Annotated in this window: 67 protein-coding genes and 1 tRNA gene (1 of these 68 cut by a window edge); 41 read left to right on the top strand and 27 right to left on the bottom strand. The window is 68.9% G+C overall.

Annotated features, from left to right (window positions below; genetic code table 11):
- The first annotated feature begins 350 nt into the window (after nt 1-350).
- The 9 genes from QHF84_RS18965 (at nt 351) to QHF84_RS18925 (ending at nt 18,657) form a co-directional block, all read left to right on the top strand.
- Nucleotides 351-2,843 (top strand): zinc-ribbon domain-containing protein, encoded by a 2,493-nt coding sequence (locus QHF84_RS18965; RefSeq protein ID WP_281314733.1) that lies wholly within the window; start codon nt 351-353, stop codon nt 2,841-2,843.
- A 44-nt stretch (nt 2,844-2,887) separates the two neighbouring features.
- Nucleotides 2,888-4,702, top strand: coding sequence for a signal peptide peptidase SppA (gene sppA / locus QHF84_RS18960; RefSeq protein WP_281314732.1), 1,815 nt, complete (start codon nt 2,888-2,890; stop codon nt 4,700-4,702).
- Nucleotides 4,703-4,748: 46 nt separating this feature from the next.
- A complete protein-coding gene (locus QHF84_RS18955; protein ID WP_281314731.1) occupies nt 4,749-11,462 on the top strand; it encodes a hypothetical protein in 6,714 nt (2,237 codons plus the stop codon).
- Nucleotides 11,463-11,711: 249 nt separating this feature from the next.
- Entirely contained in the window at nt 11,712-12,299 is a 588-nt protein-coding gene (locus tag QHF84_RS18950; RefSeq protein ID WP_281314730.1) for a hypothetical protein, read from the top strand.
- Nucleotides 12,300-12,301: 2 nt separating this feature from the next.
- Nucleotides 12,302-14,077, top strand: a complete 1,776-nt coding sequence (locus QHF84_RS18945; protein WP_281314729.1) for a carboxypeptidase-like regulatory domain-containing protein — start codon at nt 12,302-12,304, stop codon at nt 14,075-14,077.
- A 69-nt stretch (nt 14,078-14,146) separates the two neighbouring features.
- A complete protein-coding gene (locus tag QHF84_RS18940; RefSeq protein ID WP_281314728.1) occupies nt 14,147-15,307 on the top strand; it encodes an ATP-binding protein in 1,161 nt (386 codons plus the stop codon).
- 87 nt (nt 15,308-15,394) lie between these two features.
- Nucleotides 15,395-15,476 (top strand) — tRNA-Leu (locus QHF84_RS18935).
- Nucleotides 15,477-15,568: 92 nt separating this feature from the next.
- Nucleotides 15,569-16,126: a hypothetical protein gene (locus tag QHF84_RS18930; RefSeq protein WP_281314727.1), complete on the top strand. Its 558-nt coding sequence runs from the start codon at nt 15,569-15,571 to the stop codon at nt 16,124-16,126.
- A gap of 137 nt (nt 16,127-16,263) precedes the next feature.
- Nucleotides 16,264-18,657, top strand: coding sequence for an MYXO-CTERM sorting domain-containing protein (locus QHF84_RS18925; RefSeq protein ID WP_281314726.1), 2,394 nt, complete (start codon nt 16,264-16,266; stop codon nt 18,655-18,657).
- A 145-nt stretch (nt 18,658-18,802) separates the two neighbouring features.
- Here the strand turns inward: QHF84_RS18925 and QHF84_RS18920 are convergent, their stop codons facing one another.
- Nucleotides 18,803-18,961 (bottom strand): hypothetical protein, encoded by a 159-nt coding sequence (locus QHF84_RS18920; protein ID WP_281314725.1) that lies wholly within the window; start codon nt 18,959-18,961, stop codon nt 18,803-18,805.
- Nucleotides 18,962-20,039: 1,078 nt separating this feature from the next.
- Here QHF84_RS18920 and QHF84_RS18915 point away from each other — a divergent pair.
- Complete coding sequence (locus QHF84_RS18915; RefSeq protein ID WP_281314724.1) at nt 20,040-26,285, top strand: RHS repeat-associated core domain-containing protein; 6,246 nt, start codon at nt 20,040-20,042, stop codon at nt 26,283-26,285.
- A gap of 642 nt (nt 26,286-26,927) precedes the next feature.
- On the opposite strand, the gene QHF84_RS18910 is transcribed toward QHF84_RS18915, so the two are convergent.
- The 5 genes from QHF84_RS18910 to QHF84_RS18890 all read right to left on the bottom strand — a co-directional run bounded on the left by QHF84_RS18910 (nt 26,928) and on the right by QHF84_RS18890 (nt 33,209).
- Nucleotides 26,928-27,575 carry an HAD family phosphatase gene (locus QHF84_RS18910; protein ID WP_281314723.1) on the bottom strand — a complete coding sequence of 216 codons (648 nt, stop codon included), beginning with the start codon at nt 27,573-27,575 and terminating at the stop codon, nt 26,928-26,930.
- 44 nt (nt 27,576-27,619) lie between these two features.
- Nucleotides 27,620-29,167 carry a serine/threonine-protein kinase gene (locus QHF84_RS18905; protein WP_281314722.1) on the bottom strand — a complete coding sequence of 516 codons (1,548 nt, stop codon included), beginning with the start codon at nt 29,165-29,167 and terminating at the stop codon, nt 27,620-27,622.
- 86 nt (nt 29,168-29,253) lie between these two features.
- Nucleotides 29,254-30,189, bottom strand: a complete 936-nt coding sequence (locus QHF84_RS18900; RefSeq protein WP_281314721.1) for an NAD(P)-binding domain-containing protein — start codon at nt 30,187-30,189, stop codon at nt 29,254-29,256.
- Nucleotides 30,186-31,868 carry a 1-acyl-sn-glycerol-3-phosphate acyltransferase gene (locus QHF84_RS18895; protein WP_281314720.1) on the bottom strand — a complete coding sequence of 561 codons (1,683 nt, stop codon included), beginning with the start codon at nt 31,866-31,868 and terminating at the stop codon, nt 30,186-30,188. Before QHF84_RS18895 ends, QHF84_RS18900 begins: the two co-directional genes overlap by 4 nt.
- A gap of 135 nt (nt 31,869-32,003) precedes the next feature.
- Nucleotides 32,004-33,209: a hypothetical protein gene (locus tag QHF84_RS18890; RefSeq protein ID WP_281314719.1), complete on the bottom strand. Its 1,206-nt coding sequence runs from the start codon at nt 33,207-33,209 to the stop codon at nt 32,004-32,006.
- A 137-nt stretch (nt 33,210-33,346) separates the two neighbouring features.
- Between QHF84_RS18890 and QHF84_RS18885 the strand changes: the two genes are divergently transcribed.
- From QHF84_RS18885 to QHF84_RS18875, 3 genes are all read left to right on the top strand, one after another.
- The gene (locus QHF84_RS18885) at nt 33,347-34,408 is read left to right on the top strand and encodes a hypothetical protein (RefSeq protein ID WP_281314718.1); all 1,062 of its coding nucleotides are present in this window, start codon (nt 33,347-33,349) and stop codon (nt 34,406-34,408) included.
- A 118-nt stretch (nt 34,409-34,526) separates the two neighbouring features.
- On the top strand, nt 34,527-36,236 hold the full coding sequence (locus QHF84_RS18880; protein ID WP_281314717.1) for a hypothetical protein: 1,710 nt from the start codon (nt 34,527-34,529) through the stop codon (nt 36,234-36,236).
- Between the two features lie 14 nt (nt 36,237-36,250).
- On the top strand, nt 36,251-36,982 hold the full coding sequence (locus QHF84_RS18875) for a class I SAM-dependent methyltransferase (RefSeq protein ID WP_281314716.1): 732 nt from the start codon (nt 36,251-36,253) through the stop codon (nt 36,980-36,982).
- A gap of 1 nt (nt 36,983) precedes the next feature.
- Here QHF84_RS18875 and QHF84_RS18870 read toward each other — a convergent pair whose 3' ends face one another.
- From QHF84_RS18870 to QHF84_RS18860, 3 genes are read right to left on the bottom strand one after another with little or no spacing between them, the layout of a single operon-like run.
- Nucleotides 36,984-37,265 (bottom strand): DUF5985 family protein, encoded by a 282-nt coding sequence (locus QHF84_RS18870; protein ID WP_281314715.1) that lies wholly within the window; start codon nt 37,263-37,265, stop codon nt 36,984-36,986.
- The gene (locus tag QHF84_RS18865; RefSeq protein ID WP_281314714.1) at nt 37,262-37,519 is read right to left on the bottom strand and encodes a DUF5985 family protein; all 258 of its coding nucleotides are present in this window, start codon (nt 37,517-37,519) and stop codon (nt 37,262-37,264) included. The genes QHF84_RS18870 and QHF84_RS18865 overlap by 4 nt, the downstream gene beginning before the upstream one ends.
- Nucleotides 37,512-37,973 carry a winged helix-turn-helix domain-containing protein gene (locus QHF84_RS18860; RefSeq protein ID WP_281314713.1) on the bottom strand — a complete coding sequence of 154 codons (462 nt, stop codon included), beginning with the start codon at nt 37,971-37,973 and terminating at the stop codon, nt 37,512-37,514. Before QHF84_RS18860 ends, QHF84_RS18865 begins: the two co-directional genes overlap by 8 nt.
- 184 nt (nt 37,974-38,157) lie before the next feature.
- On the opposite strand from QHF84_RS18860, the gene QHF84_RS18855 reads away from it, so the two are divergent.
- Complete coding sequence (locus tag QHF84_RS18855) at nt 38,158-43,689, top strand: HAMP domain-containing protein (RefSeq protein ID WP_281314712.1); 5,532 nt, start codon at nt 38,158-38,160, stop codon at nt 43,687-43,689.
- Between the two features lie 23 nt (nt 43,690-43,712).
- On the top strand, nt 43,713-45,839 hold the full coding sequence (locus tag QHF84_RS18850; protein ID WP_281314711.1) for a response regulator: 2,127 nt from the start codon (nt 43,713-43,715) through the stop codon (nt 45,837-45,839).
- Between the two features lie 25 nt (nt 45,840-45,864).
- Here the strand turns inward: QHF84_RS18850 and QHF84_RS18845 are convergent, their stop codons facing one another.
- Nucleotides 45,865-46,938, bottom strand: coding sequence for an NnrU family protein (locus tag QHF84_RS18845; protein WP_281314710.1), 1,074 nt, complete (start codon nt 46,936-46,938; stop codon nt 45,865-45,867).
- A gap of 90 nt (nt 46,939-47,028) precedes the next feature.
- Between QHF84_RS18845 and QHF84_RS18840 the strand changes: the two genes are divergently transcribed.
- Together QHF84_RS18840 and QHF84_RS18835 are read left to right on the top strand one after the other, a co-directional pair.
- A complete protein-coding gene (locus QHF84_RS18840) occupies nt 47,029-47,493 on the top strand; it encodes a hypothetical protein (protein WP_281314709.1) in 465 nt (154 codons plus the stop codon).
- On the top strand, nt 47,490-48,461 hold the full coding sequence (locus QHF84_RS18835) for a hypothetical protein (protein WP_281314708.1): 972 nt from the start codon (nt 47,490-47,492) through the stop codon (nt 48,459-48,461). Before QHF84_RS18840 ends, QHF84_RS18835 begins: the two co-directional genes overlap by 4 nt.
- 28 nt (nt 48,462-48,489) lie before the next feature.
- Here QHF84_RS18835 and QHF84_RS18830 read toward each other — a convergent pair whose 3' ends face one another.
- Nucleotides 48,490-48,933, bottom strand: a complete 444-nt coding sequence (locus tag QHF84_RS18830; protein WP_281314707.1) for a hypothetical protein — start codon at nt 48,931-48,933, stop codon at nt 48,490-48,492.
- 46 nt (nt 48,934-48,979) lie between these two features.
- Nucleotides 48,980-49,720 (bottom strand): hypothetical protein, encoded by a 741-nt coding sequence (locus QHF84_RS18825; protein ID WP_281314706.1) that lies wholly within the window; start codon nt 49,718-49,720, stop codon nt 48,980-48,982.
- A gap of 429 nt (nt 49,721-50,149) precedes the next feature.
- Here QHF84_RS18825 and QHF84_RS18820 point away from each other — a divergent pair, with 429 nt between their 5' ends.
- Nucleotides 50,150-51,247 (top strand): hypothetical protein, encoded by a 1,098-nt coding sequence (locus QHF84_RS18820; protein WP_281314705.1) that lies wholly within the window; start codon nt 50,150-50,152, stop codon nt 51,245-51,247.
- Nucleotides 51,248-51,282: 35 nt separating this feature from the next.
- Here the strand turns inward: QHF84_RS18820 and QHF84_RS18815 are convergent, their stop codons facing one another.
- The gene (locus tag QHF84_RS18815; RefSeq protein ID WP_281314704.1) at nt 51,283-52,947 is read right to left on the bottom strand and encodes a hypothetical protein; all 1,665 of its coding nucleotides are present in this window, start codon (nt 52,945-52,947) and stop codon (nt 51,283-51,285) included.
- A 62-nt stretch (nt 52,948-53,009) separates the two neighbouring features.
- A complete protein-coding gene (locus QHF84_RS18810; RefSeq protein WP_281314703.1) occupies nt 53,010-55,640 on the bottom strand; it encodes a hypothetical protein in 2,631 nt (876 codons plus the stop codon).
- Nucleotides 55,641-56,418: 778 nt separating this feature from the next.
- On the opposite strand from QHF84_RS18810, the gene QHF84_RS18805 reads away from it, so the two are divergent.
- The gene (locus QHF84_RS18805) at nt 56,419-60,291 is read left to right on the top strand and encodes a hypothetical protein (RefSeq protein ID WP_281314702.1); all 3,873 of its coding nucleotides are present in this window, start codon (nt 56,419-56,421) and stop codon (nt 60,289-60,291) included.
- Nucleotides 60,292-60,297: 6 nt separating this feature from the next.
- Here QHF84_RS18805 and QHF84_RS18800 read toward each other — a convergent pair whose 3' ends face one another.
- The gene (locus tag QHF84_RS18800) at nt 60,298-63,303 is read right to left on the bottom strand and encodes a radical SAM protein (RefSeq protein ID WP_281314701.1); all 3,006 of its coding nucleotides are present in this window, start codon (nt 63,301-63,303) and stop codon (nt 60,298-60,300) included.
- Nucleotides 63,304-63,421: 118 nt separating this feature from the next.
- Between QHF84_RS18800 and QHF84_RS18795 the strand changes: the two genes are divergently transcribed.
- Entirely contained in the window at nt 63,422-65,233 is a 1,812-nt protein-coding gene (locus tag QHF84_RS18795; RefSeq protein WP_281314700.1) for a radical SAM protein, read from the top strand.
- 91 nt (nt 65,234-65,324) lie between these two features.
- A complete protein-coding gene (locus QHF84_RS18790; protein ID WP_281314699.1) occupies nt 65,325-66,578 on the top strand; it encodes a 6-phosphofructo-2-kinase/fructose-2,6-bisphosphatase in 1,254 nt (417 codons plus the stop codon).
- A 15-nt stretch (nt 66,579-66,593) separates the two neighbouring features.
- On the opposite strand, the gene QHF84_RS18785 is transcribed toward QHF84_RS18790, so the two are convergent.
- Complete coding sequence (locus tag QHF84_RS18785) at nt 66,594-68,852, bottom strand: hypothetical protein (RefSeq protein ID WP_281314698.1); 2,259 nt, start codon at nt 68,850-68,852, stop codon at nt 66,594-66,596.
- Between the two features lie 84 nt (nt 68,853-68,936).
- Between QHF84_RS18785 and QHF84_RS18780 the strand changes: the two genes are divergently transcribed.
- The 6 genes from QHF84_RS18780 to QHF84_RS18755 all read left to right on the top strand — a co-directional run bounded on the left by QHF84_RS18780 (nt 68,937) and on the right by QHF84_RS18755 (nt 80,063).
- On the top strand, nt 68,937-70,427 hold the full coding sequence (locus QHF84_RS18780) for a DUF2330 domain-containing protein (protein ID WP_281314697.1): 1,491 nt from the start codon (nt 68,937-68,939) through the stop codon (nt 70,425-70,427).
- 124 nt (nt 70,428-70,551) lie between these two features.
- On the top strand, nt 70,552-73,107 hold the full coding sequence (locus tag QHF84_RS18775) for an alpha-amylase family glycosyl hydrolase (RefSeq protein WP_281314696.1): 2,556 nt from the start codon (nt 70,552-70,554) through the stop codon (nt 73,105-73,107).
- Between the two features lie 133 nt (nt 73,108-73,240).
- Nucleotides 73,241-73,972, top strand: coding sequence for a hypothetical protein (locus QHF84_RS18770; protein WP_281314695.1), 732 nt, complete (start codon nt 73,241-73,243; stop codon nt 73,970-73,972).
- Nucleotides 73,969-74,391, top strand: a complete 423-nt coding sequence (locus QHF84_RS18765; RefSeq protein ID WP_281314694.1) for a hypothetical protein — start codon at nt 73,969-73,971, stop codon at nt 74,389-74,391. The genes QHF84_RS18770 and QHF84_RS18765 overlap by 4 nt, the downstream gene beginning before the upstream one ends.
- Before the next feature lie 157 nt (nt 74,392-74,548).
- Nucleotides 74,549-78,760: a VIT domain-containing protein gene (locus QHF84_RS18760; RefSeq protein ID WP_281314693.1), complete on the top strand. Its 4,212-nt coding sequence runs from the start codon at nt 74,549-74,551 to the stop codon at nt 78,758-78,760.
- A gap of 10 nt (nt 78,761-78,770) precedes the next feature.
- Nucleotides 78,771-80,063 (top strand): hypothetical protein, encoded by a 1,293-nt coding sequence (locus QHF84_RS18755; protein WP_281314692.1) that lies wholly within the window; start codon nt 78,771-78,773, stop codon nt 80,061-80,063.
- A 485-nt stretch (nt 80,064-80,548) separates the two neighbouring features.
- Here QHF84_RS18755 and QHF84_RS18750 read toward each other — a convergent pair whose 3' ends face one another.
- Both QHF84_RS18750 and QHF84_RS18745 read right to left on the bottom strand, forming a co-directional pair.
- Nucleotides 80,549-81,145, bottom strand: a complete 597-nt coding sequence (locus tag QHF84_RS18750; protein ID WP_281314691.1) for a DUF4276 family protein — start codon at nt 81,143-81,145, stop codon at nt 80,549-80,551.
- Entirely contained in the window at nt 81,142-82,314 is a 1,173-nt protein-coding gene (locus QHF84_RS18745; RefSeq protein ID WP_281314690.1) for an AAA family ATPase, read from the bottom strand. Before QHF84_RS18745 ends, QHF84_RS18750 begins: the two co-directional genes overlap by 4 nt.
- Nucleotides 82,315-82,477: 163 nt before the next feature.
- On the opposite strand from QHF84_RS18745, the gene QHF84_RS18740 reads away from it, so the two are divergent.
- Both QHF84_RS18740 and QHF84_RS18735 read left to right on the top strand, forming a co-directional pair.
- The gene (locus QHF84_RS18740; protein WP_281314689.1) at nt 82,478-83,353 is read left to right on the top strand and encodes a PAS domain-containing protein; all 876 of its coding nucleotides are present in this window, start codon (nt 82,478-82,480) and stop codon (nt 83,351-83,353) included.
- 54 nt (nt 83,354-83,407) lie between these two features.
- A complete protein-coding gene (locus QHF84_RS18735; protein ID WP_281314688.1) occupies nt 83,408-84,157 on the top strand; it encodes an RNA methyltransferase in 750 nt (249 codons plus the stop codon).
- A gap of 2 nt (nt 84,158-84,159) precedes the next feature.
- Here QHF84_RS18735 and QHF84_RS18730 read toward each other — a convergent pair whose 3' ends face one another.
- Together QHF84_RS18730 and QHF84_RS18725 are read right to left on the bottom strand one after the other, a co-directional pair.
- Nucleotides 84,160-84,717, bottom strand: a complete 558-nt coding sequence (locus QHF84_RS18730) for a hypothetical protein (protein WP_281314687.1) — start codon at nt 84,715-84,717, stop codon at nt 84,160-84,162.
- Nucleotides 84,714-85,775 (bottom strand): AAA family ATPase, encoded by a 1,062-nt coding sequence (locus QHF84_RS18725; RefSeq protein WP_281314686.1) that lies wholly within the window; start codon nt 85,773-85,775, stop codon nt 84,714-84,716. Before QHF84_RS18725 ends, QHF84_RS18730 begins: the two co-directional genes overlap by 4 nt.
- 287 nt (nt 85,776-86,062) lie before the next feature.
- On the opposite strand from QHF84_RS18725, the gene QHF84_RS18720 reads away from it, so the two are divergent.
- The 5 genes from QHF84_RS18720 to QHF84_RS18700 all read left to right on the top strand — a co-directional run bounded on the left by QHF84_RS18720 (nt 86,063) and on the right by QHF84_RS18700 (nt 92,520).
- Nucleotides 86,063-87,979: a serine/threonine-protein kinase gene (locus tag QHF84_RS18720; protein ID WP_281314685.1), complete on the top strand. Its 1,917-nt coding sequence runs from the start codon at nt 86,063-86,065 to the stop codon at nt 87,977-87,979.
- Nucleotides 87,979-89,058 (top strand): tetratricopeptide repeat protein, encoded by a 1,080-nt coding sequence (locus QHF84_RS18715; RefSeq protein ID WP_281314684.1) that lies wholly within the window; start codon nt 87,979-87,981, stop codon nt 89,056-89,058. Before QHF84_RS18720 ends, QHF84_RS18715 begins: the two co-directional genes overlap by 1 nt.
- On the top strand, nt 89,040-89,648 hold the full coding sequence (locus tag QHF84_RS18710) for a hypothetical protein (RefSeq protein ID WP_281314683.1): 609 nt from the start codon (nt 89,040-89,042) through the stop codon (nt 89,646-89,648). Before QHF84_RS18715 ends, QHF84_RS18710 begins: the two co-directional genes overlap by 19 nt.
- Before the next feature lie 139 nt (nt 89,649-89,787).
- A complete protein-coding gene (locus tag QHF84_RS18705; protein ID WP_281314682.1) occupies nt 89,788-92,118 on the top strand; it encodes a (Fe-S)-binding protein in 2,331 nt (776 codons plus the stop codon).
- Between the two features lie 159 nt (nt 92,119-92,277).
- Entirely contained in the window at nt 92,278-92,520 is a 243-nt protein-coding gene (locus QHF84_RS18700) for a hypothetical protein (RefSeq protein ID WP_272425797.1), read from the top strand.
- A gap of 7 nt (nt 92,521-92,527) precedes the next feature.
- Here the strand turns inward: QHF84_RS18700 and QHF84_RS18695 are convergent, their stop codons facing one another.
- Nucleotides 92,528-94,795 carry a POTRA domain-containing protein gene (locus QHF84_RS18695; protein ID WP_281314681.1) on the bottom strand — a complete coding sequence of 756 codons (2,268 nt, stop codon included), beginning with the start codon at nt 94,793-94,795 and terminating at the stop codon, nt 92,528-92,530.
- Between the two features lie 77 nt (nt 94,796-94,872).
- On the opposite strand from QHF84_RS18695, the gene QHF84_RS18690 reads away from it, so the two are divergent.
- Together QHF84_RS18690 and QHF84_RS18685 are read left to right on the top strand one after the other, a co-directional pair.
- The gene (locus QHF84_RS18690; protein WP_281314680.1) at nt 94,873-95,442 is read left to right on the top strand and encodes a Rieske 2Fe-2S domain-containing protein; all 570 of its coding nucleotides are present in this window, start codon (nt 94,873-94,875) and stop codon (nt 95,440-95,442) included.
- Nucleotides 95,439-97,193 carry a cytochrome b N-terminal domain-containing protein gene (locus QHF84_RS18685; RefSeq protein WP_281314679.1) on the top strand — a complete coding sequence of 585 codons (1,755 nt, stop codon included), beginning with the start codon at nt 95,439-95,441 and terminating at the stop codon, nt 97,191-97,193. The genes QHF84_RS18690 and QHF84_RS18685 overlap by 4 nt, the downstream gene beginning before the upstream one ends.
- A 369-nt stretch (nt 97,194-97,562) precedes the next feature.
- On the opposite strand, the gene QHF84_RS18680 is transcribed toward QHF84_RS18685, so the two are convergent.
- Nucleotides 97,563-100,886 carry a GAF domain-containing protein gene (locus QHF84_RS18680; RefSeq protein ID WP_281314678.1) on the bottom strand — a complete coding sequence of 1,108 codons (3,324 nt, stop codon included), beginning with the start codon at nt 100,884-100,886 and terminating at the stop codon, nt 97,563-97,565.
- A 289-nt stretch (nt 100,887-101,175) separates the two neighbouring features.
- Between QHF84_RS18680 and QHF84_RS18675 the strand changes: the two genes are divergently transcribed.
- The gene (locus tag QHF84_RS18675) at nt 101,176-102,399 is read left to right on the top strand and encodes an acetyl-CoA C-acyltransferase (protein ID WP_281314677.1); all 1,224 of its coding nucleotides are present in this window, start codon (nt 101,176-101,178) and stop codon (nt 102,397-102,399) included.
- A 46-nt stretch (nt 102,400-102,445) separates the two neighbouring features.
- The gene (locus tag QHF84_RS18670) at nt 102,446-103,015 is read left to right on the top strand and encodes a peptidylprolyl isomerase (protein WP_281314676.1); all 570 of its coding nucleotides are present in this window, start codon (nt 102,446-102,448) and stop codon (nt 103,013-103,015) included.
- Nucleotides 103,016-103,075: 60 nt separating this feature from the next.
- On the opposite strand, the gene QHF84_RS18665 is transcribed toward QHF84_RS18670, so the two are convergent.
- From QHF84_RS18665 to QHF84_RS18655, 3 genes are all read right to left on the bottom strand, one after another.
- Nucleotides 103,076-104,083: a hypothetical protein gene (locus QHF84_RS18665; protein ID WP_281314675.1), complete on the bottom strand. Its 1,008-nt coding sequence runs from the start codon at nt 104,081-104,083 to the stop codon at nt 103,076-103,078.
- A gap of 89 nt (nt 104,084-104,172) precedes the next feature.
- Nucleotides 104,173-105,111, bottom strand: coding sequence for a CHAD domain-containing protein (locus QHF84_RS18660; protein ID WP_281314674.1), 939 nt, complete (start codon nt 105,109-105,111; stop codon nt 104,173-104,175).
- Nucleotides 105,108-106,799: a ribonuclease J gene (locus QHF84_RS18655; RefSeq protein WP_281314673.1), complete on the bottom strand. Its 1,692-nt coding sequence runs from the start codon at nt 106,797-106,799 to the stop codon at nt 105,108-105,110. The genes QHF84_RS18660 and QHF84_RS18655 overlap by 4 nt, the downstream gene beginning before the upstream one ends.
- 200 nt (nt 106,800-106,999) lie before the next feature.
- Between QHF84_RS18655 and sppA (QHF84_RS18650) the strand changes: the two genes are divergently transcribed.
- The 3 genes from sppA (QHF84_RS18650) to QHF84_RS18640 all read left to right on the top strand — a co-directional run bounded on the left by sppA (QHF84_RS18650) (nt 107,000) and on the right by QHF84_RS18640 (nt 113,297).
- Complete coding sequence (sppA, locus tag QHF84_RS18650; protein ID WP_281314672.1) at nt 107,000-108,730, top strand: signal peptide peptidase SppA; 1,731 nt, start codon at nt 107,000-107,002, stop codon at nt 108,728-108,730.
- A gap of 590 nt (nt 108,731-109,320) precedes the next feature.
- Nucleotides 109,321-112,668 carry a vitamin B12-dependent ribonucleotide reductase gene (locus tag QHF84_RS18645; protein ID WP_281314671.1) on the top strand — a complete coding sequence of 1,116 codons (3,348 nt, stop codon included), beginning with the start codon at nt 109,321-109,323 and terminating at the stop codon, nt 112,666-112,668.
- Between the two features lie 164 nt (nt 112,669-112,832).
- Nucleotides 112,833-113,297, top strand: a complete 465-nt coding sequence (locus QHF84_RS18640) for a hypothetical protein (protein ID WP_281314670.1) — start codon at nt 112,833-112,835, stop codon at nt 113,295-113,297.
- 15 nt (nt 113,298-113,312) lie between these two features.
- Here the strand turns inward: QHF84_RS18640 and thiL are convergent, their stop codons facing one another.
- Nucleotides 113,313-114,272, bottom strand: coding sequence for a thiamine-phosphate kinase (thiL, locus tag QHF84_RS18635; RefSeq protein WP_281314669.1), 960 nt, complete (start codon nt 114,270-114,272; stop codon nt 113,313-113,315).
- Nucleotides 114,273-114,281: 9 nt separating this feature from the next.
- Nucleotides 114,282-115,343, bottom strand: the 3' portion of a protein-coding gene (locus QHF84_RS18630) for an ATP-binding protein (protein WP_281314668.1). The gene runs 390 nt beyond the window's last position; only the last 1,062 of its 1,452 coding nucleotides appear in the window; its start codon lies beyond the right edge, outside the window; its stop codon occupies nt 114,282-114,284.

The following is a 115,343-nucleotide window of genomic DNA, read 5'->3' as shown; positions in this document are numbered from 1 at the left end:
ACCAAGGCGCGAAGAGAGTGGGCCCGAGCCTTGACGAAGGCCAGGGCAACAGCGGGAGCCTAGCAAGCGGCATGCCCTGCACAAGGCCGCGCGATCGCGACGGTTTTCGCGCGTCGATCCGCTTCGGAGAGAGGAGACCGAGCGCGCCGCGTGGGGCGGATCGTGAAAGGGCGTTCACGATCGGCTGTGGCGTCCAGGATCCGCCGGGCCGGATCCACGTGCCGATGGCGTCGAAGAGTGGAGCCGGACGGGGCAAGCGCGGTAGAAGTAGGGAGCCTGATGCGTCGCGGCGCCTGCTTTTGCGGTCGCTTGCGTCCCGGTGCACAAAGAGGAAAGCTGCCAAGTTCCCCATGGAAGTCACCTGCGAGCGCTGCGGCACGGTGTACGACTTCGACGACGCCCTCGTCTCCGAGCGCGGCACCTCCGTCAAGTGCACGACCTGCGGCCACCAGTTCAAGGTGCGTCGCGCCTCCGTGGGGACCGTCCCCGACACGTGGGTCGTTCGCACCGTCGACGGGCGCGAGATCGAGTTCACCGCCCTGCGCGAGCTCCAAGGCGCGATCCACGACGGGAAGGTGACCCGCGACGACGTGCTCTCGCGCGGGAGCAGCCGGCCGCGCAGGCTCGGCTCGATCGCCGAGCTCGATCCGTTCTTCAACCGCATCGGCATGACCGTGCCCGGAACCGGGACGACGCCGCCGCCGCCCGCCGCGCGGACCCGTACGAGGACGCCCGCAGGCCTCGGCGGCGGGGCGTCACCGCCGCCGCGGCAAGAAGGATCGGTCGTGTTCGCGTTGCCGGGGCGCCAGCAGCAGGCCTCAGCGGCCGCGCCCGCGCCTCAGCCAGCGGCGGCTCCGCGGCGTGGTTCGGTGCCGCCGCCTCCGCCCGTGGCGATGGGCGGCGCGCTGCTCGGGCGTAAGACCGCTTCGGTGCGACCGCCCGCGGCGGCCGGGGCGGACAAGGGCTCGGAGATGCCGGCGCTCACTCCGCCGCGCGTGCCGGGCGGGCTCGAAGAGCTGAACACGATGAATGTCGTCGAGGCGCCGGTCTCGACACGCACGAACGGCGGCTTTGGTTCGCCGCCGCCGATGCGCGCGCCTTCGAGTTCGTCGCCGGACGAGCGAGGAGGGACCGTGGAGCGGATCAGCGCGCTGCCGCCGCCTCCACCGCCGCCGCGCAAGCCCGCGGGGTCGGCGCCGATGTTCCCGTCGCCTCCCGCGGAAGGGCCGCCCTTGCCGCGAAAAACCGCGGCGTCGTCGCCGATGTTTCCGCCGCCGGAGCCGCCTCCGCCGCCGCGAAAGGCCGCCGCGTCCGCGCCGATGTTCCCGCCGCCGGAGCCTCCGCCGCCGCCGAAGAAGGCGACACCCGAGCCGCCGGCCGTGCAGGACGCGGGGCCTTCGAGTGGCGAGGATCCGACGCTGATGATGGAGCGGCAGCCGACGAGCGAAGGGCCGACGCTGATGATGGATCGGCCGCCGTCGATCGCGTCGGCGAAGTCCGCATCGCCCACGCCCGCGCCGCCGAAGGTCGAGCCGGCGAAGCCGATCTCCTCGAAGACGCCGTCGGCGAAGACGCCGTCGAGCGGGCCCACGTCGTTGCCGCCGTCGTCGGCGCTGCTCCACAACGACGACGTCCTGTCGGTCTCGGGCGTGCCGCCGCGCCGCCCGCATGCGGCGCGGTGGATCGTGGGGGTGCTCTTGCTCGGCGCGGGCGCGCTCGGCGCAGTGATGGTCGGGCGCGAGTACCTGCCGAAGGGCGGCGGCGCTGCGGCGCCGACGCAAGGCGACGCGCGGCTCGGGACGCTCCTGGAGCAAGGAGATCGCGATCTGCGGGATGGTGATCTCGACGCGGCGAACGAGTCGTACGTGAAGGCGAGCGCGATCGCGGACGCGGATGTGCGCGTGGCGGTGCGGCTCGCGCGCCTCGCGGCGGTGCGCGCGGACGTGGCGTGGCTCAAGGTGCGGCTGCTCTCGGCGTCGGATCCGGATCTGGCGAACGCGCGGCGCGAGCTCGATCTCGTGGTGGGGCGCGCGAAACAAACGGCGGAGCGGGCGCAGTCGATCGCCGCGGCCGACGCGGACGTGGCGCGCTGTCGGATCGACGCGCTTCGCCTCGCGGGAGACGTCGACGGCGCGCGGAAGCTCGTGGCGACGCTGCCGAAGTCGACCTCGCAGGCGAGCGACGAGCTGCTCTTTGCGACGCTCGATCTGGCCGAAGCCCAGCCGGTGTGGGCGACGGTGATCGAGCGGCTGAAGAACGCGGCGCGGGACGAGCAGAACCTCGGGCGCGCGCGGTCGATGTTGATCTATGCGCTCGCGCGATCGGGCGACGTGGCCGGCGCGAAGGCCGAGCTCGAACGGCTCGCGGCGATGCCGAGGCCGCATCCGCTCGTGGCGTCCTTGCGCGTGTTCGTCGCGAGCGCCGAGGGCGCGAAGAAGCCCGAGGTCGAGGCCGCGAGCCTCAAGGTGGAGGCGGGGGACGACGCGCTGAAGACCGTGAACGAGGCGATCGCGAAAGGTGAGCTCGACAAGGCCGAGCCGCTCTTGAAGGAGCTCGCCGAGAAGACGCCGAAGGACGCGAAGGTGCTGAAGGCCGAGGGGGATCTCGCGCAGAAGAAGCGCGACCGCGCGGCGGCGATCCGGTTCTACGAGCAGGCGGTGGCCGCGGACGGCACGTACCTCGACGCGGTCGCGGCGCTCGCGGATCTCCGGTGGGAGAACGGGGAGCGCATGACGGCGAGCACGCTCTACCGGAAGATCATCGAGAAGGGCGGCGACGCGAACCCGCACACGAAACGCGCGAAGGAGCGTCTCGCCAAGTTCGCGGATTCCTGGGAGCCTTGATGAAAAAGCGGCGGGACCGACGGGTGCGTCTGGGGGCTTTCGGCGTGACGCTCGGAGCGGCGGTCGCGATCGCGGGTGCGGGCTGCGAGGGGAGGCCGCGGAGCACGACGAACGCGCGGGTCTCGCCGGCGCTCACGGGGCCGGCGGTGGTCGAGATCGATCTGTCGCGTGGGGCGCCCGAGTCGTCGCAGGGCGGGCTCTTCGGCTCGCCGCGCGGGCGGACGCACGCCGAGCTCGTGGAGGTGATCGGCGCGGCGAACGAGCGCGGGACGACGAAGGGGTTTTTCGTGAAGCTCGGGACCGCGGGGCTCGGGCTCGCGCGGGCGAACGAGGTCGGGCTGCTGCTCGCGTCGATCCGCAAGGCGAAGAAGCCCGTGGTTTGTCACGCCGACGATCTCGGCAACGCGACGCTCTTGCTCGCGTCCGTGGGCTGCGATCGGGTCTGGGTGAGCCCGGCCGGAGGCGTGGAGTCGGTGGGCATCGCGGCCGAGCTCGTGTTCGGTCATCGCCTGCTCGAGAAGCTCCACGTCGAGGTGAATTTCCTTCAGGTCGGGAAGTACAAGGGCGCAGAGGAGCCGTTCACGCGCGACAGCGCGAGCCCCGAGGCGAGGCAGTCGGTCGAGGGCGCGCTGCGCGGGCTGCGATCGGCGTGGCTGTCGGCGATCGCGGAGGGGCGGGGCAACCCCGGGCTCGCGGACGTCGTGGAGGATGGGCCGTTCCCGCCGGAAGAGGCGAAGGCGAAGGGGCTCGTCGACGAGGTCGGGTACGCGGATGAAGCGCGCGAGGAGGCGAAGAAGCTCGCGGGCGCGGATCGCGTGAGCGTGAAGTTCGGCGGAGGCGCGTCGCCGGAGCCGGTGTCGGGTGGGCTCATCGACGTGATCCGCGTGCTCGCAGGGCCGGGCTCGGGCGGAGAGCCGCACGTGGCGATCGTGCCCGCGACGGGGGCGATCACGATGGGCGGCGCGCCGTCGTCGCCGCTCGGCGGGAGTGACGGGATCAACGAGCGTGATCTCGGCAAGACGATCGCGCGGCTCGAGAAGGACGAGTCGACGAAGGCGGTGGTGCTGCGGATCGACTCGCCCGGCGGATCGGCGCTCGCGTCGGATCTCCTGTGGAAGCGGCTGATGAAGCTGCGCGGGGACAAACCGCTCGTCGTGTCGGTCGGCGGCATGGCCGCGAGCGGCGGGTATTACCTGGCCTGCGCGGGGACGAAGATCGTTGCAGAGCCAACGAGCATCCTCGGGTCGATCGGCGTGGTGTCGGGCAAGCTGGCCGTGGGCAAGACGCTCGAAGAGATCGGCGTGACGACCGAGACGATCGCGGCCGCGCCCGATCCGCTCAAGGCGAAGCGCGCGACGTACATGTCGCCGTTCGTCGCGTGGGACGATCCGACGCGGCAGAAGGTGCTCGGGTCGATGCAGTCGATCTACGATCTGTTCGTCCGGCGCATCTCGGAGGGTCGCGGGATGGCGGTCGAGAAGGTCGCCGAGAGCGCCGAGGGCCGGATCTTCGGCGGGGTCGAGGCCAAGGAGCGGGGCCTCGTCGACGAGCTCGGCGGGCTCGTCGACGCCGTGACGCTCGCGCGAAAGCTCGCGCATCTGCCGGACGATGCGCCGGCCGAGGTGGTGGGCGAGGGCGGGGGGCTCCTGGAACTCCTGGAAGCGTCGGAGGACGCTGAGACGGGCGCGACGCAGGAAAGCGCGGCGGTAAAGGCAGCACGGCAAGCAGCCGTGGACGCACTTTTGCCGGAGGTGGGCGCGCTCCTGCCCGAGGTCGCCCGTTATCTGGGGTCGATGGCGCCCCTTCTTTCGGGCGAGCGAACGCTTGCGGCCATGCCGTTCGGGCTGATCGTGCGTTGAGCTCACCGCTCGTCCGCGGCCTCTGATAGCCTGGCCGCGCCCTTCCATGAGCTCTTCGGCCCATTTCTCCGCGACGGATGAAGACGCCGCGCCGGTCGCGCGGCGCGGCACCATGCCGCCGCCCGAGCTCGCCGACCGGCCAGCGCCCACCTCGGCAGGTTCGCTCGTGCTGGAGGCGAACCGCACGGAAGAGCCGATCGTGCGGCATCACGGGCCGCGCGCGGAGATCGCCTTTCTGCGCGGCGTGGTCGCGCGGTGTCGAGACGCCGGCGACGCAGCAGGCGAGCGCGAAGCCGCGAACGCGCTCGGGCGGCTGCTCGCGTCACGCGAGACGGAGCTCGATACGGCCGTGAACATGGCGCGGCGCGCGCTCGCGCTCGGCGAGGACGAGGCGCTGCGTTCGGAGCTCGCCGAGTGGCTCGCGGGGCTCGGCGAGCCGGTCGCGGCCGCAGAGGTGCTGCGCGCATCGGTGGATCCGGCGCGGCCCGCTTCGTCGGCGCAGACGCTGCTGAAGATCGCCGTGCTGCTCGCGCGAGGCGCCGATCCGAAGGGCGCGGCCGCGGCGCTGAAGGAGGCGGCGGCGCTCGATTCGAGCCAGCCCATGCCGCTCGAGCTCGTCGGAACGATCGCGGCCTGGGCAGAGGAGGCGATTCCCAAGGCGGACGCGGCGGCGGGATATTTGACGGCGGCGGCGCGGCACGAGGCGCTCGAGGACGCGGACAGCGCGCTCGAGGATCGGCTGCGCGCGTTCGAGATCTCGCCCGAAGACGAGATGGCCGCGAACACGATGGTCGACGCGCTCGCCGCGCGTGGAGCGGCGGGAGCGGCCGACGAGGCGTTGCGTGATCACGCGCTCGCCGCCTTCCAGACGAACCGGTACCGCGCGCGGCAGGTGCACCTGCGCCGCGTGTCGCGGGCGCTCGACGAGGGGAGCGCGGCGCGCGCGATCGCAGCCGTGCTCGACGCGGGGATCGTGGCCGAGGTCGAGAGTGATCTCGGGCTGCTCGCGGATCGCGCCGTCGCGCTCGCGTCGCTCGACGGGATCGCCTCGGTGCGGCGCGAGCTCCGGCAGAAGGGCGGGAGCATCGCGTCGATCGCCGCGCGCGCGAAGGGCTCGGAGGTCGCGGCGGCGGCGCTGCTCCAGGCGACGCTCGGCGCGTCGAAGGAGCGCGAGCGCGCCGACGCGCTCGTGCAGATCGCAGCCGAGACGAATGGAGAGATCAGCGCGAGCCTGCTCGCGGTGGCCGCGGAGGGTTACCTCGGGCTCGGGCTCGCGTCGCTCGCGCGGAGGACGGCCGAGGACGCGTGCCTCGCGGATCCCGCGTCGGCGCGGGCCCTGTCGGCGCTGGCGAAGGCGACGATCGCGATGCCGGATCTCGACGCGGCGATGGCGGTCGAGGGCGGCGCGTCGACGATGCTGATCCGCTCGTCGCTCTGCGAGGGTCTCGCGAAGTCGTTCGAGACGGTCGGGGAGATGGCGCTCGCCGTGACGTGGACGCAGCGCTGGCTCGCGCTCCGCCCGGGGTGCCCCGACGCGATGCGTGAACTCGTACGGCTTGCTTCGCAGGCGTACGATCCGGACCGGCTGGAGGACGCGCTCGGGTGGGTGCTCGCGCAGCCGCGGCCCCTCGACGACATGTCGAGCCTCTTCGGCGACGCGCTCTCGCTGCTCTTCGAGCTCGACGCGCCGCGCGCGATCGACGTCGGGAGGCGCGCGCTCGACATGTACGGGCCGCGCGTGCCGGGGCTCCGCGGTCGGCTGCTCGCGATGAGTGATCGCGCGGGGGACGTGGCGCTCGGCGTGGTGCTGCTCGAACGGCTCGTGTCGGCCGACACGAAGAACGAGCGCACGATCGAGCGGCTCTTCGATCTGGCGCAGCGGCGCGCGGCGGCGGAGGACTGGGACGGGGCGGCGGCGGAGCTCGCGCGCGCCGCGGAGAAGGGCGCGGAGTCGCGGCACCTGCACGAGCACCTCGACGCGCTCGACGACAAGATGCAGCAGAGCGGCGCGTCGCTCGGATCGGACGGGCTCGTCTCGTTCGTCGAGGCGAGGGTGCGCGCGCTCGGGGATCTCGTCGACGGGCCGGAGCAGTCGGCCCTGGAGAACCTGTCGAGCGGGCTCCGGGATCTCGGGGCCGTGCGCTGGGATCTCGCGCAAGATCCGGTAGGCGCGGAGGACGCGTTCTGGCGCGCCGCCGTGGCCGCGCCGCGCGGCGGGATGGAGCGGTACGCGCGCGACCTCGTGACGTTCGCGGGGCCTGCGGCCGCGCTCGACGCGATCGTGCGGCGCGCGGAGACGCTCACGAACGAGCCGCGCAGGCGCGCGAGCCTGCTCATCGAAGCGGCGAACCTGGCCGTCGCGAACGGGCTGCCGAAGCGCGCCCTCGAGATCGGCGCGAGCGCGATCCAGATCGATCCGTCACGCGCCGAGGCCGTGGCGATCGTCGAGCGATCGTCCGCCGTGGAAGGCGGCATCGACGTCCTCGATCGCACGTACGACGTGCTCGCCGCAGCCGCGCTCGGTTGTTACGGGCGGCGCGCGGCGCACTACCGCGGCGCACGTCAGCTCGAACGACGAGGCGCGATCGACGCGGCGTTGCGCCACGCGGTCGCGTGCTACGAGGCCGTCCCCTCCGAGGGCACGTCGTACGTCTTGATGGCGCGCCTCGCGGAGCGCGGCGGCAACCCGACCGAGGCGATCCGCGCGATCGAGCGCGTCGCCGAGGCGGCCGAAGGAGGCGTGCGGGCCGCGTGGCTCAAGCGCGCCGCCTCGCTCGCGAAGTCCGCGGGCGAGGGCAGCCGCATGCGCTTCGACCTGCTCCTGCGCGCCCTCTCGGCGCGGCCGGACCTCGGGACCGTCGAGGAGATCGGCGAGGCGCTGCGCAAGCTCGTCGCATCCGTGAGCCACGTCGGGCCGCTCGTCGCCCGCTTCGAAAGCACGGCCCTCGCCGCGTTGAAACGCACCGACGGGCCCGACGGCGCGCGCGTGGCCGTGGCCCTCGCCAAGGTCGCGTTCGGCGCGCTCGGCGCGCACGCGCTCGGGCTCTCGCTCGTCGAGCGTGCCGTGGCCGCGGACGGCGACATCGACGAATACGACACGCTCGTCGAGCTCGCGCCCGTGGTTGCGGCCGGCGACGCCGCGGCGACACGCGCCTTCCTCGAAGCGCTGCTGCAAGCCGTCGCCAAGCCCTACGCGAGCGTGGGCGTCGCGCTCCTCCGCCTCGGCGGAAAGCTCGCGCAGGCGCTCGGCGATCCGCTCGTCACGGGCACGCTCCTCGTGCAGGCGGCGCGCCGCGCCCCGGAGGACGAGCTGCTCGTGAGCGACGCCGACGCGGCCGTGTTCGCCTCGGGCGACGCGGCGCTCGCGCGGGACCTCGACGCTGCCGTCGCGCCGGATGTTCGCCTCGCGGCCCTCTTGCACGTCGCCGAGCGCAGGGAGCGCGAGGGCAACTTCGCCGAGTCGATCGAGACGCTCGAGCGTGCCCTGCGCTCGCCGAGCATCACGCCCGAGCAACGCGAGGCCGCGCTCTCCAGCATGCGCCGGCTCTTCGTCCTGTCCGAGCGCGCGAGCGAGGCCGAGGCCGTTCTCGCCTCCGAGCTCGCGCGGCAGGACCTCGGGCCCATGTCCCGCGTGCGCATCGCGGTCGACCTCTCGACCATGCTCGCGGGACGCGGCGAGGACGCGGCCGCGCTCGACGTCCTGAAGCGCATCCTCCAGGACAGCGAGCCGACCGACGAGCTGCTCGCGACCACGCTGCGCCTCGCGCGCCGCACCGGCGATCGCCCCGCGCAGGTCGCGCTCCTGAACCTCCAGCTCCAGCGCACCGAGGACGCGGTCACGCGCGCCTCCATCCTGCGTGAGCTCGCGGCGCTCCTCGAAGCGCTCGGGGATCACAAGGCCGGCGTCGCGCACCTCAAGGCCGCGAGCGAGCTCGCGCCCGACAACGAGGAGGCCCTCGAAGGCCTCGAAGCGCACGCGGCCTCGCAGGGCGATCACGCCGCCGTCGCCGAGATCCTCGGCAAGCGCATCGCCGCCGCACAGGCGCCCGATCTGCGCCGCACCCTGCGCCTCCGCCGCGCCGCCGTCCTCGAGCAGCGCCTCGGCCGCCTGGAGGACGCTTGCGCCGAGCTCGACGCCCTCCTCGCGGAGACGCCCGACGATCCGAGCGCGCTCCGCTTCCTCGCCGACATCCGCGAGCGACTCGGATCGCCGCTCCGGGCCGCGCCCCTCTGGCAGCGCCTCGGCGAGCTCTCCGCGAAGACCGACGAGCGCGCCGAGTACGGCATCCGCGCCGCGAACGACTGGCTCGCCGGAGGCAACGCCCAGGCCGCGCGCAACATCCTGGAGAGCATCGCGCCCATCGCCGCGCGCGACGCCGTCATCGAGCTGCGCGTCGCGATCGCTCGCCATCAGGGCGACGCCCGCACCCTCTCCGAGGCCCTCGATCAGCTCGCCACCGCTTCCCGCGAGCCCGCGGACAAACGCGCGAGTTACCTCGTCGAGGCGGCCCGCGCCTCCTCCTCGACCGGCGACGAGGCGACGGCCCTCGACCGCGTCCGCCGCGCCGTCCGCCTCGCTCCGCACTCCGCCGACGCCGTCCTCGAAGCGCGCCGCCTCGAGTACCGCGCGCGCGGCGGCGGCACGCCTCGCGAAGCGCAACACGCCATCGACGAGCTCATGCGCATCGGCGAGCACCTCACGCCCGAGCAGATGGAGCTCCAAGCGTTCCTGCTCGCCGAGGAGCTCGACGTCATCCAGGGCGGCGGCGCCGGCATGCGCGAGCTCTCGCGCCGGCACGCCGCGTTCGGCCCGGCTCCGCTCATCGCCCTCGGCATGGCCGAGCGCCTCGTGCGCAACAAGAACTTCGACGCGGCCTTGCCCCTCTTCGAGCGCGCCTTGAGCGGCGACCTCCGCGGCCTCCGCAGCCGCGGCCGTGTCGCCCTCGCCGCCGCCGACGCCGCCCTCGCCGCGGCCCAGCTCGAGACCGCTTCGCGCCTGCTCGACACGGCTGCCGTCGAGCCAGACACCCGCCCGATCGCGATGCGCAAGAAGCTCGAGTTCGTCGCGGGATATGGCGAGCCCGAGGCTGCGCGCTCCGCCCTCTTCGACCTCATCCGCCAGAGCGCCGGCCTCGATCGCGCCCGCTTCCTCTACCAGCTCGGCCGCCTCGTCGTCGCCACCGACCCCGACGAGGCCATCCGCCTCTACGCCGACGCCTTCCCCCTCGCGGCCTCCGACCGCAACCTCGCCGCGCAGATCGCCGAGGAGCTCGCGCATGCGCGCAGGCCCCGCCTCATCGTCGAGCCCTCCGAGCCGCCGCCTCCGCCGCCTCCGCCGCCGGCCCCCGCGCCGCTCACCGACGATGGCCAGGGCCTCATGCTCGACCTCGAAGAGGCGTTCGAGAACGCCTTCGACGACGGCGCGGACGACGACGACGACATCCCGATCCCCCTCGCGGCGAGCGCCATCCGCTCCATGCCGACGGGCCTCCGTCCGCCGCCGCCGCCCGCCGAAATGCCACCTCCCGCGCCGCTCGCCGAGGAGCCCGCGCCGCCTGCGCAGCCGCGCGCCCGCACCGCGCCTCCCACCCCCGCGCCGGGCGGCGGACCTGCGCGCGAGACCGCGCTCTTCGAGCAGCTCATGGCCGGCTCGTACGACGCGGGCGAGCGCCTCGTCGAGGTCTACGGCGGCAACGCCGAAGCGCGCTCGCGTGACCTCCTCGTCGTCCGCAAGCACCAGGCCTCCTTGCGCCCCGGCGATCGCGTGACGCTCCAGAAGCTCCACGAGGCCGCCCAGCTCGACCGCAACGGCGCCTATGCCCGCGCCGTCGAGCACGTCCTCGCCGGCTTCGATCCGGCCGGCCGCGCCGTCGCGCCGCCGCCGCTCTCCGCGCTCGCCTCGGCCCCCGAGCTCGTCCTCGCGCTCCTCTTCCGCAACGTCGAGAGCCCCATCAACGAGGCCCTCGCCATCACCTGGGAGACCGGCCGTTATCGCCGCGAGCCGAGCCACTACGGCCTCACCGGCGCCCTCCGCGTCCAGCCCGGCGCCCCCACCGTCCTCGGCGACGTCTGGGGCTCGGTCACGCGTGTCTTCGGCGCCGCGCGCACCCCGCTCTTCCACCGCCGCGTCCCCGCCGGCGCCCCGAACCAGGCTGCCCTCAACGTCCAGGTCGCGCTCCTCGCGCCGCCGGCCGTCGTCCTCACGGGCGAGATCCGCGAGGAGACCCCCGAGCTTCGTTACCTCCTCGGCGCTTCCATCGCCGGCGCCATGCCCGAGCACGTCCTCGTCCGCCTCCCCGAGGAGCACCTGCGCACCCTCATCGAGGCCCTCCGCGCCGCCTTCGGCCCCGTTGGACCCACCGGCGGCACCGACCCCGGCGTCGCGCGCCTCGGCCAGGACCTCTGGCAAATCGTCCCGCCTCGTGGCGACCGTCGCCTCCGCGAGATCTTCGCCCAGCCCGACGGCATCACCTACGAGTCCGCCATCGAGAGTGCTCGCCGCGCCGCTCGCCGCGCCGGCCTCTTTGCGAGCGGCGACCTCCCCACGGCCCTTCGCCAGGTCGTCGCCGAGCTCAAGCTCGATCTCGACATGCCCCTCACGGCCGAGGGCGGCCTCGCGCGGGCTTGCGCGGCGCATCCGGCCCTCGCCGATCTCGTTCGACTCGCCACGCGTAGCGAGTATGCCGAGGCCCGCTTCCGCGCGGCGCCGTCCACCGAAGGGAACAAGAACGGACCGCCGAGCCGATTCCGTGGCACTTGATGGAAGGGGCTCGTGCGGCGACCGCTGCGCCGTGCCACGCCCCAGAAGGAGGTGCCCTTGCTCGTCGCTCGCCCGCTCTCGCCCGCCCTCTCGCCTGCGCGTCGGCTCGACCCTCCCAGCGCGCCTCGAAGGCCCGTGCCGCAGGCACTCCAGGACCTGACAGCGCTGTCAGGGGTGCCGCGCCGTCCGTCTTCGCCTGAAGGCCATTTCCCGGGCCTCGGCCCGCTGGCCCGAAGATCGCTTCAGGCGATGTCGCTCGCCCTGCTCGCTCCAGGTTGCCTGGTCACTGCGGAGCCCGTCACGTACGAGCCGCAGCAGACACCGCCGATCCTCGTCGCCTCGGGCCTCGACCCCGATCCGCGCTCCATCCTGCTCGTGGGCGGCGACCTCGGCTTGCCCGAATTTCCGATTGCCGCGTCGGTGGCCTCCGAGGATGCCGGGGAATCCGTCAAGGCCGCTCTTTACATCGATTACGGACTTCAGAACCCCTTGGAACAGCCCTTCCGGAACATATTGCCGAATTGGCCGGAGCTACCGGCGGCGACGCTGGCGGACGGGCCACGCCCGCTCGTGGGGGTTCTTTACAAGGTGGGCGTGGTTGCGCTTCAGCCCGGCTGCCATCGCCTGACGCTCGTTGTCTCGCATGAATTCGATACCAGGACCGGTTGTCCCAAAGACCTCCGGGATTCGAGCCAGATCACCTGGCATTTCCGGCAATGCGACGTCGGCGACTGTCCGCCGGTCCTGGAGAATTGTCCAACCGCCGAAGTTAGCTGCCCGCTCGATCCCACGGCGGTGACGAGCGAGCTGAACGACGCCGGGACCACGGGAGGTTGACCTTGAAACGCGCGTTCTCCTTGACTTCTGCTCTCTTCGTGTCAGCGGCCATGCCCATCCTCTCCGGATGCTTCGCGCTCGGAGGATTCGCCGACGAGGCCGTGAACGCTTGCTCCTCCGACGAGGACTGCCAAGGCGGCGGCGTCTGCGCCAGCGTCGACGGCTTCCAGACCTGCGTCGGCACCAAGGTCGATCTTCCCGGCCTCATCCTCGAAGTGCGCCCCACGGCCGAGGCGAACTCGGGCGCGAACACGCCTTACCTCGTTCCGTTCGGCGGCGAGGGCTTCATCGACCAGTCGAGCGCGGGCCTCGTCGTCGAGCACGACATCCAGCTCTCGCACGTCGTCGTCTCGCCGATCGAGCTCTACGTCGACTACGACTACAAGGGCTGCCCCCTCTCGCCCGAGGGCAAACTCGAAGCGGACTTCACCTTCTACCGCGACGCCCAGCACGCGGGCCTGCCCGATCACGAGGCCAAGGCCGTCAAGCAGGAGGGCTTCACGGACGCCTACTCCGTCGAGATCCCGCCCGGCATCTACGACGTGCACGTCGTCCCGCGCGCGCCCGAGAACTGCCCCGCGCCGCCGCCGCCGCCCATGTACTACCGCGGCATCGACCTCAACCAGGGTGGCCAGATCGACCTCCACCTCTCCGAGGCGCCGCGCGTCATCTCCGGCAGCATCTCCTTCCCCGAAGGCAAGGACTTGAACGGCTGGTCGATCGAGGTCGTCGAGCCCAAGCACGGCATCCCCGTCTCGCGCACGCAGGTCCTCACCGTCGACCCGCCCCTCGCGCTCTTCACGAAATACAACCTCGAGTACTACTGGGACTTCGGCCTCGAGAGCTCGCCCATCCTGCGCCTCCGGCCGCCGCCCGACGATCCCAATGCGCCGAAGTTCTTCTGGCAGGTCGCCTCGCTGAGCCCCCTCAACCCCGACAGCAAGAACATCCAGGCCGACCTCACCCTCATCGACCTCGACGCCGTCGGCCGCAAGGTCACGTCGTACGTCGTCGACGCGAGCAGCGCCGCCGTCGTCGCCACCGTCTCCTTCCGCAGCCTCGAGCTCTCCGGCAACGCCTCGAACAGCGCCATCTACAGCGCCGTCGTCGACACCGACAACGCGGGGATATTCTCGGTGCTCCTGCCGCCCGGCAAGTACCGCGTCACCACGCACCCCACCTTCGACCTCACGAAGGCCGTCACCACCGAGGACGGCTTCGAGGTCCCCGCCGACGGCGAATGCGTCTGCGGCAAGGGTTTTACGGTCCGGGACAAGTCCATCGTCTCCGGCGAGGTCGTCCTGCCGAACGGCATCCCTCTCTCCATGGGCTCGGCCTCCGTCTCCCCCTCGCGCACGCCCGCGCGCCCGTACCTCTCGCGCAGCCTCCTCGCCGACGCGCCGGCCTCGCAACCGATGTCCACGCCGCTCGGCTTCGCGGGCGAGTTCTCCTTGCTCGCCGATCCCGGCCTCGCCGATCTGCTCGTCGTCCCGCCGCCCGGCTCGCTTTATCCGTGGATCGCGAACCCACAGGTCAAGGTCGTGGCCGGTCAAGCCTTCGACTTCGGCGCGCTCGTCCTCCCGTACCCCGTCGTGCTCCGCGGCGAGGTGCGTGATCCACTTGGACAGATCGTGCCGAACGCGACCCTTCGCGCGTGGATGCCGGTCAAGGCTTCGGGCACCGAAGAGACCGTGGTGATTCAGATTGCGGAGGGCGCCACGGATTTCGCGGGCCGCTACCAGATGCCCCTCGCTCCGTCCCTCGCGCTTTCGAAGTAGGCGTGCGCGCTGTCACGCGCCTGCGTCCCGGGGGTACACGCTCGCCTCGGTCCGGGATAGGCTGGAGGCGTGGCGGAGTCCGACACCGGTAAGGACGAGGCGGCGCGCGGACGAGGCTCTTCGCAGGATGCGAGCCGCGGGCCCTTGGCCGACAAAGAGAGCGCGCGCATCGACGGCGATCCCGCGTTGCGACGCTCGACCGATCGAGACCTCGCGGGCGTCCTCCACGAGGTCTCGAACGCGCTCACCGTCGTACTCGGATGGATCGACCGCGCGCGTGGCGAGATCGACTCCCTCCCCACCGTCGAGGACGCGCTCGCCATCGCCGCATCACGCGCGCGCCATGCGAGGCAGATCGTCCGGCGCGCGATCGGCGCCGACGTCCCCGACGACGTACCCGCTTCCGTCGCGACGATCCTCGCCGAGGCTGCGAAGGGCTGCGAGCCCGAGGCCAAACGTGGCGGCGTCGAGCTTCGCACCTCGCTCGACCCTGCGCTCGAAACGGCGCATCTGCCGGGCACCTCCGTCATCTTGCAGATCCTCACGAACCTCTTGCTCAACGCCGTCGCCGTCTCGCCTGCGCGAGGCTCGGTGCATCTCGACGCGAAGCTCGACGGACTCGACGACGTCGTCTTCGGCGTGACCGACGAAGGCCCCGGCGTGCCCGTCGAGCGCCGCGCCAACTTGCTCGACGCGGGCGTCACCACGCGCGCGGGCGGCGCGGGCATCGGCCTTCGTTATGCGGCTGCGCTCGCGCGCGAGTCGGGCGGCACGCTCTCGCTCGTGCGGGCCGAGCCTTCTGCGCGGTTCGAGCTTCGCTGGCCTCGCCGCCCCTCCTCGCCGCCGGCGCCGCCGCACTCGGCGCGCAAGCCTGCGATGGTCCTCGCGGGCAAACGTATCCTCGTCGTCGAGGACGACGACGCCGTCTTCGATCTGCTCGAGGCGGCGCTCGCGGCGCGCGGCGCGACCATCGTGCATGCGCGCACGCGCGCCGAGCTCGGCGTCGCGCTCCAGACGGGCACCCTCGACGCGGCGCTCTGCGACCTCTCGCCGTTCGGCGCGGACGTGCACGGCGCGCTCGTCGAGATCCGCGAGACGAACCCGTCCGTGCGTATCGTCCTCATCTCGGGCAACGTGCGCGACCTGTCGGGTTTGCCCGCGTCCTTCGAGGTCAAGGCCGTGCGCAAGCCCTTCGAGATCGGCGAGATTGTCGCGGCGCTCACGGCCTGAGAACAACCTCGACGGCCCCGTAAAAAAAGTGGTTGACATTGGAGGCGGAACGGGTAGGTTCCGTCGCCTCGAAGCAAGCGGTTCCGAGCGAAGGTGGCGGAATTGGCAGACGCACTAGCTTGAGGTGCTAGCGGGTAACACCGTGGGGGTTCAAGTCCCCCCCTTCGCACCCCGAAGTGGTCCACACGGATCGCGAGTCAGAGAGAGAAAAGGGCCGGTCACCGTAAGGTGCCGGCCTTTTTCGCGTTTGGGGGTTTCGACATGTCCTTGCGTCTCCTGCGTCCGGCGTCCTTGTTCCTTGCGCTCGTGCCCGTCGCGCTCGCCGCCTGCGCGGCGGCTCCGAACTCCGAGGCCCCGGCCACGGCGGCGGTCGAGGTCCCGGCCGAGCCTGCGCCGCCGCCGCCCTCTGCAGCCACGGCCACCGTCTCGTCGACGGCCGCCTCCGACGAGCTCCGGACCCCGGACGACGCCCAGATGGACCTGGCGCGCTGGGAGATCACCTTCCTCAACGTGATGGTCGTGGCGGACGAGGAGAGGAAGTCCTCGGCCGATGCTGCGGCTCCGCGACCGCAGCCCAAGCGAGCGCCGGCGGGGGCTGCCAAGCCGGTTACGCCCGAGGGGATGTCGGCGACCGGCGGCGAGGAGAGCCCTTGCCATGGCGCGTGCCGCGCGTACGCCTCGATGAAGCGCGCCGCCACGCGGCTCTGCGACCTCGCTGGAAAAGAGGACGATCGTTGTGCTGCCGCGCAGGAGCGCATCGATCGCGCGAACGAGCGGCTCAAGGCGGCTTGCCCGCGGTGCGAAAGCATCCGCGACTAGTCAATTTTCCGACGCTACATTCTCGTCGGACGATTCCAATCGTTGCCCTCGCTTTCGGGGCTTCCTAGGATCGATTCGCACGCGCCCTTTTCCGTGCGTGTCCCTAGTCCTCGGACTTCCCAAAGCAAGGGTCAACGATGCGCTTTTTCTCCTCCTTCTCGGCAAGCTTGATGGTCCTCGCGCTCGGCGGGACGGCGTTCGCCGCCTCCGGACCGCGCACACTCCTCGAGGTGGGCTCCTTCTCGCCCGCCGCGCAGAAGTCGCTCGCCTCGGTCAAGGATGCGGAACCCGCGGCGCTCGAAGCCTCGGCGCGCGCCATCCTCGCGGAGCGCGCGCCCTGGTCGCAGAGCCTCTCGCTCGGCCCCGCGCGCGGCGCGACGCTGCGTGGCGGCCGGCGCATCGTCAAGATGCCGCAGATGCACCAGGGCGTGCCCGTGCTGCATCGCGGCGCTACGGTCTCGTACGGTGACGACGGCGTCGCGCGTATCGTCGCGGCGCGCCTCTCGGAGGACCTGCCCGCCGACGTCGTGCCCGCGCTTTCGGCCGAGGACCTCGCTGAAAAAGCCTCCAAATCGGCCGGCGTCGACATGAACCCCAAGACGGCCCGGCTCGTGATCTGGCCCTCGGGCGGCGGCAATGTCCTCGCCTGGCATTTTTATGCGCCCGGCCTCGCCATTCCGTATGCGCCCGTCGTCGTCGTCGACGCGAAGACCGGCGACATCGTGGCGCGTTACAACGCCGCGGTCTCCGTGCACCAGGCGGACATCTTCCCGTCGAACCCCGTCAAATCGCCGCAGACGCACACTGTCACGCTGGGCTTGCCGGACGGGGCCGACCAACTCTCGAGCCCCCTCGTCGTCGCGAGCAATTGCATCGACATGAAGACGACGAAGAGCATCATGGGTTTCACCATCCATACCTGCGAGCTCGTGCAGACGGTGAAGGCGGACGCGGGCACGCTCGATTTCACGTCGACGGTGCCGGCCGAGGACACGGCGTCCGAGGATCCGTTCTCGGAGCTCCACATGTACGCGCACACCGAGATCGCGTATCGGTTTTTCCGGACCTTCAATCCTGAATTCAAGGTCCAGGAAGCCCCGCTCGACGCGGTGGCGAACCTGCGCCTGCCCGACGGCCTCTACGGCGGCAACCCGGCGAATATCGGCAACCCGAACGTTCCTCTCGTTCCCTTCCCGAATGCCTTCTTCTCGCCCGCGGATCCCTCGAATCCCTTCGGCTTGATCTTCGGCATCTCGGGCGCCGCCATGATGTTCGGCCAGGGCCCGAACAAGGATTACGCCTACGACGGCGACGTCATTTACCACGAGTTCACGCACGCCGTCGTCAACGCCACGATCCAGCTCGTTGGCACCCCGCACCTCGACGCGTACGGCATCGTCATGTCGCCGGGCGGCATGAACGAGGGCCTCGCCGATTACTTCTCGTCGGCCATCACGGGCGACCCCGACGTCGGCGAATACGCCATCCTGGACGCCGATCCGAGCGGCAAGGCCATTCGCAGCCTCGCGGCCCCCGACGCCTGTCCCAAGGCCATCGGCGGCGAGGTTCACCAGGACGCGACCCTCTTCTCCGGCGCGCTCTGGGACGTCCGCAAGGGTTTGGCCGACGCCCAGAAGGGCGAGCTCGACCTCGCCGTCTTCGCCGCGATGGAGGCCGCGCCCTCGGGCGACCTCCATTACCACGAAATGGCCGAGCTCATCATGGCCCAGGTCAAGACCTCCCCGCTCGGCGACGCCGTCGCCACCCAGCTCGAGGCGGCGTTCACCACGCGCGGCGTCCTGCCCGAGTGCACGCGCATCCTCGATTTCGCGGGCTCCACGATGGAGGGCCCGCTCCCCGTCCAGACCAGCGGCGGCGGCACCGTCGGCGTCTGGTTTGCGCCGAGCGTGACGGCGGCGAACATCGGCTCGAACCAGCAAGGCTACGTGCCCGGCGTCATCCAGGTCCGCGTGCCCCTGCCGGAGAACACCGAATCGCTCACCATCGATTTCGACGGCGCGACCACGGGCGGCAGCTCCCCGTTCGGCGGCGGCAGCTTCGAGCCCAAGGTCCTCATCCGCTTCGGCGAGGAGCCCCTCCAGTTCACGTACGGGCCCTTCAAGCCGACGGCCGACACCGTCGTCCTCACGCCGGACGGCGGCGGCTCCCAGGGCCTCAATGCGTACAACACCACCGCGATGGTCCCGGCCGGCATGAAGACGGCTTACGTGATGGTCGCCAATGCCGGCGACGGCGACGGCCTCTTCACGAACCTGACGTTCACCCCGGAGCAATCGTCGGGCGTGGGCGGCGCGGGCGGCGCGGGCGGCGCGGGTGGCGCCGGTGGCGCCGGTGGCGTGGGCGGCGGCGGCACGGGTGGCAATGACGGCACCGCGGGCGGCCCCGTCACCAACGACCCCGGCGGCTGCGGCTGCGCGGTCCCCGGCTCGTCCAGCGTCCCCGCGGGCGCCTCGCTCGCCGCCTTCGCGGCGATTGCAGGCCTGCTCGCGCGTCGCCGCCGGCAGAGCTAGCTCTTTCCGGCGCTCCGCCTCAAACCCCAAAATCCGCTTAGTCACGCCTCGTACATCATCCCGGTGGGGTACGTCCAAGCGTACCCCCACCGGCCAGCGGCGCTGAGCGTCTACCTTGTCGACGAATTGCTTGCGTATGTCGACGTCACGAAAGTCGCGATTGCAAGTCTGCGCTTTTCTTGCGTAACTTCTCGGCGCTCTTGCCCGCCGCGACGATCTCCTCCACCTCCGGGACCATGGCGACGAGCGCGGGCACGCCGCATTTCGCGAGCGTCTCGCTCCAATTGCTATGGGGGCGAGCCACCCACCGAGGACCGGCCGCCGGAATTTCGCGAGCGATTTGTTCTTAAAGAGCGCGGCCCGGAGCTGCTTGCGGGTATTGCCGTCCATCTCGTTGTCGACCGCGCGAGACGCGACCAGCAAAGGAGTCGAGCCCGTCGTCGGCGTTGTCGACGGCGGCCTGCACTTGCGACATGTTGGATGGGGCTCCTGCCGGTGGGTTCCGTGCTCTTCACATTTTGTTCTTGCTACACCAACAGTGTTCGATCTAGGTGTGCGCGCGCACCCACCGGATGCATGTAAGTGGGTCACTCTTGGTGGAGTGCCCCACACGGGCGTGACTTTTTTGGAGCTAGCTCATGGGTCGGCATATTGGACCTTCGGCTCGGACTGCATTTTTCTTCAAGTGGACACTCTTCGCGACGTTGCTCGGCGCGTTCGGCTTTGCCGGGGGCTGCCAGGGTGATTCAAACGCGCTTGGAAGCGCGGAGGAGGCGGAGCTCGGTACCGCCGTGCAGGCGTTGGGGACCTGCAATGACCATAACCCGTGCACGTGGGACTCACCCGTAGGCCTCGATCCCAACTGGCCATGTTATCATTTCCCCATACCCGGCGCGCCGTGCGACGACGATAGTAACGTTTGCACGGGCTTCGGGACCTGCGATTTGACTGGGCGATGCGTCCTGTCTGGCACCGCGCCGGCGGGGACGTCGTGCGATGATGGCCAGGCATGCAATGGCATGGATGCCTGCGACGGTATGGGGAATTGCAGCCCCGCGCAGAGCCCCGCGGCCGCGGGGACGAAGTGCGCGGGCGACATGCCCCCTTGCGTGACGGCAGAGTGCGACGGCCTCGGGGCGTGCACGACGACCATCCACCAGGGAGCCGTCTGCGACGACGACAATGGTTGTACGACCGCGAGCCAGTGCAACAGCGTCGGCCAGTGCTCGGGGACCACCTGGGCGCCGCAAGGGCAGTCCTGCAGCGACGGTAATGCTTGCAATGGACAGGAAACCTGCAACGGCCAGGGCAGGTGCGAGCCGGGGCAGCCTCTGGGGGGCCTCAATGTCCCGCTCGAGGCCTGCGATCCGAACACTGGAACGTTGCACGCCTCGGTTTGCGACCTCGACGATCTCAGCAAGACGACCACCGTCGCCGAGGCGGCCAAGTGCCTGTATCAGCCGGCGCTTCCGGGCGTCCCCGCACTGCAGCAGCCTTTCGATGGGCAGCCCGCGCTCTCGTTCGATGCCCTGCACGTGGCCATCGTGCACGGCAGGGTGGTGAAGAATGACTGGACTTCGCTGGCCAACGTCCGTGTCTCCATCCTCGAGCACCCGGAGTTCGGCTACACGCTCACGCGTAGCAACGGCGTATTCGATCTGGTGGTCGAGGGCGGCGAGCAACTGACGCTGGCGTATGAGATGCCGGGCTACCTGCCGTCGCAGCGCTGGGTGAAGACGGCGTGGAACGAGTACGCCACCGCGGACGTCGTGGAGATGCTCCCCCGCAGCGAGGTATCGGCGCCGGTGGATCTGCTGAATGGCAGTACGGCGAAGGGGGAGGTGATCGTCGACGAGCGAGGGATGCGGCAGCCGGTGGTGATTTTCCAGCCGGCAACCAGCGCCGTTGCCTACATGCCCGGCGGCACGCAGGTGCTGATCCAGGGCAATGCTCACCTGCGGGTGACCGAATACACGGACGGCGCAAACAGGCTGTCCGCGATGCCTGCCAGCCTCGCGGCGAACGTGGCGTATACATATTGCGCGTCCTACGAGATCGACGAGGCACAGGGGGCCGAGCGGGTGGTCTTCAGCAAACCCGTCACCATCTACCTCGACAACTTCCTGGACTTCGGGCTGCCCATGTCGGTGCCAGTGGGCTACTACGACGAGAAGCGGGGGACATGGGTGCCCAATGAGGCCTATAACCCCGACACGAATCGCACCGAGGTGAGCAATGCCCAGGTGGTGCAGATCGTGGACATCGTGAACGGCAAGGCCGTGCTCTCCGCGGGCATGGCCCAGAACGGTTCGCCGATCGCGATTGCTGGGCTGGCGAATCCGAACGCCCCGGAGGCCGACTATGAGCTCCGGGAGCTCGCCAAGCAGTACACGATTGGCAAGTTCCTGTGGCGCACCCGGATGGAGCACTTCACACCCCTCGACAAGAACGTGAATGTCGGCCCGCCGGAGGGCGCCCAACCGCCGGGGCCGGAGGACATCAAGCCGACCGACCTCGATGATCCCTGCAAGAAGCTTGGCTCGATCATCGAATGCGAAAATCAGGTCGTGCGTGAGCAGATCCCCGTAGTAGGGACGCCGTTCTCGCTCGCATACTCCTCGGGGAACGTGCCAGGGCGGCTGCCAGCGCTACGGATCCCGATCAAGAGGAACCTACACCCGAAGGCGATGGCCACGGTGGTGGAACTCCTCGTCGCGGGGTTGTACGAGCGTTGGTACCTGGGCGTCAATTTCGAAGGAAACTTCGACGTGGCGTGGTCGGGGCATGATTCCATGGGGCGCCTGCTGCAGGGGGCCCAGCATGCCCGGGTGAATGTCGGCTACATGTACCCCGGCATTTGGGGCGCGCCGCCCTATTTTGGCGGCAGCGACACGAGCCAGACCTGCGGCGGCGGACCCTGCAGTATAGTGGTGGGCTCCCCGCCGCCACCTGTCATCCTTTGGCGGTCCTACGCGACCCAGATCGGCCACTGGAACAGCCGGCTCGATCGCATCGGCGGCTGGAGCCTGGACGTGCACCACGCCTACGATGTGCAGGGCCAGACGCTCTACCTGGGCAACGGCGATCGGCGCAAGGCCGACAGCACGCTCTGGAAGCTCAAGAGCTACGCCGGCAATGGCGTCTCGGCGGCGTGGCATCCGAGCTACGAGAACCAACCTGCTGCGTCGGTTTCACTTGACTTCGAGCGCGTGGCGAGCGCGCCGGACGGAACCCTGTACGTCATCAGCGGCGGCGCCGCCGATTCGATCCGGCGCATCGACCCGGCCGGGATCGTCAGCACGTATGCACCGGGTGTCACTGGCCTGATGGACGTGGCGATGGGGCCCGGGGGTGCGTTGTACGGGGCCGATTTGAACAACGATCGCGTGTGGCGTATCAACCCCGATCAAACGCATCAAGTCATCGCGGGTGGCGGTCCCAGTGGAAACTGGTTGCCGGCCAATGAAGGCCAGTCGGCGACGTCGGTGCACCTCGAGTCGCCGAGGGCCCTCGCGGTCGCCCCGGATGGCAGCGTGTATGTCGCGACCACGAACGTCGTAGGCGGGGGCGCAGACGTGATCCGCCACATCGATCCTGCGGGGAGGATCTGGACCGTCGCCGGCAATGGCCTCAATGGCAGCCTGAGCACCGTCACCAACAAGCCGGCCGTGCAGACCGCGCTCGGAACCGTCAGGGCGTTGCTCGTGGGGCCGGACGGGACGCTGTTCATCGCGCACGACCATCGCATCAGCGCCGTGGGCACGGATGGCATTCTGCGCGAGGTCGCCGGGTCGACGACTTCCGGTTACTCCGGGGACGGCGGTCCTGCAAACCAGGCGAAGCTCGCTCACCCGCTGGCCATGGCCCTCGCCCGCGATGGCAGCCTCCTGTTCAGCGATTCTACCAACAAGGTGGTCCGCATCATCGAGCCCCCGCTCGTCACCGCCTACGAGAAGGCCGATCCGAACGATCCGAACTCTGCCGACATCGCCAAGGACAATGGCGTGATCGCCACGTTCGCAGGCAAGTTCTGGGAGAACAGCCAGCCGGCATCCTGCCTCGGCGGCTCCCCCCTCTGCGGCGACGGCGGCGCGGCGCTCGCGGCCTACTTCTCTACTCCTACGGGTATTGCGTTCGCTCCGAATGGCGATGTCTTCGTCGGCAGCCGCAGCGATTACCAACTCGCGCGGATCTCCCCCTTCATGCCCGGCCTTTCTGCCACCGACATCACCGTTCCTTCGGAGGGCGGCGAGGAGCTGTACGTGTTCGACTTCGCGGGCCGGCACCAGCGAACGTACAACGCTCTGACCGGTCACGTCGTCTATACCTTCGACTACGACCCTGGTACGTACAGGCTCGAGAACGTGATCGACGGGTTCGGCCAGGTGACGTCGATCGATTACACCGCTGGCACGATTACCGCGCCCAACGGCCAGGTGACGCACTTCGAGCTCGACGCACAAGGCTACCTGCAGAAGGTCACCAACCCGAAGTCCGAGAGCTTCGAGATGACGTACTGGCCGGCCGTGGCGCCGCCCATGAACGTGGTCGGGGCAAACCTCGGTGGCTTCGCCGAGGGCTTGCTGCATACGTTCACCAATCCCCTCAACGAGACGACCACACTCGAGTACGATGGCTGGGGTCGCCTGAAAAAGGACGAGAACGCGCTGCTCGCGGCACAGACGCTCGACAGTGACAAGCAGGACTTTCTCACCACAGTAACCTGGACGGGGCCGTCGTTCGAGGATTCGTTCGGCATTACCAGGTCGCAGCAGGAACTTCACACCGTGGAGCCCAAGGGCGGCGGCGCCGTCGAGCGCACGCATGTCTCGGCGGACGGCTCCACCATCACGATCACCGTCACGCCCGAGGGGGTTCAAACCACGGAGGAGCGGGGCCCGAACGGCACGGTGCTCAGCACGCGCGTGGCCAGGTTGCTGCCAGATCCGCGCTTCGGCATGCTGGCGCCCTACGTCGCGAACGAGACGATCACGATAGGCTCGCACACGCTCACCACGAGTCGCTCTCGCAGCGCGAGCTATGCCAGTGCATGGGACCTCACGACGCTGACGTATCTGGAGACCACGACCCGGAGCACATCGAATTCGACAAAGACGTCGACCTGGAGGATCGAGAACGACCCGAGCGCGTCCGACAAGAAGCTCATCACGATGATGTCGCCGGCGAACCGCGTGGCGACGATGCAGCTCGACGACAGGGGTCGCCCCGTCTCCACTGCGGGCCCGGGTCGTAAGCCCATCGAGCAGACGTACGATCCGTTGCCGAACCTTCACCCCGCTCAGCCGGCCACCATCACCGCTGGCGTGGGCGCGTCCGTGCCGCGGCAAATCTCGTTCACGTACGACACCAAGGGTCGCCTCTCGACCGCGTCGGAGCCCAATGACACGACACATTGGACGACGTTCGGCTACGACGCCGCGAATCGCCAGACGAGCCTGACGCGCCCGGATCTGAGCAACGTGACCTTCGTCCCAAATGCGATGGGCCAGCTGCTCTCGCTATCGCCGACGCCGACGCAGACTCACACGCAGAGCTTCACCGACGTGGGTCTGCTCGATATCTACACGCCTCCGGTCCTCAACAGTATCCCCAAGCCGACGCGCTACTTCTACCATCCCAACGGGATGCTCGATTATTACGAGCGTCCGACGGGGGACTTCGTGGAGTTCTCATATGACGCGTTCGGCCGCGTCCGGTCGACGTTTTTCACCGGGCTGCCGAACCAGCCCTGCGTCGACGAGGAAACGTACAACGGGGAAGGCCTGCCGCATACCTTGACCCGCACCTGCGGCACGAACAAGGCCCAGCTCGTCATAGGCTATGACGGCGCGCTACCCACGAGCATCATGCTCACCGACGCGCCCTTCGGCCCGTTCACCGTGAGCTGGACGCATTACGACGATCTGCTCATCCAGGCCGAGACGATCGCCGGCCACTCCATCGGTTACGAGTATGACAACGATGGTCTGCTCACCGAGGTGAAGACCGATGCTGGGGAGCTTTCGCTGTCGCTCGATCCGGCATCCGGAAAGCTCGACACCACGACCTTGGACAAGGTGGTGACCGACCTCGATTACGAGACCGACTTCGGCGCCCTGACATCGTCAAAGCTCTTTTTCAACGGCACCCTGAAGGCGCACTTCTCGTACGACCGGTACGACGCTGCGGGACGCATCGAGAAAGTGACCGAAATCATCGATGGCCAGACGACCACGTACGAGTACGTGTACGACCTGCGAGGCCAGCTCGAGGACGTCTTCAAGAATGGTAGCCTGGTCGCGGATCATTACGATTACGACGCCGCAGGCAACCGCACCGGCTTCATCCCTGCGGGCGGCGCAACGGTCACCGGGGTGCCCGACGCGCAGGACCGCATGGGCTCGTACGGTACGGCCACGTACGCGTACAACGACGACGGGCAGCTCATGTCGAAGACAGTGGGTGGTCAGCAGACCATCTACAACTACGACGCGCTGGGCGGCCTGCTCCGCGTCACCCTGCCGGGCGGACAGACGATCAACTACCTCAATGATCCGCAGGGCCGCCGCGTCGCGCGCCTCGACGGAAGCGGACAGCTCGTGCGCGGCTGGGTCTACGGCACGGGCTTGCTCCCCGAGGCGGAGGTCGACAGCAGCGGCAACATCGTCTCGATCTTCGTCCACCCGACGAGCGGCGCGCCGGACATAATCGTCAAGCCGAACGCGGGGCCGCAGCAGCAGGACGTCGCCTACCGTGTCTTCAAGGATCACCTGGGCAGCCCGCGCCTCGTCATCGATCTGGCCACGGGCAACATCGTGCAGCGCATCGACTTCGACGTGTTCGGCAACGCCACGTTCGTTGTGGATACGCTGTCGACGCCGGGAACGCACGACGCGCACCCGTTCGGTTTCGCTGGAGGTCTGCTCGACCAGGACACCGGGCTCGTCCGCTTCGGCGCCCGCGACTACGACCCGACCCTCGGGCGCTGGACGACGAAGGACCCGAGCCGCTTCAATGGCGGACTCAACCTGTACGGCTATGCGGGCAATGACCCGGTGAATTTTATTGACCTCGACGGCCGGGCGTACGGCCCCGCGATGGACTCGGCAACCAACGGCTTCCTCTTCTATACAGGCTTCGGCGCATTCGCCGGCGGCGTCCGGGCGCGGCACAACGCCCTCATCGCGACGTCGCGTGGCCAGATGAACAAGGCCGACTGCTACGCCAGGCTGGCCAACCGGCTCATCCCGCTTGGGCTGGAGGCTGTGACGACGGCCGCGACAGTGGGGGTAGGAGCGTCGGGGACGGGCGTCAGCGCGTTTCGTGCGGTTACTGCTGCGGAGCGAAGTGCTGCCAGGTCATTGGCTGCCAACATTGGAAGTGGTCACGGGTTTGACAAACATGTCGTCGCACGTGGAGAATTCGCATTGATCTCGTCACGGGCCGAATACGCGGCGGGAGCCGAGCGCGTGATGACATCGTCGGAAACTCTCGTGCGCGATCTGGCACGTGGACGTACCGCCTTCTTCCACGAGCCTTCGGGCACTATAGTCATCACCAAGGCTGGGCACGAGGGGACGATGTTCCGCCCGAAGGATGCTCTTCGTTACTTTCAGGATCTGCTATGAATAGAAAAATCGAGCGACTCGGTTCTGGCTCGGTTCGCGTTCTGATGTCCGCCGACGATCTGGACATCATCATATCGGCATTACGGGAGACCAATCAGGCTCTGGAAGACTGGGAGTTTGAGCTCCGCGTCGGGATGCCAAGGGAACGACTTCTCGAGCTATTGAGGTTCTTCAAGGATGAGTCATGAGACGGGTCCTCGCAGTCCCGGACGTGTGTCGAAAGAGAGGGGAACGCCAATGACGTCAAGCAAGAACCGTCACTCATTGCCGGAGTAACCGCATCCGGCAAGCCAGCCGCGTGTCCAACTAGGATAGCAGCGACTCCCCCGACGACGCGGAGGCGCAAAGCGGAGGCGGAATCGGCTAAGTGCCCCCGATGCTTGCCCTAAACTGATACCCCTAAATGTAGCCTGGGATTCCATCCCTCAAGTGCCACGCCATCACCCGAATCCGCCCCCTGGCAGCGGTGGCTCACCTTGACGTTCTCGCCTCCGCCTCCCCCCTTCCGGTCGCCTGCCCGCGCGGGAGCATCACGCTTCTTTCAATGATCACCGGACCGTCGACTCTTGGCCGAAGGTCAGGGGAGCCGAGGCGCTCGCTGCGCTTCTCAGCACCCTGCTGAATCCCCTTCCGGCGCGGGCGTTACGGCAACCGCACGAGCGCCCGCGCTTCCTCCAGGCTCCTCACCACCACATCCGCAAGCTCCACGAACGCGGCCCCATCCCCCTCGGGCACCGCGATCACCGCCATCCCCGCGGCCTTCGCTGCCCGCACGCCATTCTTCGAATCTTCCAGCGCGAGGCACCCCTCGGCCCCGACCGACAGCCGCTCCGCCGCGCGCAAATACACATCCGGCCACGGCTTCGCCCGCGGCACCTCCTGCCCGGACACCGTCACGTCGAAATGGTCGGTCAGGCCAAACCTTTTCAGACTCGCATCGATCAGCCGCCGCGGCGACGACGACGCGAGCCCGATCGGCAGCCGCCCCCGCGCCTCCTCCAGGAACGCCCGGGCAAACGGCTTCAGCGAAAGACTCTCCACGTGCGCGAGGAACCGATCTTCGAGCTCCGCCACGTCGCGCGCCTCGTCCACCGGAAAGCCGATCTGCTCCCCCATGATGTGCACGATCCGCCCGATCCCTTGCCCCGTGCAGGCGAGCGCCATCGCGTCGGTCCACTCGCCTCCACGTGCGCGGGCGAACGCGCGCTCCACCTCGTGCCAGAGCGGCTCCGAGTCGACGAGCAGCCCGTCCATGTCGAAGATCAGCGCGCGCGGGGAGAATCGGCTCATGTCGAGCCGCCGACTAGCGCGGGCACGCTGCCCCGGCAAGCGCTTCACTTCCGCGGCGTCGTCGTCGTCGTGGCCGGCGTGACCGGCCCGGAGCTCGGCTGCTTCGCATCGTGCTGCGAAGTCCCCACGGCCGCGGGCGGCGCCGGCGACGTGTGGGTTTGCCTCAGCCTGAGCGCCACGAACGCGCCCACGGCCGCCGCGAACACCACGACGAGCGCCACGAGCCAGCGAGCGCGGTCCGACCCGCGTGACGACTCGGGCCCCGCCTCGGCGAGCTCCGCCGGCGGCTCGACCGGCGCGAGCTGCTTCGTCTTCGCTGCCGGCGGCTCGGTCTTCGGCACCGTGTTTCGGTCGAGCGTCGGCGTCACCGGCGGCGCCTCCAGCGACGTCGGGGCGGGCAGGCTCGGCGGCGGCGGGATCTCCGGCGCGACTGCGTCGGGCCCTTCCATCGACGGCGGCATGCTCCGCAGGTTCGGCAGGTTCGCCCCCACGCCGGGCTCGCTCCCGCCGTGCGCCGTATCCACGCGCATCACGCGCATCGACGACGCGGGCATGTCCTCTGCCGACGGCGACGACGCCTCGCTCTGCCTGAGCTTCGCGATCTGCCGCTCGATGATCTTCCGGATCTCGGTGCGTTTGTCCGCGTAGACCGCCGTGACGTATTTGCCGATGTCCTCCGGCGTCACGCGGATCTTCGCGCCGTCCAGGTAGTCGAGGATCGCGCCGCGCATCTCCGCGGCGGTCGCATATCGATCCACCGGATCGTACGAAAGCGCCTTGGCGCAGATCTTCGCGAGCGCGGCAGGTACGTCTGGACGAACCGACTCGATCGACGGCAAATCGCCGGTCGCGAGCTTGTGGAGCACCTCCATGTCGGCGGCCTTGTCCCACATCTTGCGGCCGGCGAGGATTTCCCACAGCACGATCCCTGCGACGAACACGTCGGCGCGCCGATCGAGCGGCCTGCAGCGCACCTGCTCGGGGGCCATGTACCCGAGCTTCCCCTTCATGATTCCCGTGCGCGTCTCCATCATGCGCACGTCGGACTTCGCGATCCCGAAATCGAGCAGCTTCGCCTGACCGTCGTACGAGACGATCACGTTGTGCGGGCTCACGTCGCGATGCACGATGTTGAGCGGCTTGCCGTCGTAATCGGCGAGCTCGTGCGCGTAGTGCAGCCCTGCGAGCACGTCGGCGAGGATCCTGAGCAGCACCCCGGGCGGCGCCGGCGTCTTCGTCTTCGACGACCGGTTGATGAGCCGGTTCAGCGGCGCGCCTTCGAGGTACTCCATCGTGATGAAGTACACTCCCTTTTCCGCGTGCACCTCGAACGTCTGCACCACGTTCGGGTGATTCAGGCGCGTCGCGATCCGCGCCTCGTCGAGGAACATCTCCCGGCGCTCGGGATCCTCGGCGAACTCGGCGCGCAGCCGCTTCACGACCTGCAGCTTGTTCACGCCCAGGGGCCCCGCGACCACGGCGAGGAACACGTCGGCCATTCCCCCGCGGCCGAGGTTCGCGATCAGCTTGTACTTGCCGACGCTCACCGGCTCGTTGTCGGATAGGCTTTGCGCGGCAGACACGGAGTTCATGTTCGGTCAGGATCGTGCATCGGTGCAAGCGGGATCCGCCGCACCGTAGCGGCAGGTTTTCGACGCTTTCCGTCCTCGATTCGCGACTACCCGGCGAACATGCGATCCAGCATGGCTTGCGGGCGCCCGCCCGCGAGGATGTCCGAGAGCGCCCGGAACGTCCCCGCGGTGACCCGGTGCTCCTCGGCGAACCGCGCGATCCGCGGGATCAGCGGGATCGCCTCCACCCGGAGCTTCGCCATCGCGATCGCCTGATCGAGCGGCACCTTCCGCGCGAGCGCCTTGCCGAGCACCACCTCGGGCCTGTCTTCGAGGGCGATCGACGCGAGCAGATCGCCGTATCCGCCGAGCCCGAACATCGTCCGCTCCTCGCAGCCCGCGGCCGCCATGAGCCGCGCCGCCTCGTCGACCCCGCGCGAGATCAGCGCCGCCAGAAGCCCCGGCCCCGCGCCCGCCTCCTCCGCGTAGCCGACCCCGATCGAGAGGCATCCGACGAGCGCCGACGCCCACTCGAGCCCGCGCAGATCGTTCGTCCCGTACACCCGGAGGCTCGGGCTCTGGAACGCCCGCGTCACGGCCGTGATCACCTCGGGGAAACGCGATCCGATCACCATCGCCGACGGCCGCCCCTCGATGAGCTCGCCGGCTTGCACCGGCCCGCCGAGCGCGCCGAGCCGCCGCGCGGGCGTCTCTTCCCGCACGAGATCACTCACCGTCTCGAGCCCCTCGGCCCCGAGCCCGCGCACCCCGTGCACCACGAGGTGCTGCCCGCCGAGGTGATCACCGAGCGCCCTGAGCACGCTCCGCGCGACCGACGACGGCACCGCGATCACCACGAGCCGCGCCCTCGCGACCTCCGCATAATCGACCGTCACGCGCAGCCCCGGATCGCTGTCCGGCTGATCCCGCCGCGAGTGCAGCACCACCTCGGCGCCCGTCCGGCGCGCGGCCGTCGCGAGCGCCCGCCCCCAGGGCCCGCCGCCCACGATCCCCACGCTCGGCGTCTGGCTCTGTTCCGTCACGACAAACCTCCCTGCGCCGCCTCCTGCGCCCCGGTTTTGCCGAAGACGGGCGGCCGCGCGGGCGGCATGCCCGGGGGCGCGATGACGTCCCAGGCCATCCCGTGGGCCGCGAGCCGGTTCTGGTAATAAAACAATAGATTCGTGTCCACGATCGCGATCCCGTCCGGCCGCGACGCGAGCACGGGCGAGGCGTGGTAGCCGGCGAAGGCCCGGAGCGCCCGCTCCACGATGTCGCCGCCCGACGCGGTCCGCAGAAACCCGCCCACCGCGATCTCCCCGCGATCCGCGAGCTCGACCAGCCGATCGCGCAGCTTCACCACGTCCTTCGCGAGATCGTCGCGCGGCACCACGACCACGTCGCGCTGCCTTAGCACCGTGAAGAGATCCCCGGCGGGTGAGGCGCGCCGGAGCCGCTCGAAGCTCGCGGCGGCGACCACGTGCGTCTCGAGCACCACCGTGTCGCGCAGGTACGCCTTGCAGATCTCGTCGCCGAGCTCGCGCGTGTACTGCGCGTCGCGCACCGGATCGAGCGTCACGCGCCCGTCGAGGTCCTTCACGTAGCTCGCGGGATCGACCTCGCGCCCGCGCCGATCGAACGATCGGCAGCGCTCGTCGACCACGTTGCCGAAGGGATCGATGGGTTTGCCGAAGCGGATCACCACGGCGCCTTGCATGTCGAACATCTTGCGCATGAAGGCCGTCACGCGGCCGAGGCGCGACGACTCGTCGTCCTCGATGATGAAGCGCCCCTTGCCGGCCTCGGCGAGGAAGTCCGCGATGAGCGTCTCGGCCTCCAGCGTGATCAGGTAGTTGATCGTGGCCGGCACGAAGTACACGCGCCGCTCGCGGTTCGCGAGCAACGTCCGCGCGTACGCCTCGATCGCCGTGCCCATGAGCCCGAGCTTCAGCCGCCGCTCCACGCCGCCCGAGCGCGAGCGTGTCCCGCCGGGGAAAAACAGCGAGTGGTAGCCGCGCTCGAGCAGCACGCACGAGTACGTCTTCAGCACGTCCTTGTAGAGGTTGTGGCGGATCCTCCGGTCGACGCGGTAGGCGCCGAGGTTGTGCATGAAGAACGAGAGCACGGGGTTCGTGAACAGGTTCTTGCCGGCGCCGTAGGTCGCGGGCGGCAGCCCGGCGCGCTCGAGCGCGTAGCCGAACACGATCGAATCCATGTTCGAGAGGTGCGTCGGGACGTACACCGCCGTCCCGTGCCGCGAAAGCTCGCGCAGCTCCTCGACCGGCCCCTCCACGCGCACCTTGTCGTCGAGCGCCGACAGGCTCACGAGGTGCCTCGGATCGCGGGCCAGGCGAACGAGCGTCCGCGGCGCGAGCAGGTACGTCACGATCGGCGGCAGGAGCTTCGACGACACCTTGAACACGCGGGGATCGAAGTTCCCGGCCACGTCCCAGCCCATGTGCTCGACGAGCTCCACGAGCTTCTGGCGCCGCTCGCCGTCGTCCATGCGGCTCAGCGTGCGCGCGAGCTTTTGCCACTCGCCGAGCTCCTTCTGCTCCTCGGGCCCGCGCTTGCTGGTCTCGAGGCGCTTGGTCTCGTGGTAGGCCGCGTCGTTCAGCGCGAGCAGGGGATCTTTCGTGGAGAGCACGACGCGCGAGACCACGGTCCGCACGATGTCCTCCCGCGCCGCGTTGAACCCGAAGATGGGGGCGTCGTCCTGCATGGCGGATCTTGTTTAGAAAATTTCGTGGCCCGGCGCGAGCCCGATGTGCGTGCGGGCGTGCGCGGCGGGGAAACGGATGGGGCAGCGGGGGGGGCCGCCGAGGACCCGGCCCCCCTGCAATCGTCGCTTTCTACGTCACGGCAAGCACGGATCCGGCGGCGGCGGCGCGGCGGGCACCACGGACCCGAGCTGCGCCGTTTTCATCCTGAACCCGATGCCGATCGAAATCGCGTCGCATTGCTTCGTCGGATCCTGCGTCCCGTCGCTCATGATGTCCGAGGCCTGGCGGAACTGCTGCAGGATGCTCTGCAGCGTCGGGCTGTTCGGGTCGCAGAACGATTCGTCGAACTGGGCGGCCAGCTTCGTCACCTCGTCGATGAGATCCTGGGTGTAGATGACGCCCGAGATCTGACCACCCGTGGCGCCCTGCTGATCCGCGTCGAGCTGCATCGAGAGGCGAGCCAGGTGAATGGGCAGCATCAGGTCGAAATTCGAGAACTTGAACCGCAGCGCGAACTGGCTCGGTGAAATCGTGTCGACCGCGCCTTGCACGATGGACGTGGACGAGAACGAGCAGACCGCCGACGTCGGATCGGCCGGGTCCGTGAGCGACGACGCGTCGATCGGCCAGACGTCGCTCCCGTCGAAGGCCGGTTGCTGGCCGAGGTTCCCGCCGAGGAAGAGCTTGCTCGACGTCGCGCATGCATCCTGACCGACGTTCGATAACGAGAGCAGGTACGTGAACTCGCCGGTCGCGATGGCCTCGTTCGTCTGCACGCTCAAGTCCGAGGTGAGCCCGAGGAAAATGGGCAGCACGTTCCTCCCGAACGAATTGTCGATGCCATTGAACCCGTCGGGATACACCGCGGCCGGCGATGCGCCTCCCACGGGCTTGCAGAGGCCTGTCGACTCCTTCGTGGACACGAGCCCGTCGATGTTCCTTCCGTATTGCTTCCAGCCCTGGACGGGGTTCGACGTCCCGTCCGGATTCGTATCGCCGATCAGTATACGATCCATGGCGAACACCACCTCCGGGCCGTCCGCGCAATCGGGCAAGCTCCCGCCGGCGCCGCCGGTGCCGCCTTGCCCGCCGCCGCCCACGCCGCCGGTGCCGCCCTCGCCTCCGCCGATGCCGCCCGACCCGGCGACGCCGCCGGACCCGCCCGTCCCGATGCCGCCGACGCCGCCCGTCCCGCCGTTACCGCCGTTGCCGCCTTGCGCGCCGGAGCCGCCGGTGCCGCCGGTTCCGCCTCCCTCGACCGTTCCACCACACGCCGCGAGCGCGAGCGCTGCGGCGGCCACCACCATCCCACCCGCGCGAATCAAGCCAAAACGAAGCATGAAGTCCTCCGATCGGCGCCCGGGGCCCGGACGCCGGCCCACATCTTACCACGCCTGTCCAGGAGCCAGGACTCGCAGTATGCTGTTGGCAGGAATCCGACTGCACCTCGGGCCCCTGGACTCCGGCGGATGAGACAATGATACGCTTTGCCAAACTCGGTTTCTTCGCGCCGCTGTTCGCCGCGGCTTGCGGGACGCCCGCTGTGCCATCGGAGCAGGCGCCTGCATCCGCCTCCGCGGCCGCGCCTGCATCCGCCGCTGCTCCCGCCACCGCCACCGCCTCCGCTTCTGCTCCCGCGCCTGCCCCGGCCAGCGTTCCCGCGCCCCCGGCCATTTCGGCAGACGAAGCCGCGACCCTGCTTTTCCCGGGCGAGGCGTCCGCCGCCGCGGCCTGCACCGACGCCGACTCGCGGGCGCGGATTCGTTGCCTGCTCGGAAAACGCTACGAAGGGCACACCTCCGCGCGGGCCACCGTGCTCTCGCTCTACGAGAAGACCGGCAGCGTCGTCGGCGTCGAGGAGCCTTACGTGATGGAGGGCGGCTTCCGCGGCTCGATTCGTATCGTCCCGGAGCTGCCCGTCGGCCGCTACGAAAAACACCTCGGCTGGGTCGCCGAGGCGAGCGCCGATTTCGACGCGTTCTTTGATGCCGTCGCCGCCCGCGCGAAGGCGGGCGTCCAGTATCGACATCGCGCCATTTCCTGGAAGTTCTTCCGCTCCGTCGGCCGCACGACCCCCTCGGCCTACGCGAGCGGCTGGAGCATCGGGTACAACGTCTCGGGCTCGCTGCACGGCTCCGCGGAGGCCGTGCGAGAAACCCTTTTTCACGAGATGTTCCATTTGAACGACGCCGCGCGGCTCTCGGGGCCCGAGCAGTGGTCGCGCAAGAAGCTCGGCTCGATCCACGACGCCATCCTCCAGAAATGCAGCACGAAGCCCTCGTGCCTCGCGCCTTACGCGCCCATGCCCACGATGGTCCGCGGCGGCACGTATTACGCGTTCCAGCCGAACAACGGCGACGCCGTGAATGAATACGGCGCCGACCTCGCCGCCCGGTACTACCGCGAGACGCGCGCCGTGCTCCGCGGCGACAAACCCGTCAAACCAGCGTTCAAATGTGGTCCCGAGGAGAATGGCCGCGCGTGGAAGATCCTCGTGGACGAGTTTTTCGGCGGCGTGGACATCATCCCGGAATGTTAGGCGACCTTCCGTTCCGTTTCGTCACGGGCCCTTCGTGGACCACCTGCACAATGTCATCGCCTCTCGCGCTGGGCTCTGGTTTGATGTCGTCCGGCCCCACCGATCGGAGGGATCTGCCATGAACGCGACGAACACCCGATACGCGCGGTGCGCAGGCATCGTGCTCCTCTTTTTGCCCCTCGGGTTTTCCTGCGGGGAAAAGCCGCCCGGCAGCGGAACCGAGCCCGGGCCCGAGCCTGAGCCCGAGGTCGTGCTCCCCCCGCCCCTCGATCCGCTCCCGCCTCCAGCCCCCGCGAACACCGATCGTTTCGCGACGAGCGGCCAGTGCGGGCAATGCCACTTCGCCGGCCCGGAGGCGACCGTCATGCACGATTCCGCCGGAAACGACATCTCTCCGGTGTATCTGTGGCGGAGCTCGATGATGGCCTTGGCCGCGCGTGATCCCTATTATCTCGCGGTCTTCGGCGAAGAGCTCCTCGAACATTCGGGCCGCGAGGCGTTCGTCGAGGAGACGTGCACGCGTTGTCATGCGCCGGCCGGGTCCGAGGAGCAAGCGCAGGCGGGCGGGCATTTGACGTTCGACGCCCTCGTCGCGGGCGACGGCAAAGAGGCGCTCCTCGCCCGCGACGGCGTGACCTGCACGCTTTGCCACCAGATCGCCGACGACGGGCTCGGAAAAACGACGAGCTTCGGCGGCGGGTTCGTCATCGGCTACGAGCGGGAAATCTATGGCCCGCACCTCGTACCGAAGGTCGACCCGATGCAGCTCATCGTGAATTACACGCCCACCGCCTCCTCGCACATCACGAAGAGCGAGGTCTGCGCGACGTGCCACACGGTGCTCGTGCCCATCATGAAGGGCGATCAGCGCGTGGGTGATTTCCTCGAACAGGCGCCCTACCTCGAGTGGAAAAACTCCACGTTCGCGGCCGGCGTTCCTTGCGCGACCTGCCATTTGCCCACGCAGGACGGGGCGAAGGTCGACATCTCCTCGCCCATTGCCAAGTTCCCCGCCGGGCTCGGCGCGCGCACGCCCTACGGCCAGCATCGGTTCAGCGGAGGCAATGCCTACATGCTGCGCATCCTCGCGGACAACGCCGAATGGACGGGCGCGGGCGTGGCGCCCGAGGAGCTCGAACAATCGGCCACGCGCGCCGAGGCGCATGTCGCCGAGGGAGCGGTCGTCAGCATTCTCTCGGCGTCGATGGAGGGCGGCGCGCTCGCCGTCGAGGTGCAGGTCGAGAACCACGCGGGGCACAAGTTCCCCACGGGGTATCCGAGCCGGCGCGCGTGGATTCATTTGCGCGCCGAGGGCGCGGGCGGCGAGGTGCTCTTCGAATCGGGCGCGTTCGACGCGACGGGCGCGCTCGTGGATCGCGCAGGCGCGCGGCTCGATCGAGCGGATTCGGTCCTGCCGCACCGCGACGTCGTCACCAAGGAATCCGAGGTGCAGGTCTACGAGGCCGTCGCCAAGGACGCGAGCGGCGCCCCCACGCACAGGCCGCTCGCCTCCGTCGGGTTTGTCAAAGACAATCGCCTCCTGCCCCTGGGCTGGTCGAGCGCGGATTCGTGGATCGACTGGATCAGGCCCGTGGGTATCGCGGGTGATGGCACGTTCCAGGCCGGCTTCGACCGCGTCACGTACAAGATCGAGGGCGGCGCCGCGATCCGGCGCGTGACGGTGGAGCTTCTGTATCAATCGGTGCGTCCGACCGAGATCGACACGCTCGCGCGGGTGCCGCACCCGGCGGCAGTGCGCTTCTCCAGCATGGCGAGCGCGCGGCCGTCGATTCCCCTGGTCGCGGCGCAGGCGCTGATCGAACTCTGAAAGGGAGGAACCAGATGGGTAGCCAATACGACACGCTCGCGGCGGTCACGAACATGACGGCCGAAATTCCGCTCCGGAAGTATTACGAGGAGTACACGTTTTTCCAGGCGCTCGGCGACATCACGGGCCGCTCGGTGCTCGACGTCGCCTGTGGCACGGGGCTCTACAGCCGTCGATTCAAGCAGCGCGGCGCTTCCCGCGTCGTGGGCATCGACAACTCCGAGGGCATGATCGATTATGCGCGCCACCTCGAAGCTTCGCAGCCGCTCGGCATCGAATACCACGTGCTCGGCGCGGAGAGCGCCCGCGGCCTCGGCACCTTCGACGTCGTCGCCGCGACCTACCTCCTGCATTACGCGCCGTCGCGGGAGGTCTTGCGCGACATGTGCACGAGCCTCCACGCGTCGCTCGCGCCGGGCGGCCGCCTCGTATCCATCTGCATGAGCCCGGACATCGCGTTCGGGGACGACTCGTATTATCGGAAATACGGGTTCGAAGCGGTGTCGCGCGGCGAAGACGGCGACGTCTCCACGGTGAAGAGCCTGGTGCCGGAGCTCCCGTTCACGCTCACCGCGTATCACTGGAAACGCCCCACCTACGAATCCGCCCTGCGCGAGGCCGGCTTCCGCGACATCGTCTGGCACACGCCGCAGATCTCGTCGGAGGGCATCGCGGCGCTCGGGGCCGATTACTGGACCGAATACCTCCGCCGCCCCCACGCCGAGGTTTTTTCCTGCACGAAGTGAATCATCGCGGGCGCGAGGCGGCCCGGTGCGGCTGACGCCGGTTCTTGTCGACGATGCCCAGGATGAGGAGCGCGAACGCGAGCAGCCGGACGAGGAAGATCCAGTGCCGGCTCTCGTAGTCGCCGCGGACGAACGCAAGGACGCTGCGCTCGACGGCGAGGAGCCCGAACACCAGCGCGAGCAGCGCGAACAGGCGCTCGCGGCTCTTCCGCCAGAACCGCACGAAAAACAGGCTGACGGCCAGGGCCATTCCCACGAAGATGCCCGAGAAAAGCTGGATCACGTGACCTCCGTGATCATTCCGTAGAGGAGGAGCCCCACCGCGATGACCGCGGTCGTGACGCGCGGAATCGAGAGATCGGCGAGCGGCCCGATCAAGAGGTCCACGAGCAATAGCAGGTTGTTCAGGGCCATCGCGGAAAAACAGAGGCCCGTCCACAGGATGAGGCGCAGGCGCGTGTGCCGGTAATTCTTGAGGAGAAGCGCCGCGCAGACCAGGCTGGTCAGCAGGCAGAGCGAATAAACGGTCTCAGCCATCCCGATCCTTTCTGAACCGAAACCCCTCGGCGTATACCTGGAGGTTTGAGATCGGGTTCGAAAAAATGCTCTCGAGCACCTTGTAACGGAGCTCCGTGTACGCCGACGACAAACGAGCGACGTCGTCATCGAGTGACGGCGAAGCTGGGGCGTACCGGTACAAGCGTTGCTTGGAGGCGAGGCGCGAGGAGAGGAGGCCGCTCGCCTCCAGATCGGCCAGGCGGCGGCTCACCGATTGCTCGCTCGTGCGCAACGCTTCGCAAACCGCGCGGGGGCTCCACTCTTCGTCCGGGGCGCCGCGCAGGAGAAGCAGGATCTCCAGTTGCTCCACCGAAGTGATGTGGTCGGCGATGAACCGCGCGACCTCGTCGGGTAATCGGCGCTCCTCGCCCAATGTCTCTCCAAACGCCGGGCGTACCACCTGCACGAGCACCCCGCAACCGAGCGACGGCATCGATTTCGAGGCGGGCGGAGCCGTGCATTCCCGATTTGGGAGAGACGTGCCGGCCTCATGCGGAATGATGCAAGCGTGCCGTCCCAAACAAAGCTAAGTCAGGGGCCTCGACTATACTGGGTGAGGACCGCTCATCCGGGGGGTGGTCGTGCAGCGGACCGAGGACGTCCCTGGGGAACGAGGAATGAGCGCAAAAGAAGTCGTCGTCTCCAAGCAGAGCCGGACCGTGCGTGCGAATGGCACGCACAAGACCTCGAACGGTGTCGATGGGCATGGGAGAGGCACGGCCAAGAGCGGCGTGAGGAGCCTCGGCCGCAGCGCCCGGAGCCGCGGAGCCGCCTCGACCATTGCCGAGTGGGAGCGCCTCTCGGACGACAACCGCGCCGAGGTCGAGCACCTCCAGGAAGTGCTGAAAGCCGTCAAGCAAGGCGACTTCACCGTCCGCTTCGAATACCAGAAGGACGGGATTCTGAGCCGCACGGGCGAGCTCCTGAACGACATCATCGGCCTGAACGAGCACATGACGAGCGAGCTCGTTCGCGTGGGCAAGGTCGTCGGTCAGGAAGGCAAGATGCACGAGCGCGCCTCCGTCGGCCCCGCGAAGGGGTCGTGGGCGAGCTGCATGGCGTCCGTCAATCAGCTCATCTCCGACCTCGTGGCCCCGACGAACGAGGTCGCGCGTGTCATCACGGCCGTCGCCCGCGGCGACCTCTCGCAGAAGATGGTCCTCGAAATCGACGGTCGCCCGGTGCGCGGCGAATTCCTTCGCATCGGCACCACCGTCAATTCGATGGTCGATCAGCTCAACTCGTTCGCCGCCGAGGTGACGCGCGTCGCGAAGGAAGTCGGCAACGAAGGCAAGCTCGGCGGCCAGGCGGACGTGAAGGGCGTCTCCGGCACGTGGAAAGACCTGACGGACAACGTCAATGGCCTCGCCGCCAATTTGACGGCCCAGGTCCGTAACATCGCGAAGGTGACGACCGCCGTCGCCAAGGGTGACCTTTCGCAGAAGATCACGGTCGACGCGCGCGGCGAAATCCTCGAGCTGAAGAACACGATCAACGTCATGGTCGATCAGCTCTCGTCGTTCGCGGCCGAAGTGACGCGCGTCGCGAAGGAAGTCGGCACCGAGGGAAAGCTCGGCGGCCAGGCGGACGTGAAGGGCGTCTCCGGCACGTGGAAAGATCTGACGGACAACGTCAATGGCCTCGCCGCCAATTTGACGGCCCAGGTCCGCAGCATCGCGAAGGTGACGACCGCGGTCGCGAATGGTGACCTCTCGCAGAAGATCACGGTCGACGCGCGCGGCGAGATCTACGAGCTCAAGAATACCATCAATACGATGGTCGACACGCTCCGCTCGTTCGCCGCCGAGGTGACGCGCGTCGCGAAGGAGGTCGGCAACGAGGGCAAGCTCGGCGGCCAGGCCGAGGTGCAGGGCGTCTCCGGCACGTGGAAGGACCTGACGGACAACGTCAATGGTCTCGCCGCGAATTTGACGGCCCAGGTGCGCAACATCGCGAAGGTGACGACCGCCGTCGCCAAGGGCGACCTTTCGCAGAAGATCACGGTCGACGCGCGCGGCGAAATCCTCGAGCTGAAGAACACGATCAACGTCATGGTCGATCAGCTCTCGTCGTTCGCGGCCGAGGTGACGCGTGTCGCGAAGGAGGTCGGCAACGAGGGCAAGCTCGGCGGCCAGGCCGAGGTGCGCGGCGTCTCCGGCACGTGGAAAGACCTGACGGACAACGTCAATGGTCTCGCCGCGAATTTGACGGTGCAGCTCCGTGACGTGTCGAAGGTCGCCACGGCCATTGCGAACGGCGACTTGACACAAAAGATCACCGTCGACGTCAAGGGTGAGATCCTCCAGATCAAGGACGTCATCAACAAGATGGTCGACCAGTTGAACTCCTTCGCCGCGGAGGTGACGCGCGTCGCGAAGGAGGTCGGCACCGAGGGCAAACTCGGCGGTCAGGCCAATGTGAAGGGCGTGTCCGGCACGTGGAAAGACCTGACGGACAACGTCAACGTCCTCGCGGCGAACCTCACCACGCAGGTGCGAAACATCGCGAATGTCACGACGGCCGTCGCCAAGGGTGATCTCTCGCAGAAGATCACGGTCGACGCGCGCGGCGAGATTCTCGAGCTGAAGAACACGATCAACGTCATGGTCGATCAGCTCAATTCGTTCGCCGCGGAAGTGACGCGCGTCGCGAAGGAGGTCGGCACCGAGGGCAAACTCGGCGGCCAGGCCGAAGTGAAGGGCATTTCCGGCACGTGGAAAGACCTGACGGACAACGTCAACGTCCTCGCGGCGAACCTCACGGTGCAGGTGCGCAACATCGCGAATGTGACGACGGCCGTCGCGAGGGGTGATCTCTCGCAAAAGATCACGGTCGATGCGCGTGGCGAGATCCTCGAGCTGAAGAACACGATCAACGTCATGGTCGGCCAGCTCCGCTCGTTTGCCGCGGAAGTGACGCGCGTCGCGAAGGAGGTCGGCACCGAAGGCAAGCTCGGCGGCCAGGCGGACGTCAAAGGCGTCTCCGGCACGTGGAAGGACCTCACCGATAACGTCAACGTCCTCGCGGCGAACCTCACCACGCAGGTCCGCAACATCGCGAAGGTCACGACGGCCGTCGCGAAAGGCGATCTCTCGCAGAAGATCACGGTCGACGCGCGCGGCGAGATCCTCGAGCTCAAGAGCACCATCAATACGATGGTCGACACGCTCAATTCGTTCGCGGCGGAGGTGACGCGCGTCGCGAAGGAGGTCGGCACCGAAGGCAAGCTCGGCGGCCAGGCCGACGTCAAAGGTGTGTATGGCACCTGGAAGGACCTGACCGACAACGTCAATGCCATGGCGTCGAACCTCACGGTCCAGCTCCGCGACGTGTCCAAGGTCGCGACGGCGATCGCCAATGGCGATTTGACGCAGAAAATCACGGTCGACGTCAAAGGCGAGATCCTCCAGATCAAGGACGTCATCAACAAGATGGTCGACCAGCTCAATTCGTTCGCGGCGGAGGTGACGCGCGTCGCGAAGGAGGTCGGCACCGAAGGAAAGCTCGGCGGACAGGCCGACGTGAAAGGCGTCTCCGGCGTCTGGAAGGATTTGACCGACAACGTCAACGTCATGGCCGCGAATCTGACGAAGCAGGTGCGCGGCATCGTGAAGGTCGTCACCGCGGTCGCCACCGGCGACCTGAGCCAAAAGTTCGTGCTCGAAGCAAAAGGCGAGGTCGCCGCGCTCGCCGAGACGATCAACAACATGACCGACACGTTGCGCACGTTCGCCGATCAGGTGACCACAGTGGCGCGCGAAGTCGGTATCGAGGGCAAGCTCGGCGCGGAGGCCAAGGTTCCCGGCGTATCCGGCGTCTGGAAGGACCTGACCGACAACGTCAACATCATGGCCTCGAACCTGACGAAGCAGGTGCGCGGCATCGTGAAGGTCGTGACCGCGGTCGCCAATGGCGATTTGAGCCAGAAGTTCGTGCTCGAAGCGAAAGGCGAGGTCGCCGCGCTCGCCGAGACGATCAACAACATGACCGACACGCTGCGCATCTTCGCCGATCAGGTGACCACGGTGGCGCGCGAGGTCGGTATCGAAGGCAAGCTCGGCGGCCAGGCGAAGGTGCCCGGCGCGGCCGGCACGTGGCGCGATCTGACCGATAACGTCAATCAGCTCGCCGGCAATCTGACGGCGCAGGTCCGCGCGATCGGCGAGGTGTCCACCGCCGTCGCGCAGGGTGATTTGACCCGGTACATCACGGTCGAGGCGCAAGGCGAGGTTGCCGCGCTGAAAGACAACATCAACCAGATGATCGGCAACCTCAAGGACACGACGCACAAGAACCAGGAGCAGGACTGGCTCAAGACGAACCTCGCCAAGTTCTCCAGCATGATGCAGGGCCAGCGCAGCATCGTCTCCGTCGCCCGGCTCATCATGTCCGAGCTCACCCCGCTCGTGGACGCCCAGCACGGCGCGTTTTACATGATGGAGAGCGACCCGAGCGGCGAGCCCGTCCTGCACCTCATCGCGAGCTACGGATTCGGCGGTCGCAAGAACCTATCGAATTCTTATCGATTGGGCGAGAGCCTGATCGGGCAATGCGCGTTCGAGAAGAAGCGCATCATGCTCCACGACGTGCCCGACGGGTTCATTTACATCGCGACGGGCATGGGGGAGGCGCCGCCGCGGAGCGTCGTCGTCTTGCCGGTGAGCTTCGAGGGCGAGACGAAAGCGGTCATCGAGCTCGCCTCGTTCAGGCCGTTCATCGCGAACCACCTCGCGTTCCTCGATCAGTTGATGGATTCGATCGGCGTCATCCTCAACATGATCTCCTCCAGCATGCGGACGGAGGAGCTCTTGCAGCAGCTCAAGAAGTCGAACGCGGAGCTCGAAGCGCAGGCGGCGGAGCTCAACGAAAAGGCGAAGCTCCTCGAAATCAAGAACAACGAGGTGGAGCTCGCGAGCCTGAGCCTGGAGGAGAAGGCCGAGCAGCTCCAGCTCATCTCGAAGTACAAGTCCGAGTTCCTCGCGAACATGTCGCACGAGCTCCGGACGCCGCTGAACAGCCTGCTCATTCTGTCGAAGATGCTGGCGGACAACCAGCACGGCAATCTCACGGCCGAGCAGGTCCGCTTCGCGCAGACGGTGTACACGTCGGGCAACGATCTCCTGGCGCTGATCAACGAGATCCTCGACCTCTCGAAGGTCGAGGCAGGCAAGATGCCGATCGATCCGAGGACGTTCCGCCTCGCCGACGTCCGCGATTACCTGGAGCAGACGTTCCGACATGTCGCCGATCAGAAGGCGTTGTCGTTCGAGGTGCGCATGGATCCTCGGCTGCCGGAGACGCTTTACACTGACGTCAATCGGCTCCAGCAGATCCTGAAGAACCTCCTGTCGAATGCGTTCAAGTTCACGAGCGAGGGCGGCGTATCCATGACGATCGACGTTGCGCCGGGGGATCGGGGCGAGACGATGATCAGTTTTGCCGCGCAGGACACCGGGATCGGCATTCCGCCGGAGAAGCAGAAGCTCATCTTCGAGGCGTTCCAGCAGGCCGACGGGACCACGAGCCGCAAATACGGCGGCACGGGCCTCGGGCTCACGATCAGCCGCGAGATCGCGCGCCTGCTCGGCGGCACGATCGACGTCGTCAGCGCGCCGAACCGGGGCAGCACCTTCACGTTGTACCTGCCGGCGACGTACGTCGGGCCGGAGGCGCCGGACCGCGACGATTCGAGCGCCGCGCCGCCGTCGACGGACAAAGACGTCCTCCGCCTGCCGCCCGACGCCGATTTCGGCGGAATGAAGGTGCTGCTCGTGGACGACGACAACCGCAACCTGTTCGCCCTGCGGACGGTGCTCGAGGCGCGCAAGATCGAGGTGCTCCACGCGGAGAACGGGCGCATCGCGCTCGAATTGCTCCAGGTGCACCCCGACGTCGACCTCGTGCTCATGGACACGATGATGCCGGAGATGGACGGGCTCACCGCGACCCGCGCCATTCGCGACATCATCCAGTTCCAGTCGCTCCCCATCATCTCGCTCACCGCCAAGGCGATGAAGGGTGATCGGGAGAAGGCGCTCGCGGCCGGAGCCTCCGATTACGTGACCAAGCCGGTCGATCCGGAGCGGCTGCTCGCCGTGATTCACGGCTGGCGGTTCAAGAAGCACATCGGTCCGAGCCAGCTCGATTGAGACGCATGGCCCCACAGGAAGTCATGAACGCGGAACAACGCACGCCGCTGGCGAGTGTCTTGCTCGTCGACGATACACCGGCCAACCTCCTCGCCCTCTCCGCGGTGCTGAAGCCGCTCGGCGCGCGGCTCGTGGAGGCGCGATCGGGAGTCGAGGCGCTCGAATGCGTGCGTCGCGAGCCGTTCGCCGTCGTGCTGCTCGACGTCCAGATGCCGGGCATGGACGGCTTCGAGGTCGCGCGCCGCATGCGCGCGACCGAGCACGGCCGCGAGGTGCCCATCCTGTTCTTGACGGCCATTCATCGCGACGAGGCCTACGCGCGGCGCGGATATGCGATCGGAGCCGCCGATTACATCACGAAGCCGTTCAACGTCGAGGTGCTCCGCGCCCGCGTGAAGGCGTTCGTGGATCTCTTCCAGCAAAGGGAAGAGATCCGCAAAGCGCAGGTCGAATTGCGGACGCGCGAGCGCGACGAGGCCGTACGCAGGCTCGTCGCCTTCGAGCGTATCGCGACGGCGGCGCTCGACACGGACGACCTCGGCGTGCTCCTGCGCGAGCTGCTCGACATCTTCCTCGGCGCCGCCGACGCCGCGGACTCGGCGATGGTCCTTCTGCGCGAGGGCGAGGAGCTCCGCGTGCGCGCCGTGGTGGGCCCTCACGCGGTCGACGAGGGGTTTTCCGTGAAGATCGGCGAGGGCCTGTGCGGGGCCATCGCCGCGGGCAAGCAGCCGATCGAAATGGAGGGCACCGCGGCCTTTGGGGATTGCGCGTGCCTGAAGGCGAGGGGCACGCGCGCGCTTTATGGCGTGCCGCTGCTCCATTTCGGGGAGGTCGTCGGGGTCGCGCTCATCGGATCGAGCCGCGCGACCGGTTTTTCGGAAGCGGAAAAGCGGCTCTTCGCGGCGATGGCCGAGCGCGCGGCGTGGGCCGTGGCCCGGCACCTCCAGCGCGCGGAGCACGAGGCCGAGCGCGCCGCGCTGCTCGAACGCGAGCGCGCCGCGCGCGCCGAGGCGGAGCTCGCGAGCCAGGCGAAAGACCAGTTCCTCGCCACCGTCTCGCACGAGCTTCGTACACCGCTCAATGCGATCCTCGGCTGGGCCGTCCTCGCGCGGCAGAAGGCGCCGCCGCAGATCGAGCGGGCCCTCTCGGTCATCGAGCGCAATGCGCGGGCGCAGGCGCGCATCATCGACGACGTGCTCGACATCTCGCGGATCGTGAGCGGCAAGTTCCGCCTCGACCTCGTGCCGACGAACCTCGTGGAGGTCACGCAGGCCGCCGTCGAATCCCTCCGGCCCGTCGCGGAGGCGCGCGGCGTGAAGCTCACGGTCGATCTCGGGCCGCTCGGCTTCACGCTCGGCGATCCCGAGCGGCTCCAGCAGGTCGTCTGGAATCTGCTCTCGAATGCCATCAAATTCACACCGAAGGACGGCCTGGTCGAGCTCAGCGCGTGTCTCTCGGGCTCGAACCTCCTGCTCCGGGTGATGGATACCGGGCAGGGCATCGATGCCTCGTTCATGCCGTACATCTTCGAGGCCTTCCGGCAGGCGGACGGGTCCACGGCGCGGCGGCACGGCGGGCTCGGGCTCGGGCTCGCGCTCGTCAAGCAAATGGTCCAGGCGCACGGCGGGACGATCACCGCGTCGAGCGACGGAATCGGCAGAGGCGCGACGTTCACCGTGGAGTTGCCCATCCGGAGCACGCCGGCCATGTGCGCGTCCGAGGACGAGACTGCGGTCGCGGACGAGCAGCACGTGCGTTTGGCGGGGCTCAAGGTGCTCGTGGTGGACGACGAGGAGGACGCGCGCGCGCTTTTGCGGCGCGTGCTCGAAGAGAGGGGCGCGACCGTATCGCTCGCCGCGTCGAGCGACGAGGCCCTCGACGATCTTTCGCGGTCCCGGCCCGACGTGCTCGTGAGCGACATCGGATTGCCGGGGATGGATGGATATGCGCTGATCCGCAGCATCCGCACGCTCCCCCCGGAGTATGGCGGGCGAACCCCGGCCATCGCGCTCACGGCGTATGCGCGCACCGAGGACAGCCAGCGCGCGTTCGCCGCGGGGTTCCAGCGGCACGTGCCGAAGCCGGTGGACCTCGGGCGGCTCGTCTCGTTGATCGCGAATCTTTGCGGGATCCCGCTCACGGACGCGTGAGCGGGCGAAGGCGGGGCTCTTCGCGCTACGGCATCGCCGATACGCCGATCACCATTCGGTGTCCGTGCAGCATGCCCACGTAGAGCAGAATCGCCACGACGAACCGCACGATACCGATCTCCCCGAGCGCCTTGCCCACGCCGCCGCGGGCGAACGGCACGAGCGAGGTCTTTGCGGCGAACGGCTCCCACGCGTCGCCGAGCGCGAGCTTGCGGCGGCTGTCGATGTGCAACATCCCCGCGATGGCCAGGCACGCGATGCCGCCGAAGAGGCAGACCGACGCCACGTCCCCGTTCGGCGGGATATGGGCCATCGCCCAGAGCGCGAACGACCAGAGCGCCGGGTGGCGCGTGATCCGCACGATCCCCCGCGGCTCCGCGCCCACCGCCTTCTCCTGCATCATCTGCGTCGGGTTTTGCGTGGAATACCCGCAGACCAGGAAGAAAAACGCGATCGGCATCACCACGAGCGGGATCCAGCGTGTCCACGCCGGGGCCTGCCACAGCTCGACGTGCGGCGCCGCGCGATAGGCGAAGATCATCCAGATGAACGCCGCGAGGACGAGGATCGAATAGACCCCTTGAAAACCCTTCTCGCTGAGCTTCTGGATGAGCGGGCGCCGGAGGGTGACGCTCGACAGGCCTATGTGGCCGAGCACGAAGGAGAGCGTCGCGGCCGCGAGCAGGCCGAGGCTGCCGTTCTTTTCGGTCTTCGGCGGCGCGGCCTTCGCGGCGCCGCCAATCTCGGCGATCGCTGCGACCAGGTGATCGACGTCGCCCTCGCGCATCGCGAGCCCGGGCATGGCGCCGGGCATGTATCCCTCGACGATGTCGTGGTTCGGCTCGAGGATGCTGCGGCGGATGTAGGCCTCGTCCGCGACGATCTCGCGGGTTTTTTCCTGCGTGACGACCTTGCGGGTCTTGCCGACGAGGCCGAGATAGGTCGGCCCGGGGCGCGCGGAGCCGTCGAAGGAATGGCAGGCCGCGCATCCGCGCTCGAACAGGAGCTGCTTGCCACGCGCGGGATCGCCGTCGGCGAGCGCGCGAGGGGCGAGGAGCAAGCAGAGGCCCGCGAGGGCGAGCGCCGGGAGGGTACGCATGGGGGCGGAGAGTACGCCGGGCGGAGGGGATGTGCCAGAGGCCTTCGGGGTGTTGCGCGCGGCGATCCGTGGGTGGTAGGTTCCCCGTCAATGTCGAGCGGGCCGTACCGGGACGAACGCCGCGCGGGCGCCGGGATGGCCGCCTGGGCGATTGCGATCGCGTATCTCCTCGCGGCCCGGGGCGTCGGCAATTTCTTTCCGCTCTCGGCCTTCGGCATGTACCAGGGGCGCTCGCCCGACGTCGCGTCGCGGGTCCTCGTGGTGGGCGCGTCGGGCGAGGCCGCGGAGATCACGGCGTTCGACGGTTTTTCTTGCGCGCCGGCGTGGCCCAAGCTCGACGATGTCCGGCATTGCGCGCCCGGGGATCAGGGCCGCGTCGAATATGTGTCCCGCGACCTCCAGGTCTACCTCGACGCGCACGTCACGAGCGACGCCGCCGGAATGGAGGACGCGCGCATCGTCTGGCGGACGTGGACCCTCGAAGATCGCCCGGGGCCGCCGGCGAGCCAGGATTGCGAGCTCGCCTCTTGCCGCGTGCGCCGGAGGGCGCCGTGAGCCTCGTGTATCGCTCGCCGTACGACGGCCATTCGCGGACCGCGCTGCGCGTGGGACTCGCCGTGATTGCGGGGATCGTCTTCCTGGACGCGGCATTCGAGGTGGCGAGCATGGCGAAGGATCCCCATTTCGTCCCCAGGGCGCCGGGGCTCCTCTGCTTCTTGCCGAACACGCCGGCCCTCGCCTGGGTGCTCTTCGGGCTCGTCGCGGTCGGCCTCCTTTTTTTCGCGCTCGATCGCTTCGTCATCGCCGCCGGGGCGTGGGCGATCGGGTGGATGGCGGTGCTGAGCCAGTGGCGAACCGAGCTCTTCGGCACGCCGTCGCGCAACTGCTTTTTCCCGGGGGCGATGCTCTTCGGCTGGGTCCTCGGCCTCGTCTGGGCCCGCGTCGTCGCCGGGCGCGACGCGCTTTCGCCCGAGGGGCGCCCGCTGCGCGAATCGTTCGCCGAGGCGGGCGCGATGGCCTGCATCGCGGCCGGGTACGTGGGCTCGGCGCTGAGCAAGCTCTTCGCGTCGGGGTTTGGCTGGGTGAACCCGAGTCAAATTCGCTGGCTCATCCTCTCGCAGGAGCCGCTCGCGAGCTTTCCCTGGCTGCTCGCCTATCGGAACACCCTGATCGAGAGCCCGGATCTCGCGCGCTTGTCGGCGCTCGCGACGCTCGTGATCGAGGGCGGCTCGTTCGTCCTGCTCTTCGGCGCGCGATGGCGCCTCGCGTGGACGGCGGCGATCTGGGCGCTGCACCTCCACATCCTCCTGCTCTGCAAGATGCCTTATCTGGAGCCGATGTCGCTGCTCCTCCTCTTCGCGGTCCCGTGGCCGCGCATCTTCCGCCGCCCGCGTATCGAGGATCCGCTGCTCGCGCGAAGGCCCGAGCTCGGGCAGCCCACCATGCCCGACGCGATATGGATCCTGCTCTGCGTGATGATCGTGCTCGCGTGGATCGCGCCCGTGGGCTTTCGAGCGGACTGAATCAGGTCCTCGTGTCCTCCGGCTGAGATCAGCGCTGCTCTGCGGCCTCGACGCGCTTCGCGAGCAGCCCGAGCAGCTCGAAGATCTCTCCACCCGTCGGAGGCCCGTCCTGCGGGCCGCGGCGGTTGTAGAAGAGAGCGTGTTTCGCGGTCTGCTTGGGCGAAGCGTGCGGAACGGCGCCTGGCTCGGCCACGATGAGCAGGAGGCTCGTCCCGCCCTTGTCGAGCTCGACCTCGATCACCTCGGGCTTCGTGCAACGCACGTACGTGACGCGGTAGCCGCCGAGATCCTGGCCCACGTCGAGCCCGTCGAGCAGCGCCCGCGTCGCGTCGGGGCAGGGGATGGACGTGGCCTTCGCGGGGCGGGCGCCTTCGCCCGGCGAGCGCGCGGGGCCAGGGGTTCGCGCGGTCTGGATCGCGATGACGCTCGCGACGATTGCGATGCAGAGCGGCGGGACGATGCGGCGCTTCATCCGGCACCTTCGCGTGTGGGGCGGCGGGGCGGTGTCGCGTCCGGGATCAAGCCTCCGCGGGCTTCGGTCGTTTGACGGTCCGCGCGCCGAGGGGTGGCGCGAGCTCTTCCCAGTCGTCGGGATGAAAGTAATGGGCGACGGCCTGGAGGCGGGCGTGCTCGCGGACGAGCAGGGTGGCCAATCGATTGCGGATGTCCACGGCGAGGGTGGGTGCGGCGGGGGCAGCCTTCGGCGCGTCCGAGGGCTTGAGGTGGGTGACCAGGAAGGCGCCGATCTCGGCGGCCTCGTCGATTTGGGCGGGGGTGACGGGGTGTTTTCCGGTGATGGCTTGCGCGTGCCTCCGGAAGAGGTCCGCGAGCGACATGCAATCCTCGGCGCGGTCGCGCGCGCCGCGGCCCGCGATGATGGCGTCGACCTCCGCCTGGGGAATCGTACCATTGGAGGCGAGGGCCTTGGCGGACGAGAGGAGCTGCGCGCGCAGGCGCGCGGCGGTCGAGAGCTTCGCCTGGAGGAGGGATTCGCCGGGCGTCTCCTGCTCGGCGCGGAGCGCGGCGAACTTGGTGGCGACCGCGAGCTCGGGGAGGGCGAAGAGCGCGGCGAGGTCGATTTGGGGCAGGTGGATGGGAATGTCGTGCTCGTGCGCCGAGGCGACGCGCATGCCGGTGGTGACGTTCGCGAGCGCGAGGTCGAGGTCGAGCCGGAAGGGCAAGATCTGGTCGGCTTGCAGGGCTTGCGCCGCGGGGAGGTACTTTTGGTAAGCCTGCTCGGGGTCGATGGGGGGTGTCATGGTGTCGTTCCCTTGATTTGCGAGGATGGAAGGTAGGGGAATGTACAGGAGAAGGAAAGGTTTTGCACGGGGGCTCCGGGGAGGGAGGGGCGGGAGGGAACGGTTATGCAAAAAGGTTCGCGAAGGGAAGGGGGCGAGTAAAAAGTTGCGTGGTTCGGGGGGTGGGAGGGGGCTTCGTTAGGAAAAGTTTTCCAGGTGGGGCTCGGGGAGGGGAGAGGGATGGGGAAGAGGTTTCCTCGGGAGGGACTTGGGAGTGTCTTCCGGGAGGAAAAGTTTTAGGGCGGGGCGCGGGGAAAGGGTATCCTGGGGGAGATGTCAAGCAGGTTGCCTCATCGGACAGATGAGCCATCGGATGCAGCGGGCCCGGCAGGGCAAGGGGCGTGGAGGGGCGCGCGGTTGGTCGGGGCGGCGCTGCTCGGTGGGATGCTCGTGGCCGCAGCGTTTGGCGTGCTGCGCGCGCAGGCGGGGTGTGGGGGGATGACGGTGCGGATGGGGGGGGAGGTGGAGGCGGGGCCGTCGGTGGAGGCGCCGTCGGAGGCAGGCAATGGGGGCGATGCGGGGGACGCTGCGTCGGAGGGGGAGGCGGGGGAGGGGACGACGGCATGTACGACGCCCGTCGTCATCGAAGTTCATATTGCTGGATCGTACACCGCGGATTCGATCGATCCGACCGATATGGTGCACCTGGAGTCACCGTCGCTCCTGACCCGGTACTCGTTCCCCGAGGGGCTGTCGGTCCTGCCCCAGCCTCGTTCGACGCTGTCGATTGCACTTTCGGCCCCGCTTTTCGCTGCGGAATACGCGGCTGTCGAGCTTTGTTCCGCCGAGGAGGTCACGCCGTCCATTTTGCGTTTCCTTTGCCTCGGTTCGAGCGGTCGCCCTATGGCCATCGAATATCGTATCGAAGGGAAAAGGCGCCTCGTCATTACGACCGACCACCCGGAGGAAGGTCGCTCCGTCACCCAGGACGGCCGGCACATCACGCCCATGCCTCCGGACGCTTGCGCGACGCTCGTGACGCAGATCCCCAAGCGTGACCTCACGCGTCTCCGGAGTGCTTATCTCGACGACGGCCCATCAACTCGTTGCCAGGGGAGCGCCAGCCCACGGCGCAAGGTCCCCGCGACATTCGTCCGCGAGGTGTTACCCGAGGGCCATGAACTTCACGAATCGGGGCGGCTCGAGTGTCGACAATCTCCGACCACCCGGTGCTGTCGCAGCGTCACGAGCGTTCGTCTGGCGCTGCCACCTGACATCGGTCCGTCGCAGGACCTCGGCATCCTCTATCAGCAATGCGACATGTGTTTTGCGAGCCGCCTACGTAAGCCCAACGGCGCCGTGGTGGGCTGCGGCGGGGGTCTCGCGACCACGACGGTCCAGGTGTATCAGCTTGGAGAACATCTGCATATCGTCGATGGCGATCGCGTCCGGCGCGTGCCGCTCCCGTGCGGAGTAGAACTCGATTTTCAGATGGCCGAATTTGTCAAGCCTCTCATGCTCAGCCCGGACCGGATCCAGGAGCGGTGAGAGTCGCGCATTCGCGTGATGGGTTGCAATGACGGCTAGAGTGGATCGAGTGTGCTCGTCAGCGCGGCGTGCGCTAGTACGATGTCAATCATGAAGTGATGTTTGCCGATGTTCTCCGGGTGGCCTTTTTTGTCCGTCGTGAACTTCGGTAACCAGGGCCCGTCGACGTTGTTGTCATCTTTGGAGCCCTGCAGGAACAGGTTCGAAAAGTACACGGCCGACCAGCGCCCATCTGTCGCGTAGACCTCTTCGGCCTCTACCCCCACGGCTGTCCCTTTCTTGTTGATGGTCTGCCTTGGTGACAGTGTTTTTCCGGCGCTCGGTCGCCAGCGTTCTGCTGTGTATTCGGAGTGATACATCCGAAAGCGCCTTGTCGGATCCGTTCCCAACCAATTCATCAACTTCTTCTCCCAATCGACTGTCGCAGAGCCGAGTGCGAGGTCCAAATCCCAAATCTCCTTCCACACCTTGGGGAAGGATGCTGCGTCGGCGGTGTAGAAGAGGGGATTGAACGCGCGCGCCTCCTTTCTTGGTGAGATGAGTCGGTCGATTGGGACGTGTCCACTGCTGAATCCAGAGATTACGACCTTTCCGATCCCAGGGATTGGTGCGTGCTTGTCTTGCAGCGGTCCTTTGAATGTGCCGTCGATATTCCAGGGGCGTTGTTTGTGTACGAAATGCGCGGCCTCCGCAAGTAGCCGATGAACGCCGGCCCGGTCTGAGAATGGCCCCCACTCACCGAAGTTGTTTATCGGCATCACCAACACGGCGCGCTTTTGGGCGGCCAATAGCTGATAGCTGAGGAAGTGTGCGTTGAATAGGTATGACTGTCCAAGCCCGGCGATGTATGGCTGCCACGGATCCGTGCCTTTTAATCCATAAGGATACTGTTGTCCTCGTGGCAGTGTATATTGTGGTAGGTTCGTGGTTGGGCTGTAAAATACGATAAAGTCTAATTTGCTTGTGGTGTTGTTCGCAAAATAGACTTCGGGGATCCAGATTGCGACTGCGAAGCGCTGGGTTCCCTTGCCATATTCAACCCATCGAAAGCGTCCTTGCGTCGAAGGGTCCACGGTAAAATGCGCGTGGTGTACCCGCCCCCAGTTGTCTGCATGAGGGTCTTTGACGATCGGGTGTATCGCATTGGAGTCCTTGCTGATTGGATGCGAAATCGCCAAGAATCGGTTCTTTTTCTGGTTGAACAAGGCTCGATAGTCGAACTCTCCAGGATTTCTGAGGGTCTCGTTGAGGAGGACACCAGTCGGCGAACCCATGAGCGCGCGCAACTGATCCTTGGTCTGGAACCCGACTGTCGGCGCCTTCTGCATCCGACCCAGGACGAACTTGACCTGAAGCGGGGTCGTCGCCGGATTCGTGGTCGGCGTGACCCCACACGTAGGGTTGGTCCAATGACTCCCGGAGGTGTCGATGCTCGTCTCTTCCTTGAAAAATTCCGGGTGGCTCACGGTGATTTTTACATCGCTGGTCTTCCCCGTCGGTACGTCGGCCTCCAGCGTACAGTCGAACTTGTTATTGATTTGCGCTTCCGAGTTGTTACCGGCCCCTGTAGACCACCAATTGCACGCGACCGTAAACCGGTCCACGGGCTGATTGTCGATATCGAACACCGTGATGCTGAGCTTGACCTGCTGAGTAGTCATGGTTTTGCCTATGGACATTCTGGGATCGCTGGCTGCCATCGGCCGACCCCGGCCAGCGCAGATATCCACGCCGGCCGGGGCCACCCACTCATGCCTGCCCGTCAGGGCTCTGCGGGCGGCGTGACCAGCCTCCCCGTGACCGGATCGTACTCGACCTGCACCGCCACGAGCTGATCCGTGGGCAGCACCTCGACCCATTGATCGAATACCTGATACGGTGTGGTGGGCGTGGCCTCGAAGCCGCCGGTCAGCGGGTCGAAGCCGTTATCGTAGACCTTGTCGAGCGGCATGACCCCTGCGGTCTTCACGTTCGCATCTGCGTGCTTCTGGGCGATCTCGATCGCCAGATACCGCAGCGCGTCCTCGATCGTCACGTCTGCCCCGGTGAAGCTCGCGTCATACCGAGCCTCGTCAGCGGGATCAGGCCAGGTATAGTCTTTCAACACGGTGGCCATAGCATCCTTCTCGCCAGCGGTCTCTTCCTGGTAGAGCGCGTCGAGGCCATCCGCTCCCTCCACGGCCGCGTTCTTCAGCCACTTGAGCGCATCGAGCTCCTTGCCGGGTCGGATGGGGATGACCGCCTTCACCCACGGTGCGTTCAGGAAGGCATTCCGCATCGTGTCGCCGTCGAGCTGCAGCAGCCACCCGAGCGAGCTCCCGAGCTTCGCGGGCCGGGAATCCTCGGTGATGTAATAGTTGGCATCCCGCAAGTTCTCGGCGGAGCCGCCCCAGCTCACCGCGTTGTCGGGCGTGAGCTTTTCGTACTTCGTGCCATCAGGGCCCTGGACTGCGCCGAGCGATTGTTTCACGGGGTGCGCACGGGGACTCCACCACTCCGGCGCCACGAAGTAGAGCATCTTGTCGACGTCGAACAGGGCGCTCACGAGCTCGGACATCAGGTGCCGAGTGGTGGGGTTCTTCTTCAGGTCCACACCGACGTCGAGCAGCTTTTCGATGAGCTTGCGGTACACGACGACCCGCTCCTCCTCGCGGAGCTCGACGCTGTTACGTGCTTCGATGCTGCTCGCGAGCCTCACGCGCTCCCGCGCCGCCTTGATGAAGGCCTCCTTGGCCAGTCGCGATTTCTCTTGCTCGTGCGAGGCCAGCTCCGCATTGAACTGCTCCTCGAGCGCTTTTTGATCCGGGGGGTTCCAGTTGAGCTTCACCGCCAGGTTGATCGAGGGCTGATTGTTGAAATTGACCTGCTTGAGGCTGATCTTGAACTTACCCCCCGAATGGATCACCTCCGGCTCCGCCACGCACACCGCGCTGTGGAGGGGCGTGACCTGGACGCTCTCGAGCCAGTATCCATGTTGCGGGGGTGACACGTCGTATTCTTTCTGCCATACGATCTTGTCGTTGTTGTCGGTCCCCCCCTCTTCATCGCTGCCCTCATAGAAGGTGACGTCCATCTCGCTACCTTCGCTGTCGTCCGCTCTCTCGTAGTCGAACTTGACCGTCGTTTCGACGACCTTGGGCTCGAGGTACACCGGCGCCTGCGGCAGGGGGAGGTTCGCCAAGTCGGCCGGCTCCGCGATATGGACGAGCTCGGCGACGCCGAGCGTGAGCCCCGGATCATCGACGTACGCCTGCCAGCAAAGCTGCGTGCCCATGTCCTGGAGCTGCACGCCGACCTGCCGCATTTTCCGACGCAACTCGTAGTTCACGAGCGCGGACGTGTTGTTCGTGAGCACGTAACGCTTGCTCGACACGTCCGTCGTCTCGGTCACGGTGCGCAGCGAGGTCTTGTGGTTCCTCTTGATCTCGTTCGTGACCTTCGAGCTCTGCGCTCGGGTTTGCTTGTGGAGCTGCTCCCGAGCCTTCTTCTGGGTGTTGTCGAACCCGTAGCCTACGTTCGCCGAGGCGTGCGCGGAGAAGATCTCCATGTCCAGGCCGGCGTCGATGTTCGCGCTGACGCCGAGCTTCGTGTTGTTGGTGTTCTCGTCCTTGATGGCATCGGAGATCTCGTCCGTGTCCGTGACCGATTCCTCGGTCTTCTGGCTCGACTCGGAAGAGATCTCCGTAAAGCGCTCGGTCTGTACCCTCCGCGCGTGGCTCTCGACGAGTTCCACAACGGCGCCCGGCGAGAGCCAAACGTGCTGGATGGAGGGTCCGAGGAACGAGTCGAACTCGAAGAAGTACTGGCGGAACAGGTGGATGATCCCGACCGGAGACAGCACGGCACGGTTGATCTCCGCATCGATGGCGAACTCCTCCTCCGGCTCCGCCAGAATCGTGAAAATCCCCGAAAGGTCGGAGTAGTCGATCTCCGTCGTCTTCGGGAAGAAGAGCCCGCTCAGGATGTCCCAGGAGCTCTGTTGATAGAGCTTGCTGAGAACGCCGGCGATTACCGACTCGCGCTCGGCTGCGCGCCTGAATGCCTCGCGGCTGCTCGCGCTGACCCCGGGCGGCGGCGCGAGCTTCCGTCGAATCGTGGCGAGCTCGGTTTCAAGGACCGCAGGGGCGACGAATTCCGCCCAGGTGATGGTCTCCCGGGTGAGGATCGTCTCCTCCGACCGGATCATCTCGAGCACACGACGAGCGATGTGGCTGTCGATCTGGGCCGGCAGCCTTACCCGGTAGGGCGTCGTCACGGTACCCACCGAGAGGCTCTGGAGCTCGAGCTCCCGCCCACCGACGCCCGAGATGGTATATTGCGGAATGATCTTTGATGCCGTGTATGCGATGACCGCTTCACTTAAGTTGACGCTGTTCCCGAAGCGTCGCGTCATGGCCTTTGCGCGCCAGCCGAGCAAAGGCTGATAAATCCCAAAGAGCCCGCTTGCATAGGGTAGTGATCCCGTAAACTTTTCGAAATCTACAAGCATCGGTCCTCCAGATCGCCGCCAGAACGCAGCGAAAAGCTCATCATCACGGTCTTCTGCGCCGCTCTCGTGTTATTTGCTCCTTTTTGAGCGAACCCGAGTTGACTCGCGCACGTGCGGGAGAGGCCCCGTCGTATGGGCGCGCCAATGCGCCCACGGCCTCACGGGTGGTCGCCATGTCGTATTCTCGTTAACGATGTATGGACGTAATGAATATACATCAAAATTCGAGAACGACGAGAGGGAATTTTCGTCCGTGACACTTTGAGTGCCGCGAAGTTGATTGTGCACAAAGCGAATTCGGCAACGCAACGAGGTGGGGCCTTCTCGACCCCCCCAGTGCCTCATCGTCACGTATAAGGAGGAGCTGAAGCCCGAGGCGCCCACGCCCATTAGCATCCGCTTGCGCAGCGCGGCGAGATGTGCAAAGCGGGCATCCATCTGCAGCGCCCCTCATCCGCACCGCCGACAATCGACGGTGGCATGATGAGCGACCGCAAAAATCGGCTAACAACCGTGCGAGTCGCTTTGGCAAACCGAAGCGGTGACCACGCGGGAGGCCTCGAAGGCGCGGAGGCCCTGGCGGCGTCGCGCTCTCCGCTCCCGGTCCACCCATGTCGGCTGCTGCGCGTCGAACGCTCGCTCGCTCTTCCGAGCCCGAACGAACCCCGATAAAGTGCGCGCCATGCGAAAGCGCCCCCCGACGGGTTTGCTCCCCACGCTCCTCGTGTTCCTCGCGCTCGTGGCCCTCGGCTGCGGCGACGACGGCGGCATACCGCCGGGCCCCGTCGACGCCGGGCGGGACGTCACCGAGACGCCCGATGCCTCGGAGCCGGATGCCTCTGAGCCGGACGCGGGGTGTCCGCCGGGATCTTACCCCGACGGCGGCGTGTGCGTGCTCGAGGCGAGCTGCCAGAACAACCCCTGCGGCGAACACGGGACGTGTGACGATTCGAGTGGGTCGGCCGTCTGCACGTGCGCGGAGGGCTGGGCGGGCGCGACGTGCGCTTCGTGTGATGCCGCGGGCGGTTATCACGACGATGGGAGCGGCGGCTGCACGACGGACCCGTGCGTGCCGGATCCGTGCATGTCGCCCGATCGCGTTTGTGATGGGAGCTCGGGCACCGCGAAGTGCGTGTGCAAGCCGGGCACGCACGACGAGGGCGGCGTTTGCATCGAGGACAAGACGTGCCTGCCGACGACGTGCAGCGGTCACGGGAGCTGCAACGACGAGGGCGGCGAGGCCGTGTGCACGTGCGACGTCGGCTGGAGCGGGAGCGCTTGCGACGCGTGTGACGACGCGGGAGGTTATCACAGCGATGGAAACGGCGGCTGCACGACGGACCCGTGCCTGCCGAACCCGTGCGTGGCCCCGCACGCGAGTGTATGCACCGTCGAAGGAGGATCGCCGGTCTGCGGCTGCGATCCCGGGTATCACGATCAGAACGGCGCCTGCGTGATCGACGAGGTGTGCACGCCGTCGAGCTGCTCGGGCCATGGCGCGTGCGCGGTCGAAGGCGGCCACGTGGTCTGCACGTGCGACGCTGGTTTCGCTGGGGCCTCCTGCGATACGTGCGACGCCGCGGGGGGCTATCACGACGATGGAAACGGCGGCTGCACGACGGATCCGTGTTTGCCGAATCCCTGCGTCATGCCGAACAAGACGGTCTGCGCGGGAGAAGGCGCTTCGTACGTGTGCACGTGCGACCCGGGGTATCACGACGACGGCAACGGCGGGTGCACGGACGATCCCTGCACGCCGAACGTCTGCCTCGTGATGAACCAGGCCTGCCAGGTCGTGGGCGGGATGGCGCAGTGCTACACGCCCATGTGCGACGATCAGAACCCGTGCACGGTCGACGCGGTCGTAGGCGGGAACTGCCAGCATACGCCGCTCGCCAACGGGACGGCGTGCCAGACGTCGCTTTGCATCGTGGATCAGGCCTGCCAGGCGGGCGTCTGCGCCGGCGGCAGCCCGCGGGTGTGTGACGACGGCAATGCGTGCACGGACGATTCGTGTGATCTCGCGGCCGGGTGCGTCGCGACGAACGACGACACGAACGTGCCGGACGACGGGGTCGCGTGCACGATCGACAAATGCGCGGGCGGCCTCGCGTCGCACACGACGAGCAACGCGGCTTGCGACGACGGGGCGTGGTGCACGGGCGCGGAGGTCTGCGCGCCGAGCCAGGCGGGCGCGGACGCGGAGGGGTGCGTGCACGTGAACGTGCCGCAGAAGCCCGTGAGCATCAGCCCGTGCGTGACGTATGGCGCGTGCGATGAGGCCACGCAGTCGTTCCCGAAGGTGATCGCGTCGCCGGGGACGTCTTGCAACGACGGCATTTCGTGCACGACCGGAGACGCGTGCGACGTGCAGGGCGCCTGCAAGGGCGCGCCCTCGGCCGGCTGCAACGGCGGGGCTTGCATGACCACGCACCCCGGCACGGGCGACGTCGACATCCCGGTGGGCGTCGTGAATGGGACGATCACGCTCGCGGGCGCGGCGCTGCCGGCGACGAACACCGATTACGACGGCGCGGACATCTACCTCGTCGCAAAGGACACGAAGGCCGCGCATTACATCGGCGGCTACAGCTACCAGTATCAATCGCCGGGCGTGTACGTGCTCTCCCCGAACACGTACGGCGGCAAGGTGGTCGCGGGCGTGTACGACGTGCTTTATCGGCGGGGCTGGGGGTCGAGCGGGAACACGGTGTCGCGCACGCTGCCTTCGGCCACGCACGTGAATGGTTACCGGATGCTCGCGACGGGCGTCGTCATCGGCGCGGGGGAAAGCAAGCTCGACGTGAACATCCCGGTGGCGACCGTGAGCGGGACGCTGACGCTCGCGGGCGGGCCGCTTCCGGCGACGAACACCGATTACGACGGCGCGGACATCTACCTCGTGGCGAAGGATACGGGGGCCGCGCATTACATCGGCGGCTACAGCTATCAGTATCAGTCGCCGGGCGTGTACGTACTCTCGGCGAATACCTACGGTGGCAAGGTGCTCGCGGGCACGTATGACGTGCTCTACCGGCGGAACTGGGGGTCGAGCGGGAATACGGTGACGCGTACGCTGCCGACGGCGACGCACGTGAACGGCTACCGGCTCCTGGCGACGAACGTCACGCTCGCGGCGGGGGCGAACACGCTGAACGTGGACATTCCGGTGGCGAGTGTGACCGGGACGCTGACGCTCGCGGGCGCGGCGCTTCCGGCGACGAACACCGATTACGACGGCGCGGACATCTACCTCGTGGCGAAGGACACGGGGGCCGCGCATTACATCGGCGGCTACAGCTACCAGTACCAATCGGCGGGCGTGTACGTGCTGGTTGCGAACGCCTACGGCGGCAAGGTGCCCGCGGGCACGTATGACGTGCTCTATCGGCGGAACTGGGGGTCGAGCGGGAATACGGTGACGCGTACGCTGCTGACGGCCACGCACGTGAACGGCTACCGGCTCCTGGCGACGAACGTCACGCTCTCGGCAGGGGCGAACACGCTCGACGTGGATATTCCGGTGGCGAGCGTGACCGGGACCCTGAAGCTCGCGGGCGCGGCGCTGCCGGCGACGAACACCGATTACGACGGTGCGGACATCTACCTCGTGGCGAAGGACACGAAGGCTGCGCATTACATCGGCGGGTATAGCTACCAGTACCAGTCCCCGGGCGTGTACGTGCTGGTTGCGAATGCCTACGGCGGCAAGGTGCCCGCGGGCACGTACGACGTGCTTTACCGGCGGAATTGGGGGTCGAGCGGGAATACGGTGACGCGTACGCTGCTGACGGCCACGCACGTGAACGGCTATCGGTTGCTCGCGACGAACGTCACGCTCGCGGCGGGGGCGAACACGCTCGACGTTGATATTCCGGTGGCGAGCGTGACCGGGACGCTGACGCTTGCGGGCGCGGCGCTACCCGCGACGAACACCGATTACGACGGCGCGGACATCTACCTCGTGGCGAAGGACACGAAGGCCGCGCATTACATCGGAGGCTACAGCTACCAGTACCAGTCGCCGGGCGTGTACGTGCTGGTTGCGAACGCCTACGGCGGCAAGGTGCCTGCGGGCACGTATGACGTGCTCTACCGGCGGAACTGGGGGTCGAGCGGGAACACGGTGACGCGTACGCTGGTGTCGGCCACGCACGTGAACGGCTATCGGTTGCTCGCGACGAACGTCGCGATTCCGGCGGGCGCGAGTACGCTGAACGTGGACATCCCGGTGTCGATCGTCGGCGGGACGCTCACGCTCGCGGGCGGGCCGCTGCCGACGAAGAACACCGATTACGACGGCGCGGACATCTACCTCGTGGCGAAGGATACGGACGCCGCGCATTACATCGGCGGCTACAGCTATCAGTATCAGTCGCCCGGGGTCTACGTGCTCAGTCCGAACACCTATGGCGGGAAGGTGCCTTCGGGGACGTACGACGTGCTCTACCGGCGGGGCTGGGGGTCGAGCGGCAATACGGTGTCGCGCACGCTGGTGTCGGCCACGCACGTGAACGGCTATCGACTGCTGGATCAGTGCATGACCACGCCCTGAAGGGGCTCAACCCACCCGATCCCGGAGCGGAACCGAGGCCACGCGTTTCGGTTCCGCGGCCCGGTCGAACGGCGCGCCCGCGGCCTCCAGCGCCGTGATCGCCTCCGCCGAGAGCCGCATCGCCCGCACGCCGTCCTCCGCCGAGACCTTCGGCCGATCGCCCCGAACCACGCTCTCGCGGAACGCGACGAGCAGGCGCGCGAGATCGCCCCCGCGCGGCGGCGTGCGGGTCCGTTTGCCGCCTGCGTCGCTCACCTCCACGAGGTCACGCCCCTCCGAGCGTATCCAGGACAAACGCCGTCCATCGCCGAGACGCGCCCGCACTTCGAGGGCATCCGCGGCCTCGGCGAGCAAGAGCTCGATGGTCACGTCCGGCTGCGACGGGCCGGTGCCGCGCGCGCGCAAGGTCACGCGCTCGGGCCTCCCGCCGCCCTTGGCCGTGGCCTTGCGGATGTGGAGATCCTCGCCTGCGACGGCCTGCGCGACGTCGCCGAGGTGAATCAAGAGCTCGTAAAGCGCCGTGCGGGACCACGCGTGCAAGCTCGCGGGCGAGGTCGCGGTGGCCCGGTGAACGACCTCGATTTCGACGGGACGATCGACCCCTTTGCGATCCCCGAGCACGGAGAGCATCTCTTCGAGCCCGCCGGCCGTGCGGAGCTGCTGCGCCACCGTGATGCGCTCTTTCGCCTCGGAAGCGAGCGCCTCGGCCTCGGCGAGCGTCGCGCCGAGCGGTTTTTCCACGAGGCAGGGGAGTCCCCGCGTGATCGCGTCGCGCGTGATCTCCGCGTGATGCCGCGTGCTCGTGGCGACGATCACCGCGTCGATCGCGGCAAGCTCGCAGAGCTCGGCGAGCGTCCGCGCGCGGGGCACGTCGGCCGCGATCTCCGGCAGATCCTTGTCCGGCGCGTGCGGGGAGGCGATGCCCGAAAGGACGAACCCGCCCGCTTGCCCGAGCGCAGCCGCGAAGGCGAGGCCCCGCCGGCCCGTGCCGACGATCGCGACGCGGACGGCGCGCGGCGTGGACGCGGGCGCGACGGGCAGGTGGACACGCTCGCGCGGCGCTTCCGGGAGCGGGATCTCGTCGCTCCGCGGGATGCGGCCGTCGCCGATGCGGAGTTCGTCGAGGCGATCGATGCCGGGGCGGAAACGCGCGATGCGCGGCTCGGAGAGGCATTTCTCCGGCGTGATTTTCTCGCCGGGGACGGCGCGGAGCTCATCCGTGCCGAAGAGCGCCGCATACGGTTTCCACACGCCCGTGCAGACGAGGTCGAAGCGGCAATCGGCGCAGGCCGGTCCTTTCTGCTTTTGCGGGGCGTCCTCCGTGAGCGCGCCGCTCAGCGCGACGAGCACGTCGCTCCACGGCGCCATTTCTTCGAGCTGGCACGGAGGCACGCCTTGGCGCGAGCCCACCACGACCTCGACGCCGAGTTCGCTGGCCCGAGCGATGGCGCGCTTCAGGTAGGGCATGACGTCGGAGAAGCGCGGCACGTGGTCGGCGAGCCGCTCGAGGGCTTTGTATTGCGGCGTGACGTACGCGAACGAAATACCGATGCGCGTGCCGAACTCGGCGTGCATCCACTCGACGAACCGCACGAGGTGCCGGTAATTCTGGGCCGAGACGACGTGGTTCACGTCGAGCCGGAGCTCGTCGTGGCGCGCGAAGAGGTGCAAGGCCCGCACCGTGCGCGCGTGGTCGCCCATTTTGCGGGTCTGCAGCCGCGCGAGCGCCTCGTCGTGCGCGTGCAGCGAGACGAAGACGTTCGTCAGGCCCGCCGCGACGAGGGCGTCGACTTTTTCCGGTTTGTCGAGGAGCACCGCGTTCGTGACGAGCTCGATGCTGCGGACGCCAGTCCGCTTCGCCACGGAGACGTAATCGACGAGGTGGCGCGAGAGCGTGGGCTCGCCGCCGCTGAACGAGATCTGCTCGACCCCCGTGCGGCCGAGGCGCGCGATCCGGCGCATCATCCGGCCCGGATCTTCCTCCACGTTGTGGGAGGTCTCGTTCGCGCTGCAGAACCAGCAATCCTGGTTGCAATGGACCGTCGGGCGGAGGACCGTGAAGAAGGCCGCGCGCGCCGCGCTTTTTCGGGTCTCGTCCCAGCGCTCGCGCGGGCGCTGCTGCGGGGCGCGGGGCAAAGGGGACAAACCCGAAGCGCCGTGCGTGTGGAGGTAAAGCGTCGTCGTGCCGGGGCAGGCGCGCGCGGCGCCGCATGCGTCGCAGCCCGGCGCGAGCGAGGAGGTCGCGTGGCGCGGAATCGGGCGGCCGCCGCGATCGGCCAGCAAGCGCTCGGGGACGTCGATCCCGCCGTCCGCGGTTTTCGTGGCGACGGCGCAGAGCGGGATCCCGTCGCGCTCGGTCAGCGTGATTTCGAGCCCTTTTTCCCGGGCAAACCCGATCGCCGCGAGGAGCCCGTCCCGCGCCCGATCCCAGCGCGGCGGCGAGAGCTCGCGCGGCGCACGCCCATCCACGGGCCGGAGCGCGGCGGGCGTGTACAGGCGGACGCGACGCGCGTTCGGCGCCGCGCCCGAGAGCCGTGTGATGACGCCGCGGAGGTCCTGGATCGAAGGATCGAGCACCGGGATCTCGAAGAGGATGTCGAGCCCCGTCGCCGCGATCGCGCCGAGACCCGCGAGCCCGGCGGAGAATGCGCCTCGCACGCGGGAGATCGCGTCGTGCACGGCCGGCCGGTCGCTCGCGAGGAAAAACACGACCCCCGAGAGGCCCGCCGCGCGAAGCTCCTCGGCGCGGCCCTCCGCGGCGTAGGCCACGCCGTTCGTCCGCGCGTACACCGCGCCCCAGCCCGCGTCGCGCGCGTCTTGCACGATCGCGCGGAGATCCTTCAGACGTGAAGCTTCTCCGCGCAGCTCGAGCACGCCGCCGCCGCGCCGGAGCTCGCGCTGCCGCGTCCCTTCGTCCGCTGCCTTGGCGCGGCAATCGCAGACGGGGCAGGCGAGGTTGCAGCCCTCGGCGAGCAGGAGGCTCGTGTCGGTCGTGCCGGCGCGGGGGCTCATGGGAGAGCGCATTGTTCGCCGCGCGCGGCGCCGCGCGCAAGAGGCATGGGCGAGAGCGCCGAACGGCGCTCTGCGAGCTCGCGAGGCGTCCCCCTCGGGACTAGAGTACGATGTCCCGATGCGCGTCGCGCGGGTGCTCACCAACGAGACCTGCAACCAGGGTTGCGGCTTCTGCTCGGCGCGAAGGCCCGTCGAGCGGCCGGACTTCGTCCGCCCCGCGGCCGTGCTCGCCCGCATCGACGAGGCGCTCGCCAAGGGCGCGCGCGAGGTCGTGCTGACGGGCGGCGAGCCCACGATGCGCCGGGATCTCGTGGTGCTCGTCCGTCACGCCCGCGCGCGCGGCGCCGAGCGCGTCGTGCTGGAGACGAACGCGACGCTCGTCACGGAGAGCCTCGCGCGTGCGCTCGTGGAAGCCGGCCTCTCGATCGCGCGCGTGCACATGCCGGCGTTCGGCTCCGAGGCCGACGGGATCACGCGTGACGAGGGCGGTTTTTCCGCCGCGCTCGCGGGCGCGCGTGCCCTCGCCGCCGCGGGGATCCCGCTGGAGATCTCGACGCCGATCGTCCGGAAAAACCTCGATGTCGTCGCGGCGATCCCGGGTCGCTTGCGCGCGGAGGAGCTACAGGCGTCGCGCATCCTCGTGTCGATCCCCGTGGACGCGCCCGATCCCACGACCCTCGCGCCCCTCGAAGGCGCCGCGCGCGCGCTCGAACGGCTCGATCAAGCCGCGCGGGAGGCCGCGATCCAGCTCTCGCTCGACCCCGGCGCGTCCATCCCTCCGTGCTCGTTCGAGCGTCCCGCGCGCCTCGCGCACCTCTACGCGCTGAACCCCGGCGGCGCGAACCGCCCCGGCCACGAGCGCGTGCCCGCATGCAGCGCTTGTGTCGTCGCGGATCGTTGTCCCGGCGTGCCGCGCGCGCTCCTCGCGCGTGAGTCCGCGTCTTCGTTCCGGCCTCTCACGGAGGACCGGATCCGCCGCAAGCTCACGGTGATCTCCTCGGTGCGCGAGCAGATCGATCGCGAGCTCGTGACCCGCGACGTCCACCGCGCGCCCGACGGCCGGCTCGTGCCTTCGCACATCGTGCGCATCCAGTTTCAGTGCAACCAGGCCTGTGATTTTTGCTTCGTCTCGACGCACCTGCCGGCGCCCGACGACGACGCCGTGCGCCGCGCGATCCTCGAGATCGCGCACGCCGGCGGCGTCCTCCAGGTCTCGGGCGGCGAGCCGACCTTGAACGGGCGTCTCTCTGCGTACGTCGCGCTCGCGAAGCGTGAAGGCGCGCTCGCCGTGGAGCTGCAGACGAACGCCGTGCGGCTCGCGGATCCGGGCCGCGCGCGCGAGCTCGAAGAGGCCGGGCTCGACGTGGCGTTCGTGTCGCTGCACGGATCCCGCGCCGAAATCTCGGACGCCATTACACGCGCGCCGGGCACGTTCGAGAAGACGGCGCGGGGCCTCGACGCGCTCGCGCAGACGAAGATCCGCGTTCGCCTGAACTTCGTCTTCTGCGCGCCGAATCAGGCTGATTTCCCGGACTTCGTGCGCCTCGTCGCGGCGCGCTGGCCGGCCGCGGAGATCAACGTCTCGGTCGCCTCTGCATTCACCGATCTCGTGCCTCGCACGGAGAGCTTGATCCCGCGGTACACGGATCTCTTGCCCGCGATGCGAGAGGGCCTCGCGATCGCGCGCGAGGCCGGGATCCCGGTGCTCGGCTTCGAGTCGATGTGCGGGATCCCGCTCTGCCTCGCGCCCGTCGATCCACGCGTGTTCTTCGACCTCGCGGAGATCCCGAGCAACCACGACGGCGGCGAGTTCGTCCGGGCGGAAGCGTGCGGACGGTGTGAGCTCTCGGCGCGCTGCTTCGGCCTCAGGCGCAGCTACGCCGAGCTTCATGGGACCAGCGAGGCGCGGCCGGTGTTGCGGGAGGCGTGATCGTCACGATCCGCGCGTCCGCGGTTCATGCTTCCCCTCATGCTCGTAGGGCGGTATGGAGCGTGCCGTGTCGGGGGTACGGAGCAAAAGGGTGCCGGGCGAGCGAGACAAGGCGACGACCGTTCTGTCGATGGTCGGCCTCCCCGCGCGGGGAAAGACGTACATCGGGCGCCGCGTGGCGCGTTACCTGAGCTGGCTTGGTCATCCGACCCGCGTGTTCAACGTGGGCAGCTACCGTCGCCGGCAGATCGGCGCGAGCCAGCCAGCGGACTTCTTCGCGCCGACGAACAAGGAAGGCCGGCAGGTGCTGCACGACCTCGCCATGACGGCGCTCGACGACATGCTCGCGTGGCTGCGCGAGGGCGGCGAGGTCGGCATCTTCGACGCGACGAACAGCACGAAGGAGCGCAGGCGCCTCGTCGAGGAGCGGTGCCGCAAGGAGGGGCTGCCCGTCGTCTTCATCGAGTCGTTCTGCAACGACCCGGGTGTGATCGAGGCGAACGTCCGCGACACGAAGCTCAAGTCGCCGGACTACGTCGACATGGATCCGGACGCGGCGGCGCAGGATTTCCTGCGGCGCATCGCCCACTACGAGAGCATGTACGAGACGCTCGATGATCCGAACCAGAGCTACATCAAGATCATCGACGTCGGCCGCCAGGTGATCCTGAACCGGATCCACGGCTACCTGCCCGCGCGCCTCGCGCCGCTGCTCATCGACCTGCACGTCTCGCCGCGCCCGATCTGGCTGACGAGGCACGGGCAGAGCGACTACAACCGGCACGGCCGCATCGGCGGCGACCCCGAGCTGTCCCCCGCGGGCGAGGAATACGCGAAGCACCTGGCGGAGTTCGTTCGGAAAAACGCGCCGCGGGATCAAGAGGTCGCCGTGTGGACGAGCACGCTGCGGCGGACGATCCATACGGCGACGAAGATCACGCGGTCGCCGCGGACCTGGCGCGCGCTCGACGAGATCGACGCGGGCGTGTGCGACGGGATGACGTACGACCAGGTGCGGATCGAGATGCCGGACGTGTGGGCCGCGCGGAGCGCCGACAAATTCCGCTATCGATATCCGCGCGGCGAGTCGTACGAGGACGTGATCCAGAGGCTCGATCCGGTGATCATCCAGCTCGAACGCCAGCGGTCGCCGACGCTCGTGATCGCGCACCAGGCGGTGCTGCGGGCGATTTACGCGTACCTGATGGACCGGCCGCCGGGCGAGTGTCCGTCGATCAGCGTGCCGCTCCACACGGTGATTCAGTTGACGCCGACGGCGTACGGTTGCGAGGAGAAACGATTCGCGCTGCCGCCGTACGTGGAGGATCAGGGGGCGGGGGGATAGGTTTTCCCAAGGAAATCAGGGCGGCCCCGCCGGCCAGCCCGAGCTTTGCGGCAGAGGACCCAGAGTGAACTTCACGAGGATTCCTGCGTAAGAGCCGTCTTCCGGTTCGGGGAAGGTGAGCCGGTGCGCGGCGCGATACAGGCATCCGCTGAAGCGCGCGACGCGTTCTTCGTCGTCCACGGTGATCCCATGGCGAGGCTCCTGGACGCTCACCTGGCCGACGAACCCGTCCGCGCCCACGACGAACCGGATCACCGGTTCGAGCCTCTCGGGGCCGTGCGCCTCGACATGGTCCTGGTAGCAGGCGTCGACCGAGGCGCGGAGGACGGCGAGCCGCGCGTCGACGTCCTCGCGCGCGAGTTTGCCGAAGAGCGAGAGGATCTCGGGCTCCACCGGCGCCTCCGCCTCCGCCTCCGACGCCGGATTCTCGGGGGCGGCAGGGGTCGGGAGCTTCATCTGCGGGCGCGGCGCGAGCGGCTCAGCGACCGTCACTTCGAACACCGGGATCGAGCGCTCCTCGCCGTGGGGCGTCTTCATCGTGCGTTCGAGCGAGAGAGCCGCGGCGACGACGGCGCGCGCCTTTTCGAGCGACGTGCCCGGCGACAAACGGATCATCACGCGGTCACGCTTCCGATCCTGCGGGTCCTTGTGTATGCCGTGCGCCTTCCACATCTCCAGCATCGCCACGCTGAGCGCCGGATACCCGAGGCCGTCCGCGGTCGCGTCCTCGCGGGGCACGCGGCGTAACGCCTTGACGATGTCGGCGATGCGCCAGTGGAGGACGAACGTGTCGGGCGACGTCGCGTCGACGTCGAGGTGGTCGGGCGATGGATGGGGGGGCGTCTCGGGATCGGTGTGGATGGGCTCGGTAGGCCCGAGCAGCGGCGGCGCGAGCGGAATCGCAGGCACGAGGATGCGGGCGCCGATACGCGGGTCGGGCAGCGAGACGCGCAGGGGCGCGCCGAGGTAGGGGCCGTCGAGGAGAAGGTCGTACGTGCTCGCGTCGAGGCCGTCGAAGCGGACGGGCACGCCGTCCTCCCAGCGCGCGGGGGCAAACGAAGAGCCGAGCACGATCCGCGTGGGCGTCGTGGGCGGGAGCTCGGTCGGGAAGGGGCTCACGAGGTCCACGACGAGCGCGCCCGCAGGCAAGGACGGGTCCGCGAGGGTGACGCCGGGGTTCGCGGCGAGGCGGCTCTGGTCGGCGACGAGCGACTCGATGTGGCGGAGCGCGGCGTTCGTGGGGAGGACGAAGAGGGCCGGCGCGAGCGCGAGGAGGAACGTGACGAGCAAAGCGGGTCGCACGCGGGCGAGGGCGCCCGAGAGGCCACGCGGCGGCATCGCGACGAGCGTCGTGAGGACGATCGGAACGGCGAAGAGCGCGCCCGCGGCCGCGAGCTCGACGGTCGTGCGGCGGAGGCCGATCGCGGCGCGGCCGAGCTGGGAAAGGGTGGTGCCGGGTGTCGAAATGGTGATGACCTCGCCCATCGCAGGCGCGAGCGCCGCGAGGAGGACGCCGCCGATGCCGGCGCACGCCGAAGCGAGCAGGCGCGTGGCGGCATACCCGTCGCCGCGGTTCGTCCGCGAGGCGCCGAGCACCACGGCGACGAGGCCCATGCCCGCGGGCAGCGCCGCGACCCAGCTCCCGACCGCGTCGCGGCCGAGGTCGCCCTTGCCGAGGAGGCGCGCGAGGAGCGCCGCCGCCGGGAGCGAGAGCGCCGCGACGACGAGGGCGGCGAGGGGACGTTTGTCCTTGTTGATCGACGCCGTCGCGCGCGCCGGCCGGAGCGCGAGCGCGGCGATGCCGAGCGAGATCGAAGCGACGAGGAGGCCCGCGCCTTCGAGGGACGCGCGGAGGGTCAGCGCGAAGGCCGCGGCCCGCGCGCGGTCGCCGAACGCGAGATCGGGCATCTTGGCGAGCGGATCCGGCACCCACGCGATCGAGGCGGCGAAGGTCGTGGCCGCGAGGAAGGCGGGCGGGAGGCAGAGGAGGGACGCGGAGGCGCGCCGTTGCGAGACGAAGCGGGTGAGGGCGACGGTCGCGGCGAGCGCGCATCCGAGGCCGAAGCCCACGGCGAGCGCGGCGTGGGGCTCGGCGAGGTGCAGGTTGAAGAAGGCGACCCGCACGAGCCCCGCCTCGGATTCGGCGAGCAGGACGAGCGCGACGGCGATCGGCACGACGAGCGTGATCGTCGCGACGGCGAGGTTTTGCCGCGAGCGTCGGGACACGCGGCGGGCTCGCTCTTCGGGGCTGCCCGAGGCGTCCTTGTCAGCCACGCCGCGCAGGGTATCCGGAGCGGGCCCCGCGCCGCGAGGGAAAAACCGTGACAACGCGCCGCGGCCATCGATACCCTGCACGGCATGCGCGCCGCGGGCGTCTTGGCGTGGGCCTTCGTGACGGCAGCGGCGTCGTCGGCCGACGCGTTTTGCGGGGTCTACGCGGGCAACGCGACCGTGAAGGCCGAGAGCCGCGCGACGACCGTGGTGATCGGGCGCAGCGGGACACGCACCGTGGTCTCGATGCAACCCGACTACTTCGGTCCTGTCGGGGACGACCACACGCTGACCATGCCCATGCTGGTCCTGCCCGTGCGGGGCACGGTCTCCCCGAGCGGGGTGAGACTGCTCCCGAACGACCTCTTCGAGCGGCTCGACGCGATCAGCGCGCCGCGGCTCGTCGAATCCTGGCAGCAGGATCCCTGCTCCTACGCGGACATCACCTCGATCGCGGCGCGGGACGAGCACGCCTTCGCCGGTGGGCGGCCGGATGAGGGCGCGACGCGCCGCCGCCCCCAGGGCGCGCACACCGTCAAGATCGACGCAGCATACACGGTCGGTGATTTCAACGTCTTGCGCCTCGACACCGACCATCTGGGGCATCTCACCGGTTGGCTCACCGATGGGGGTCACAGCCTCCCGGAGGGCGCCGAGCCCGTCTTGCGCTCGTACGCGGAAGCGGGGTGGAAGCTCCTCGTGGTGCTCATCGACGTCCCGAAGCCAAAGGCGAGCGACGGCCGCGCCCTGCTCTCGCCGATTCGATTCGAATTCGACGCGGAGTCGGTCGGGCTGCCGCTGCGCCTCGGGACCCTCAACGCGACGGGCATGCACGACCTCGTCGTGCACGTGCTCGCGGACAAGAGGTACGAGGCCGCGAATTTTCCGAACCTCACGATTCCGACGAACGTGGAGGTCGACGGGTCGGCCCGCGCGCGCTTCGGCGAGCTCTACGCGTCGCTCTTCGACGCGACGCTCGACGAGAATCCCGGTGCGTTCGTGACCGAATACGCGTGGGACGCGGGGTCGTGTGATCCGTGCCCGGGGCCCATGCTTTCACCCGAGGAGTTGCGATTGCTGGGCGCGCCGTCGGGGATGGCCGTGCACACACGTCTTCATGCGCGTTATCGCAAGGAGGCGCTCCGGGAGGACCTCGTTTTGCGGGACGCGCCGCCGATCCAGGGCGGGCGCGGCGGCGAGGGGCAGGCGGCGGTGCCCGCGGAGGTGAGCACATTTCAGGGGCGCTATCTTCTTCGCCATCGCTGGCAGGGCCCGGTGACGTGCCCGAATCCCGATTTCGACATCTGGGGCGGGCCGCCGAGCGCGGACCTCGTGAGCGTACGGCCGGCCGCGCCGTCGTCCGAGGTGGCGCGGGGCAAGGTCCATCTTTCAGAGATGTTGCGCGATTCCGTGCCTGCTGCCGGGATCGTCGCGAAGCCGCGCCCGGACGGGGCCGGCGGGGGAAAGCGATTCTTGCTCGGCTTCGGGCTCGGCGCGGGCGCGGGTCTCTTCGGTACGATCGGCGTGGTATTGGCGGCGACCAGAAGTCGGCGTGGTTCGCGCAAGAATTCGCCATAACACGCGCGCCGATTCCTCGCTTGACATCCCGTTCGTGGGTCGCATCATGAGCGATCGCCCGTGAATGCGGCGCGAAGATGTATTCGCGGGTCCGTGACGGGTTCGACAGAAACGGGAGATCACGATGAGACGATATCTTGGTTATTCGGTCCTCGGTTCGCTCGCTTGCGTCCTTGCGCTGGCTGCGGGGTGCGAAGGCGAGGATCTCAACAACGGCACGGGCGGATCCGGGCTCACCACGAATACGGGCACGGGCGGCGCGGGCGGCGGCACGGGCGGCGCGGGCGGGATCGCGCAAGAGAGCTTCGTCAGGATCCATTATCGGCTGCAGGACGGCGGCGACCCGAAGGCGTGGGGCGTGCATTTCTGGGGCGCGGGCTCGACGTCGCCGACGTGGGGAACGCCGCAGATGTTCGATGGGACCGACGAGTTCGGCGTGTACACCGACGTGCGCGTGACGGTGACGGGCGAGGCGGACGACGCGTGGCTCGGGCTCATCCCGGTGCAATGCACGAACGGCGACTGCAAGAAGGACGTCGAGACGGGGGTTCGTTTCGTCGACCTCACGAAGAATGCGCAGGATCCGAACATCGCTGAATGCTGGATCACGCAGGGCCAGGCCATCTCCAAGACGCCGCCGACGGCGGCGGGGCCGGCGTACGAGATCTCCCGGCCGAAGGATTTCATCGACCTCGGCAATGGCAGCGTGCGCATGATGTTCCGGGTGGCGAAGGGCTCGACGGGGACGGTCGAGTACGGCGCGGCCGCGGATGCGCTCGACAAGAAGGTGACGTGGGCGGCCGCGGACGACATCAACAAGAATGGCCTCGTGATCACGGGCCTGACCCCGGGCCAGGCCGTCCATTACAAGATCTCGACGAAGCTCGATGTGGATGGGCAGACGCTCGAGGACACGTCGGACGTGCTCGACCTGACGCCGATCTCGTATTCGACGATCACGGACGCGGCCGACTGGGCGTCGTGGGGCAGCCAGGGGATCATGTACCAGCTCATCGTGCGCACGTTCGCGGACGGCGGCGCGACGAAGGCGGTCGGTGATTCGAAGACGGAGAGCGGCATCGACGAGACGAAGACGGACGGCATCGGGGATCTCGTCGGTCTACGGAAAGCCTTGCCGTACCTGAAGGACCTCGGCGCCGACGCCATCTGGATGACGCCGGTGTTCAAGGCGAAGAGCTACCACGGCTACGACACGACGGATTTCTACGACATCGATCCGTCGGTCGGCACGATGAAGGATTTCACCGATCTCACGGAGGCGGCGCACGCCGCGGGGATCAAGATCATCCTCGATCTCGTGCAGAACCACGTGGCCGACGTGAACCCCTGGTTCATCGCGGGCGCGGATCCGAAGCACCCCGATTACGACAAGTACCACGACTGGTTCGTCTGGTCCGACCAGTATTCGAACATGCTGGCGGACGGGCACCCGTGGGACGGCTCGGCCGTGATGTGGGCTTGCAAGAATTACCAGTGCTACCACCAGATCTTCGGCGGGCCGATGCCGGAGCTCAATTACAGAAACCCCGCGGTGCGCGCCGAGATGAAGAAGATCGCGGAGCACTGGATCGATCTCGGGGCGGACGGGTATCGCCTCGACGCGTCGAAGCACATCGATCAGTTCGACGACAACGCCGGCATCCCGCTCGACAAGCACGGCACGCACGTGTGGTGGAAGGAGTTCAACTATTTCGTCAAGAAGGACGTCGTGCGGCCCGCGGGCTCGGCCGCCGTGCTCCTGACGGGCGAGAATCGCTGGGACGATCCGGCGCAATACGACAAGATGATGCCGTACGGGAGCGACATGGATTCGCAGTTCGACTTCCCGTTCCGCAGCATCGTCGGCAATTTCGTGAACGGGCAGACGGGCGACGCGGTCGATTTCGTGGGGTACGTGAACAAGGTGCAGGCGGACCTCGCCGCGGGCGGCAATGGCGGCAGCCCCCACCATTACCTCGAGCGGTTCCTGTCGAACCACGACCTCGAACGGCCGGCGACGCAGTTCGAGGGCGCGGGCGCGGCGCTCGAAGCCAAGCTGAAGCAGGCCGCGACGATCGTGCTCACGGTGCCGGGCATGCCGGTCATCTATTACGGCGAGGAGTTCGGCAAGAAGGGCAAGCGCGACAAGTACGTCGGCAACGAGTCCTGGGACCGCGACGAGTTCATCCGCGAGCCGATGAGCTGGTTCGAGAAGAACGTGTTCGTCGGTGACAAGACGACGGGCTGGAACATCGACCCGGCGGCCACGAACCTGGCGAACAAGGACGTGCTGCCGTTCGCGGGCGTGGGCGTCACGGTCGCGCCGAACCCGGACTATCCGTTCGTGAAGTTCATGGCGGAAGAGGAGCCGGCTTCGTGGGCCGCGCAGGAAGCCAACACGTCGAGCCTCTTGCACCACTACCGGAATCTCGTCGCGATCCGGAAGGCGCACGCGGTCTTCACGGACCTCGCCGCGACGATCTCGCTCGTGAAGAACACGGCCGACGTCTACGAATACAAGCTCCAGAACGCCACGGAGACGCTCTCGGTCGTCCTCAGCCGCAAGTCGACGCCGCAGACGATCACGTGGGGCGCCGCCGCGACGGAGCTCGTCTCGGGCGCGACGGGCACGTCGTTCGAGCTGCCCGCGTACGGGGCCATCATCGTGCAGAACAACTAAAAATGTACCGATAGGAAAAACATGGGCCGCGCCTTTCGTTTCGTTTCGTCAGGCGCGGCCCATGCCCGTTTCCTGCTCGGCCGCGCGGGGCTCGACGTCGAGCCGGCCGTCGTGGTAGCGTCTCCTGGCAGGTTTGAAACCGTTCACCCTCATTGTCCTGGTGGTGTTCGGGCTCGTCACGGCGGCGGTCGCCGTACGGTTGCTCGGGCTTGCGGCGCGCACGCGCAAAGCACCGGAGCTCTTGCTCGGTCTGTCGATGTTGCTTCCACTCGTGGGGTATTCGATCCAGGTCTCGAGCGCCGTGACGCGAGGCGGCACGCCCGCGCCCCTCGCCGTGGAGATCGGCGGGCTCGTCGTCGATACGGGATTTCTGACCGTCGCGGTCTTCGTCTGGCTCGTCTTCCGCCGGGAAGAGATCTGGGCCCAGGTGCTTTCGTTTCTACTCGTGATCGTCGGCCTCGCGATGCCCGTCGTGAACCACGTCGTGCCCTGGTCCAATGGATTGCCTTCGGCCCTCTGGCCACGCGCGGTCTTGCGGACGATTTGTTATGGCTGGGCCGCGGTGGAGGCGCTCCGGTATGCGGCGCTCATGCGAAAACGCGTGCGGTTCGGGCTCGCCGAGCCGATCGTCGCCGATCGGTTCGTCCTCTGGGGCGTCGGGCATCTTTGCGCCACGCTCATGCTCGACGGCCTCACCGCGGGCGGCGCGCTCCACGTGCAGCAATCACGCTTCGCCGACGTGTTCCTGGTCGGCGGCGCGGCATTCGGGGTGCCGGCCATGCTGGCGATCGGATTGAGCTTTTTTCCGCCGGTCGCCTACGTGCGATACGTCGAGCGCCGCCTCGGCGCGGGAGAAGCGTCATGAGCGAGGGGTCGCGGGTCTTCGAGCGGGTCGCCGAGGAGCTCGAGCGGCTCTCCAAGCTGAGCCGGCTGGAGGCGCGGGGGACGCTCCGGTTCGCGCTCCGGGAGGCGGGCTTTTTGCCGAAGAACGTGTCGCCGCGCTCGATGATCGTGGTGCTCGAAAAGACGCTGCCTCCATTGCTCTTGAAGCGCGGCGTGCGGGACGCGGGGACCATTTGTTACCAGATCGGGATCCTCGTCCGCGAGACGATGGGTATGGAGTCGTCCGAGGGGGAGACGCCGGAGCGGGTCTTTGCCCGGATGGGGCGCCCCACGATCCCGCCGTCCTCCCCGGGGCGATCGTCGATGGTGCCTGACGTCACACGGACGCCGACGGGGCGCCTCTCTGCCGTGCCGCCGCCCGAAAAAAAGCCGGGGTTCTGAGCGCCGGTCGCGCCGGAGCAATCGCGCGTCGCGCGAGAAATCTTTCCCTCGCCGCGTGGACGGCGCGAACATGGACCGCGCGGCCGGGGGGACCATCGAGCGGGGTGTCAGCTCCGAGCCCCCCCGGGCCGTTCGCCTTCGTCGGCTCCGGAGGACCATGACCCGCTCGCTGGATCGAATCAGGGCGCTCGCGAAGACCCACCCCCTGCCGCTGCGCGCGGCGATCGGCCTGCTCGTGCTCGTCGCGAGCCTCGTCGTGTTCATCAAAACGCAACGCGTCCCGCCGGTGCGCGCGGGCGTCGTGGATGCGCGGCTCGAGCTCGCGGCCGGCGAGGTGCGGCTCGTCGAGGGCGGAAAGGGCAGCACGGTGATCTCGGGCGCGCCGCTCGGCGCCGGCGCGGAGCTCGCGACCGGGAACGGGGCGCGGGCGCTCGTGCGGCTCTCGGACGGATCGTCCTTGTTTTTGCGGGGTGACTCGACGGTGCGGCTCCAGCCGGACGGCGCCGAGATCGTGGCGGGCGAGGTTTGGCTCGACGCGCCGCCCTCGGAGCGCGGCGGCCTCCAGCACAAGGCCGGGGACGCGACGATCGCCGCGGCGGACGCGGGTCTGTCGATCCGGCGCGCGGGCGCCGAGGTCGTGGTCGTCGTGACGCGCGGGCTCGCGGTGCTGACGTCGCCGGGCGGGCGCGTGGAGGTGAGCGCCGGGGAGCAGGCGCAGGCGTCCGGGAACGACAAACCCAAGGTGAGCCCGGTGCTCTTCTGGGACGACTGGACCGGCGGCATGGGCGACGGTCGGCCGCTCGCGGGCGCGGGCAGCGGCGCGGGCCGGATCTACGGCGTGAGCCCCGGGCTTGCCGGGGAAAAGGCGAAGGTGCTCGAGGTCAGCCGCCAGTCGGTGCGGGCGGTGATCCGCGAGGGGCTCGCCGAGACCGAGGTCGATCAGACGTTCGGCAACCCGGGCGGAGGCGCGCTCGAGGGCTGGTACTGGTTCAGCGTGCCGGAGCGGGCGATCGTGACGTCGTTCGCGGTCGAGACGAACGGCGTGCTCGTCGAGGGCGAGGTGACCGAGCGCAAGGAGGCCGCCGCGAAGTACGCGACGGCCGTGGCGACGGGGAATTCGCCCGCGCTGCTCGAATGGATCGACGGGCGGACCTACCGCTCGCGCATCTACCCGATCCCGGCGTCGGGCTCGCGCCGCGTGGTGCTCCGGTACCTCGAAGTGCTGCCTTCGCAGGGCGGCAAGCTCGAGTACCTCTATCCGATGCGCGGCGAGGATCCGGCGCGGATCGGGGAGTTTTCCCTCGAGGTGGACCTCGGCGCGGCGGGCTCGAAGATGCGCATCGCGAGCCTCGCGGACGCGGTGGTCGAGGACGGCGGGCGGCGCGTGACGATGCGCCGGAGCGGGTATCTGCCGCGCGCGGACTTCCAGCTCGAAGCGACGCCGATCGAGCCTTCGAATCGGGCCGCGCTGACGGTCTCGCGGTTCGCCGCGGGCGCGGATCGGGCCGATTACGTGATGTCGCGGTACGTGCCGGACATCGACTGGGCCGCGGTGCCCGAGCCGCCGGGGGACGTGGCGGTCGTGGTCGACACGTCGGCGTCGGGAGACGAGGCGGTGCGGCAGCAGAAGGCGGCCGCGGCGGAGGCGATCCTGCGGGCGCTGTCGCAGAAGGACAAGTTCGTCCTCATCGCGATCGACTCGGCGCCGACGGTGCTCTGGCCGAAGGAAGGGCTCGCGGAGGCGACGGACAAGGAGATCGCGGCGGCCCTGGCGCGGCTCGCGGAGCACGCGTCGGGCGGCGCGACGGATCTCGGCGCGCTCTTCGACGCGGCGCTCGGGCGGCTGCACGGGACCGAGCAGCCGGCGGTGGTCTACATCGGCGATGGTTTGCCCACGTCGGGTGAGGTGAGCGGCGATCGATTGTCGGAGCGGCTGCGGCGGAGTCTGTCGACGTCGCGGGCGCGGCTCTTCACGGTGGCCGTTGGCACACAAAGCAACGTGGGGCTCTTGCGTGAGCTCGCGCGGCAGGGCGGCGGGCAGAGCTTCCGCATCGATCGGATGGAGACGGCGACGAGCGAGGTTTTGCGGCTCGCGAGCGCGATCAAGACGCCTACGATCACGGAGCTCGTGATCGATCTCGGCGCGGGGCTCGACGAGGCGATGCTCACGGCGAGCGGGAAGGTGTCGCGCGGAGAGGAGGTGCTCCTGTTCGCGCGGACGCACCACGCGCTGCCGGCCGAGGCGACCGTGAAGGGTCGCGTGGGCGGGAAAGATTTCTCGAAGAAGTATCCGATCACGCTCGCGCAGGGGACGAGCACGTCGCTCGTGCCGCGGCTGTGGGCGGCGGAGAAGGTGCGGCGGCTGCTCGGCGAGGTGACGGATCCGGAGGAGCAGCGCGGCAAGATCGTGGAGGTCGGGCTCGAATACGGGCTGATGACGCCGTTCACGAGCATCCTCGCGCTGGAGAGCGAGGCGGCGTATGCGCGGCAAGGGATCCGGCGGAGGTATTCGCCGCTGCGTGGCGTGCGGCTGACCGCGCTCGATGCGCGCACGGAGCGGGCGCTGATGGATGCAGCGTTGAACCCGGCGCCCGCGGTGGCGATGGGGTGCAGCCTTCGCAGCAAGGAGGAGGCGCCGGCATCGGAGAGCGTGGCGGCCGCGCCCGCGCCGCTGCAGCAGGCGCCCGTATCGGAGGCCTTGGCCGATGACAAACCGACGGAGGAGCAGGCGCAGACGCCACCGCCGACGGTCATGCCGACGGCCACGCCCGCGGAGCCGGAGCCCGCGGTCGCCGCGAACGGGGCCCCGCCTGCGAAGCCTGCGCCGGGCGGCGGCGGGGGGGCGTTCCGCGGGGCGGTGGAGCGGGAGGGGAGCGACGGGCAGGAGGAGAAGGCTGCCACGCGATCGTCGGTGACCGGGCCGGCGAACGGGGAGTTCCTCGCGTTCAACAAGGAGAAGGTTCACGCGCCCGAGGCGCCGCCGCCGCCCCCGACGTCGACGTCGACGTCCACGTTCGACGCGACGAAGAAGCAGCCGGTGGGGGCGGCGACGGCGGGGCGGTTCCTCCCGCCCGTCACGCCGCCGGCCACGCCGTGCAGCGACATCGCGCGGAGGCCGCTCGCGGACCGCATCGTGATGTGGTCGAAGCGGCTGCGCGGCGAGCTCGACGGCAAGACGCTCGTGTCGCGGTACCAGGCCGCGCGCGGCGCGTGCGAGATCCCGGACTGGCGCGCCGAGCAAGCGCTGCTCGACCTGCTCCAGCAGAAGGCCCGCACCGAGGACGCCGTGACCATGCTGCTCGCGCACTTCGAGTCGGCGCCGGACACGCGCGCGTACGTGGCGCAGGCGATCCTGCGTCGCTCGGTCGATCCGCGGATCGCCGCGTCCGTGCGGCGCGCGCTCTTCGGCGACAAGATCGCCTGGGAGCAGGTGGACGCGGAGCTCGCCGCGATCGACGGCGTGGACGCGAAGCTCGCGAAGCTGCGCGAGCGGATGCTCGTCGCGCCCGGTGATCCGCAGGGTGATCTGCGGGTCGTGCGGCTGCTCGCGGAGGCGGGCAAGAAGGACGACGCGCTCGCGCAAGGAAGGCGCCTGCGTGATCGTGGCTTCATGAGCCCCGACCTCGCGCTCGCGCTCGGCGACGTGCTCGCGGCGCAGGGGTTCCAGGACGAGGCGCTCCGGACGTACTCGGAGATCGTCGAGTTCGATTCGCAGAGCGCCGCGTCGCGGCGGCTGCTCGGCGACGTGTTCCTGCGGCACGGCTGGTACGGCGCGGCGTACCGGCAATACAAGACGCTCACGGATCTTCCGGCCGCGGACGCGCCGAGCTTCCTGCGCCTCGCGCTCGCGGCCGCGGGCAGCGGGCGTGTGGACGAGGCGCTTCGTCTGGAGCGGCAAGTCGCGTCGGCCGAGGGCACGCCGGGGCCGCGGGATCCGCGTCTCTGGGCGCGGCTCTGGGCCGCGGCGCACCTCGCGCGGCTGCTCGAAGGCGAGGGCAAACCGGTGGAGCCGAGCCTCGCCGAGGGGCTCTCGCGCAAGCTGAAGGAGCTGTCGCTCTTCAGCGGCCCGAGCGCGCTCGCGATCCTCACGTGGGAGGATCTCGATACGGAGCTCGGGCTCGTCGGGAAGGACGGCGAGGTCGAGGCGACGCTGACCGAGGTCTCGGATGCGGCGTCGATCGGGATCTCGGCGGTGGAGCTGCCGCTCGGCGACGAAGGGCGCCTCGCGTTTCTGGCGCGTCTCCGCAAGGCGAGCCTGGGGCGCGACGTGCCCGTCACGCTGCACGCGATCGCATGGGACGGGAAGGCGTTTCGTGTGACGATCCGGAAGGCGAAGCTCGGCGCGAAGGACACGGAGGTCACGCTCTGAGGAGAGGCGCATGATCGAGATCACCTTTCTCGGGCAGATCGTCGCGACGCTGGCGGGCGTGGTTGCGTTCGTGTCGCTGCTCTTCGTGCTCGCGGCGGGCGCGTACGTGCTCGCCGCGGCGGCGCAGGGGCTCGAAGGGCTCGCCGCGCCGCGCGGGGTGCTGCCCGAGGTCATGGCAGGCCGCGCGCGTGTGCTGCGCGCGATCGCCACGATCCTCGGCGTGATCACGTTCGCCTTCGTGATCGCGACGTCGACCGTTGGTGGCACGATCGGGACGATCACGTTCGCCGCGGCGCTCGGCGCGCTCTCGCGCGGAGGGACGCTCGCGCTGTCGATGCTCGCGATGCGGACGGCCGCGAAGCGACAAGGCGCGCGCGTCGTGCAGAACAAAGCGCTCTCGGCGGCGCGGGCGGCGGAGACGGCGAAGCTCGAAGCGACGGCGAAGAAGCGGCTCGCAGGGGAGGATCTGCGCGCGGAGCTCAGGGCCGCCGACGATGCGCTGACGAGGCTCCGCGAGGCGCTCGGCACGCTCGTGGATACACGCGCGGCGCTCGGGCAGAAGCTCCAGACGGCAAACGGCACGGGCGAGGCGCGGCTCGCGCCGGAGGTCGCGCGCCTTCGGGACGAGCTGACGCTCCGGATCGAGCTCGGGGAGCGTGTGCTCGCAGCGGCGGAGGCCGCGGCGTTCCGGCTCGCGTGCGCGATGCCGATCAAGAAGCTCGTGCGCAAGCGGCCCGCGGAGATCGCGGGGCTCGATCCGGCCGCGCCGGGAGATCCGGAGGCGCGCCTCGCCGCAGCGACGGCGGCGATCGACGGTTATCTCGCGGCGATCGCCGAGGCGCGCGCCGAGCTCGAAGAGGTCACGGCGCGGCGACCCACGATCCCGCCGCCGGCCCCGGACGCGGACGAGGACGACGACGACGACGACGACGGACGCCCGAAGGATCCGCTGGCCCACGCGCGGGCGGATCTCGACGTGATCGAGTCGGCGTATCGGTCGCTGCGGGAGCGCGCGGAGCTGACGCGGCTCGGGCTGCAAGCGCGCAAGGGCCTGGCGGCGGTGGCGAGCGCGGCGGGCGTGGTGTCGAAGCAGGCGCAGGCGTTCGGGCTCGACGAGCGGGAGTTCGGTCTTTTGCTGGACGACGTGGCGCGGGCCGAGCGGGTGTCGTCGATGGAGCCGCCGGTGCGCGACGGGGATCTGCGGGTGCTGGTGGAGGCGCTGTCCCGCGGGACGAGCGCGCTCGATCGGGATGACCGGGCGTCGCTCGGTGGGGTGGTCGCGGCGCTCCGGTCGATTGGGTGAGTTGAGACCAGGTCGGCAGACAGGTCGACGAGGGTTCTGGGGGGGTCGGAGTCACCTCGGAGACAGGTCGACGAGGGGTGCGGGAGGGTCGAGACCGTCTCGGCAGCCTGTCGTCGAGGGTTTGGGGAGGGGTCGGAGTCACCTCGGGGGGGGGTCGACGAGGCCTGCGGGAAGGTCGAGACCATCTCGGCAGCCTGTCGGCGAGGGTTTGGGGAGGGGTCGGAGTCACCTCGGAGGGGGGTCGACGAGGGGTTCGGGAGGGTCGGGGCCGTCTTGGAGACAGGTCGGCGAGGGTTCGGGGAGGGGTCGGAGTCACCTCGGAGGGTGGTCGAGAAGGGATTCGGGAGGGTCGGGGCCGTCCCAGAGGCCGGTCGAGGAGGGATTCGGGAGGGTCGGGACTGTCTTGGAGACAGGTCGACCAGGCTTGCAGGAGGGTCGTGACCGTCTCCGATGACGCTTGCGGTCCTGTCTCCAGAGACGCGGGCTCATCGTGGCGGGGGTGTCACGCCACACAGCCGAGCGAGGTCACGGACGAGCTTGTCGAAGCTGTCCGAGTGGGTTCGGACACGAGCGACATCGATGCGACGGGTGATGTCGAGCTGGTGGGTGGTCGGCAAGTAACCAGGTACGAGCCGGGCGAGTAGTCCCTTCGCGTCGCGCTTGCGCAGGTCGGCGGTGGTGACCTTGGCCTTCCTGCGTTCCTCGTCCGAGAAGCTGTGGAGGAGCCATGTCTCGTACTCGCGTGAGGCCATGACTGCGGCTCCATCGATGACGGTCGGGATGGCGCGCGCGGCATCCGGGCCCCAGGTGGCCGGGCAGTCATCGTCGGCGTCGCAGAGGATCAACGCGGCGTTCGCACGTCGTGCGCGGGCGAGCGCGACGGCGCGTGTGATCCCTTCTTTGCGGCAAGGACGGCGGGGGCTCGGGACGCGCTCGTCGACGAGCTGGCTACGCGGCTGTTTGATCGGCTCCTTGTCGACGAGCCAGCCCTCCACGCCGAGGTAACGGAAGACGGAAAAGCAGAGGTTCGGGACGGCCTGCACCTCGCCCTTGCCCTCGACGATGCAGACGAGGCGCTTCACGGCTCGACCGCGGGGATCGGCTCGCCCTCGATGCGCAGGGGCTCGGAGCGCATGAGTTCCGCGACGGAGAAGAGACCTTCCTTCACGACAGCGCGTTGCTCGGAGGCGAGGGGGCCGATCTTCGTGACGCCGTCGCGGTAGGCGCAGACGAGGATCTCTTCGTCCTTGGCGGCGTCCAGGAGGTCGGCGCTGTGGGTCGTGACGAGGACGGCGCCGCGCTCCGAGGCGCGCTTCAAGACGTCGAAGAGGAGCTGGGCGGCTCCGACGTGGATGGCTACTTCGGGTTCTTCGATGATCAAGAGTTCGTCCTTGGTCATCTGCTCCGCTGCAATGAGGATACCAAGGGCGCGCAAAGTTCCCTCGGACATGGCGGCGGCCGAAAATGTCGCCTGTTCATCTCCTTGCCGCTGCGCGAACTTGAGAAGTAGGAAGCGATCGAAGTTCTCCACGTAGATCCCTGACAGACCCGGCACGATCTTCTGCATGGCTGCGAGAACATCTTCCTGAGCGTCTGCCTTGAGACTTCGGTAAGCGGCGGCCACATTGCTGCCCGTCTCATCCAGGCGTGTATTCTCCGTGGCAGGCTGCGGGAGTCGCATCGCGTCAGGGGTGAGGCGGATCCGTCGCACTTCTCGCAAGCCTGCGTGGCTCTTCATGGCTCGGAATTGGCGCGCCAGTACCATCGCGCTGCTCATGTCGCTGAGCGCTCGGCTGGCGGCCGCCGACGCCAACTCCGTGAGTCGGTCGAGAGCGCTTTCCGTGTGCAGCGAAATTCTCCCGCGTTCCCTGACGACATTGAAGACGCCGTCCCCGTCCCTCACTACCTCGACGATTTCTCGGCTGAAGGACCACCTGCCTTCACGGCCGCTATGAATCTTGAAGTAGTGCCGTACGTACGTGCTCTCGAGTGCCGGCTCAGAAGCGGCACTTCGGATGTCTACAGAGATGTCCGTCGGCTTCGTGGGGCGCCAGCGTCGCAGTTCACCTATTCCGCCTCGTCGCTCAACCGCCGTCACCGCGTCGAACGCCACATCCCGCACGAACGCCAGCGCATCGGCAAAGTTCGACTTCCCGCTTCCGTTCGGCCCGACGAGCAGGGTGAACGGGGCGAGGTCGACCTTCACGTGCTCGATGCTGCGGTAATTCCGAAGCTCGACGCGGCGCCACATGCGCGGAGCCTCCCAGATCCGGACGTCCTTGGGTAGTCCCGCTTGGTCTCGTGCTCGCCATCACTCCGCTCCACCGCCCGGGGGCGGTGGGGTCGGCGACACCTCGAAAAGAGGCGCGACAGGGGCCTGGACATCGTCCGTCCCGCAGGGGACGTACGCACGGATGCGGGACAACGCTGATCAGGATGAAAGCCCGTCGCTTCGGGCCGAGGTCGAGGTGCTGCGGGCGCGGCTCGCGGCAGCCGAGGCGGAGCTCGCCGGGGCGCTCGCCGCCGAGGCGGAGCTCCGGGCCATGTTCACGGCCATGACGGACGTGGTGATCGTCATGAACGGGGAGGGGCGGTACCTGAAGATCGCGCCCACCGGGGCAGACCTTCTCTACAAGCCGAGCCACGAGCTGCTCGGCAAGACGCTGCACGAGGTCATGCCGCCCGAGATGGCGGATTTCCTCCTGTCCCACGTCCGCGCGGCGCTGGAGAGCAAGGGGCTCGTCACGGTCGAGTACAACCTGCCGGCCGGTGGTCGGGAGGCCTTCTTCAGCACGAACATCACGCCGATGTCGGACGACGTGGTGATCGCCGTCGCGCGCGACATCACCGATCGCAAGCGCGCCGAGCAGGCGCTCGCCGAGGGGATGCGCCGGCAAGCGGTGATCGAGGCGCAGGAGGCGGCGCTGTCCGCGCTGTCGACGCCGCTCATCCCGGTCACCGACGAGATCGTGGTGATGCCGCTCATCGGCGTGCTCGACGCGCAACGCGTGCGGCAGGCCATGGAGACGCTCCTCCGAGGCGTGAACGAGCGGGGCGCCCGCACGGCCATCCTCGACATCACGGGCATCTCGGTGGTCGACACGCAGGTGGCCGACGCGCTCGTCCAGGCCGCCCGCGCGGTGCAGCTCCTCGGCGCGAAGGTGGTGCTGACCGGCGTTCGTCGCGACGTCGCGCAGACGCTGGTCGAGATCCACGCCGACCTCGGCGGCATCGTCACACGGAGCACGGTCCAGAGCGGGATCGCCTTCGCCATGGCCGCGGCACGCTGATCGCCCCGTTTCCGCCTCCGCGTTCCGCCTCCCCCGTGCTATCCCCGCCCCGCGATGCGCCGCAGGACCCCTCATGCCATCCAGGTCGAGCTCGCGCAGAAGCGGCTCCTCGCCCGGCTCGGAAGCCTCGACCACGCCGCGATCGTCCGCGTGCTCGGCCCCTTCCTCACGGCCGAGCGACAGGCCCGCTTCGACGCGGTGTTCTCCTCTCGCCTCGGCTCCGTCACCGTCCTCATGGACGCGCCGTACGACCCGCACAACGGCGCCGCCGTCCTCCGGTCCTGTGACGCGTTCGGCGTGCAGCGCCTCCACGTCGTCGAGCGCGGCGGCATCTCGTTCCTCGCGGCCCGCCAGGTCGCGCGTGGCTCCGAGCAATGGGTCCACGTCCGCACCTACCCCACGAGCCGAGCGGCCCTCGACGTCCTCGCCGCCTCCGGCCACGAGCTCGTCGCGACCCACCCGCAAGGCGAGCTCGCGCCCGAGGATCTGCGCTCGATCCCCAAGGTCTGCCTCGTCCTCGGCAACGAGCGCGACGGCATCCACGAGGAGCTCGTCGCCGGCTGCAAGCGCAGCGTGCGCGTGCCCATGCGCGGCTTCGCCGAGAGCCTCAACGTGAGCGTCACCGCCGCGATCCTCCTCCAGCACGCGACCTCGGGCCGGCCCGGTGATCTCCCCGCGGACGAGCAACGCGCGCTCCAGGCCCGCGCGATGATCCTCACGATCGACCACGCCGCGGAGATCCTCCTCGCGAACGGGATTTCACTCGGGGAGGACGCGCTCGGGTTCGAGGAAGCGGCGGGCTGACGTCAGGCGGGGCTGCCGCCGGCGCCCGGGAGGTTCTTCCCGATCACGTCTGCAAGCGCCGCCCCATCGAGAGGGCTCGCCACCGTGACGCGGTTCGTCAGCCAAGCGAGGCGCTGCCTGAGCTGATCGGCCCGCACCTTTTGCCATACTTGCCGCTTGCTGATGGGTTCTGCCGCGCGAAGGGCCGGATCCTCGATCCACGCGATCACGTAGATACGCCGCTTGCCGTCCAGCAGGAGCCTCGCGCACGTCTCGACCCACGGCTCCCCGCTCTGTCTGCTCGCCCCGATCAAGCCGGCGATGGTGTCGCGGACCTTGCAGCCGATGGCCAGCGGGAGCTCGCTCGGTTGACGCCTTTTCGTCTCGATCGCGTGGCCCCGGAAATCTTTGACCTCGATCAGGTAGAGGTCACCGTCGCGCACGCCCACGATGTCCACGGCCTTCGTTCCGTCGAGCTCGTGGATGCCCTCGCGATACAGACGGCAGTCGTCCCACTTCTCCACCACCGTCCAGCTCTCGCCGAACGAGAAGCGAATGCGCTCCACGTCGACGGTCTTCACCGGGGAGCTTCCTCGTCCGTCGTGAACAGGGCTTCCTGCTCCCGCGCGTGGAGCGACGCGAGCGCGTCGAGGATCGCGTTGTTCGAAAGCTCGGCGAGCCTCTCTCCGCGCTCCACGACGACCGATGGCCCTTCGGCGACGCGCCGGAACGCGTGGAAGGCGGCCTCGCTAGCTCGAAGCGACCCGGTGTCGACCTTCAGCGCGAGCTCGGAGGTGAGCGCATAATCGTGCGTGGCGAGGAAGACCTGGACGCCCGCGTGGGCAAGCGCCGCAGCCGTATCGCTGGTCAGGCGTGCGCGCTTCGGGTTGAGGTTCGCCTCCGGCTCGTCCCAGAGCAAATAGGCGTTCTCGGAGAGCGATCCGTTCATGAGCAGCCAGGCGATCATCGCGAGCTTGCGATCCCCTTCGGCGACCATGGGCATCTCCATGTCGCCCCCCGGATAGGCGAGGTAGAAGCGCCCGTCCTTCATCACGACGTTGCCGCCGAGCTCACGCTCGATCGGATCGAGCAGCGCTTTGGGCCCTCCCTTGCGGAGGGGCTTGAGGTCGAGCGCGACGCAGAGATCGAAATACGTCCGATCGAACGCGGACTCGCGCTTGAGCCATGCGGAGGCGAAGCCCGGGAAGATCGAGAGCACCTCGCGAGGGGGGATGAAGAGGGGCGGGCCCACCTCCGCGATCGCGCCTTCGGCCGTCGCCGTGAGCGTGGAGCTCGCTCCGTCGTCCTCCAGCGTGACCTCCAGCCTGGCGCGCTCCCACTCGAGCGTGAGCGTCGCCCGACCCGGCACCGCGGAGAGGAAGCTGCTCAAGTCGTCGGGTTGAAAGACACCCCTGAGCATGCCCTGGACGAGGTGGGGAAGCGTCGGTTCCAGCCCGTCTTCCAGGGGCCCGCGCGTCGCGAAACGGCGGGTCGCCTCCGTGAGCGCGTAGAGGAGCTTGAGGACGTGCGACTTGCCCGTCCCGTTCTCGCCGATGAAGACGTTGACCCCAGGAGCGAACTCGAACGTCACGTCCGAGAACACCGTGAACTGGCGTAGTCCGAGCCGGGTGATCTTCATCGGTGCGCGCGGAGTCTAGTCAACCCATGTTGCCCTCGCGAGAGGGCGCACCGGAAAAAGGGCGCGACCAGGCGCCCTTCGAGCGCCTCGCTTGCCCCTTTCCGCGAAAGTCGATAGCCTGTCCCGAACGACGATTGTCGGCTGCTTTCGATCGTCCGGGAGTCCTCGTGCCTGCTCCGCCTGCGCCGCCGAAACCGCCTGCGCCGCCTCGCGCGGCTCCCCCTGCGCCCGGCGCGATCGCGCGCCCTTCCGCGCCGCCTCCCAGGCCGGCCGCGGGAACGGTGCCGATGCCCGTGCACCCCGGCCCCGCGGCAAACCCCGCGCCGGCGCCGCCCGTGTTCGCGGACGCGCCCATGCCCTCCGCCGTCGCCACGGTGCCGTTCCCGAGCCCCGTCGACGCGGCTGCGCCCGCACCCGCCGCGCCGCCCGCGCCGCGCCCCGCTGCTGGTGCGCCCGCGCCCGCGCCGCGCCCCGCTGCCGGCGCGCCGGCCGTGCCCGCCGATGTCGGCGAGGCCGTGAACCCGCAGCAGGGGGATCTCCAGCCCGGGCTCGTGATCCAGAGCCGCTACCGCATCGAGAAGCTCATCGGTCGTGGCGGCATGGGCGCGGTGTACGCGGTTCGTCACGTCAACACGGGCGAGATCTGCGCGCTCAAGCTCCTGCACCCGTCGGTCGCGAACAACCCCGGCGCCGTCGAGCGCTTCCGCACCGAGGCGCGCGCGCCCGTCAGCATCGGCAGCGAGCACGTCGTGCGCGTCATCGACGCCGACGTCGCGCCCGAGATCGGCGGCGTGCCGTTCATCGTGATGGAGCTGCTCAAGGGCCGTGATCTCGGCTCGGAGCTCAAGCAACGCGGCGCGCTGCCCGCGGGCGAGGTCGTCGTGTACCTGAAGCAGGTCGCGCGTGTCCTCGACAAGGCGCACGCGCTCGGCATCGTGCACCGCGATCTCAAGCCGGCGAACCTCATCGTCACGCAACGCGAGGACGGCACGCCGCTCGTGAAAATCCTCGACTTCGGCATCGCCAAGCTCGTCGATCAGAGCGACGCGAAGGAGCTCACCCAGGACGGCGCGATCTTCGGCACGCCCTGGTACATGTCGCCCGAGCAGGCCCGCGGGCAGGCGTCGAAGGTCGGCCCCGCCGCGGATCTCTGGGCGCTCGGGCTCATCGCGTATCGCCTGCTCACCGGGAAGAACTACTGGTCCGCCGAGGGCATGGCCGCGCTCATCGGGCAGATCCTCTACGAGCCGATGGCCCCGCCGAGCACGATGTCGCCGCACCTCGGGCCGCGCTTCGACGCGTGGTTCGCGAGGGCCTGCGCGCGCGAGGCCGAGCAGCGGTACACGAACGCGGTCGAGCAGATCCAGGCGCTCGCGCAAGCGCTGCAGGTGAACTACGCGGCGCAGCCGACGAACCTCGACATGCCGAACCCGGCGGATCTCTCCGCCTCGGCCCAGGTGCGTCAAGCGCTGCAAGGCGTGCCGATGTACGGCATGAGCGTGGCAGGCGCGTCGATCCCGCCGGGCATGGCAATCCCGGGGACGAGCGTCCCGGCCGCCGGTTTGTCGCAAGCCGGCATGCCGCTGCCGCCCGGCGTGAATCCGGCCGCGGTCTCTCAGTCCGGCGTGACCGCCGCGCAGCTCGCCGCGATGGGCATGTCGCAGTCGGGCGCGCCGATCCCGCGCGTGACGATCCCGCCGGGGACCACGGGCGCGCCGCTCTACTCGACGCAGGCCCCCGCGCCCGCGTCCGGGAAGCCGAAGCTCGGCGCCGTCGTCGCGGGCATCGGCCTCACGCTCGGCCTCGCGGGCGCCGCCGGGCTCTTCTTCGTGCTGAACGGCCAAGGCAAGCAGAACCCGACGCCGGCCGTGCAAACGACCGCGGCGCAGACCGCGGCGCCGCCCGAACCCACGCCGCCGCCGGTCGCGCCGCCTCCCGCGCCTACGCCCACGACCGAGCCGGCGGCCACGGCCGCGCCGACGGCCGAGCCCGCGGACGACCTCATGATCGAGCCCGCGTCGACGGCCGCGCCGACGGCCGAGCCGGTCGCCACGGCCGAACCTCCCGCCTCGCCCACGACGACGCCGACCGCCAAGTCCACGGCCGGCGCGGTGGCCGCCACCACGGCGACGACGAAGACCGGCGGGGCAAAACCGAAGCCTTCTAGTACCGTCGCGCCGAAGGTCGGTAACATCAAGTTCTGATGAACGAGCTCTGCCGGCGTTCGCTCGCCTTTGCCTTCGTCGCCTTCGTTGGTCTCGCCGCGCCGCCGCTCTCGCAGGCGGCCGATGCGCAGACCTCGCAGGCCCAGATCCAGCTCGCGCGCCAGGCCGCGTCCGAGGGCCTCACCGCCTATCGCGCGGGCCAGTTCGACAAGGCGCTGAACCTCTTCGAGCAGGCGAAGGCGCTCTACCCGAGCGCGCAGATCGTCCGCATGATCGGCTACTCGCTGCTCGCGCTCGAGAAGTGGATGCCCGCGGCCGAGGCCATGGAAGCCGCGCTCGTCTCGGACGTCGGGCCCCTCTCGGACGAGGACAAAGCCGACGTCAAGGAGCAGCTCGCGAAGGCGATGGTGCACATCGGCGTGCTCAACGTGACGTCGAAGGTGCCCGGCGCGAAGCTCGTGGTCGACGATCAACCGGCCGCGAATCTGCCGCTCGCGAAGCCGCTGTGGCTCTCGCCCGGCAAGCACAAGATCGTCGTGAGCGCGCCCGAGCACGAGGACGAGGAGCAGGAGATCGAGCTCGAAGGCGGCAAGCCCCTCGAGCTCTCGATCGATCCGAAGGAGGTCAAAAAAGAAGCACCTCCGCCGCCTCCGCCGCCGCCTCCGCCGCCGCCCGCGAAGAAGAACTGGATCCCGCAGCAGCGTCTGATCGGGCTCGTGGCGACGGGCGTGGGCGCGGGGCTCGGGCTCGGCACGCTCGGCGCGAGCCTCGCGTCGATCCACCTGCGCAACAACGTCGCGCGTGACATCCAGATCCACGAGAAGATGTACGGGACGAACTGCAGCCGCGGGGACGCGTCGTTCTGTCAGCTCGATCGTGACGTGATCGCGGCGGACGGGCGCGACGCGAACACGATGCGTGATCTCAGCGTGGGCCTCGGCATCAGCGCGCTCGTGCTCGGCGCCGGAGGCATCGTGCTGACGATCTTCGCGGCGCCGGAAGAGCCCGCGAAGCCCAAAGATGAAGCGCCGCCGACGGCTCAAAAAGGCGCGGGCATCCGCTCGTTCGCCTGCGGCCCGACCGGCGGCCTCGGCGTCTCATGCGCAGGCACGTTCTGAGTCCCCGTCATCTGCTCGCCGCGACGGCGCTCGTGCTCGCGGCGCCCGCGTGTATCGAGGTGCCTGCGCCGCCGGCGAAGGACGCGCTCAAGGTCGTCGACGTGAAGGCGAGCGAGGGCGTGGTGCTCGAGACGGCGTGCGTGCCGACGGGCATCGAGACGTGTTTCGACGCGCGCGACGACAACTGCAACGGCGTGATCGACGAGGGCTGCGGGCTGCACACGGGGATCTTGCAGTTCGCGATCGCGTGGGAGGCCGTGGAGGCGGACGTGGACCTCAACGTCTACGACGTCGGCGGCGAGCTCGCGCGGGTCGGGGAGCCGACCTCGACGGGGCTCGTGAAGGACCGCGATTGCCCGCAGTCCGAGAACGAGTGCCAGGGCCAGAACGTGGAGAACGTCTACCTGTCCGAGGGCGAGCCGAAGCGCGGGCGGTACCGCGTGGTGATCCGCCTCGACAAGCTCAACGGCGCGGCCGCGCCGGTGCGCGTGCGCCTCGGCGCGCGCGTGGGGCAGCGGCCGTTCAGCATGGTCGTGGAGCTCGCGCCGGGCGCGGGCACGGAAGAGAAGTCGTTCGAGTTCACACTTTGACGCCGGGCCCCGCGCTCGCGCTGCTCCTCGGGCGCGCGATCCTGCGTGGCATTTCGGTTGACGCGCGGCATCGCTCGGGTTGACGCGCGGCCGCTCGGCCACCTACAACAGGGTCCGTTTCCCCGGGAGAACGCGCGCCATGAATCCGCTCATGATGTTTCTCATGATCTTCGGCCTGGCCGGAGCCTTCGCGTACAGCGCAGGCCGGCGGTGGTCGCTGCTCCAGGTCGGGCGGCCGGAAGATCGTTTCGACGACGTCCCCGAGCGCGTGAAAGGCACGGCGATCTACGCGCTCGCCCAGAAGAAGATGCATTACTACCGGCTCGCCGGCGCGGCCCACATGCTCATCTTCCTGGGCTTCGTGGTGCTCCTGGCCCGGTCGCTCATCCTCTGGGGGCGCGGCTTCGACCCGTCGTTCAACCTCTTCATCCTGGGGCCCGAGGGCTTCCTCGGCCTGCCCCTCGGGCACGTCTACGAGTTCCTGAAGGACGTCATCGCGTCGCTCGTCATCGTCGGCGCGCTCGTCTTCCTGTACTTCCGCGTGATCAAGGTCGACCCCCGCATGACGAAGTCGGGCGAGGCGATCCTGATCCTCGGCATCATCATGACGATGATGCTGGCGGACATGCTCTACGACGGCGCGTCCATGGTCCTGCACCACAAGGGCCTCGTGGGCTGTACGGGCCGGAACCTCGAGCCCGAGTACTGCGACGCCGTCCGCAAGGTCGTGGCCCCGCTCGGGCCCGCGCCGACGCACCCGATCGCCTGGGCGCCGTTCCCGTCGCCGGCCGGCTCGCTCTTCGCGACCCTGCTCGCGGGCGTGCCGCGCGACACGTTGCTCGTGATCGCCAAGATCGGCTTCTGGACGCACGCGTCGCTCGTCCTGATCTTCGCGAACATCCTTCCGTACTCGAAGCATTTCCACGTCATCACGGCGGTCTTCAACGTCTTCTTCCGGAACGTAGAGCCGCGCGGGCGCCTGCCGCTCATGGCGCCGAGCGCGGAGGCGATCGGCGAGATGGTCATGAAGATGGCCGAGGAGCCCGCGAAGGCCGAGCCCGTGGGCGTGAACAAGATCCAGGACTTCACCTGGAAGGCGATCCTCGACTTCTACACGTGCACGGAGTGCGGGCGTTGCTCCGACAACTGCCCCGCGCACAAGACCGGCAAGCTGCTCTCGCCGAAGCAGTTCACGCTGAACCTGCGCGATCACCTGTACGACCACGACAGCGAGCTCATCGCGCAGAAGCACGAGGCCGATCGGATCGGCGCAGCGCTGCCGCGTCCGTCCGCGACGACCGACGATAACGGCGAGGTCGGCCCCTACCGCTCCGAGTCCGCGGCCGAGGCGCAAGCCGAGCCGAGCGGCGCTGTGGCGGACGCGAACAAGGATCTCGTGGCGAACGTGATCCACCCGGACGTGCTCTGGGCCTGCACGACGTGCCGGGCCTGCGAAGAGCAGTGTCCCGTGATGATCAGCTACGTCGACAAGATCGTGGAGATGCGGCGGCACCTCGTGCTCGTGAAGGGCGAGTTCCCGGCGCAGCTCAACGGTCCGTTCCAGGCGATGGAGGTGAACGGCAACCCCTGGAACCTCGCCCGCATGGATCGCGCGAACTGGGCCGAGGGGCTCGACGTGCCGATGATGTCGGACAACCCGAAGGCCGAGGTCCTCTACTGGGTCGGCTGCGCGGCGAGCTACGACGATCGGGCGAAGAAGATCGCGCGGGCGACGGCGCGGCTGCTCCAGGCGGCGGGCGTGGACTTCGCGATCCTCGGGCAGGAAGAGACCTGCACGGGCGACCCGGCGCGGCGCGCGGGCAACGAGTACCTGTTCGCGATGCTGGCCGAGCAGAACGTGGCCACGCTGAACGGGTACAAGGATCAGGGCGGCGTGAAGAAGATCATCACGGCCTGCCCGCACTGCTTCAATACGATCCTGAACGAGTACCCCGACTTCGGCGCGAAGTTCGAGGTCGTGCATCACACCGACTTCCTGCTCGGGCTCGTGGCGGAGCGGAAGCTCTCGCCGAAGAACGCGGTGAAGGGCAAGGTCGTCTTCCACGACTCCTGCTACCTCGGCCGCTACAACGACGTGTACGAGCAGCCGCGCGACATCCTGAAGAGCATCCCGGGCGTGGAGCTCGTCGAGGCCGAGGGCTGGAACCGCAACAAGGGCCTGTGCTGCGGCGCGGGCGGCGCGCAGTTCTGGATGGAGGAGCAAAACAAGGATCGCGTGAACGTGAAGCGCACGCTCCAGCTCCTGCAGACGGAGGCGAAGACGATCGCGACCGCGTGCCCGTTCTGCCAGACGATGATCACCGACGGCCTGAAGGCGCACGGCAAGGAAGAGAGCGTGCGTCAGCTCGATGTCGCCGAGATCCTCCTCGAGAGCTGCCTCGAAGGCGGGACGAAGAAGGAAAAGGCGAAGAAGGCAACGCCCGAGGCGGAAGCCCAGGCCGAGGCCTGATCACGCAAGCTCCGCGATTCCCTCAATTCCCACCAGGAATCGCCTGGTCCACCCCCCCTCGTTCCGGAGCACGTGCGTCCGACGAGAGCCTGAGCTAGATTCGGGCGGTCGCCGGACCGAGGGAGGCAGATGGAGCAACCGCGAAACATGGTTTTTTCCATGGCCATCGATTCGCTGGCCGACGTGGCGCTCAAGGCGCGCGTGACGCCGGAGGACGCGGGCGAGCTCCGGTGCGACGCCTGCTCGGAGCTCATCGAGGGAGAGCCGGCCGGTCGAGGGCTGTACGTGTGGACCCGCGGAGACGAGGTCCGCTACGAAGAGCCGCCGCTCTGCGCGCAATGCGCGACGGCCATCGGAATCACGGCGCTCGCCACGTGGAGCGTCGAAGAAGAAGAAGGCTAGGCCTCGTTCAGAACGCCTCGCCGATCGCGATCGTCGTCACGATCGGGAATCCGCCCGTATATCCGAACAACCCGACGTCGTAGTTGAGCTCGGCCTCGTCGCAGATGCCGATCTGCTGGGCGCACGGGACGCGGTAGCCGACGTCCACGCGGACAGGGCCGACCGGGGTCGCGTAGCGCAGGCCGAGGCCGGCGGACAGGTGCGGGCGGCTCAGGGCGAGCTCGGCGAGGCCGGGGCGGACGTCGCTCGCGTCGAGGAAGAGGATCGCGCCGAGGTTTTCGGTGAAGGAGAGGCGCACTTCGAGCGCGGACTCCCAGAGCGTGAGGCCGCCCGTCGGCGCCCACGGAGGCACGGCCCCGCGCGCGGTGTCGCGGAGCGGGACGCTCGCGTGCATGCCGACGCCGTTGTAGATGTAGCCCCGGTTCGAGTTGGGGCCGCCGCTGTAGAAGCCGCGGAATTGCAGGAGCTGGAGCGATCGACGGAGCTCGTCGAGCGGGATGTTCGTGCCGTCGACGATGCCGTCGTCGTCCTCGTCGGGGCGCTTCCGGTCGCGGGCCTTGGGTTCGAGCAGGGCGAGGGTCTGCTGGAAGTCGTCCGAGCGCGGGATGAGGAAGCCGCCGGCCAGGCGGAAGGCGAGGGTGACGCGCTTGGCGACGGGGACGTAGGCCCGGAACTCGGGGCGCAGGCGGACGTCGTCGGCGTCGCCGGGTAGGAAATACCCGGCGAGCTGGGCGTTGAGGTTCAGGTAGACGCCGCGCCGGGGGGCGATGCGGTCGATCTCGCCGCGGTCGTTCTGGCGGAAATCGAGCGTGCCCACGGTTTCGAGGTAGGTGAAGACGAGCCGCGTGAAACCCTCGGGGGCGGCGTCGTGCCAGTACAGGAACGGGTCGTCGTACTGCACGTGGATGAACTGCCCGAGGTAGTGGGTGAAGTCGACGAAGCGGCGTTCGAGGCCGAGGGTGACGGCGGCCTCGCGGTAGCCGAGGGCCGGCTCCTTCGCCTCGGGCGTGCCCGGCGCGGGCGCGGTGATGATGTTGAGCGGGCGGTAGACGTTGCCCGCGCCGCGGAGGACGGCCTGCGTGCGCGGCTCGAAGACGCCGGGTTGGCGGAGCTCGAAGCGCAGGCGGATCTCGGGGAGGATGTAGCTCGGGCGCGCGAGGAAGAGGTTGTAGAGGGCGTTCGGGTAGAACACGAGGCCCGGGCGCGCCTCGATGGCGAAGCGGCGCAAGCCGCCGAGGAAGTTACGGTCTTCCCAGCTCGCCACGCCGTGCGCCTCGACACGTCCGCCGGCCTCGGCGCCGAAGCCGAGCTTGACGGCGCGCAGCGCGGCCGGCTGGACGACGATCGTGATCGGTACGACGTCCGTGCGCGGCTTGTCGGGCGGCGGGAGCTCGGGGCGGACGTCGATGGCGCCGAAGATGCCGAAGTCGGCGAGGGCGCGCTCGGCGGAGGCGAGGGTCGCGGTGGAGAAGCGCTCGCCTTTGTGGAAGCCGAGGGCGGCGCGGATCGGCTTTTCGGGCAGCTCGCCGAGGCCTTCGATGCGGATGTCGCCGAAGGTGGCGCTCGGGCCGAGCTCGATCGTGTAGGTGACGTCGGCCGTGTGGGCGACGAGGTCGACCTTGGCGTCGCCCCGTACGAGCGCGTAGGGAAAACCGCGGTCGGTGAGGGCGCGGGTGATGGCCTTTTTCGTGGCCTCGTAGCTGTCCTCCTCGAAACGTTTGCCGAGGGGGAGCTCGTTTTTCGCCTCGGTGACGGGGCGCGTGACGTCGGCGGCGTCGGGCAGGCGCCAGTCGACCCAGGCGAGGTCGACCTTGCGGAGGTTCACGGGTTTGCCCTCGTGCACGACGATCTCGATGCGGATCTTGCCGTCCTTGCGGCGCATGACCCGGCCCGCCTCGACGTGCGCCTCGTAGAACCCGCGGCCGCGGTAGTACCGCTCGATGCGGGCGAGGTCGCGCTCGAGGACGAAGCGGTCGAAGCGCTCGTACTCGACGGCCAGGACGTCGCTGAGGCCGAGGATGGGGATGCCCTGGAGGACGCCGCCGAGGGGGTGCGCGCTCTCCGCGGTGGCGATGCGGTCCTTGATGGCGGCGTCGGGGATCTCTTCGTTGCCGAGGATGTCGACGTCCTCGATGATGCAGCCGGAGAGGTCTTGAGGGTTACACGTCGGGGTTTTGGGCGGCGTGGTCTGGCACGCCGTGGACGTGACGAGGGGCAAGGCGAGGGGCAAGAGCCTGCGCAAGGCGACGCCGGACGTGCTCCTGTTCTGCGTCAAGTGACCTCCCCCTCGGGTATCCTCGGACCGCCGCGCGCGGGCGCGGCGGAGGGAGAGCCTACGAGATGGCGGAGCCAATGCAAAACGACCTCGGCGTCGAGCCGCCGCGGGCCGAGCGTCCCGAGGAACCTTCGCGCGCGGACGGCGGCCGTCGCGGCGCGTTGAAGGTGCTCGTCGCGCTGGGTGGCGCGGCGTACGCGGGCGCGATCGTCGTCCCCGCCGTGACCATGCTGGCCCCGTCGTCCGAGGGCGGCGCGGGCGCGGCGCGGTGGATGCGTGTTTGTCGTCTCGCCGATCTGACCGAGGGCGAGCCGCGGCGCGTCGTGGTCGTCGGCGACGAGCGCGACGCGTACACCGTGACGAAGGATCAACAGCTCGGCTCGATCTGGGTGACGAAGAAGGGCGACGTGGTGACGGCGCTCAGCGCGGTTTGTCCGCACCTCGGCTGCTCGATCGATCTGAACGCGGACAAGAAGAGTTTTTCGTGCCCGTGCCACACGTCGAAGTTCTCGCTCGTGGGCGCGGCGGAGGCAGGGCCGAGCCCACGCGGGATGGATCCGCTCGCCGTGCGCGTCGTGGACGGTCACGTGGAGGTGGACTTCAAGCTCTTCCGCCAGGGGATCGCGGAGCGAAAGGAGGTCGGGTGAAGCTCGGCGATTGGCTCGACGAACGCACGGGTCACCGGGCGATCGTCCGCAAGCTCGTGGAGGCGACCGTCCCCGGCGGCGCGCGCTTCGCGTACGCGTGGGGCGCGGCGCTCGGGATCGTGCTCGTGCTCGAAGCGGTGACGGGCATCTTGATGATGACCGTGTATTCGCCGAGCGCGACGACGGCGTGGGCGAGCGTCGCGTACCTGCAGCAGAAGGTGCCGGCGGGCTGGGTCGTGCGCGGGCTGCATCAGTTCGGCGCGCAGGCGGCGATCGTGCTCGCGGTGATCCACGTGGGCTACGCGATCGTGCGCGGGGCGTATCGCAAGCCGCGCGAGCTCACGTACTGGCTCGCGATCGCGATGGTGGGGCTCGTCGTGGTCTCGGCGCTGACGGGCAATCCGCTGCGCTGGGATCAACGAGGCTTCTGGGGTCTCAGGGTCGAGACGGGGATCATCGGGACGGTGCCCGTGGTCGGCGGCGTGCTGCAACAGCTCCTGCTCGGCGGAGGCACGCCGGGGCACATGACGCTGTCGCGTCTGTACACGTTGCACACGGTGGTCTTGCCGTTCCTGCTCGGCGCGATCGCGGCGAAGCACCTGTGGCTGTCGCGCAAGCACGGGCCGGCGCTCGCGACGCCCGCGGATGCGGTGAAGTCGGATCGATACTTCCCGACGCAGGCGGCGCGCGACGTGATCGTGGCCGTTCTGGTGCTCGGCGTGATCGGGGCGCTCACGTACCTGCGGCACGGCGCGCCGCTCGACGCGCCGGCGGATCCGACGAGCGACTACCCGGCGCGGCCCGAGTGGTACTTCCTCGCGCTCTACGAGATGCGAAAGCCCTTCCCGGGCAAGCTCGAGCTGATCGCGACGGTGGTGATCCCGGGGCTCGTGGCGGGGTACCTGTTCGTGCTGCCGCTCATCGACAAGAAGGCCGATCGCGGCGTGATGAAGCGGCTGCCGCTGCTCGTGCCGGTGGGCCTGTTCGGCGTCGCGGCGGGCGTGTTGACGTTCGCGTCGATGCGCACGGACGCGGCCGACGCGGAGTTCGCGAAGGCCGTGGCGAAGGCCGAGGCGCAAGGCGACAAGGCGCGCAAGCTGGCGCAGGAAGGCGTGCCGCCCGAGGGCGCGCTGGCGATGCTGCGCAACCACCCGGAGACGCGGCGCGTGGCGCTGTTCGAGCAGCACTGCGCGAACTGCCATCGCATGGGCGATCTGGGTCCGCCGAAGGGCAAGGACACGGCGCCGGATCTCACGGGCTTCGGCACGAAGGCGTGGGCGAAGCGCGTGATGGAGGAGCCGGATCACGACACGATGTTCGGCAAGACCGCGTTCAAGGGCGAGATGCCGAGCATGACGAAGCCGCCCGCGGATCCCGAGGCGGCGAAGAACTTCACGGCGATGAGCGCGCCGGACCTCGACGCGATCGCGGACTTCCTCGCGGCGCAAGCGCAAGGCAAGAAGGGCGAGGGCATGCCGGGCGAGAAGCTCGTGTCGCAACGATGCACGAGCTGCCACAGGCTCGACGGCAAGACGGACGACGAGGACTCGCTCGCGCCGGAGCTGCGCGGCTGGGCCTCGGTGCCGTGGATCCTCGCGCAGATCGATGATCCGGGCAGCGGCAAGACGTACCCGAAGGGCGCGATGGATCCGAAGCTCGAAGGGCACATGCCGGCGTTCAACGACAAGCTGTCCGAGAAGGATCGGGCGCTGCTCGCGAAGTTCGTGCAGGAGCAGGCGGGCAAGCCTTAGAGCAAGCACCCGGGACGCCTCGCTGGGGCTTTGCCCCAGGCCCCACCCGGGGCTGTCCGCCCCGGGACCCGGACCAGCGCAAGCGCTGGACTCGGGGTCGATGAACTGCGCGGTGCGCAGTTCATCGAACGGGTCAGGGTCAAGACCACCCACGACCCTGCCAGCCAACACGGCGTCTCGACAGGCAGCGCCCGTCGCCGCACGAGACGAACCTCCACGGTCTTGCCACCGGCCTGTGGGAAAAACTGCGCGTAGCGCAGTTTTTCCCCCCTGAGTCCAGGGCTTGCCCTGGTCCGGGTCGAGGGGCGGACAGCCCCCGCGGGGTCCGGGGCAGCGCCCCGGCGCGGCGGCTGCCAGACGAGACCAAAATCAGGCGAGCAGCGTCCGCAGACTCGCGATCGTCACCACGAGCTCCGTCGGATCCACGGGCTTCGGCACGTGCATCTGGAAGCCCGCGTTCAGCGCGCGGACGCGATCCTCGGGCCGCGTGTACGCCGTGAGCGCGATGGCCGGCACGGTCGCGATCCGATCCGGCGTGCGGCTTCGGATCTTACGGATGAGCGAGAGGCCGTCGTCGCCTGGCATCGCGAGGTCCGAGACGAGCACGTCGGGCACGAACTCGGACAGGATGCGTAACGCCTCGGCGGCGTCGGCGGCCGTCTTCACGGTCGCGCCTGCGATGTCGAGGATCTCGGAGAGGATCTCCCGCGCGTCGGGTTCGTCGTCGACGACCAGGACCGACAAACCCGCGAGCGCGCGCTTCTCGGCGCGGCGTTCGTCGGCCGGCGGGCCCGGCGCGGGGAGCGGGCGTGGCTTGGCGATCGGGAGCTTGACCGTGAACTTCGCGCCCGTGTCCGGGCCGTCGCTCTCGGCGCGCACCGTGCCGCCGTGCGCCTCGACGAGGTGACGCACGATCGAGAGGCCGAGGCCGAGGCCTCCCGAGGCGCGCGTGAGCGTGCCGTCGCCCTGGCGGAAGCGCTCGAAGATGTGCGGCAAGAGCTCGGCGCGGATGCCGCGGCCGCTGTCGGTGACCACGAGCACGGCCTCGTCGCCCGCGCGCGCGAGCCGCACGTCGATGCGCCCGCCCTTCGGCGTGAACTTGATGGCGTTCGAGAGCAGGTTCCACACGACCTGCTGGAGGCGGCTCGGGTCGCCGAAGATCGGGATGCCGCCCGGGTCGAAGACCGTGTGCAGGGTGATCTCGCGGTTCGTCGCGCCCGGCGTGACCGAATGGACCGCGGCCTCGACGACGGGCGCGAGCTCCAGGATCGACGGGTCGAGGCGGAGCTTGCCGGCCGTGATGCGCGAGGCGTCGAGCAGGTCGTCGATGAGCTTCGCTTGATGCACGGCGTTGCGCTCGATCGATTCGAGCGCGCGCGGCTGGTTGCCCTCGCGTACGGCGCCGGTGCGGAGCATGCGCGCCCAGCCGAGGATGGCGTTGAGCGGCGTGCGCAGCTCGTGCGAGACGACGCCGAGGAACTCGTCCTTCACGCGGCTCGCCTCCTGCGCCTCGTGGAAGAGGCGCGCGTTGTCGAGCGCGAGCGCGGCGCGCTGGCCGAGCTCCTCGGCGAGCGCGACGTCGGCCTGGGTGTACCGCATGCGCGTGGTGCCGAACGAGAGCACGCCGAGGGTGTGGCCCCGCGCGATGAGCGGCACGACGATCGACGACGTGGTGCCGATGTCGCGGAGGATCGCGAGGTGCTCCTCGTCGGCGGCGATGGCGCGGAAGGAGCTGTCGTCGACGACGCGCAGGAGCTTCGCCTTGCCCGAGTGCGCGGCCTCGGTGATCGGGTGGTTCGGGCCGAAGGGGTAACGCGTGTGCATGTCCCTGAGGAGCGCTTCCTTCTCGGGATCCTCGTGCAGGGCGTTCACGAACTGCGGGGTGCCGTCCTCGTCGAGGCTGCAGACGATGCAGTAGCCCGCGAAGTTCGGCACGGCGACGCGCGCGAGCGCCTCGGAGATGGCCGCCGGATCGAGCGAGGCGTTGAGCACGGCGCTCGCCTCGGCGAGCAGGGCGAGGCGCCTCCGCTCGACGTCGGCCTCGGCGCGGGCCTTGCGCTCGGCCTCGTAGAGGTAGGCGCGTTCGAGCGACTGCGTGCAGGTGCGGGCGAGGTGCAGGATGAACGCGTTGTCCTCGCTCGCGTGCTGGCTCGACCGGTGGTAGCGCAGCGAGAGGCCGCCGATGGCGCGATCCTCGACGACGAACGGTACGGCGGCGACGCAACACGGCGCGTCGGGCGTGCCGGTCGCGAGGTGCGGGTAGCGCGCGCGGAAGGTCTCCTCGTCGTCGAAGAAGAGCGGCGTCTGGTTGCGCACGGCGTCCGTGAGCGGCGAGGAGAAGGCGAGCGTCATCGAGTCGTAGCGGTCGAGCGTCTCGCGCGTGTGGCCGATGGCGCGGACGAGATCGAGGTGCTCGCCGTCGGCGGAGACGGTGGCGACGATGGCCTTGCAGCTCGGGAGCATGTCGCGCACGTGGTCGACGATGGTCTCGGCGACCTTGATGCGGCTCATCGTGTCGGAGAGCGCGGCCGTCATGCGCTGCAGGGCGACGAGGCGCATCGTCGCGAGCTCGGCGGCGGCGCGGGCGCGCTCGGTGGCCTCGTAGAGGCGCGCGCGCTCGATCGCCTGCGACGACTGGCGCGCGAGCGTGAGCAAGAACGAGCGGTCCTCGTGCGAGAGGACGCGGGGCTCGCGGAAGGAGAAGAGGATCACGCCCGTGGCCCGGTCGTCGACGAGGAGGGGCAAACAGGCGAGGGATCTCGGCGGGTCCCGGTCCTCCGGATCGACCTCGGCGAGGGCCCGCGCCTCGGCGACGGCGGCCTCGGATTCGAGCCAGAGCGGCTGCTTGCGGCGCACGGCCTCGGCGAGGGGACCTCCAGCATCCTCGGCGATGCGGGCGCCACGCGAGAGGGTGCGCGGGAGGATGCCGAGGGCGCCGATGATCTTGAGGCTCCCATCCTGCGTGCACCGCGCGAGCGCGGCGGCGCGGGCCTCGACGGCGACGAGGCCTTGTTGCAGCACGGCGTCGGCGACCTGCGCGGGCGTGAGGGCCGCGGCCAGGCTCGACGTGAGGGCTTGCAGGCGCGAGGTGCGGGCGGCGGCGCGCTCGGCGGCCTCGCGGGCGCGTTGCTCGGCCGCGTGCAGGCGCGCGTTGTCGATCGCGAGCGCGGCGCGCCGGGCGAGGTCCTGGGCGATCGCGAGATCGGCGTGGCCGTACCTCCGGCCCGAGTCGGCCGTGGCCAGCGTGAGCACGCCGATCGTGCGGCCCGAGGCGACGAGGGGCGCGCTGATGGACGAGATCGTGCCGAGCACGGCCACGGGCAAGAACGGGTGGCTGCGCGGGGTGGGGACGGCGTCGTTGCTCGGCGTGAGCAGGGGTTCGCCCCGGGCGAGCAGGCGCGGGCCGACGTCGGCAAACCACATGCCGCTGTCGCGCGGCAACGCCTGGGGCCGGAGCAGGTGCTCCTTGGCGGGGTCGACGTGCACGGCCTCGACGCGGTGCAGGCGTCCGTCTTCTTCGAGCAGGTCGATGACGCAGTAGTCGCAGAGCGTCGGCACGCTCAGCCGGGCCAGGTTCGCGAGTGTCGTGCGCAGATCGAGGGAACTCGCCAGGCGCTCGCCGGCTCGCGCCAGGAAGGCGAGTTGCTCCTCGGTAGGACCGGGCTCGCGCGCTCGGTGCTCGGTGCTTTTCATGGCGCTCCGTCAGTGCGCGGCGCTCCCCCCCACGCGGTGACGACTCCGGAGCGTACCTTCATTTTCGTCGTGATACGCGACAAAAAGGCCTCGTCGGAGAAAACGTGTCGCGTCTCGGTCCGTCTGCGACGTTCCTCCACGCGCATCACGCACGCAGGATTTGCGCGCGTGTGAGGCCGCATCGAATGCACGTGATGCGAGGCGCACGAAGCCTCACGTCGTGCGCGGTCGTGGGTGAGGAAAACGAAGCTTTGCGAAGGCTCGGGGGCTGGGACTAGAGTCCCTTCGCATGAGCACGCGACAGTCTCTTTTGCCTCGCGAGGTCTACGTCGTCGACGCCGTCCGCACGCCGATCGGCCGGTACGCCGGAGGGCTCGCGAGCGTGCGGCCCGACGACCTCGCGGCGCACGTCGTGTCGGCGCTGGCGAAGCGCAACGAGGCGCTCGCCCCGCGGCTCGATCACGTGGTGTTCGGTGCGACGAACCAGGCCGGCGAGGACAACCGCAACGTCGCGCGCATGGCGCTCCTCATCGCGGGCCTGCCCTACGAGGTGCCGGCCGTGACGGTGAACCGGCTCTGCGGCTCGGGCCTCGAAGCGGTCGCGGACGCGGCGCGGATGATCGCCGTGGGCGAGGCGTCCTGCGTGATCGCGGGCGGGGTCGAGAGCATGACGCGCGCGCCGTTCTCCATGCCGAAGCAGGCGAACGCCTTCGATCGCACGCCGCCGCCGGTCTACGACACGACGCTCGGCTGGCGGTACGAGAACCCGCGCATGAAGGCGCGCTTCCCGCTGATCTCGATGGGCGAGACGGCCGAGAACGTGGCCGAGAAGTACGGGATTTCCCGAGAGGATCAGGATCGCTTCGCGGTCGAGTCGCAACGCCGGGCAGCCGAGGCGTGGAAGGGCGGGGCGTTCGCGGCCGAGGTCGTGCCGGTGCCGATCCCGCAGAAGAAGGGCGATCCCGTGCTGTTCGACCGCGACGAGTCCGTGCGCGACGGCACGACGCTCGATGCGCTCGCGAAGCTGCCGGCGGTGTTCAAGAAGGGCGGCAGCGTGACGGCGGGCAACTCGTCGCCGATCAACGACGGCGCCTCGGGGCTCTTGCTCGCGTCGGCGGAGGTCGTTGCGCAGACGGGCGTGACGCCGCTCGCGCGCGTGCTCGGCAGCCAGACGGCCGGCGTGGATCCGAGCTTCATGGGCGAGGGGCCGATCCCCGCCGTGCGAAAGCTCCTCGGCCGCGCGGGCCTTCAGGCGTCGGACGTGGACCTCGTCGAGCTGAACGAGGCGTTCGCGGCGCAGGCGCTCGCGTGCGTGCGGACGCTCGAGATCGATCCGTCACGGGTCAACGTGAACGGCGGCGCGATCGCGCTCGGCCATCCGATCGGCTCGTCGGGCGCGCGGATCGCCTGCACGCTCGTGCACGCGATGAAGGCGCGCGAGAAGAGGCTCGGCCTCGCGTCGCTCTGCATCGGCGTGGGGCAAGGGATCGCGGCTCTGTTCGAGAAAGTCTGAGGGGGTCGGGGCCCAAAAGGCCCCAGGTAAAGGAAGAGGAAGAGACATGCAATTTCCGGCCATCAACGTGCCCGGCCAAGGGCAGCTCCACGCGCGGCTCGTCACGACGCTCGGCGACATCGTCATCCGGCTCGAGGAGGAGCGCGCGCCGAACACCGTGAAGAACTTCGTCGCCCTCGCGACCGGCACGCTCCCCTGGCGGGATCCGAAGACCAAGCAGACGCAGCAGGGCCCGCTCTACAACGGCGTCCGCTTCCACCGCGTCATCCCGAACTTCATGATCCAGTGCGGCGATCCGCTCACGCGGCACCCGGACATGGCGCCGAACTGGGGCCGGGGCGGGCCGGGGTACGAGTTCGCCGACGAGTTCCACCCGGACCTCAAGCACGACGGGCCAGGCGTGCTGTCGATGGCGAACAGCGGCCCGGGGACGAACGGGTCGCAGTGGTTCATCACGGAGCGGGCGACGCCGCACCTCGACCGCAGGCACTCGGTCTTCGGCCGGGTCGTGACCGGTCAGGACGTGGTCAACAAGATCGCGAACGTGCAGCGCGGGGCCGCGGATCGGCCGGTGCAGGACGTGGTGCTCGAGCGGGTGGAGATCTTCCGGCAGTAGCCGGAGCCGGCGAAGCGGCGCCGGGCCTCCGCGGAGACCCGGCGCGCGCGGGGGCTTCGATCAGGGCGCGCAGGTTTTGTTCGCGCCCGAGCCCATGCACATGTTGCTGATGCAATCGCTGTTCTGATTGCACTTCTCGCCGCCCTTCAGCTTGCACGCGCCGTTGCCGTCGCAGGCCATCGTCATCGTGCAGGCCACGGCGCCGTTCGCGTCCTCGGTGCCCTTGGGCGTGCTCACGCACGTGCCCAGGTTGCCCGCGACGTTGCACGCCTGGCAGGTGCCGGTGCAGGCGGTCTCGCAGCAGACGGCGTCGACGCAGAAGGCGCTCTTGCAATCGCCGTTCGCCGCGCACGTCTCGCCGGGGCACAGGCCACACTTGCCGCCGCAGTCGACGGCGGTCTCGTCGCCGTTCATCACGCCGTCGCTGCACGAGATGCACGTGTTGTCGGGCAGGCACGTGGGGTTTTCGCCCATGCAGTCGCCGTCCGCGATGCACGCGACGCACATCCCCGCGTCATTGCACACGCCGCCCTGGCAGGGGTCACCGGTGTTCGGCACGTGCATGGGCATGCCATTCACGCAGGCCGAGTCCGTGCAGGGGTTGCCGTCGCCGGGCGGCGTGTCGCCCTCGTCGACGACCTCCCTTTCACCGCCCATGCCGTCACACTCGAGGTCCTTGCAGTCGCCGTTCGTCGGGTCGGGCAGGCCCATGCCGTCGGGCGCGTCGTTCGCCTCGCACATGCCCTGAACGCAGCTCCAGTCACGGCAAGCGGTGTCCGCCGGGCAGTCGCCGGGGTTCTGGCAGGGCATGCCGCCCATGCCGCCCGAGCCGCCCATGCCGCCGACGCCGCCGACGCCGCCGACGCCGCCGACGCCGCCCATGCCGCCGACGCCGCCCATGCCACCCATGCCGCCGGGCCCGCTCATCGTGCTCGACGAGCTCGCTCCACCTCCGAGGCCACCGGTGCCGCCCGTGGGCTCGAACTGGTTGAAGTCTTGGGTACAGCCCACGTACGTGAGGCCCAGGGCCGAAAGAAGGGTTGCGGTCAAGATGGCGGAGCGCTTCACGGCATCACCTCGCTCGGGCGCGCTGGCCCGATTGGAAAGGATGCCCGAAGGTATCACGTCACGCGCAATCGCAGGAGACCGGCGAGCGCTCACACGGGCAAGGGTGTCTCGTCGTCCGGCCCACGATCCATGAGGCTTCGCGCCTCCACGAGGTGCGGCTCGACCTTCGATGCGCACCGCACGCGGGCAGCATGGAGCGCCGCGAGGACCGCACCTTTCGAGGCCGCGTCGAGGCCGCGCGCGCGAGAGAGCGTGACGATCGCGTGGTCGATGTCGTGGAGCTCCCCGAGGTGTCGCTGCATGCGCGTCGCGTGCTTGGCGAAGCGCGTCGCGGTGGCGCCGAGGTGCTCGGCGAAGAGCTCGGCGGTGTACCGCAGGCGCTTGTAACGAATGCGGAGCTCGTGCATCGCCTCGGTGTCGCCGACGTCCCGCATCGCCCACGTCACCACGTCGCGCGCGGCATGATCGAGGACGGCGTGACCGAGATCGACGGTGGACACGAGCCGCGGCGTGTCGCCGTCGAGGCGCGCGGCGAGCGCGTGGAAGGAGCGCTCGAGAGGCCGTATGTGCTTGCCGTTCGGCAAGGTCGGGGCGCGACGGGGAGGGCCGTCCCGGAGGAGGCGCGTCACATCGGCGTGTTCTTTCCGCACGGTGCGGTCGCGGCGGTTGAGCCAGGCGTCCACCTCGGCGCGCGTCTCGGGCGGCAGGTCGAGCGCGGCGAGCGTCTCGCGTAGGACCTCCTCGTCGCGGAGCATGCCCGTGGCCTGGGCGTGGTAGCGGATCTCGCCCTCGATCCGCGCGAGGCGCTTGCGCCGCCAGACCTCGCGCGCGACGCGGAGGATCGTCCGCATCCGCCGGAGCGCCACGCGGAAGTCGTGGAGCGCCTCCTCGTCGGTCGGGCCGCCCGGCGTTTGCGCGAGCGCGGACGCCGAGACGGCGAGCACCCGCGCCCGCGCCGCGCGCGCGTCCGCGATGAGCGCGTGGAGCGCCACGGCGAGGACTTCGTGGGCATGACTCGGTTCGTTCATATCCGGGAGAGCGCCACCACGACGATCGGCTTGCGTCCTGTTTTCGCCTCGATGACGCGTCGCGCGGCGAGTCGCACGACCTCGGTCATGCCCTCGTCGCTCGTCCGCGTCCGCCCGTCCGTGTCGGCGACCGCGCGCGACACGGCGGTCGCCGCCGCGCGCATCACCTCGGAGGCGCCTTCCTCTTGATCGACGACGCCGCGCTGCACGACACGCGGCGGGGCGGCGACCGCGCCGCGCCGGTCGAGCACGATCGACACCATCGCCACGCCCGATCGCCCGAGCTGCGCGCGCTCGCGGATCACCTCGTCGGGCAGCTCGTCGCCGCCGTACGTCGCGACCTTGCCGACGGTCACGCGCGCCGCCTTGGTGAGCGAAGGCCGTGCGCCGAGCTCGACCACCTCGCCGTTCTCGGCGACGAGCACGTCCGAGACGCCGACCTCGCGGGCGAGCGCGGCGTGCCGCACGAGGTGGTGCAAGGTCCCGTGCACGGGCACGAACGAGCGCGGCCGGCAGAGCTCGATCATGCGCGTCTGCTCCTCGCGATGGGCGTGCCCGCTCGCGTGCACGCCCCGGTCCGTGAGCCACGTCTTGAGGTCGATCCCCATGCGCAGGAAATCGCCCATCATCTCGAAGACCGGCCGGTCGTTGCCCGGGATGATGCGGCTCGACAGCACGACGACGTCGCCCGGGTCGAGCCGGAGCAAGGGGTGCGTGCCGGCCGCGAGGCGAACGAGCGCGCTCATGCGCTCGGCCTGCGTGCCGCTCGCGATGATGAGGACGCGGTCGCGCGGCATCGAGCCGAGGTGCTCGGGCGGCACGAGCAGATCACTCGGGAACTTGAGACGGCCGCAGATCTCGGCGGCGCGGACGTGGGCCTGCACGCTGCGACCGAGCAAGCAGATCCGCCGCCGCGTGGCCACGGCGACCTTCGCCAGCATGGCGAGGCGTTGCACGTTCGAGGCGAACATCCCGATGACGACGCGGGTTTTTACGCGCGTGATGATCTCCTCGAGCGTCTGGCCCACGGAGAGCTCGCTCGTCGAGCGGCCGGGCGAGTCGACGTTCGTGCTGTCGGAGAGCAGGAGCGAGACGCCCTCGTCGCCGAGCTCGGCGAGCCGTTCTTCGTCGGTCAGCTCGCCGTCGGGCGGCGTGGGGTCGAGCTTGAAGTCGCCCGTGTGCACCACGATGCCCGCGGACGTCCGGAACGCGAGGGCCACCGCGTCGACGATCGAGTGCGTGACGCGGATGGGCTCGAACGAGAACGAGCCGGCCTCGTACGTCTTGCGCGGCGCGACGGGGATGAGCTCGACCTCCTCGTCGCCGTAGCCGTGCTCGGCGAGCCTGTGCTTGACGAGCTCGAGCGCGTGGGCCGGTCCGTAGACCGGGACGTCCTCGTCGAGGTGCGCGAGCAGATAGGGCAGACCCCCGATGTGGTCCTCGTGCCCGTGGGTCAGCACGACGGCGCGCACGCGCTCCTTGTGCCCGATCACGTAGTCGAAGCGCGGGTGGTACGTGTCGATGCCGAGGTCGGTCGTCGGGAAGGTGACGCCGCAGTCGACGAGCACGACGTCGTCGCCTTGCTCGAGCGCCATGCAGTTCATCCCGATCTCGCCGAGCCCGCCGAGAGGGACGATACGCAGCGAGCCGCGCCCATCCGAAGGGCCACGCGGGTGAGGGGGGGACATACGGCTCTCGGGATCGTTCAACGAGGACAACAGCGCTCCTTGTCGCGTTCGAGCGCCGTCATCGGCCTGCTCGTCTCCGGAGCATAACGCGGCCGGGGCGGTATGGCGCCCTTCCCGAGGAGGGAACGGCCCGATCTACCGCCCACGCCTCCGAGGGTCTACGTTGCGCCCGCTGCTTCCCCAGCATCCAAAAGGCTCCCTTGCTGCGCTCCGTCCTCACGAACCTCCTCCTCCTCCTCGTGATGCCCCTCCGGCAGCTCCGGCGCGCGTTCGCCATCCCGAAGGGCGGCTACGTCGTGCTCGACCTCGACGGCCCCGTCGTCGACACGCTGCCCTCGAAGCCACGTGGGCTCGCCAGAATCCTGCGCCGCGTGCGCCCGCCGCTCTCGGTCACGCGGGTGCGCGAGCTCTGCGAGCTCATCGCCGGAGACGACCGAGCGGCGGGCCTCTTCGTCCGGCTCGACGGCCTTTCGGCCGGTCCGAGCGTGCTCGCCTCGCTGCGCAAGGTGTTCGCGAGCCTCGAGGAGGCGGGCAAGGAGGTCGTCTTCTACCTGCCGACGGGCGCGGACAACGACACGATGTACCTCGCGTCCGCCGGGAGCCGCGTCGTCGTCGGTCCGGAGACGCTCGTCGCGCCGATCGGCTACGCGGCGACGGGTCGGTACCTCCGGCGGGCCCTCGCCGAGATCGGGGTCGAGCCCGAAGTTTTTGCGCGCGGCACGTACAAGTCCGCCGCCGAGCCGCTCGTGCGCGACGCGATGAGCGAGGCGCAACGCGAGCAGCTCGGCGAGGTGCTCGGCGCGCGTCACGACGCGCTCGTCCGCGCGCTCGCGGAGCGGTGCGGCGGAGACGTGACGGTCGCGTCACGCTGGGTCGACGAGGCGCCCTACCGAGCGAGCCGCGCCGCCGAGCTCGGCCTCGTGGATGCCGTCGCCTACGAGGACGAGGTCGCGAAGCTGCTCGGCAAGGAGCCGGCCCCGACGGCGCGCTGGGTGTCGGCCGGCGACTACTTCGCAGCGCGTCGAACCCGCCGCTTCCGGCCGCTCTTGCCGCGGCCGGTCGTGGGCCTCGTCGAGGTGCACGGGCCCATCGTCTCGCGCAGCCGCTTCTCGCTCGGCAAGCTCGCCGTCGAGGACCGCATCGTCCGGGCGCTCCGCGCGGCGCGTAGCAACCGACGCATCGCGGCCGTCGTCTTGCACATCGATTCACCCGGCGGCAGCGCGGTCGCCTCGGATCGCATCCACCACGAGGTCGAGCTGCTCGCGAAGGAGAAGCCGGTCGTCGCGTACCTCTCGAACGTCGCGGCGAGCGGCGGCTACTACGTCGCGGCGGCGGCGCGCGTCATCATCGCCGAGCCCCAGGTCATCACGGGCTCCATCGGCGTCGTGTCGGCGCACTTCGTCCTGCGCGGGCTGCTCGAGAAGCTCGGCGTGTCGACGGACGTGGTCAAGCGAGGAGCGCGCGCCGATCTGTTCTCGCCCGTCCGGCCGCTCGAAGCGTCCGAGCGTGCGGTGCTCGAGTCCGAGGTCGACGCCTTCTACCGGACGTTCGTGGGCGTGGTCGCGCGCGGCCGAGGCCGGCCCTTCGAGGACATCGACAAGCTCGCGCAGGGCCGCATTTACAGCGGGACCGAGGCGCGGGCGCGTGGGCTCGTCGACGAGCTCGGGGGCTTCTCGGACGCGGTCGCTCGGGCGTCGGACTTCGCGGGGCTCGGGCCGCTCGAGCCTCGGCTCGTCACGCCGCCGCGGGGGGAGGGGCCGCCGCCGGCAGCGGCGTCCGTGGCTCGGACGGCGCTCTCGGTGCTCGGGGAACTGGGCCTCTCGCCGGTGGCCGAGCGTGCCTTGCTCGGCCTGAACCTCGCCGCGAGCGAGCGCGTTCTCGTCTACGAGCCGTGGGGTTCGGATGGACGAACCTGGCTGGAGCTCACGTGACGTTTCCCCAAGAGATCCCGCAAGATCTGCGCGTTCCATCCTTTTTCGTGGCGCGCGGTGGGAACGACGCTACGCACCGCGCAGCGGCGGCGGCGCCTGAACCGTCACGCTTTGCGTTGTCAATGCGTTGTTTCCTTACATTTGGCAGGTCCACACAATTCGACCGAATTGGAATCAGTGTGGGATGATAAACGGAATTTTCCTGCCAAGCGGGGCCACCGGAGGTTTGCCCGAGGCGCTCCATATCTCGGTCTTTGTTCAGAAAAACCAGGCTGAGCCGGGACAAATCCACAGGGGCGCAGCGGTTCATGTGGTTTGGTGTGCTGAACCCTCATCCTGATCTTGAGGGCTTGCCTGGACGCTAGGGGTTGGGGTACGACGGCGACCTGGACGCTGCCGGTGGGGTTTACCCGTCGGCAGCGGGGCCGCCCGCCGGGGTGAGTCGAGCCCGGCGCGGCAAACGAATTCGAATTACTCCTGAACAAAAGCAGAGGCAGTGCCGCGGGCCTGCCAATGCAGCGTCGCCACTGTACGATTCTCGGAGCGGTTCGTACGGGCAGGCGACGTTTTCCATCTTGGGAGACATGTAGATGGCGCAGCCGACGATCGGTGAGGAAGGCGGGAAGGTGGCGAAGTCGTCAGGGGAGGGCACGAAGCGCGCGGCCCGTACCTCGGACAAGCCCGGCAAGACCGCGGCGGCCGCGGCGGCCGGGGCGGCGGTCTCCGCGAAGGAGGCGAAGAAGGCGGCACGTACGCGTGGCCTCACCTTCGACCGGGTCTTCACGCACCGGGGCACGAACCCGCTCGACGAGGTCACCTGGGAGCGCCGCTCGAGCGTCATCAACAACCCCGACGGCTCCGTGGTCTTCAAGATGGAGGGGGCCGAGGTGCCGGCGGGCTGGTCGCAGCTCGCGACGGACATCGTCGTCTCCAAGTACTTCCGCAAAGCCGGCCTCCACGGGAAGAAGGAGCTCGGCGAGACCAGCGTGCGCCAGGTGGTCGAGCGCCTCGCCAAGACGATCCGCGAGGCGGGCGAGACCTTCGGCGGCTACTTCGCCAGCACCAAGGAGGCGGAGGTCTTCGAGGCGGAGCTCACCTTCCTCCTCGTGAACCAGTACGGCGCCTTCAACTCGCCCGTCTGGTTCAACTGCGGCCTCTACCACCGCTACGGCATCGTCGGGGCCGGCGGCAACTACGCCTGGACCGAGCAAAAGCAGCCCTTCGACCGCGAGGAGGGCGACGGCTCGATCGTCGAGCTCTCGAACGCGTACGAGCGGCCGCAGTGCTCGGCTTGCTTCATCCAGTCGATCAACGACGACCTGATGAGCATCTACGACCTCGTGAAGAGCGAGGCGCGGCTCTTCAAGTACGGGTCGGGCACGGGCACGAACTTCAGCACCATCCGCGGCAAGCAGGAGAAGCTCTCGGGCGGCGGGACGAGCTCGGGGCTCATGAGCTTCCTCGAGGTCTTCGACCGCGCAGCCGGGGCGACGAAGAGCGGCGGCACGACGCGCCGCGCCGCGAAGATGGTCTGCCTCGACATGGACCATCCCGAGATCGTCGACTTCATCCAGTGGAAGGTCCGCGAGGAGCGCAAGGCGCAGATGCTCATCGGCGCCGGCATGTCCGCGGACTTCAACGGCGAGGCCTACCACACGGTCAGCGGCCAGAACTCGAACAACTCGGTCCGCGTCACCGACGACTTCATGCGTGCGGTGTCCACCGGGGGCACTTGGGAGACGCGGGCTCGCACGACGGGCGAGGTCGTCGAGACCCTGAACGCGAAGGACCTCTGGCGTTTGGTCGCCGATGCGGCGTGGGCCTGCGCCGACCCCGGCGTCCAGTACGACTCGACCATCAACCGCTGGCACACCTGCCCGAACTCGGGCCGGATCAACGCGAGCAACCCGTGCTCCGAGTACATGTTCCTCGACGACACGGCTTGTAACCTCGCGAGCCTGAACCTCACGAAGTTCCTCCGCACCGACGGCACCTTCGACATCGAGGGCTTCCGCCACGCGACGCGTGTCTTCTTCGTGGCGCAGGAGATCCTCGTGGATTTCTCGTCCTACCCGACGAAGTCCATCGCGCGGAACTCGCACGACTACCGGCCGCTCGGGCTCGGGTACGCCAACCTCGGCACGCTGCTCATGCTCCTCGGCATCCCGTACGACTCGGACCAGGGGCGCGCGGTGGCCGGCGCCATCACGGCGATCATGTGCGGCCATGCGTACAAGGTCTCGGCCGAGATGGCCGGTTCACGCGGGCCGTTCCCGGGCTACGCGAAGAACCGCGAGCCGATGCTGCGGGTGATGGGTCTGCACCGCGACGCGGCGTACGCGATCGATCGGGAGAAGTGCCCGGAGCCGCTCTGGCGCGCGGCGTGCGCGGACTGGGACGAGGCGGTGCGCATCGGCCAGCAGAACGGCTACCGCAACGCGCAGGCGACGGTGCTCGCGCCGACCGGGACGATCGGCCTGCTCATGGACTGCGACACGACGGGCATCGAGCCCGACTTCGCGCTCGTGAAGTTCAAGAAGCTCGCGGGCGGCGGGTACTTCAAGATCGTGAACCAGTCGGTGCCGGAGGCTTTGCGCCGGCTCGGCTACAGCGAGCACGAGGTGCAGGAGATCGTCGCCTACGTCTCGGGCACGAACACGCTGCTCGCCGCGCCGAACGTGAATCGCGCGTCGCTCAAGCAGCGCGGCTTCACGAATGACGACCTCGCGAAGATCGAGGCGGCCATCCCGGGCGTCTTCGATCTCGGGCTCGCGTTCAGCCCGTGGGTGCTCGGCGAAGAGGCGTACGTGCGGCTCGGCATCACGCCCGAGCAGCGCCAGACGCCCGGCTTCTCGCTGCTCCGCGCGCTCGGGTTCTCGTCGTCGGAGATCGCCGAGGCGAACGAGGTCATCGTCGGTCGCATGACGGTCGAGGGCGCGCCGCACCTGCGCGAAGAGCACTACGCGGTGTTCGATTGCGCGAACCGGTGCGGGAAGATCGGCAAGCGGTTCCTCGCGCCGATGTCGCACGTGCGGATGATGGCGGCGGCGCAGCCGTTCCTTTCGGGTGCCATCTCGAAGACGGTGAACCTGCCGAACGAGGCGACGGTCGACGAGGTGCAGAAGATCTACGAGGAGGGCTGGCGCCTCGGCTTGAAGGCGGTCGCGCTTTACCGCGACGGCTGCAAGGCGTCGCAGCCGCTCTCGGCGTCGGGTGATTCGAAGGAGGAGAAGGCGGAGAAGGCCGAGGCGAAGGCCGCGGCTCCGGCCGAGGTCGTGGCGGCGACGCAGGCGCCTGCGGTCCCTGCGCTTCGCCCGACGGGTGCGCGGGTGCGACTGCCGAAGAAGCGCACGGGCTTCACGCAGGAGGCGACGGTCGGCGGGCACAAGATCTTCGTCCGCACCGGCGAGTATGTCGATGGCACGCTCGGCGAGATCTTCATCGACATGCACAAGGAGGGCGCGGCCTTCCGCTCGCTCATGAACTGCTTTGCCATGAGCGTTTCGGTGGGCCTGCAGTACGGCGTGCCGCTCGAGACCTTCGTCGATCAGTTCACGTTCACGCGCTTCGAGCCGCAGGGTGTGGTCGAGGGGCATGACTACGTGAAGCTGTCGACGTCGATCGTCGACTACATCTTCCGTATCCTCGGCATCGAGTACCTGCACCGGTACGACCTCGCGCATGTGCAGCCGCAGCCGGCGGCGACGATCCAGGATCCGGCGGAGACGCGGGCGCAGGAGAGCTCTTCGGCTGCGCCGGCGCTGCCTGCCGCGGCGCCTCGCGTCGAGGCGCAGGAGCGCGTCACGAGCGCGCTCGATGCGCAGCTCGAGGACATGATGGGCGACGCGCCGGTGTGCGACGGTTGCGGCCACATCACCGTCCGCAACGGCGCTTGCTACAAGTGCCTGAACTGCGGCAACAGCATGGGTTGCAGCTAAACCTCCGACTGCATCGACCGCATCGCGGTCGATGCACCCTCGGTCCAGGCCGTGCCTGGTCCGGGTCCAGGGGTGGACAACCCCTGGTCGGGCCCGGGGTGAAACCCCGGCGCCACGCCGCCTCGAAAGTAGCCGCCGCCCTGAAACACGGGTAAACGGCGTTCATGCTCACTTCCGCTCGCGCGTGCTCCGCCCTGCTCACGTTTGCTCTCGGCGCGTTGCTCTTCACCGGCTGCAAGAAGGAGGAAGAGGCGCCTCAGGCTGTTCCGATTCCTTCGGCGGCTCCTGCGCCGGTCAAGGCCACGGAAGATACGCCGCAGGCGGCGCAAGGGTCGGCGGCCGGCAGCGCTGCGCCGACCGAGGCTGCGCCTGCGCCGTCGGCTGCGGCCACGCCCACGGAGGCGCCGAAGCCCGTGGCGGCGCCTTCGATTGATGGGTGTTGCTCGGCTCTGCAGGCCCTCGCGAAGGATCCGAAGGCGAACACGACCGTCAAATCGAAGGCTGCTTCGGCGGCTGCGATGTGCGCCAGCACGTCGAAGCTCGTCAAGGAGGGCAAGGCGCCGCGCTCGACGGCGCTCACGCAGATCCGGGCCACGATGGCCGGGAATGCGCCTTCCGCTTGTAATTAGTTCGAGGACGAACGATCAGCCGAAGTGGTCGTAGCCGCGCTCCTCGAGAGGGATGCGCGTGCCGTTTTCCCGTTCGAGGGCGACGCCGCTCGTGTTGCCCTCGGCCGGGACCACCTTCCCGATTTGCTTGAAACCTGGAGGCAGCGCGCCCTCCGGCACCGTCACCACGACCGCGTAGTCCTCGCCGCCGTGTAGCGCGAGCGCGAGCGGATCCACGCCGAGGAGGGCTGAGGCTCGCGCGAGCTCGGCCGTCACGAGGGCCGCCGGGTCGAGCACCACGAGCACGCCGCTCGCTCGCGCCACGTGACCCACGTCCCGCGCGAGCCCGTCTGACACGTCGATCGCCGCGCTTGCCACGTCCCGCGCCGCGAGCCCTGCCGCGATGCGCGCGACGGGCCTCCGGTATGCGCGGACCGCCGGCGCTGCGTCCGCTTCCTCCGTGCGCCCTCGCTCGATCAGCACGAGCCCCGCTGCCGAGAGCCCGAGTGGCCCCGCCATCGCCACGACCTCCCCGGGCTTTGCGCCCGATCGGCCGAGCGGGCGCGGCGTCTCACCGAGCACGGTCGTCGTGATCGAGATCTCCCGCCCCCGCGCGAGGTTTCCGCCGATGATTTGGGTACCAACTTCCTTCGCTGCCTGGTGTTGTCCTTCTGCGATGGCGCGCAGGTCTTCGTCGGTGACGTACTCGGGAAGCACGAGGCCCGCGAGGATGCCGAGCGGCGAGGCGCCCATCGCTGCGAGGTCGCTCGAAGCGGCCATCGTCGCGCGGTAGCCGAGGTCGGCCATCGAGACGAGGTCACGCCGGAAGTGGATGCCTTCGACCTGTGCGTCGACGGTCCAGACGAGGGGCTCCTTGCCCGGTGCGATCACGGCTGCGTCGTCGCCGATGCCCACGACCGTCCGGCCCGAGCTTTCCGCGCCGAACACGCGCGCGAGCATCTCGATCCGCGCTCGCTCCGAGCTCCGAGCTGTCATGCCCCGACTTTACGCGAACCGCACCGAGATCGCCGCCTTCGAAGGCGGCGCCGACGGGCGCGACGCGGGCAAACGCACGACGAAGACGGCGCCCGTCGGCTCGTTGCCCTCGATGTGCACGGTGCCGTGGTGCGCCTCGACGAGCCGCTTCACGATCGAGAGCCCGAGCCCCGTGCCGCCGTGCTCGCGCGTCGACGACTGGTCCACCTGGTAAAACGGATCGAAGACCTTGTCGCGCTCGGCCTCCGGGATGCCGATGCCCGTGTCGGCCACGCGCACTTCGATCATCTGCCGGAGCGGCGCGAGCAGCACCATGCCGGGCTCGTCTCCGCCGGCGTCCGCCTCGGTCGCCATCTGCCGCGCCACGATCTGCACCGTGCCGCCCGGCGGCGTGAACTTGATGGCGTTCTCGCCGAGGTTCACGAACACCTGCCGGAGCCGCTCCGGATCGCCGAGCACGAGCGGCAGATCCCCGGGCGCGTCCACGGTGAGCGTCACGCCTTTCTTCGTGGCCACGGGCGCGACCGTCGAGGCGGCTTCGGCGAGCACCGCGCCGATCGCCACGTCGCTCCTTCGCATCATCACGGTGCCGCTCTCGAGCTTCGAGAGGTCGAGCAGGCTCATGATGAGCTTGAGGAGCTGATCACTCTTCGAGTGGATGATCTGCACGAAGTCGAGCTGCGGCCCCGTGAGCTCGCCGGCGATGCCGCCCACGAGCATCTCGCTGTAGCCGAGGATCGAGGTGAGCGGCGTCCGGAGCTCGTGCGAGATCGTGGCGAGGAAGTTCGACTTCAGCTTGTCGAGCTCCTGCTGCCGCTCGTAGGCCTGTTCGAGCGCCGCGTTTTTCTCGGACAGCTCGCGGTAGCTCTCGCGGATCGACGCGATGTGCATCTTCGACGTGAGCAGGGCCTTGTGCCCGCTCCAGAGGATCACGTCGAGCACGGCGACGAGGTGCTTCGAGACGATCTCGGCCGTCGCCTCGGTCGCGCGCGCCATGTGCGGCAAGAGCTCCGCCGCGCGCGCGGGGTCGACGCCCTCGATCGCGAGGAGCGTGTCGGGGACGGTGTCGAC

The organism is Polyangium sp. y55x31 (assembly GCF_029946505.1).
Classification (GTDB): Bacteria; Myxococcota_A; Polyangia; order Polyangiales; family Polyangiaceae; genus Polyangium.
This window is presented reverse-complemented; position numbering and strand designations above follow the sequence as displayed.

Excerpts from the sequence above, each read along its gene's own strand:
- QHF84_RS18925 (WP_281314726.1), top strand. The coding sequence starts at position 16,264 with ATGCGCTTTTTCTCCTCCTTCTCGGCAAGCTTGATGGTCCTCGCGCTC.
- QHF84_RS18795 (WP_281314700.1), top strand. The coding sequence starts at position 63,422 with ATGCGCGTCGCGCGGGTGCTCACCAACGAGACCTGCAACCAGGGTTGC.
- QHF84_RS18680 (WP_281314678.1), bottom strand. The coding sequence starts at position 100,886 with ATGAAAAGCACCGAGCACCGAGCGCGCGAGCCCGGTCCTACCGAGGAG.
- QHF84_RS18670 (WP_281314676.1), top strand. The coding sequence starts at position 102,446 with ATGCAATTTCCGGCCATCAACGTGCCCGGCCAAGGGCAGCTCCACGCG.
- QHF84_RS18660 (WP_281314674.1), bottom strand. The coding sequence starts at position 105,111 with ATGAACGAACCGAGTCATGCCCACGAAGTCCTCGCCGTGGCGCTCCAC.
- QHF84_RS18890 (WP_281314719.1), bottom strand. The coding sequence starts at position 33,209 with ATGCTTCGTTTTGGCTTGATTCGCGCGGGTGGGATGGTGGTGGCCGCC.
- QHF84_RS18640 (WP_281314670.1), top strand. The coding sequence starts at position 112,833 with ATGCTCACTTCCGCTCGCGCGTGCTCCGCCCTGCTCACGTTTGCTCTC.
- QHF84_RS18850 (WP_281314711.1), top strand. The coding sequence starts at position 43,713 with ATGAACGCGGAACAACGCACGCCGCTGGCGAGTGTCTTGCTCGTCGAC.
- QHF84_RS18830 (WP_281314707.1), bottom strand. The coding sequence starts at position 48,933 with ATGAAGCGCCGCATCGTCCCGCCGCTCTGCATCGCAATCGTCGCGAGC.
- QHF84_RS18845 (WP_281314710.1), bottom strand. The coding sequence starts at position 46,938 with ATGCGTACCCTCCCGGCGCTCGCCCTCGCGGGCCTCTGCTTGCTCCTC.
- QHF84_RS18775 (WP_281314696.1), top strand. The coding sequence starts at position 70,552 with ATGAGACGATATCTTGGTTATTCGGTCCTCGGTTCGCTCGCTTGCGTC.
- QHF84_RS18725 (WP_281314686.1), bottom strand. The coding sequence starts at position 85,775 with ATGAAGATCACCCGGCTCGGACTACGCCAGTTCACGGTGTTCTCGGAC.
- QHF84_RS18705 (WP_281314682.1), top strand. The coding sequence starts at position 89,788 with ATGAATCCGCTCATGATGTTTCTCATGATCTTCGGCCTGGCCGGAGCC.
- QHF84_RS18930 (WP_281314727.1), top strand. The coding sequence starts at position 15,569 with ATGTCCTTGCGTCTCCTGCGTCCGGCGTCCTTGTTCCTTGCGCTCGTG.
- QHF84_RS18690 (WP_281314680.1), top strand. The coding sequence starts at position 94,873 with ATGCAAAACGACCTCGGCGTCGAGCCGCCGCGGGCCGAGCGTCCCGAG.
- QHF84_RS18765 (WP_281314694.1), top strand. The coding sequence starts at position 73,969 with ATGAGCGAGGGGTCGCGGGTCTTCGAGCGGGTCGCCGAGGAGCTCGAG.
- thiL (WP_281314669.1), bottom strand. The coding sequence starts at position 114,272 with ATGACAGCTCGGAGCTCGGAGCGAGCGCGGATCGAGATGCTCGCGCGC.
- QHF84_RS18825 (WP_281314706.1), bottom strand. The coding sequence starts at position 49,720 with ATGACACCCCCCATCGACCCCGAGCAGGCTTACCAAAAGTACCTCCCC.
- QHF84_RS18910 (WP_281314723.1), bottom strand. The coding sequence starts at position 27,575 with ATGAGCCGATTCTCCCCGCGCGCGCTGATCTTCGACATGGACGGGCTG.
- QHF84_RS18655 (WP_281314673.1), bottom strand. The coding sequence starts at position 106,799 with ATGTCCCCCCCTCACCCGCGTGGCCCTTCGGATGGGCGCGGCTCGCTG.
- QHF84_RS18895 (WP_281314720.1), bottom strand. The coding sequence starts at position 31,868 with ATGCAGGACGACGCCCCCATCTTCGGGTTCAACGCGGCGCGGGAGGAC.
- QHF84_RS18710 (WP_281314683.1), top strand. The coding sequence starts at position 89,040 with ATGCGCAGGCACGTTCTGAGTCCCCGTCATCTGCTCGCCGCGACGGCG.
- QHF84_RS18855 (WP_281314712.1), top strand. The coding sequence starts at position 38,158 with ATGAGCGCAAAAGAAGTCGTCGTCTCCAAGCAGAGCCGGACCGTGCGT.
- QHF84_RS18880 (WP_281314717.1), top strand. The coding sequence starts at position 34,527 with ATGAACGCGACGAACACCCGATACGCGCGGTGCGCAGGCATCGTGCTC.
- QHF84_RS18950 (WP_281314730.1), top strand. The coding sequence starts at position 11,712 with ATGTCGCTCGCCCTGCTCGCTCCAGGTTGCCTGGTCACTGCGGAGCCC.
- QHF84_RS18810 (WP_281314703.1), bottom strand. The coding sequence starts at position 55,640 with ATGACGCGACGCTTCGGGAACAGCGTCAACTTAAGTGAAGCGGTCATC.
- QHF84_RS18715 (WP_281314684.1), top strand. The coding sequence starts at position 87,979 with ATGAACGAGCTCTGCCGGCGTTCGCTCGCCTTTGCCTTCGTCGCCTTC.
- QHF84_RS18720 (WP_281314685.1), top strand. The coding sequence starts at position 86,063 with ATGCCCGTGCACCCCGGCCCCGCGGCAAACCCCGCGCCGGCGCCGCCC.
- QHF84_RS18865 (WP_281314714.1), bottom strand. The coding sequence starts at position 37,519 with ATGGCTGAGACCGTTTATTCGCTCTGCCTGCTGACCAGCCTGGTCTGC.
- QHF84_RS18745 (WP_281314690.1), bottom strand. The coding sequence starts at position 82,314 with ATGTGGCGCCGCGTCGAGCTTCGGAATTACCGCAGCATCGAGCACGTG.
- QHF84_RS18885 (WP_281314718.1), top strand. The coding sequence starts at position 33,347 with ATGATACGCTTTGCCAAACTCGGTTTCTTCGCGCCGCTGTTCGCCGCG.
- QHF84_RS18760 (WP_281314693.1), top strand. The coding sequence starts at position 74,549 with ATGACCCGCTCGCTGGATCGAATCAGGGCGCTCGCGAAGACCCACCCC.
- QHF84_RS18815 (WP_281314704.1), bottom strand. The coding sequence starts at position 52,947 with ATGGCAGCCAGCGATCCCAGAATGTCCATAGGCAAAACCATGACTACT.
- QHF84_RS18800 (WP_281314701.1), bottom strand. The coding sequence starts at position 63,303 with ATGAGCCCCCGCGCCGGCACGACCGACACGAGCCTCCTGCTCGCCGAG.
- QHF84_RS18860 (WP_281314713.1), bottom strand. The coding sequence starts at position 37,973 with ATGCCGTCGCTCGGTTGCGGGGTGCTCGTGCAGGTGGTACGCCCGGCG.
- QHF84_RS18700 (WP_272425797.1), top strand. The coding sequence starts at position 92,278 with ATGGCCATCGATTCGCTGGCCGACGTGGCGCTCAAGGCGCGCGTGACG.
- QHF84_RS18740 (WP_281314689.1), top strand. The coding sequence starts at position 82,478 with ATGCGGGACAACGCTGATCAGGATGAAAGCCCGTCGCTTCGGGCCGAG.
- QHF84_RS18905 (WP_281314722.1), bottom strand. The coding sequence starts at position 29,167 with ATGAACTCCGTGTCTGCCGCGCAAAGCCTATCCGACAACGAGCCGGTG.
- QHF84_RS18645 (WP_281314671.1), top strand. The coding sequence starts at position 109,321 with ATGGCGCAGCCGACGATCGGTGAGGAAGGCGGGAAGGTGGCGAAGTCG.
- QHF84_RS18735 (WP_281314688.1), top strand. The coding sequence starts at position 83,408 with ATGCGCCGCAGGACCCCTCATGCCATCCAGGTCGAGCTCGCGCAGAAG.
- QHF84_RS18780 (WP_281314697.1), top strand. The coding sequence starts at position 68,937 with ATGCGCGCCGCGGGCGTCTTGGCGTGGGCCTTCGTGACGGCAGCGGCG.
- QHF84_RS18965 (WP_281314733.1), top strand. The coding sequence starts at position 351 with ATGGAAGTCACCTGCGAGCGCTGCGGCACGGTGTACGACTTCGACGAC.
- QHF84_RS18875 (WP_281314716.1), top strand. The coding sequence starts at position 36,251 with ATGGGTAGCCAATACGACACGCTCGCGGCGGTCACGAACATGACGGCC.
- QHF84_RS18675 (WP_281314677.1), top strand. The coding sequence starts at position 101,176 with ATGAGCACGCGACAGTCTCTTTTGCCTCGCGAGGTCTACGTCGTCGAC.
- QHF84_RS18755 (WP_281314692.1), top strand. The coding sequence starts at position 78,771 with ATGATCGAGATCACCTTTCTCGGGCAGATCGTCGCGACGCTGGCGGGC.
- QHF84_RS18840 (WP_281314709.1), top strand. The coding sequence starts at position 47,029 with ATGTCGAGCGGGCCGTACCGGGACGAACGCCGCGCGGGCGCCGGGATG.
- QHF84_RS18955 (WP_281314731.1), top strand. The coding sequence starts at position 4,749 with ATGAGCTCTTCGGCCCATTTCTCCGCGACGGATGAAGACGCCGCGCCG.
- QHF84_RS18805 (WP_281314702.1), top strand. The coding sequence starts at position 56,419 with ATGCGAAAGCGCCCCCCGACGGGTTTGCTCCCCACGCTCCTCGTGTTC.